We start from the raw sequence: 112,853 nt of genomic DNA on the forward strand, positions 1-112,853 counted from the left end.
CTACAACATCGTCCGCGATATCCCGACCATGGCCGTCCATGGCCCGCTCTACGAAATCATGGGTGGTGGCCATGCCGAGGTGAAGATCGAAAACCTCCGCGTGCCGCAGGAGAACCTGCTGGGCGGGGAGGGCAAGGGCTTCGCCATGGGCCAGCACCGGCTTGCCTATGGGCGCCTGCGCCACGGCATGCACAATGTCGCCATGGCCCAGCGCGCGCTGGATCTCGCCACAGAGCGCGTCACCAGCCGGTCGACCTTCGGCAAGGGCCTCGAAGACCGCCAGGGCGTCCAGTTCATGCTGGCCGAATGCGCCAGCCAGCTCTACATCGCGCGCCTCATGCTGATGCACATCGCCTACAAGGCGGAGAATGGCATGGACCTGCGCCAGGAAAACGGCATCGCCAAGGTGTTCCTCGCCAACATGGTCCACAAGGTGGTCGACACTGCAATCCAGCTGCACGGGGCGCTTGGTTACAGCCTCGATACGCCGCTCGCGGCCTGGTACACCCATATCCGTTCCCAGCGCCTGGTAGACGGGCCGGACGAGGTCCACAAATGGATCACCGGCAAGAATGTCATCCGCGCCTTCAAGAAGGACGGAACGACCGCAGCCGCAGCCGGCGGGGACCTTCTCTAGCGGTTGGGCGACGTCGCCTGTGGAAAGGCCTGCCAGCGCTGCTGAAAGGTGGCGCCGAGGGTGGTCTCTGTGGCTGCCGCCTGCTAGGCTGAAAGCCAGATTCGGCGGGCGATTCGACGCCTGCGTAGGATAGCAGAAGGCAGGTCTTCCGTGAGCGACGAAAACACTCCGCCAGAAGAGCCCGAGAATCCGCAGCCGCCGCACGAGGACGGCATCGATCCGGTCGATATCGAGGATGAGCTCAAACGTTCCTATCTCGACTATGCGATGAGCGTGATCGTCAGCCGCGCGCTGCCCGATGTGCGCGACGGCCTGAAGCCCGTTCACCGCCGGATTCTCTATGCAATGCATGTCGGCGGAAACACGCCTGACAAGCCTTACAAGAAGTCGGCCAATATTGTCGGTGCCGTGATGGGTAACTTCCACCCGCACGGCGACAGCGCGATCTATGACGCGCTTGTGCGGATGGCGCAGCCCTTCTCCATGGGCCTCACCATGGTGGACGGGCAGGGCAATTTCGGCTCCATCGACAACGACCCGCCGGCGGCCATGCGTTACACCGAATCGCGCATGACGAAGGCGGCGCAGTACCTGCTCGCCGATATCGACAAGGATACGGTGCCCTTCCAGGACACCTATGACGGCTCGCAGCAGGAACCGATGGTCCTGCCGGCGCAGTTCCCGAACCTGCTTGTGAATGGCGGCGGCGGCATCGCGGTCGGCATGGCGACCAATATCCCGCCCCACAATCTCGGCGAAGTGGTCGATGCGACGCTCGCCATGATCGACGATCCGGCCATCGATGACGAGGCGCTGCTGGAAATCGTGCCGGGGCCGGACTTTCCGACCGGCGGCCTGATCCTTGGCTATGCCGGCTCGCGCAAGGCGCTGCTGGAGGGCCGCGGCTCTGTCCTGATGCGCTCGCGCACGGAGATCGAAGAGGTGCGCTCCGGGCGCCAGGCGATCATCGTCAGCGAGATTCCCTACCAGGTGAACAAGGCGGCGATGGTGCAGAAGATTGCCGAACTGGTCCGCGACAAGCGGATCGAGGGCATTGCCGACCTGCGCGACGAATCCGACCGTCACGGCATCCGCGTCGTGATCGAGGTGAAGAAGGATGCGAGCGTCGATGTGGTGCTGAACCAGCTCTACCGCTTCTCGCCGCTGCAGAGCTCCTTCCCGGTCAACATGCTGGCGCTGAATGGCGGCCGGCCGGAACAGCTGAACCTGCGGGCCGTGCTGCAGGCCTTCATCCAGTTCCGCGAGGAAGTCGTTGCCCGGCGCACCAAGTTCGAGCTGAACAAGGCCCGCGACCGGGCCCACGTCCTGGTCGGTCTCGCGCTGGCCGTGGCCAATATCGACGAGGTCATCCGCATCATCCGCCATGCGCCGGATCCGAATGCGGCCCGTGAGCAGTTGCTGGCGAAAGCCTGGCCGATCATGGATATGGGCCCGCTGCTCGACCTCATTGCCGACCGGCGGACCCGCCGGGGCGATGGCGATACCATCTACCTTTCCGACGAGCAGGCCCGCTCCATCCTTGCCCTGCAGCTCTCGCGCCTGACCGGCCTTGGCCGTGACGAGATCGGCAATGAGGCGAAGGGCCTGTCGGAAAAGATTGCCGACTATCTCGACATCCTGCGCTCGCGTCCGCGTATCCTCGACATCATCCGCGCCGAGCTGAGCGAGGTGAAGGAAAAGTTCGCCGTGCCGCGCCGCTCGGAGTTCACCTTCGCCGATGCGGACATGGACGATGAGGACCTGATCGAGCGCGAGGACATGGTCGTCACGGTGACCCATGGCGGCTATGTGAAGCGTGTCCCGCTCTCGACCTACCGTACCCAGCATCGCGGCGGGAAAGGGCGCTCCGGCGTCTCGATGAAGGACGAGGATTTCGTCACCCGTCTCTTCACCGCCAATACCCATACCGAGATCCTGTTCTTCAGCTCCGAAGGCATGGTCTACAAGGAGAAGGTCTGGCGCCTGCCGGTCGGCTCGCCGCAATCGCGCGGCAAGGCGCTGGTCAATATCTTCCCGCTGGCCAAGGATGAGCGCATCACCTCGGTCATGCCGCTGCCGGACGATGAGGAGAGCCGCAACGAGCTCGACGTCATGTTCGCGACGCGCTCGGGCACGGTCCGCCGCAACAAGCTGAGCGACTTCATCCGCGTCAATCGCAACGGCAAGATCGCGATGAAGCTGGATGAGGGCGACGGCATCGTTTCGGTGAAGATCTGTACCGAAGACAATGACATCATGCTGACCACAGCGCTCGGCAAGTGTATCCGCTTCAAGGTCGATGATGTGCGCGTCTTTGCGGGCCGCAATTCCACGGGCGTTCGCGGCATCCGGCTCGAAAAAGGCGATGAGGTGATCGCCATGGGCGTGATGCACCATGTCGAAGTGACCTCCGCCGAGGCGCGCGCCTATCTCAAGCATGCCGCCGCCATGCGGCGCGCGGCGAGTGGCGAGGACGATATCGACGAAGGCGATATTGCCGCCGACGATGAGGCCGACGAGAGCGGTGAGGAAGAAGCCGCGCTCAGCACTGAGCGGATTGCCGAACTGGGCGCTCGTGAGGAGTTCATCCTCTCGATCACCGATGACGGCATGGGCAAACGCTCTTCCAGCTACGACTACCGGGTCACCGGCCGTGGCGGCAAAGGCCTCGTCGCGCACAATATCTGGGGCCGCGACAAGAAGAAGGGGCCGGTCAAGAAGATCGCCCAGTCCTTCACGGTCGACGATAATGACCAGGTCATGCTCGTCACCAATGGCGGCCAGCTCATCCGCACCGGGGTCGACCAAATCCGCATTGCCGGACGGGCAACTTCGGGCGTCTGGGTGCTGCGCACCAATGAGGGCGAGCGTGTTGTCTCTGTTGCACGTCTTGTAGAAGACAGCGAAGACGATACAGAAGAGTAGCAGGCCGTCCTGGCCTGCTATTCAGTGCACGGGGCAGGGAGGAACCTCAATGGAACGCGTCGGACTTTACCCCGGAACCTTCGATCCGATCACGATGGGGCACCTCGATATTATCGGCCGGGCCCTCAAGCTGGTCGACAAGCTGATCATCGGGGTTGCCGTCAACGAAGCCAAGAAGCCGCTTTTCTCGCTGGAGGAACGGGTCTCGATTGTCGAACAGGACACCGCCGACCTGCCTAATCCGCGCAATGTCACGATCGAGGTCAGGCCCTTCGACAACCTGCTGATGCACTTTGCCGAAACCTGCAATGTGAACGTCATTGTCCGCGGGCTGCGCGCCGTGTCGGACTTTGAATACGAGTTCCAGATGACCGCGATGAACGAGCAGCTGAATCGCGAGATTGAAACCGTCTTCCTGATGGCGGATGTTCAGCATCAGGCTGTCGCGTCTCGCCTGGTCAAGGAGATCGCGAAGTTCGGGGGCGATATCACCTCCTTCGTCACGCCGCGCGTGAGGGAGAGGCTTCTGGAGAAGTACAAGTGACGATGACACGCCTGTTTTCCGTATCCCTGGCCTGTAGCGCCCTGCTGGCCGCCGCTGCCTGCGCCGAAGAGAGCGACGGCACCGCGAATGCCGAACCCTCCAGCGCGAGCGCGCCGGAGTGGACCATGGAAGACGTGAACGCGGCCCCCGATGAGTGGCGCCAGGTCGATGCAGACAACATGCTGATCTTCGAGACCAGCAAGGGCCGCATCATCATCGAGATGCTGCCGGACGTGGCGCCGAACCATGTCGAACAGTTCCGCACCATCGCTGAATCCGGTGATTTTGACGGCACCAGCTTCCATCGCGTGATCGATGACTTCATGGCCCAGGGCGGCGATATCTTTGCACTGAAGGGCCGCGAGTCCGGCCTGCCGGACCTGAAAGGCGAGTTCACCTTCCGCCGCAATCCGCAGGAGATGAAGATCAACCCGGTTGGCCCCGAGGGCGGCGCGACGCAGGGCCTCTACAAGGGTTTCCCGATCGCCACCCAGAGCGCCTATCTCGCCGAGATGACGAAGGATGGCAGCGTCGACAGCTGGGTGCCCCATTGCCCCGGTATCGTGTCGACCGCGCGCACCGACGATCCGAACTCCGCCAACAGCCAGTTCTTCCTGATGCGTTACCAGGCCGAGCACCTCGACAAGGGCTACACCGCCTGGGGCCGCGTGATTGACGGGTTTGATGTCGTGCGCGCCATCAAGATCGGGCCGGAACCGAATGGCACGCCGATCGAGGATCCGGACATTCTTGAAGAGGCCTATATGGCCTCCGAACTGCCTGAGGATGAGCGCCCGGTGGCCTATGTCCAGAGCACGGATATCCAGGTCTGGACCGACCGGCTGGCCGCGGCGGCTCAGCTGAAGAACGACATTTGCGACATCCCGCGCGTGCCTGCCGTCATCGACGAATAGGCGCTGCCTGCCTTGGACCTGTCGGCTTACGCATTCGATCTCCCCGAAGCGCTGATCGCGCTGCGGCCGGCTGAGCCGCAGGATGCTGCGCGCCTGCTGGTCGTGCATGGCGATGGCCGGCTTGAGGATGCCGGCGTGCGGGACCTGCCGCGCTATCTCGCGGCCGGCGACACGCTGGTCTTCAACGATACGCGCGTCATCCCGGCAGCCCTGAAGGGCACTCGCCTTGCACGCGATTCATCGGGGTCGAATATCGCCGTTGACGCGAATCTCGTCGAACGCATGGGGCCGTCCGAATGGCGCGCCCTGGCGCGGCCCGGCAAACGCCTCAAGCCGGGTGACCGGATCATCTTCGGAGAGGGCTTCGAGGCCAAGGTCACCGGCAAGGCGGAGACCGGCGAAATCACGCTTGATTTCAACGTGGAAGGCGAGGCGCTGGACCTCGCGCTAGATGCCTTCGGGGCGATGCCGCTGCCGCCTTACATTGCGCGCCGACGGGCGGCCGATGGCAAGGACCGGGAGACCTACCAGACGAGCTTTGCCGGGGAGGATGCCCAGTCGGTCGCCGCGCCCACGGCCGGCCTGCACTTCACCCCGCGCCTGCGCGAGGAACTGGCGGCGGCCGGCATTTTGAACGAGACGGTGCGCCTTCATGTCGGCCTCGGCACCTTCTCGCCGCTCAAGGAAAGCCAGCTGGAAAGTGGCAGGCTGCATGAGGAATGGCGGCGCGTCAGCCCGGAAGTAGCCGCACGGCTGAATGCGGTCCGTGAGGGGGGCAAGCGTATCGTCCCGGTCGGCACCACGGCGCTGCGTACGCTGGAAAGCTCGGTCGAGGGCGGGCGTATCGTGCCGACGGTGGGGCCGACGGACATCTTCCTGAAGCCCGGCGACAGGCTTCAGGCGACCGATGCGCTGGTCACCAATTTCCACCTGCCGGAAAGCTCGCTCTTCATGCTGGTCTGCGCCCTGATGGGGACGGATGTGATGCAGGCGGCCTATGCGCATGCGATCAAGCAAGAATACCGGTTCTATTCCTATGGCGATGCCTGCCTGCTTCTGCCCTGATCAGCCGTCTTTCTGGATGGTCAGCCAGGGCCAACGCGCCTTGTAACTCTCGGCCTTTTTCAGGAAGAGCGGATCCTTCGCCGTTTTCGGGTTGGGGCGCAGGATACCGTTCCAGAGGTCCTGCAGGCCGTCCGGCGCGTGAATGTCTGCGGTGTCGACATTGATGCCGATGCAGGTGCAGGCGACAAGGAAGCCTTCAATCCCGTCCTGCGACGAGGTGAGGGGCGCGATGGGGCGCCCGAATTTCTGCTCATACCAGAGATGGACCCGCGCCTGGTTGCGGATTTCAATCGTCGCATCGAGGTCAGAGAAGTGTCGCGCGGCGCGCTGGATGACCTCGTCCTCGGCTTCCCAGGACACGTCGGAGGCGTCGAAATAGAAGATGTCGAAATCGCTGATGCCCCAGCCGGGCGGATTGCCGGACCTGTGGTTCCAGACGGGCTGGAACAGGCAGCCAGCCGCCAGGTAGCAATGCGGCAGGCCGAGCGCCGGCAGCCGCTCCAGCAGGGCCACATTGGTTGGCACGGCGCGGACATGGCGGAGAAAGCCGGCCTCATCGAGCAATTCGGGTGCCCTCCTGTCCGTCATGGACGTCATGCCAGCCGCGATTGAAGGCTTGCCAGCCCCCTACGGTTGAGCCACATGCCCTCGCATGGCGACTTTCCCATTCGAGATCAAGGCCCGCGAGGGCGCTGCGCGGACCGGTGTGCTGAAGACAGTGCGCGGCGAAATCCGCACGCCAGCCTTCATGCCGGTCGGCACCGCCGGGACGGTCAAGGCGCTCTATATGGATCAGGTCAAGCAGGCCGGCGCGGACATCATCCTCGGCAATACCTATCACCTGATGCTGCGCCCCGGCGCCGAGCGGGTAAAGCGCCTCGGCGGCCTGCACGCCTTCTCCGGCTGGTCCGGCCCGATGCTGACCGACAGTGGCGGCTTCCAGGTCTGGTCGCTGTCGCAGCTCAGGAAGATGGACAAGGAGGGCGTGACTTTCCGCAGCCATATTGACGGCTCCGAGCATCGCCTGACGCCCGCGCGCAGCATCGAGATCCAGGCCGACTTGCTCGGCGCGGACATTTCCATGCAGCTCGATGAGTGCACCGATTTCCCATGCAGTCATGAAGAGGCACTGCGCTCGCTCGAACTGTCGCTCGACTGGGGCGGCAAGAGCCTTGAGGCTTTCGGTCAGCGCGAGGGCCAGACCCTGTTCGGCATCATCCAGGGCTCGAACTTCGAAGATTTGCGCGAGCGATCCGCGAAGGGGGTCGTATCACAGGGCTTTGGCGGCATCGCGCTTGGCGGCCTGGCGGTGGGCGAAGGCCATGACCAGATGTGCCGGACCATCGACATGACGGTACCGCACCTGCCGGATGACAAGCCGCGCTATGTGATGGGGGTCGGCAAGCCGATCGACCTTGTCGAAAGCGTCGCGCGCGGCATCGACATGTTCGACTGCGTCCTGCCGACGCGGGCCGGCCGCCATGGTCAGGCCTGGACCTGGGACGGCCCCATCAACCTCAAGAATGCGCAATTCGCCGAAGACACATCCCCCATTGATGCGGCGGTCGACTGCCCGGCAAGCCAGGACTATTCGCGCGCCTACCTGCATCACCTCGTCAAGGCTGGCGAGTACCTCGCGCCGATGATCCTCTCCTGGCACAACACCGCCTTCTTCCAGGCGCTGATGGCGGAGATCCGTCTGGCGATTTCAGAGAACCGGTTCGAGGCGCTGCGCGCCCATCTCAGCCATCGCTGGGCGGCGACGAAGTCCCGTCCGAAGCAGGACTAGCCTCTTCCTCATCGGCCGGGCTTTCCGACCATTTGTCATCCGGCCATTCTTCGGGCCAGTCATAGGTCTCTTCGAGGCTCATGCCCGTATTCGGGGTGACCGGCGCAGACGCATCGGCGCTGGCCGGCCGGTATTGCGGCGGGGTGGTATCGACGAAGTCGACAGGCGGCGGGGCCGGCTCGACGGGGAGCGCTTCGTCTGAAGGTTCGCGATAGGGAGCGGCGAGGCCTTCACAGCCTTTCATGAAGCCCAGCGCCTTCAGGTAGGTGCGCCGGTGGCTGCCGCGTTTCTCGGCCTGGCTGACTTTCTTCTGGTAGGCCTTGGCCCCGCTGAGGCGGCGCACCCAGCTGCGATAGGGAATGATGGCGCCCGCTTCGTCGGCAATGATGTCGAGGACTTCCTCGGAGGCCTCATCGGCGGCGTAGTCGGAGACGGTCGGATCGGCTTCATGCCGGGGCAGGGCATCCCAGTCCGGGCCGAGCACCTCGTTCAGCGCGGCGACCTGCTGCTCTATCTCCGGACAGGAGATATCGGCGGGAATGTCATACGGGTTCTCGATTTCCTGCAGGATGGCGGGAATCGGTTCGCGTTGAAGGTTGAGATCGCGCAGCGGCGTCATGGCGGCCGTCGTGGCGCCCGAGCGCGTTTCGCTGACGGCGCGATTGGCCGCAGCGCCCGTTTCGTGGCTCGCGCAGGCCGCAAGAAGTGCGGCGCAGGATATCGTAAACGCTACAACTGCCTTCATGGTAAATATTTGAGCGCATCAAGCGGGCGAAATAAAGGCGCCACATGACCTGCAATTCGCCGTCAAAGCTGCGTTGACCTCCACGGCGCACCCGGCTAGGTAACCGGCTCGGCGCGCCCATAGCTCAGTTGGTAGAGCAACTGACTTTTAATCAGTAGGTCACAGGTTCGAATCCTGTTGGGCGTACCATTTACTGCAGGCTGGAGACGGCGAGCATGTCTCTGCCATCCACCTTGTAGCCTCAATTCCCTGCCGGTTGGATAGATGCGTTCAGCGCTCATCCGCTTGAGCGTCTGGCTTTGCGATTCGGCGGGCCTGACGGATTGCGCGTGCGCGGCCTGTACACTAGGACTAGCCGCACATGTTTCAGCGCCGTTCGCGGCGGGACCGATGAGCATTTTCCCAGCAGATCGCAAGTGAGGACACGACGGTGACAACCGAAACGATGCGAACGGAACAGGCCTCGTCCTGGATGGATAAGGCGCTGTATTGTCTGCTTTTCTTGCTGATCATCGCGCCGGTCTTTTTCGTGCTTCCGCTCGGTGCGGACCTTGTGCCCATCTCAGACCGGGCGGCCAATTCGATCCTGATCGACCAGGCCAAGTCGGACGTGGTCTGGCACGGCAATTATTCGCGCGTCGGCTTCGTTCATCCCGGCCCGTTCTTCATCTATGTGATGACTTTTGGAGAGGTTGTCTTTCACGATCTTCTCAAGATCACGTCGGCGCCGGTCGCCCAGAACATCGGCGCCGCGATTTACGCTTCTGTGTTTTTCATCCTCTCGGTCCGGACGCTGCGAAGCGCAAACCGCGAGCACATGGTAGCGGCGATCGTTGCGGTCTGTGTCTCGATTGCCTGCCTGCACATGACGCTGGACGTCGTTTCCACCGTCTGGCCGCCAAACCTTTACGTGCCAGCAGCTTTCCTGCTGGGGGTCAGCGCCTGGGCCGTGCTCAACGGATCCGGCTTTGCGCTGATCGGCTTCTGCCTTGCGGGCGGGGCGCTCGTGCATGGGCATGCGAGCAATCTGGCGCTCGTCCCGCTTATAGCCGTGCTGGTCGCGCTGCGCCTGGGTTTCAAGTTCGCCCGTAAAACGCCGTTCACCTTCGAGCTGAAACGGTCACACCTTGTCTGGTGCGCGGTGATCTTCACGGCGTTCGTCTTTCCGTTTGCCGTGCACAATCTCACCGTCACACCGCCGGAAATCATGCGGTATGCGGAATTCTCGGACCGCGAGAGCAATTCGCTGGCCGAAGGCCTTTATTACACGGCCCAGTACTGGAAAACCGGCTGGGCGCTCTTGATCCCGGTGCTGGCGGTGATCGCCGCCGTCGTCCTTGCTTTGCGCCAGCGCGCGGGGCAGCCAGATCACGCCGCCGCAACGGCCGATGCGCCCGAGACCGGGACGGCCGGAACGGGGCGGCGCCAGGGTTTCAGCACGTTGATCGATGCCTTCTGGGTCCTTGCTGCCTTCACCCTCGCACTCGCCTATTACGCCACCGCGAAGATCGACAACCTGCACGAATACTACATCGGCTACTGGTATTACGGCGCGATTGCGTCGGGGCTAGCGGTTCTGGTTTTCATCGTGCTCCGCGCGATCCCGGTCAGCCATCTGCTTTTCAGGGGGGCACTGCTTCTCGGTGCGGTCTCGATCTATCTCGGCACGTTTTCCACGGGCGATACGAACCGGATCCGTGAGGTGACCCACGATCCTGGCATCGCGCCGGCCATGCTGGAAGCGACAGCCGGGCCGAAAGCGGTGCTCATCCCGCTGGAACTGCGCTTCTGGCAGGAGGGGGCGATGATCGTGAACCTCTACGACCGCTCCAATGCCGGGGATATCTGCCTGATGCGGGATGAATGGCACGTCCTGTACGGACGCCGGAACATCTGCTCGGCGCAGGATATCGAAACGGCATTCGAGAATGGCGACGTGTTCTTCCTTGCCCGCAATGACAGCGGCGTCACGCCGACATTCGACTATCTCCGCAATCCGCTCAATCTGATCGCATCCTATCAGACAACCGGGGTCTACAAGGCCGGGCGGGAGGATTACGTCCTCTCGGGACGGTTCACGCCGGAAAGGATCGAGGACACGATGCTGCTGGATGTCCTGGCGATCGACGGGTTTTCGACGGTCGGTTCAGATGGCGTCTGGATGGACAGTGAGCATGCCGAACTGCTGCTCCCATTCGACGAGCTTGACGTTGGCGACAAGGTCGTCCTGGACTTCGCGGCCTTCCTGCCAAACGATTCCTATACGCGCAGGCTGGTGGGCCGCATCGGTGGTGAAGATGTCTTCTCGCACACCTTCAGATTCGGCCAGATCTACGCGTCCGTCGAAATCGAGGTGACGCCGGACCGCCAGCTGCCGCGCACAAGCGTCCTGTCGCTTGAAGCAGACGGGACACTGTCGCCCGGCCAGTTCGGCAGCGACGATCATCGCTATCTCGCGGTCACGCTTCTGTCGATTACGAAGGTGCCTGCAGGCCAGTGAGTTCTGGCGTCATGCGGAGCGGGCGGACAGGGGAGCGTGAGCGGCCGCCGATTGGGCGATGAGGCGCGAAATGCGGGCCAGCTGTTTTCCATGACGCCGATGGACAAGCCGCGCCCTTGACACGTCATCAGGCAACAGGTTTGGACAGCATCTCGCAGCCGCCGGTTTCACCATCAGATTGTTAGGACGCTCGACGTGCCGAAAGTGTTTGTTTCTGGAGCTGCAGGCCTGGTTGGGCAGAACCTCATTCCGTCCTTGAAGCAGTCTGCTGATCTCGAAATCATCGCGGCCGACAAGCATCCTGCCAATACGCGTATCCTTCGAGACCTGCATGCCGACATCACGGTCATCGAAGCCGATCTCGCAAAGCCAGGTGCCTGGCAGGATGAGCTCGCCAGGTGTGACCTCGCCGTCCTTCTGCATGCCCAGATTGGCGGGCTTGAGGAGCGGGAGTTCACCGAGAACAACATAACGGCCACCGAGCTCTGCCTGAAATCGATCGAGGAGGGTGCCGTCTCCTATTTCGTGCATGCTTCGTCTTCAGTCGTGAACTCGATGGCGGACGACTTCTACACACGAAGCAAGACGGCGCAGGAAAAGCTCGTCGATGCCTCGCCGGTCCCGCATGTGGTGCTCCGGCCAACCCTGATGTTCGGATGGTTCGACAGGAAGCATCTGGGCTGGCTGCGCCGCTTCATGGAAGACAAGCCGGTCTTTCCGATACCGGGCAATGGCAAATATCTGCGCCAGCCGCTTTATGCCGGTGATTTCTCCGCGATCATCGAGTCCTGCCTGTCGAGCAGGATCGAGGGCACCTACAATATTTCCGGGCGCCAGAAGATCGACTACATCGATCTCATCCGGGCGATCCGGAACACTGTCGGGGCGAAGACGCCGATCGTCAAAATTCCCTATCACCTGTTCTGGGCGCTGTTGAAAACCTACGCCATTTTTGACAGGAACCCGCCTTTCACGACCAGCCAGCTGAAGGCGCTGGTGACACCGGACGTGTTCGAGGTTATCGACTGGCCAGGCATCTTCGGTATCCAGGAAACGCCCCTGCAGCAGGCGCTTGAGCAAGCCTTCCTGCATCCTGAATACAGCCACGTGACACTCGAATTCTAGGCCTAGTCCCCATGACCGATAAGAAGCCCAAAATTCTTGTCATCGGTGCGGGTCCGATGGGGCTTGCCGCCGCTTACCAGGCAGCAAAGCAAGGCTATGATGTCGAAGTTCTGGAAGCCGACGACCGGCCGGGTGGCATGGCGGCGCACTTCGACTTCGATGGCCTGTCCATCGAGCGTTTCTATCACTTCTGCTGCCTGTCCGATGAGGATACGCTCGAGCTTCTGGACGAGCTTGGGCGCCCGGATGCGATGAAGTGGGTCTCGACGAAGATGGGCTACTATCTCGACGGCCGGCTGATGCGGTGGGGCAATCCCGTCGCGCTGCTCGTGGCGCCGGGGATCGGCTTTATCACCAAGGTGCGCTACGGCCTGCAGGCCTTCTACTCGACGCTCCGGTCGGACTGGGAGCGGCTGGACAAGCTGACCGCCCGGGAATGGTTCGAGGGCTGGCTCGGCAAGAAGGGCTATCAGCGCCTCTGGGCCTCGCTGATGGAGCTCAAATTTTATGAACTGTCAGACAATGTTTCCGCCGCATGGGTCTGGCAGCGGATCAAACGCATCGGGAAGTCGCGCAAATCGCTCCTCGAAGAGCGCCTCGGTTATATCGAGGGCGGCAGCGAAACCCTGGTGAAGCTGCTTATCGACGCCATCGAGGCGAGGGGCGGCAAAATCCACTACTCGGCGCGGGCCGCGAAAATCATGGTCGAGGATGGCGGCGTGAGCGGTGTCGATACGGCTGATGGCAGACGCTTTTCAGCCGAACATGTCATCTCGACCATTCCGACCCCGTTCGTGCCCGGCCTTCTCGCGGAGACGGCACCCGAAATAACCGCGCCTTATGAGCGGATCCGCAATGTCGGCGTCGTCTGCATCCTGCACAAGCTCACCCGGCCCGTAACGGACAACTTCTGGGTCAATATCAGTGACCCTTCGATGGACATTCCGGGCTTTGTGGAGTTTTCCAACCTGCGGCCGACCGGCGACGACCATATCGTCTATGTTCCCTACTACATGCCGCAGACGAACCCGATCTATGACGAGAGCGACGACTATTTCATCGAGAAGAGCTACGGATACCTGAAACAGGTCAATCCGGCGCTGACCGATGAGGACCGCAAGGCCTCGCATGTTGCGCGCCTACGCTATGCGCAACCGGTCTGTGAGCCGGATTTCCTCAGCATCCTGCCGGACCCCGTAACACCCGTGCGCGGCCTCCAGATTGCCGATACCTGTTTCTACTACCCTGAGGATCGGGGCGTGTCGGAAAGCGCGCGCTACGCCAAGAAACTCGTTGAGAACATCGTCGAAGGGCGTGCCTGACCGTGGCGGCGAACCGGCAATTCCTCGCTTTCGTGCTGACAGGCGGTTTCGCCGCGCTGTGCAACTGGCTCTCGCGCATGGTGCTGTCGGCCTACATGTCGCTCGAGATTGCGATTGTCGTCGCATACCTGATCGGCATGACCATCGCGTACACGCTGTCGCGGATCTTCGTCTTCCAGAAGAGCGGCCGCTCGGTTTCCGATGAATATACCCGGTTTGCCCTTGTGAACGTCGTCGCGCTTGTCCAGGTCTGGCTCGTCACAATCGGACTTGCCGATTACCTGCTGCCGGCCATCGGCTGGACATGGCGGCCGGAAGACATAGCCCATGCGGCCGGTGTCGCTTCGCCTGTGCTGACAAGCTATCTGGGGCACCGGTATTTCACCTTCGGGCCGCAGGCCAAGAAGGACGTATGAGCAGGACGCCCATGTCGAAACATTTGCCGCTCATTGTCGATCTGGACGGAACGCTCCTTGTGACGGACACCCTGGCCGAAGGCTTTGCCAATGCGGTCCTTCGCAAGCCATTGAGGACCTCGGGCGGCCTGCTTACCCTGTTGAGCGGGCGTGCGGCGTTCAAGCGCTTTATCCATGAGACTGCCGAGGTGGACATTCATGCGCTTCCCGAGCGTGCCGACCTTCTGCCCTTCCTCCGCTCCGAAAAGGCGAGGGGCCGCAGCATCTACCTCGTCACGGCGGCGACGCAGTCGGTCGCGGACGAAATATTCAAACGCTACAGGGAGCTGCTCGACGGCGCCTACGGGTCATCGGATAGCGTGAACCTCAAGGGGCGGAAGAAGCGCGACTTCCTGCTCGAGACGTTCCCGGACGGCTTTGTCTATGCCGGAGACAGCAAGGCGGACCTTGCGATCTGGGAAGAGGCTGGCGGCATTGTCTTCGCCGGCGCTTCGAAAGCGATCCAGAAAAAGGCGCGCTCCTTTGGAAAGCCCGTCGAGCAGACCTTCGAGAACAAGCGGCAGAACCCGCTCGGTGTCTGGCTGAAGGCGCTGCGGCTTCACCAGTGGTCCAAGAACTTCCTGCTGTTTGCGCCGCTCTTCCTGTCCGGCCAGTTCATGAATCCGGATTCATGGGGGCTTGCGATTCTCGGCTTTTTCCTGATGGGGATGGCCGCCTCCGGAACCTATCTCCTCAACGACCTGCTGGACCTGTCGGCAGACCGGCGTCACCGCACCAAACGCAATCGCCCGCTGGCCGCAGGTGACCTGTTTGTCCTGCACGGATTGATAGCGGCGCCTCTGATGATTGCCGGTGCACTGGCGGCAGCCCTTTATGTCTCCGTCCCCTTCGGCATCGGATTGCTCACCTATCTCGGCCTGTCGCTGTCCTACTCCTTCGGTCTCAAACGCGTTCCGATGCTGGATGTCAGCGTTCTGGCGGCGCTGTTCAGCTGGCGGGTTGCGCTGGGGGCGTTCATCATCAGCCAGCCCTTGTCGGAATGGCTGCTGACATTCTCGGTCTTCTTCTTCTTCTTCTCGCTGTCGATGGCCAAGCGCCATGTCGAAGTCGCGTCGACGGCGCCCGGCCAGCAGGTCCGTGGGCGTGGCTACTACGCCGAAGATGCCCCGCTGACGCTCGGCATCGGCTTGTCGACCGCGGCGGCATCGATTGTGATCATGGTGCTGTTCCTGGCCGAGAGCGCCTTCAAGTCGGACATATATGCCTTCCAGGGCCTGCTCTGGGCTGTCCCGGTCCTCATTGGGTTCTGGCTGATGCGGATATGGCTGCTCGCCCATCGCGGTGAACTGCATGATGACCCGGTTTCCTTCGCTGTTCGCGACCGGATCAGTCTCGGCCTCGGCCTGCTGCTGGCCCTTTGCTTTGCGGGCGCTGTTTTCCTGGACGCGCCATGACCCTGAAGGAAACAAAGGCGATCCGGTCATGGGGCGGTGTCGTCCGGGAGCCGCACTTCGTAGCGGCGCCGGCTCGGCGCGACGGGGTGGGCGATGTCTTCGACGCGGCGGCCGGGATGGACAAAACACTGCTCGCGCATGGTCTTGGCCGCTCATATGGCGACAGCTGCCTCTCGCCCGGCAATGTGATCCTTGAGACGCGCGGCCTCGACCGCTTCATCGCCTTCGACCGCGACACCGGCATCTTGAGAGCCGAGGCCGGCGTAAGCCTTGGCGAGATCATGCGGGTGACCGTGCCGTACGGCTTCTTTCCGCATACGACGCCGGGCACGCGTTTCGTGACGCTGGGCGGGGCGGTTGCGAATGATGTCCATGGCAAGAACCACCATGTTGCCGGCTCTTTTGGCGAGAATGTCCGGGCTTTCGGTCTGCTCCGCTCCGATCGCGGCGAGGTGACGGTCACACCCGACTCCGAGCCCGAGCTGTTCCGGGCTACCGTTGGCGGGCTGGGCATGACGGGCATTATCACCTGGGTCGAGATCCAGCTGGTCAGGATCGCATCGTCAAACATCGAGCAGGAAATCTTCGCGATTAAATCCCTCGATCATTTCTTTGAGGTGATGGAGGAGAACACCCCGAAATTCGAGCACACCGTGGCCTGGGTCGACTGCACGGCCCGGAAAGACGAACTCGGCCGGGGCGTGTTCACGGGTGGAAACTGGTCGTCCGACGGCGTGCTGGAGCCGCACAGGACCGGAATGCTGAATGCCCCCTTCACGGCGCCGGGCTTCGCCTTGAATCCGCTGACACTCAAGACGTTCAATTCCCTGTACAGATGGCGCCAGCTCTCGAAGGCGGGCCGCTCGAAAGTTCCTTACACCTCTCACTTTCATGTCCTTGATGCGATCAAGAACTGGAACCGCCTCTACGGCAAGCGCGGCTTCTTCCAGTACCAGTCGGTCATCCCGTTCTCGACGGCGAAAGAGGCCACGCGGGAAATGCTGACATTGATCGCCGAATCCGGACAAGGGTCGATGCTGGCTGTCCTGAAGACCCTTGGGCCCATCGAGGGACGAGGATGGCTTTCATTCCCGAGGGAGGGCGTTACGCTCGCGCTCGATTTCCAGAACAAGGGACAGAAGACCCTGCAGCTCATGAACAATCTCGACAAGATCGTCAGCGCCGCTGGCGGCCGGCTCTACCCGGCCAAGGATGGCCGGATTTCCGCCGACATGTTCCAATCGGGCTATCCCGACTGGCAGCGCGTGGAAACGCTTCGCGATCCGGCCATTTCCTCAAGCTTCTGGCAACGGGTCAGCCAATCATGAGTACAGCCTCCATGCCCAAGCATTATGTCATTCTCGGCGCGACCTCGGCGATTGCCGTCGCCACGGCCCGGCGGCTCGCCACAAAGGGGCACAAGCTCACCCTCCTGGCACGCAACAGCAGCGCCCTGCAGGAGATCGAGGACGACCTGCGAGTGAGAGGCGCCGAGATCGCGTCCAGCCACGCGTTCGACCTGGCGCAGGAAACCGGTCAGGCCGCAATTCTCGAGGAGATTGCGCAGACAGGTGGTCCTATAGACGGCTTGCTCGTGTTTTACGGCATCCTCGGCGATCAGGCCCGCGCCGAAACCGATCCGGCGCATGCCCGCGATATCCTGCAAATCAACTTCAATTCGGCGGTCGACTGGATCCTGCCGGCGGCGCAGCTGATGGAGGCGCGTGAGCAGGGGGTCGTGCTGACCATTTCATCTGTCGCCGGGGACCGGGGCCGGCGGTCAAACTATGTCTACGGCGCCGCCAAGGCAGGCCTTTCGACCTTCATGCAGGGCCTCGCCCACAAATGGGCTGCAATGTCGAAAGAGTTGCGGGCTGTGAATGTGAAGCTCGGCTTTGTCGACACGCCCATGACCGATCATCTGGACAAGGGTGGCCCGCTCTGGGCCAAGCCGGAAGGCGTGGCGGTTTCGATTGAGCGCGCGCTCGAAAAGGGCGGGCCGATTGTCTACGCGCCGTGGTTCTGGCGGTGGATCATGCTGGCCATCAGGATGACGCCGAATTTCGTCTTCAAGCGCGTCAATATCTGACGCGTCAGGTTGCGTCGCTATCGGCAAGGGCGGCCTGATGCTCCGGTGCTGCGATGGCGAGCAGGCGGTCGCGCCGTTCGGCGAGTGTTGCGAAGCGCAGGTCGGCGATGCCATGCTCGGTCACCACGAAGCCGACATCGGCCCGCGAGGTTGTCACCGGCCCGGACAGCCTGTTCACGATCCGGCTGCGCCCGCGCGCTGTTGAGGGCAGCGCGATGATCCCGGCTCCGCCGCGCGATGCCCTTGCCCCGCGCATGAAATCGACCGCGCCGCCGACGGCGCCGACATACCGCCCGCCAGCAATCTCGGCATTCACCTGACCGGTGAGGTCGACCTCGATGGCGCTGTTGATCGCGGTGAAATTGTCGATGCCGGCCAGGATATCGGCAGCGTGCGTATAAGTGCTGGGACGCATGGAGAGACGCGGATTACCGTCCGCCCATTGCATCAGGGCCTCGCCACCAGCCAGCAGGCCGGCGACGGTGGTGCCGCGGTCGACGGGTTTGCGCGCATTGGTGATCACGCCGGCGTCCACCAGGTCGGCAATGCCCTGTGTGACCAGCCCGGAATGCACGCCAAGGTCCTTGTGGCCATGCATCGCGTCGAGAATGGCCTGCGGCAGGGTGCCGAGGCCGATCTGGATCGTTGCACCATCGCGGACCAGACTGGCCACATGATGGGCAATCCGCGTTTCGATATCACCCATTTCGACGGCGGGCAGGGCGAGGCAGGGGGTATCGGTTCGAACGATAATGTCGATGTCGCTGCGCCTGATCTCCCGCCCGGTGCCGGTCGTCGGCGTCTGAGAGCTGACTTCGGCAATGACGAGGCGGGCGGCGCTCAGAAGGTCCGCCGTATAGTCTGCGCCTGCGCCAAAGCTGAAATGGTCCGCGTCGGCGCCCGCGGCGAGACGGACCATCAGGATGAGCTCGTCTGCGCCGATCTGTTCGAGGGTCCGGGCGAGACGCGAATAGTGCACCGGCAGGATGTCGAGCGCGCGCCCGAGTGTCCGGTTCTGCCCGGTGCCGCAATAGGAGAGGTAGCTGACCGCGTCCGTGAAATCGGGCGACACGCTGGGGCCATAGCTGATCCCGGCGAAGGCGCGAAACGGCCCGACCGCGTGACGCGCGTCCATGAGAGCCGCCGTCAGCCCGTTCGGCTCGGCGCAGCCCTGTCCCCAGACAACCAGCGATCCAGGCCGGACAAGCGCGGGCCAGTCGAGGGCGTCCAGGGCGATTTCGATACCGTCTCTATCCATCACGCGCTTTCATAGAGCGCACCTTCGCGGAATGGAATGCGCCCCCTGACGATGCTGTCCGTTATGATTTCCCGACGTGGACGGACGAATAGACGTTTGGAAACCGGATCATTCAAGAGTAGTATGGGATAAAGTGCGGGGGCTCATGAGAACAGTTTATCAATGCTGAGGGAAAACATTGTCGACCTGATGTCCTTCATCATGGTGGCGCGCGAAAGCAGCTTTACGCGAGCGGCAACGCAGATCGGTGTGTCGCAATCGGCGCTGAGCCACTCGGTGCGCGGCCTGGAAGAGCGTCTCGGCGTCCAGCTGCTCCACCGCACGACACGCAAGGTGACGCCAACCCGGCTTGGCCAGCAGATGCTGGATCGCCTCGAGCCGCATCTCGGTGAGATGGAAGCGGACCTCGCGCTTATCCTGGAACGGAAGGACCGTCCGGCCGGGACAATCCGGATCCGCGCGTCCCGTTACGCCGAGGCGGCCATTCTATGGCCGAAGCTTGCGCCAGTGCTCAGGGACTACCCTGACGTTCAGGTGGAAGTCGTCAGCGAAGATAGCCCGGCCGAAGGCGCCGCGGCGCCGGTCGATGCCTGGGTAAGCCTCGGCGAACGGATCGATGAGGAGACGCTCGCGGTCCGCATCAGTCCGGATTTCCGCATGCTGGCCGTGGCCGCGCCCGCCTATCTTGAAGGCCGAAAGCCCCCGAAAAAGCCGCAGGACCTGACCGGGCATGCCTGCATCAGACTGCGCCCGCCGGCCATGGGCGGACTGCCGGTCTGGACGTTCAGCAAGGCTGGCCGCGAGGTCCGTGTCCGCGTCGATGGACAGATGAGTCTCAATGCGATCGAGCATGTCGTCGACGCGGCCCTGGAGGGCTATGGCATTGGCCATGTACCGGAGTCCCTCGTCAGCGAGGCGCTGGCCGATGGCAGGCTTGTCACTGTGCTTGAAGACTGGTGCCCGCCATTGCCCGGCTACTTTCTTTACTACCCGCAGCGGCGAAAGGATTCGGCGGCCCTTGAGGTGCTCACCGATGCCCTCAGTCATTCAGGCTAGGCAGAATGTCGTCTGCCCGGACGCCGCGGCAGGTCTGGCCAGACGGACCCAGATGCGCGACGCTTGGTTCATCCTGCCATACTCGACGGCCTGGCCTGAACCGTGCCAAAAAGGAATTCGGCCCACCGCACTTGCCTGAGCGCGCGCCAGCCTTATCTGCACAGCCCGTCACCTTCATGGAGTGCCCATGACTCGATCCCTCACCCTGACCATCAACGGAACGAAACACGACATCGAGCTGGAGGATGCCCGGCCAACCTTGCTGGATGTGCTTCGCGAAAGGGTCGGCCTGACGGGGACGAAAAAGGGATGCGACAGGGGACAGTGCGGGGCCTGCACGGTTCTCGTGGATGGCCGGCGGATCAATAGCTGCCTTGCGCTCGCGATGAGTCATGACGGCGCCGAGATCACCACGATTGAGGGCGTTGCCGATGGCGAGACGCTCCACCCGGTTCAGGCCGCCTTTATCGAGAATGACGGTTTCCAGTGCGGCTATTGCACGCCGGGACAGATCATGAGCGCGATCGGCCTGTTCAGCGAAAACGGGACGGCCAATGACCCCGAGCAGCTGCGCGAGGGCATGAGCGGCAATATCTGCCGGTGCGCAGCCTATGCCGGCATCACCGAGGCGCTGCTCGACGCACAGACCCGCCTGTCGGGCAAGGAGTGAGGGTGAGCCATGAACCTGTTCGACTATAAACGCCCTTCATCCATTGCCGACGCGGTCGCCGCTGGCGCCGAACCGGGCGCGGCCTATCTGGCCGGCGGCACCAATCTGCTCGACCTGATGAAGGTGGGCGCACGAAAGCCGGATGTGCTGGTCGACATTTCCCGCCTGCCGGGGCTTGGCGAAATCGAGACCCTTCAGGATGGCAGCGTGCGCATCGGGGCGCTGGTCCGCAATTCGGACCTCGCGCGCGACGCCGGCTTTGCGAAGGCATATCCGGCCGTGGCCGAAGCGCTGCTTTCAGGCGCGTCGGCCCAGCTGAGGAATGCCGCGACGGTCGGCGGCAATCTCATGCAGCAGACCCGCTGCCTCTATTTCTACGACCAGCAGAGCCGCTGCAATCGCCGCCAGCCGGGCGCCGGATGTGACGCGATTGGCGGGGAGACGGGCAAGCACGCCGTGCTTGGCTGGACGAAGCAGTGTATCGCGACGCACCCTTCCGATTTCTGTGTCGCGCTGGCCGCGCTCGATGCGAGTGTCGAGCTTCAAGGCCCGGATGGCGCCCGCAGCGTTTCCCTTGAAGAGTTCTACACACTGCCAACCGAAGATACGCCCGGCGGCGCCGATGTTCGCCCTGGCGAGCTGGTCACCGCCCTGACTTTGCCCGCAGATGCTGCGCACTTTGCCGGACATGCCCGGTATATCAAGCTGCGTGACCGCACCTCCTATGCCTTCGCTATCGTCTCTGCCGCGGCGATGGCCGATATCAGCGACGGTGTCGTGCAGGATATCCGGATTGCGATGGGCGGCGTCGCTGCTCGCCCGTGGCGGGCCCGCGCGGCAGAAGCAGCTCTGAAAAGCAAGGCGCCGACGCCTGAGCTGATAAGTGCGGCTGCCGAGGCGGCACTGGCGGATGCATCGCCGTCAGGTGACAACGCCTACAAGATCGAACTCGCAAAGCGGCTTGTACATCGCGCCATCGAACAGGCGCTGGCCGGAACGCCGCAGACGATACCGGCCCTGCCGGGATCGGTCTTCGCCGCGCAGGCGGCAGGGAGGTAAGAATGGCTGACACACCCATCGCACCGGCCGGACACGTCCGCCTCGGCTCCAATTCGGGCCAGTCCATGACCCGCCGCGAAGGCGTCGCCAAGGTCACCGGGAAGGCCAATTACGCCGCCGACAACAAGCCCGAAGGCCTGCTGCATGCGGTCTATCTTGAAAGCGGGATCGCGCGGGGCAAGGTCATCTCGCTCAACACCGAAGCGGCGCTGGCCCATCCGGGTGTTGTCCATGTGATGACGCCGGAGAACGCCCCTTCACTCGCCGTTTCGCCGGACGAAAAGCCGGTGCCGTTCAGCGCGCGCATGGAAGTCCTGCAGGACAATCGCGTGCGCTATGCCGGCCAGCCGATTGCGCTTGTCCTGGCTGAAACGCTGGAGGCTGCAACGGAGGGTGCCCGTCTGCTCGCGCCGGAATATGAGGCAGAGCCGGCCCGTATTGGCTTTGAAAACGGGGAAGCCTACGATCCCGAATTTGTCACGACTGGCACCCCGCCAGCCCGTCAGGTCGGTGATATCGACGCGGAACGCAAAAAGGCCGCGCACACCGTTGAAGTCACCGTCGATACCCCGCTGCAGTATCACAATGCGATGGAGCCGCATGTCATCATCGCTCAGTGGGACGGCGACAAGCTGACCATCGACATGCCGAACCAGGCGATCGGGCTCGCGCGGGCCGGGATTGCGACCTATCTCGGCATCGACCCGGAGAACGTCACCTTGCGCTCGCCCTATCTCGGCGGCGGGTTCGGCTCCAAGGCCGTTGTCTTTGGGCCGCAATACCTGGCGATGTTGGCCGCGCGTGAAGTGGGCCGGCCGGTCAAGCTCGTCCTGCGCCGCGACCAGATGTTCGGCCCCGTCCAGCACCGCAGCGCCACGCGCCAGACGGTCCGGATCGATCTCGATAAGGATGGCCGCATCCTGGCGCTGGATCATCATTCCCTGTCGACAACCAGCAGCTTCGACGACTGGCTGGAGTCCGCCGCCAATGCCTCGCTCAGCATCTATGCGAGCCCGGCCATCAAGGTGTCTCATACCGGCCTGCGCGTTGATACGGGAACGCCGGGCGCGGTGCGTGCACCGGGGCTGGCGAGCGGCACTGCGGCGCTGGAAGTCGCGGTCGATGCGGCGGCCTACCGGATGAAGCAGGACCCGCTTGACTTCCGCCTGCTCAACTATGCCGAGACCGACCCGGGAACGGGCAAGCCCTTTTCGGCCAAGGCGCTTCGCGAATGCTATGCCGAGGGTGCGGCCCGTTTCGGCTGGAAAGGCCGCCCGCTCGAGCCCGGCCAGATGCGTGACGCGGACGGATACCTCACCGGCTGGGGCGTCGGCACCGCTCTTTTCCACGCGCCCTTCTTCCCGGCGAAGGCCAGCGCCGTCATCCGCAGCGATGGCAGTGTCGGCGCACAGACATCCGGCGCCGATATGGGGCAGGGGGCCTGGACGGCGCTCGCCCAGATGGCTGCCGACGGCCTTGGCATGCCGGCCGATGAGATCGAGTTCGAAATCGGCCATTCCGGTCTTCCCGACGGCAGCGTCGCCGGCGGCTCGGCGCACACCGCGTCGGCAGGCAGCGCGCTGTTTGCCGCTGGCAGCGATGCGGTCCGCCAGGTGGCGGAGATCGCTATGAATGACCCGGAGTCGCCGCTTTACGGGGCTGGCAATGAAGGTGTCAGGGCGAGCGGTGGACGCCTGCACCGGGTCGACGATCCGGCGCGCGGCGAAACCTATGCCGAGATCCTGACCCGGGCCGGCATTGCAGAGGTTGAGGGGCAGGGGCGCGGGCGCCGTGAGAAATCGGCGGCCGAGCAGTATGCCATGTATTCGCACGGCGCGGTGTTCGCGGAGGTCAAGATCGATCCCGATCTCTACCAGGTCCGCGTCAGCCGGCTTGTCGGCGCGTTCGCGGCTGGCCGGATCATCAATCCGCGGCTTGCCAAGAGCCAGCTCAATGGCGGCATGATCTGGGGCCTCAGCTTCGCATTGCACGAGGAAGGCATTCACGACCTGCGGTCGGGCCGGCCGATCAACAATGACCTTGCCGGCTACCACGTCCCCGTGCTTGCCGATGTGCCCTCAGTGGAGTCGATCCTCGTTGAAGAGCATGACCCGCACGCCAACGCGCTCGGCATCAAGGGGGTTGGCGAAATCGGAATTACCGGCACCGTGGGCGCGATTGCCAATGCCGTCTGGCATGCCACCGGTGTGCGGCCCCAGCGCTATCCGATCCATATCAAGGACCTGCTTGAGGGTGAGTTGGCCCGTCAGCGCGGTTGATCGGTACGGACAATCAGTATCGACCTTTGCCCGACTCGCTCGCTAAGGTAGGCCTCTCGACCAGGAAGAGCTGATGAGGGCCGGGATTTGGCAGATCTGACACCGGTAGAGCGAGGGGTACTCGTCGCCCTGATGGCGTCTGGCGGGTCGCTGAAGGAGAATGCCGACCTCTCTGGGCGCTTCCAGATCAGGATGTCGCCCGCGCACCGCAAGAAGCTGGCCGGCCTCGGGCTGATCAGGACAAGCAAGAAGCCCTTCGTGCACACGCTGACCGATGAGGGCTGGGCGTTCATGGCGAACGGCTTTCCGATGGACATCCCGCGCGATGGCATGAAGCTTGGCGCGCTGAACGCGCTCCTTTCTGGGGTGCGAGAGCGTGCCGGCCCCGATGCCGACGCCATCCGGGCCTTCTTCAGCGGCAAGGCGCAAAAAGGCAAAGCGCCGGCCAAGGCGGAAGAGAAAAAGCCGTCAACGCCGCCGTCGCCGCCCTCAGGGGACACCGATCTCAGCGATGCGGCGTGGAGCGACAGTGAGGAAGCCCTCGCCATGGCGTTGCAGGATATCGCCGCTTTCGGCGCCCGCATGACCGCCCTTGAGCGTGTCATCGACGACAGCCAGAAGAATGCGGCCAAGCAGCTGGCCCTCAACGCCGACAGCATCTTCCAGAATATTCGCCAGGCGGCCCGCAAGCGCGGGCTGGAGACGGTTTTCGAGCGCGGCGAGGAAGTCGAATTCGATGCAGTTCACTTTGATTGTTTTGAAGAAATTGACGAGGGCGAGGCCGCAATCGTCCTGAAGCAACCAGTCGTTAAGCATACTGCGCGAGACCAGACTCTCATTGTGCTGCGGGGCCTGGTAAGCCCCGCCGACTGAGGAGGACCCTCTTGGCGAAGAGCTGGATTCAAAGACTGTTTCAGAAGCGCGACATCACGCGCATCGGCTGTATCGACTTCGGCACCGCCTATTCGAAAGTGTCCATTGTCGCGTCCGAATTGTCGGAAGACCTGATGGCCCAGGATATCCATGGCCTGCCCATTGGCCGGGATATCTCGGCAAACCCTTTCCTGCTGCCGTCGCTTCTCTTCGTTGATTCCGACACGGTGCGCTTTGGCGCGAGCGCCGAGTCCGCGGCCCGGCGGGGTGAGCGCCGCGGGCGCGCCCCGTTCATGTCGCCGAAGCAGTATCTCAGCACCCATGCGCTCGATGAGCTTGACGACAAGCTGCCGCCTGAGATCGACCCGACGAATTCCTATTCGGCCCGCCGCCTGATCACGCTTTACCTTGCCTATCTGCTGCGCCGTGCCGAGGATGCTGCGCGCGAGCGTAAGATCGACTGGCCACCGCGTTTCCGGATTGCCCGCCCGGCCTGGGACAAGGAGCGCGCCGACTGGGGCGAACAGACGCTTCGCGTGCTTGTGCGCCACGCCTTCATCCTGGTCGACCGCTTTGGCGACGATCTGCTCGCCAAGGATGGCCTTGCTCACGACGTCGTTCATGATGCCTTCGATGCCATTCCAGACACATCCGATTTCCCCGACAAGGAAATCTTCGAGATTTCAGAGCACGGCACCACGACTGTGCCAGAAGCGACAGCGGTCGCGGCTGCTTCGCTGAGGCCGGGCGAACGGCGGGTTGTCGTGGTCGCCGATATAGGCGGCGGCACTTCCGATTTCGCGGCCTTCGTGACCGGCCGGCCCGGCCATAATGTCGTCGCGGAGATCGAGGGCAGCGCCTGCGTCCTGCGCCAGGCGGGCGACTTTCTCGACATGCAGTTGCGGCGCCTGCTTGTGAACAAGGCGGGCCTCCTGCCGGATGATCCAGCAGCCCGCGGCGCCGTCGCCATGATCCGGGCGCGCCAGCGCAGCCTCAAGGAAGCCCTGTTTGCCGAGGGGCGAGTCGTGGCCGAGGCTGGCGACCAGTTCGTCGAGATGACGCTGGATGAGTTCCTCGCCGATGAACATGTCCAGGCCTTTGCCGGCCGCCTGAAGGAAACCTTCTACAAGTCGCTCGAGCTCGCGGTCGATTTCGCACGCTATCTCTCGCAGGGTGCGCGTGCCCAGGTGCGGGTCGATATCCTGCCGACGGGGGGCGGGTATAATCTCCCCATGGTGCAGGAGATGATCCGCAAGGTGCCGATCGAGTGGCGCTTCAACACGATCGCGCCGGAGCTGCTGACCACCGACAATGCCGACTTCAATGCCGTCAGCCGCCAGCTGGCCGTGTCCGTCGGCGGCGCAGTCCTCGAACTGCCAAGACAGGTCGGCGCTGTCGCGGCCTGACCCTGTCGCTCCAGCCATGGGCAGGCGGCGCATGACCCGCTAGACTGGCGGCATGTCCCTGCCGATCATCACGCCGCAGCAGATGTACGCCGCCGAGCAGCACGTCTTCGATGCGGGAACGGCCAGCTTCGATGTGATGCGCATCGCCGGTGAGGGCGTCGCCGATCATCTCCATGACAGCTTTCCGGATGGTGATATCCGCGTCCTCTGCGGCCCGGGCGGCAATGGCGGGGACGGATTTGTCGCCGCCGCGCGCCTGCGGGATCTTGGCCGCGAGGTCCGGGTCTATTCTATGAAGCCAGTCGAGGCGCTCAGCGGCGACCCGGCCCAGGCAGCCGCCTTGTGGGGAGGGGCGGTCGGGACACTGGACGAGGCGCTTTCAGACGCGGCATCGGTGACACTGGACGCCCTGTTCGGAGGCGGGCTCTCAAGGCCACTGTCCGGTGTCGCAGCGGCGCTGTCCCGGCAGGCTGGTTCGACCGTGTCGGTGGATGTGCCGTCCGGCCTCGACGGGCTGAGCGCGCGGCCGCTTGGCCCATGCTTTCGCGCGAACCTGACGGTGACTTTTGCGGCATTGAGGCCAGCCCATGTGCTGATGCCGGGCCGGGAGCTTTGCGGCTCGGTGCGGGTTCAGGCGATTGGCGTGCCCGTCGATGAGGGCGTTCGCACGAATGGCCCGGACATCTGGAACGGGGCCGGCGATGAGGCGGACGATTCCCTGACGGTCAGCGTGTTTGACGTTGATGGCTTTCGCCGTGATTTCGATGAGATCGAACGCGGCGCGCCCAACCGGATAGAGGGCGTCCGGCAAGCTGCCGCTCAGGCAGGCTCAGTCCTAGTGGCACTGGGGGAGGACATTGTCATCGCGGCCCCGGAAGGGCGGTGTGCCGTTCAGCCTGGGATTGCGAGAACGTGGACGCCGGACGATGCCATGGCGGCCGTCCGCAAGGCCCGGGCGCAAGGGCTTCCGGCCTTCGAAGCAGCCTGCGCTGCCGTCTGGCAAGCCAGCCGTCCAGACGGGGTTGAAAATAAACCGGGTTAACCGGCGCGTTTGGAGAGATCGCTTGAAATCAGCCTACTTTTTGGGCACTTAGGAGAGAGATCAGCGCGATTCAGGAAACATTTTTTGCTTAGTCGCTGGTCGGGCGGCACGATTGAACCAGAGTTGGGAAAGGAGCAGCCAAGCGCGTCATTCCATGTCAGATGAATCAGAGCCTTTCGATGAGATGTTCGGTCACGGCGACACGCCGCGCGAACCCTATCTTCATTACTGCAACTGGTTTGACGGGGAGGACACGAAGCGGCTGAAACGCAAGGCGCGCGACGCCGAGCACGCCTTTCGCCGGACCGGGATCACCTTCAATGTCTACGGTCGTGAGGAAGCCAATGAGCGCCTCATTCCGTTCGATATCGTCCCCCACATCCTGTCAGCGCGCGAATGGCAATCCCTGTCGGAAGGCATCGAGCAGCGCGTGCGTGCCCTGAACGCTTTCCTGCACGACATCTACCATCGCCAGGAGATTGTCAGGGCGGGGCGCGTGCCGCGCCACATGATTAGCGAGAATGAAGCCTACCTGTCCAAGATGATCGGTGTCGAGCCGCCGGGCAGCATCTATACCCACATTGTCGGGACCGACATCGTCCGCACCGGCGAGAACGAGTTCTACGTGCTTGAAGACAATGCGCGTACGCCGTCCGGCGTGTCCTACATGCTCGAAAACCGCGAGACGATGTTCGAGATGTTCCCGGAGCTGTTCATCAAGAACAAGGTCCGCCCGGTCTCGACCTATCCCAAGCGTCTGCGCCGGTCGCTGGAGGCGTGTGCACCGCCGGCCTGCAATGGCCGGCCGGTGATTGCCGTCCTGACGCCGGGCATCCACAACTCGGCCTATTTCGAGCATTCCTTCCTCGCCGACGAAATGGGCGCTGAACTGGTCGAGGGCCATGACCTGCGGGTCGTGGACGGGCGCGTCGCCATGCGCACGACGCAAGGCTATACGCCGGTCGACGTGCTCTACCGCCGTGTCGACGACGATTTCCTCGACCCTCTCAATTTCCGGCCTGACTCGATGCTCGGTGTGCCCGGTATCCTCGATGTCTACAGGGCCGGCGGGATCACCATTGCCAATGCGCCGGGAACCGGGATTGCCGACGACAAGGCGATCTATTCCTACATGCCGGACATCGTCGAATTCTATACCGGCGAGAAGGCCAAGCTTCCGAACGTGCCGACCTGGCGATGCTCCGAGCCGGACTCGCTGGCCTATGTCCTCGACAATCTCGCGGATCTGGTGGTCAAGGAAGTTCACGGCTCGGGCGGCTATGGCATGCTGGTCGGCCCGGCCGCCAGCAAGCGCGAGATCGCCGATTTCCGGAAAAAGCTCCAGGCCAAGCCCGATGGCTACATCGCCCAGCCGACCCTGTCGCTGTCGACGGTTCCGATCTTTACGGCCAAGGGGCTTGCCCCGCGCCATGTTGACCTCCGGCCCTTCGTGCTCGTCTCGCCGAAGGGCGTCGACATCACGCCTGGCGGACTGACGCGCGTGGCCCTCAAGAAAGGCTCTCTCGTGGTCAATTCCAGCCAGGGTGGCGGGACCAAGGATACCTGGGTGCTTGAATCATGATGCTCGGAAAGACGGCCGGCGGCCTGTTCTGGATGTGCCGCTATCTAGAGCGCAGCGCGAACAATGCACGCCTGATCGAGGCGGGCTCGCGCATGATGATGACGCGGACCACCGAGGAAAACGCCGAGTGGGGGTCGGTTCTGGAAACGGCCAATGTCCGCCAGATCTATGATGAGCGCCACGACGCCGTGGACCGCCAGTCAGTGATCGACTTCCTTCTGCGGGACAGGTCCAATCCGTCCAGCGTGATGTCCGTGGTCGAGGCGGCCCGTTCGAATGCGCGGATGGTACGCGTCGCGCTGACCCGTGAAGTCTGGGAGGCCGTCAACGACACCTGGATGAAGCTCAAGGACGCGCTGGCCCGGCCCGTGCGCGAGACCGAGCTGCCCAACGTCCTGGAACTGATCCGCCAGCAGAGCGCGCAGGTGCGCGGCGCCCTGCACGGCACGATGCTGCGCAACGACATCTTCAATTTCTGCCGGATCGGTACCTTTCTGGAACGCAGTGACAATGTCGCCCGCATCCTCGACGTGAAATACTATGTCCTGCTGCCATCGGTCTCGATGGTCGGGACCTCGATCGACAATTATCAGTGGGAGGCGATCCTTCGCTCGGCGGCAGCGGAGCGCAGCTTTGCCTGGCTGAACAAGGATTCCGGTCCGCGCACGATTGCCGAATTCCTGATCCTCGATCGGCGCCTGCCGCGCTCGATCGCCTTTTGCTACCTGAACATTGCGCGCAATCTCGGCTACCTCGAAGCCGAATATGACGAGGCCCGCCCCTGCATGGAGATCTGTGCCGAGACGCTGAACCGGCTGACCTCGACCGATATCGAGACCATCTTCCAGGGCGGGCTGCACGAATTCATCCAGTCCATCATCCAGGCGAACAATTCGCTCGGCCTGCAGATCGAGAAGGATTACCGCTTCTATGCGTAAGACCGGGAGCTGCCCATGCGCCTGAAGATCGCCCACCAGACCCGTTACCAGTTTGCGGAGCCTGTCAGCTATGCGCTGCAGCAATTGCGCCTGACGCCCAAGACACGACGGGGGCAGGAGGTCGTTTCCTGGCGGATCGAACTGGAGGGCGGCAAGGAAGAGGTGGCCTTCATCGACCAGTTCAATAATTCGACGCAACTGATCAGCATCGAGGAGGGCGCGCGCGAACTGGTGTTCAGGGCCGTCGGGGAGGTGGAGACGCATGACCAGGCCGGGATTGTCGGCGAACATGCCGGCTGGACGCCGCTCTGGTTGTACAACCGCAAGACCCCGCTGACGGCGCCGGGCCCGACGCTGCGAAAGCTTGCGCGCGGCCTGGGCGCAGACTTCGAGGATGATGTCGCGCGCCTGCACGGCCTGATGGAGCTGATCGGCGCGGAAATCGCCTATGAGACGGGGCAAACCCATGCGCAGACCACAGCTGAGGAGGCGGCGGCCGCCGGCCATGGCGTCTGCCAGGACCACACCCATGTCTTCATTACCTGCGCCCGGCTGCTTGGGTTTCCGGCCCGCTATGTCAGCGGCTATCTGATGATGACAGATCGTGTGCAACAGGATGCTTCCCATGCGTGGGCGGAAGCGTATGTTGAAGGGCTGGGGTGGGTCGGATTCGACGTCTCCAATGCCATTTCGCCGGATGAAAAATACGTCGCAGTGGCAACCGGGCTCGACTATCTGGATGCTGCCCCCGTGTCCGGGATGACTTTCGGCCACGCGCAGGAGGGATTGGACGTTTCTGTCCAGGTGCAACAGCAATAGGCGGGGCCGTTTCGGCATAAGATGACATATTGTGTGGGACTTCGCCTCGACCGGGGCCTGGTGTTCATGTCCGACACCCGAACCAATGCCGGCGTCGACAATGTCTCCAGATACCGGAAGATGTTTACCTGGACCCAGCCGGATGAGCGCGTCATCGTGATGATGACGGCCGGCAACCTCGCCACGACGCAGGCCGTGGTCAGCATGCTGGACGAGCGCACCAAGGCGCCGGAAGAACGCAACCCCTCCATCCTCGAAGTGCCGACCATGTTCCAGGCTGCCCGCACGGTCGGCAAGGTGCTGCGCGACGTGATCCGCGAAAGCGCGCCGAGCCAGGGGCCGGACGCGGAATCGCCCTTCAAGGCGACGATTATCCTCGGCGGGCAGATCAAGGGCGCTCCGCCGCGCCTGTTCATGATCTATCCGGAAGGCAATTTCGTCGAAGCCAGCGAAGAGACGCCCTTCTTCCAGATCGGCGAGACCAAGTATGGCCGCCCGATCCTGGTGCGCGCCTATGACCCGGACATGAGTTTCGAGGCCGCGGTGAAGCTGATGATGGTGTCCTTCGACTCCACGCTGAAGGCGAATTTGTCGGTTGGCCTTCCGCTGGACCTGCTGCTCTATGAGACCGACAGCCTCGCTATCAAGGCGCAGCGGCGGATCGAGGAAGACGACCCGTATTTCAATCTGATCTCTGACAATTGGGGCGAGGCGCTGAAGGCCGCCTTCTCCTCGCTACCGGACTACGAGATCTGAGACATGTGCCTGTTCTGAAAAGGGCATTTGCCTTTTTCACTGAGAAGGCCTATGTCGCCCTTTCCAAAATTCAGGCGCCTATAGCTCAGTTGGTAGAGCAGCTGACTCTTAATCAGCGGGTCCGAGGTTCGAATCCTCGTGGGCGCACCAATATCACATCGACCGCAACAAGAACGCAGAACCCGGCAAGGGCCGTGGCGATGAGGGGCCATTGCACGGTCTCGAACGCGGCAAGGCTGCCTGCGCTGTCCAGCGCCCGCACGACGCCGAGCGTGCCGAGCGCATTATGAAAGGCGATGGTCGCGTAGAGGTCTTCCGTGAGGAAAAAGACCGCGCTTGTCACCAGGCCGATCACGCTCAGGAAAGCGACCATGCCGGGCGCGTTGAAAGGCGCACTGTGGGCAAAGTGATAGACGCCGAACAAGACGGTCGCGATGATCGCTGCTGCCGGAACCGCCAGCCAGGCCCGGTTTTCAAGACTGCCGCGGACCGCGCCGGCCACCACCGCCCAGCAGACCATGACTTCGGCCATGGAGACCACAAAGACCTGTGCATAGGCGTTCAGGATCACGATGGGGTCGTGCGATGGTGCGCCGCCGGCCATGTAGAAAAACAGGCCGGCAGCGAGCGCGGCAGGTACGAAGAGCATGGTACGGCGTAGCGGTCCAAAGCCGCTGCGGCTTAGCGGAGCTGCCGCTTGCCTGAAACGCCGGCGAAGGACGAGGCCGGCTGCAAGGACGCCGATCAGCAGGTTGACGACGACGGCGTAGATCAGTCGGTCCGTCACAGCGTCCGGTCGGCCGAGCGTGTTGATGCGCCCCTCAAGCCACCACGTCGCGGCTGTCCATGCGGTCCACAGCCCTAGAGCCCAGAGGATGGTTTGGCCTTTATGTCCTGTCATCGCCTCCCACCCGGGTTCAGCCCTTGGGCCGCCGCGTACCTAGTTGCCGAGATCGACGCCGAGCTTCGGCACAATCAGTACCATAAGGAAATAGAGCGCGATCGTCAGGGCCGCGCCGAGGGCAAGGGCGCCATAGAAGGGCACGCCGCGATCCAGCAGCCATGGAATGGCAGAGCGAAACCGGCATCGCCTGGCACTATATCGCGCCGGGCAAGCCGCAGCAGAACGGCTTCGTCGAGAGCTTCAACGGAAAGCTCCGCGACGAATGCCTGAACGAAGAGGTGTTCGACAGCCTCGCCCCATGCCAGGAAGGTGCTGGGACGCTGGCGGCACGACTACAATCATCACCGGCCTCACTCATCGCTGGGCGGGCTGACGCCCGCAGCGCGCCGGTCGCTCAAGCACTGTGGGAGCACCGCTCCCGACGCGCTCGCCACACCTCAATCCATGGACTATGAAAGGGGCAGACTCTCGAAATGAGTGAGGGAGTGGAGGGGCTCAGGTCAGACCCTAGGTCCAAGGCGACAAATACGAAACGGTCAACCTGCTGGATACTTATCGAATTTGATCCTGTCACGATTTTCTCCGCCTGTTCGAGAGCTATCGCTCCGTGATCAATTCAGGACCTGATACGTGATTTAATCTGACCGCCAGCCGCGCGACCCTCTGTCCGAGCAGTTTTGCTGTTTCGCGGTCAGACTGAGGCGGTGTAATATCGCCGCCTTGATCGGCATTCGCCTGCGCCATTGCGCCGATGGAGCCTCCGATCCGATTGATGTCGTCAATCGAAGCGGTGGAGGAATTGTTTCCCGGGAGCAGGCCAAGACTGACCCACAGCATGCCATGTTGAGCAGCCAGCGTAGAAATCTGGCTGAGTGTTGCGAATTTGTCGCCCGCTTGCGAGCTGGAAACTGTGAAACCTGCTGCGAGTTTGTTTTGCCATCCACGATTCAGCCATATCCTCGATGTCTGGTCCATGAAGATTTTGAAGGGCCCGGAAACCGCGCCCATATAAGTCGGGGAGCCGAAGATGATGGCGTCCGAATTGTTGAGCAATTTCCAAGCTGTGTCGGTCATAGAGGTAACGTCAATGACGTGAGCGGTGGTCCCGTCAACAGACTCAAGGCCTTCGCGAACTGCCTCTGCGAGCACCTTCGTATGTCCGTACCCGGAATGGTAGGCGATGGATATTGTGGCCGGCATGCGTGTCTCCTTTGCATTTGAGACAAACTTATCCAGCAAGGCGCGATGATTAATTGCTGTTTCGGTTGGAAGATTTTTCACTTTGAGCGAATAATCGCGCGCCTTTGGCTACAGGTTCGCGAACTCTTCGACCAGGAAATCCACCAGCAACCGGTGCTTAAGCGAGGTTTCTTGATGGCCAGGGTAGAGCACATAGAGCGCTTGGGCCTCTCCTTTCCATTCTGGCAAAATGTTGACCAAATCCTCGTTGGCAAGGCTCTTCGAGACATACAGGCTGGGCAAAAGACCGATGCCAACACCCTCCAGAACAGCCTCGCGGACAGCGAGTGAATTGTTCGCCCGGTAAGCTGGGCGGATTGCGATCGTTTTGCTTTCAGAGCCTGATTTCAGGTGCCAGGAATTTGGCGAAGTAGAAGCCGAATAGGCAAGGCAGGCATGCTCTGTAAGTTCGTCCGGTTTGGTGGGCGCAGTCCGTTCAGACAAGTAAGCGGGCGAGGCGCACAGCACCCTTTCGATGTCCAGTAGTTTGCGCGCCCTGAGACTGGAATCGGCGAGCTGGCCGCCCCGGATGGCAAGGTCAAATCCTTCCCCGACAATATCCACGAAGCTGTCGCTCATGATGAGGTCGATCTTGATCTCGGGGTATTGCCGGGCGAAGCGGGGCAGAAGTTTCGACACGACGACCAGGCCGAACGACATCGGCGCGCTGATCCTGAGGCGCCCTCGGGGCGTTCCTGTTTCGGTGCGAACGGCATCATCCGCAGCGGCTATTCCGTCAAGCACATCGCAGATCTGTTCAAAGTAAATCCTGCCGGTATCTGTCAGGCGGAGCGAGCGTGTCGTTCGGACGATCAATTGGGCGCCAAGATAGGCTTCCAGATCCTTGATCATCTTGCTGACTGCGGCGTTAGAGTAGTTGAGGTCTTGCGCTGCCGCGCTGAAGCTCTCCAATTCCACCACGCGCCTGAATACTCTCAGCGTCGAAAAGCGATCCATTATACACTCCGAGTGAATAGTATTTCGACCAAGGCGGCAATTATCATCAGTTGGTGAAAACTCCAATCTCTGGCCATCGCAAGTCAGAGAATGGAAGTTCGGAATGAATATCGTGAAACTGAAGAATTTTGCCGCTGTGCTAATGGTCAGTGCCGCCGGTGTCTCACCGTCCATCGCACAGAATGCTGTGGGCGAAAGCCCCTGGGGGCCCGAGGACGAACTTGGCCGGCTCAACATGATCACACCGCAATCACGCGCCGAGATCATGGCGCGCGCTTCTGCAGACCAGGTCTATGACCTGTCGGTCGATTATTTTGTCGGAATGCCGAGTTGGCAGGCGGCAGGCGACCCGCGCTATCAGATATGGATGACCCATACGCCACAGGGAACTTTGGTCGATGATCCCATGGGTGTTGGGAAAGAAATGAATTCGCATGTCGGTTACACCGGATCTGCGATCTCGATGTACACCCACACCGGCACGCACATCGACGCGTTCAACCATTTCGGCATTGGTGGGGAGATCTTTAACGGCTTTAGTGCTGAAGAGCATCTCGGCGATCGCGGCTGGAAGAAGACGGGCGCTGAAACTATTCCACCCATTGTCGCAAGAGGTGTCCTGATAGACGTCGCTGCTGCCAAGGGCGTTTCCATGCTGCCCGAGGCGTATCGCATCACCCGAGCTGATATCGAACGGGCACTTCGCAAACAGGAAACTACGCTTCGGCAGGGAGATGTCGTCCTGATCCGGACGGGCCGGATGCAGGTCTACGAGGACGCCCAGGCGTACATGACCAATCCTCCGGGGCTTGGACTGGATGCTGCCAGATTTCTTGTCGAGGACAGCGGCGCAATGATTCTTGGTGCGGACAATCTGAGCTTTGAGGCATTTCCGTCCGAAGTCGAGGACAACTACATTCCGCTGCATACGTACCTGCTCGCACAGATGGGCGTGCCGATTATGGAACTCGTCTACCTGGAGGACCTCGCAAGTGACGGTGTTTATGAGTTCGCCTTTGTTGGCGGATCCCTGAAACTCCGTGGCGCGGATGCGTCTCCCATGCGGCCAATAGCGTTCCCGCTGCAGGCCGAGCGCTAAACGGCGCTGCGCGGCGCGTGACTTCTCCCAGACGTGCCGTTGGCGCTCCTATTCCTGCGTTTCGAAAGGAGACTCGGATGCCTTCCAAAAAGGATATCGCCACAACCGCTCTTGCACCCGTCATTTGGGGCAGCACCTATCTGGTCACTACCGAGGCCCTACCTCCAGACTTCCCGGTTACGATGGCGGCGTTGCGCGCCCTGCCGGCCGGCTTGCTCTTGCTTGCACTGACACGATGCCTGCCCCCGCGTGCCTGGCTAGGACGCACCTTCCTACTCGGTAGCTTCAACTTCGCGTTATTCTGGACGCTCTTGTTCGTAGCTGCCTACAGGCTTCCCGGCGGTGTGGCAGCCACACTAGGGGCGTTGCAGGCAATGATGGTGATCGTGATGGCTCATGGGTGGCTAGGCACACCAATCCGGGCGGGCGCGGTCATTGCGGCCGGGGCAGGCGTTCTGGGCGTGGCGCTGCTGCTAATCGGTCCAGAAGCCGCACTTGACCCAATAGGCATAGCCGCTGGGCTCGGTGGCGCGGCGTCAATGGCCGCAGGTACGGTTCTTAGCCGGAAATGGCAGCCGCCGGTCTCGGCGCTCAGCTTCACAGCGTGGCAGCTGACGGCTGGGGGGCTGATCCTGCTGCCGCTCGCGCTTATAGTCGAGCCGCCGCTCCCACCTCTTAGTGCGACGAACCTAGCCGGATTGGCTTGGCTAGGCTTGGTCGGAGCCGCCGCCACCTATGCGCTCTGGTTTAGGGGCATCGCCCGGATGGAGCCGGGCGCGGTCTCGATGCTTGGTATGATGAGCCCCGTCACGGCAGTGCTTCTTGGTTGGGTGGTGTTAGGTCAGGCGCTATCCCCGCTGCAGGCCCTCGGCGCCGCAGTTGTCCTCACTTCTGTGTGGGCCGGGCAGCGGGCAAATCGCCCCTCGGCCGCGATAGACACATTGCGCCCGGTCAAGAGCCCGACAAAGGTCGCCTGATTGTGCTCTGGTCCCCAAAAACTGGATCGTTTCTGCCTGGAGTTTCCAGTAGTCTTGAACCTGACTGGGAGGAGCGAAGCGGGTGCGGCCAACGAAGTTCGCGGACGCACAGAAGGCGTTCATCATAGAGCAGGGCGAGGCCGGGATTCCGGTCGGCGAGATCTGTCGCTAGGCAGGGATCAGCCAGATGACCTATTTCAATTGGAAGAAAGGCTATGGCGGCTTGATGCCGTCTGAGATGAAGCGGCGGAAAGAGCTGGAGGACGAGAATACCCCGCTGAAGCGGATCGTCGCCGATCTGTAACTCGACAAGTAAATGCTGCAGGACGTGCTAAAGCGAAAGCTGTAGGGCCTGGTCGCGAGCGGGAGCTTGTCAAAGAGGCGGTTCAGGAGGCGATAGAGCCATCCCGTCTCGGTGCCCGCCAACATACAACCAAGTGCCCTTCTGGAAGACGTAGACATCACTGAACCGCAAATTGCCCTTCAGTATTTCGCCCTTGGTACGTGTCTCTGTATCCTCTCCGGTCCATTGATATTCCTCATCAATCGTGTAGTGAGCCACGGCGACCTTTCCGTCGGCATAGAACTGTATGTATTTTGGTATGATCTCCAGCCGTTTGACGACTTCATTCGACTTGATCGTATCCCAAAGGGAACCGAAAGAATCTTTGGTGAGCAGACGGTCCGAGCCGATCGACCAGCGCAGAAAATCCGGATGATAGATCGCCATGTGGCCGTCGCGGTCGTTTTGCGCCCACGTCGCATTACGCGCCTCGACGATTGCCCAAACATCAGCTTCGTTCGGCTTGTTCGCGCACGCTGAGATCATTGCAAAGCACGCTGCCAGAAGCAGGGTGATCCGAACCATTTTACGCCCTTTTTTATCTTTCGATGTCTAACGCTGAGAGGCTATTTGGAACCTATCATGGACCTAGACGATGCTGGAAGCTTCCTTTGGCGATTTAGCAAGAGTCCGCTTTGGGCGCATACCCGGTCATCAGCGGGATCAGGTATCCAGCTGTGGCCAACGGCTAACTGGATTCAATTTCGCCGCATGTGAATGCTGGCGCTCAACCCCCTTCATCATCCAGGACGATATCGACAACAATGTCGCCGAGCGTTGAGGAGCGATAGGTGACGACATCGCCCGGCTTGAGGAAATGACCGCCGGCCACTTCATTCTCCACAAAGACCGGGATTCCTACATCGGACAGACTTTTGCCACTTAGCGGGCCACCAGATGCAAGGTAGGCGAGGAAAATTTCAATATAGTCGTGGCGTCGCGGCGTTGTGAAAATAACGCCTTCGGATGTCCCGGACATCAGCGTTGTCGAAGGCGCAATGTATGGTTCGGGCGTCAGTTTGAAAAAATCACCGTCAAAATAGAAGCGAGGCGCAGACATGTCGCCGAGTGCCTTCTGAGCGAGACCCCTGAAGTCAAGGATCATCTCTTCACCCCGGGCATCCTGCCGGGGCTGGCCATTGTGCTCAGTCATCATGCGAGTATCTGCAATGAACGACGCCCAATCATCTGGGACGACGAGAAACGGACCTGTCGGAAAGAAGCCCTGACCGCTCTTCGCGTCGCTGAAGCCATATCCGGAATCCAGATTATCGAAGTCAGCGAGTTCCAGCAGGGCGATCCTGTCAGTGAAGTCTCCGCACAAGAAGAACCCTTTCACCGCAACATCGAAGTCAACCAAAGATGATATGGGTCGGTCAAAACGCGCGCATAGCTCAATTTCGTAGTCCATGAGATCGGATGGAGATGCCGCGACGCTGGTCCTGGACGGTGTTGCTGTTCCAAATTTGGGAAAGACAAAAACCGAGTCGCTCATGGCTTCCTCGGCATGTTCGGGAAAGTTCGTGCCAATACCGATATGTCGCATGCCGGGCGGCCCGGTTGGCAAAAGCCGCTCGACACTAATCTCCACAGTAGCTTTCAGCTGATCTTTGGTCGCAAGCAGGTCCGCTTTGTCCACCTGTGCCAAGACTTGAAAAGGGTCTTCCAGACGCGCGGCGCCGAAGTCGGCGAAATCAATGCCAGTTACCGTTTCTCCGTCATAATCGACAACCAGGATTGTTACTATTTCTCCCAAGCCATTGCGGAACTGGGCAAGCGTGAGCGCCTCTTCGAAGGGGGCAATGTGTATCTGAAGCGGTTCAGCTTCGAAAGTTGCTGGATTGAATTGCGGGTCATCCGATGTGAACCAGGCAATATATGTTGCGAGAACCAGTGTTGCCGCGACCGCAGCTGAATAGGTTAAAGGGCGCATTGGCATGGCTGACTTCCAAACACTGCGAATGACAAGCCTATTAAACAATGTTCGCTAAGGGCGCAAAACCAGACATTGGAAAGGATACGCCGATGCTATTAAGAAGGATGGATGTCCTTGAACATTATCCACACGTCTGACTGGCAAATCGGCAAGGTGTTTCGCTTCGTCGATGACGGCACGATGGGGCTGCTTCAAGAAGCGCGGCTTTCGGCCATCACGCGACTAGGTGAGCTAGCGCTGGAACATGGTGCCCCTCACGTTGTAGTTGCCGGAGATATCTATGACATGGAGGCGTTGTCGCCACGATCGCTGAACCAACCGTTGGAACGCATCCGGAAGTTCGAGAATGTGAAATGGCACCTTATGCCAGGAAATCACGATCCACATCGGCCACACGGTTTATGGGATCAGCTCATGCGAAGAGGCGTGCCGGACAATGTGATCGTTCATTTCTCCGCTGAACCGAGGATTTTCGAAAGCGATGGATTCGCTGTTCTGCCTGCGCCCCTCCAGTACAGGCGCACTCTTCAGGACCCCACTTCTTATATGGATAAAGCGGCAACCCCGGATGGGGTTATCCGTATAGGTCTAGCGCATGGCACGGTCAGTGGCTTTGGTTCCGAGGACAAAGACGTTCCAAACTATATCAATCCCGGTAGGCCGAAGTCGGCGGGGCTCGCCTATCTGGCCTTGGGCGATTGGCACGGACAAAAGAAGATCAACGACAAGGTCTGGTATAGCGGCACGCATGAAACCGATGCGTTTGATGTCGAGGGCGGTGGCCAGGCGCTTTTGGTCGAAATCCAAAGTGCTGAATCTGCGCCAGTCGTTGCACCGCTGAAGACAGGCTATTACCAGTGGATGACGTATCGCGAGCAGATCAATAGTTATGAAGATGTTGATGCCCTCGCTGCGACCCTGCGCGGCAGTGGAAACGACCTGAGCCAGATTTTGGTGCGCCTTTTTGTCGAGGGTGCGGTTTCACTTCAGGACCGACAGTATTTTGAGGAACAGATCATCGATCAGGTTTCGGCGGCTTTCGGTTATTTGAGGGTCGATGATACTCGGCTCTTCCCGAGTCCCAGCGAAGAGGACCTCGATCAGATCGACCGGGGCGGTTTCGTAAGAACTGCGGCCGATGTCCTGAGGCAGAAGGCTGAGAACATGAGCGATCCCGGCCAGGAGATCGCCGCGCTGGCACTTCAGCGTCTGTACGTCGAGCACATGAAATTGCAGACGAGGAGCCAATGAAAATTCGCTCCATCGCAGTCAATCAGTTCAAGAAGTTTACGACGCCGGTGTGCCTCGACAATATCGGCGGCGGCTTGAACGTCGTCGTCGGTCCCAACGAAATGGGGAAGTCAACGCTACTCGATGCGCTGCGCGCCGCGCTGTTCGAGAAATACAGCTCCAAGGCGCAGCCAATTACAGCGCTACAAAATGACCGGAACCAGGCCGCACCTGTGGTCGAGCTCGCATTCGAGGTCGATGACGGTATTTATCGCATCAGAAAGCGTTTCGTAAAGAAGCCATACGCTCACCTGTTCTGCCCGGACGGAAGAAAGCTGGAGGGCGATGAAGCGGAGGATACGCTGCGCGATCTTCTCGGGTTCGACGAACCCGGCAAGACGGGTGCAAAGCCCGAGACCCTCGGTATGTGGAATGTGCTCTGGGTTCAGCAAGGTCAGTCCTTTGGTGCGCTCGATCTTCCTGACAGCGCGCGCTCAAACCTTCACAGCGCACTGGAGTCGGAGGTCGGTGAGGTTCTAGGTGGCAGGCGAGGAAGGGCCTTGCCCGACGCTGTGGAGAAACAGCTCTCCGAAATTGTCACGTCCACCGGTAAGCCGCGTGGCGGTTACAAGGAGCTAATAGACGAAGTACAGACTCTGAGTTCAGATCTCGAAGCGCTGCAAAACCGCCGCAGCGATCTCTCCAGAACTCTGGAAGGCTTGGAAACCGCACAGGAAACGCTCGCGCGGCTTTCATCGGGAGAGCAAGACCAGAAGGACAAGGAGGAATTGAACGCAGCGCGAAACCGCCATGGTGAGCTTGCCAAGCTGGAATCACGCATTGAGGCTGCGGCGACTGATGTTGAGCTGAAGAAGCGCAATCTGGAACAAGCCGAACAGGCCCTTGCCGAGCGTCGCACTCTAAAAGATCAACTCACGAGCGACGCTGCGACGGTCGAGGCGGCGAAGGAGAAACTCGACGAGGTTCGCGAAAAAGATCGGGAGCTGAGGAAACAAGTCGAGGGGCTTCGGAATTATGCGAAGAAAACCGAGGATGCCGTCACCGAGGCGGATAAGGCTGTGTCGATGGCACGCCGCGTTCTCACTGCCGTTCAGCGCGCGGGCCGCATTCGTGAGCTTCAGGAGCGGTACGAGAAAGCATACGAGGCCGAGAAGAAGCAAAGGGCCGCCCAACAGGGCGCTGCGGCCATTCTCGTGACCGACGAGAATATTGAAGCGATCAGAGATGCCGCGAAGAAATTGGAAACTGCACGTTCCCGCCTTTCTGCCGCCGCGACCCTCGTCTCAATTGATATGCCTTCGGACCGTCTATCCAGGATCGAGGTCGATGGAGCAGCACTTGCGGCCGGTCAGACATCGGTGGAAGCGGTCGAAGGGACGACGATCACCATTCCCGATTATGGCAGCATTTCTGTTCAGCCTGCGATCAAGGACCGGGATAAGCTCATCGCTCAGCAGCGCGAAGCGAACGAAGCCCTCAAGGCAGCGCTTGAGGAGTGCGGGGTCAAATCGGTTGATGTGGCAGAGGAACAACTTGCCAAGCGCGAGAAGCTCTTGCGAGATGTGGAACTTGCCCGACAGGAAGCCGAGTTGCACGCGCCAGAGACGGACGACTATGACGCCGGTGCGGAGCCGCTTGCGGATCACATTGCGGGCCTGAAGGACATTCTCAAACGAGAGCTGAGTGATCTTGGGATCGAGAGCTTGCCATCGGAGAAAGAGGCAGATCAGGCCCTCGCCGCTGCTCAGGAAAGTGCGCAGGAAGTCAGGGACATCCAGGCCACTGCCCGAGCGGCTCTTGGCGGGCCAGAAGAAGAGATGGGCCGTCTCCAGACCGAGTTGGGAAGTGTGAAAGCACGATATGACGATGGGAAAGAACGTCTCGATAAGCTAAAGAGGGTACTGGCCGAAGCCGAAGAGCAGGTTTCAGATGATTATCTTGAAGCCGGTGTGACGACCGCTTCAAGGGCTGTGGCGGATCAGCAGAAAGCTGTCATAGAGCTTGAAGGACAGCGTGAGGGCGAGACGCTGCAGCAAATGGAAGCGCGGATATCACGTTTGGAAACGGCGCTACAGGAGCGTCGTGACAAGCGTTCCGACCTGAACGAGAAAGTTGTCGGGCTAAAGTCGCATATTGAAGCTCTTGAAGGCGCTGGTCTCGACGAAGCTATTCAGCAGAAAGAACGCGAGGTCGAGTTGGCCGACAATCAGCGTCAGCGCTACGAGCGAGAGGTTGCCGTGCTTACCCTTTTGTTATCGACATTGCGGTCCGCCGAGACCGAAGCGAAGGAGCGCTACCTCGAGCCAGTTCTGAAACGCGTTCGTCCCTACTTGCAGCTATTATTTCCCGGCGCTGAGATCGCGATTGATGAGAACCTCCATATCGTTGGCGTCATTCGGGAAAACGGCCACGAAGAATCTTTCGAACATCTGAGCATGGGCACGCAGGAACAAATCGCCGTTCTTGTTCGTCTCGCATTTGCCGAGATGTTAGTCGAGCAAGGTCATCCCGCAACCGTCGTGCTGGATGATGCGCTGGTGTTTTCCGATGATCGGAGAATGGGCCGCATGTTCGATATTCTCAACATGGTGGGGCGGCAGGTTCAGATCATCGTACTTACGTGTCGTGAGCAACTTTTCGAGGGCATTGGCGGTCGCCAATTGTCCCTGAAAACTGCAAGCGGCGAAGAATTGGTTTCAGCATGAGATATTGAACTGATTTAGCGCCGGGATGAATGCCGATCTGTGAAAATTAATACCGGAAGGGGGGAACTCTTGCCATTCGAAGAATCGCTAGATTGGGCGTCCAATGAAAATCGGCCGACTTGGCAGCGCGACGCTTTGCGTCGCCTTGCGGAAAATGGAGAACTGACCGAAGAGGATCTTTCAGTATTACGAACGTATATCGAAGTATCTCAGGGCCTATCGGTGGAGGCACTCCCTGCGCTTGAGCCTTTGGCACAGGAACATCTCTCTGAGGCTTCCAGCAACGCCCCTAAAACAGTTTTGGCTTCCCTTGGGCCTGTGAAGCATGTGGATCGGCTGGAATCGGACCAGCCGCCCATCCGCTTTGCCGTAAACGGGGTTACACTAATCTACGGGCCCAATGGATCGGGTAAAAGCGGCTACTGCCGCATCGCAAAGCAAACATGCCGCGCTCTGGAAACAGGCAAACTGCGAGGTAATGTCTACGACGACACTCCCCCACCCCCGGCGGAGGTGGGTATTAGCTTTCGTGTCGGTGGCGAAGACCAAGAGAAGGACGAACTCGTCTGGCGTGGTGATGAAAAGCCGCCGTCGGAACTCGCCCGAATTTCCGTATTCGATACGGCTTCCGCCAGAGTTTACGTCGATAAAGAGCGCAAGATCGAGTTTCTACCCTACGAGCTGGACCTGCTTAATAAGCTTGGCCTTGCGGTGCGTAGCTTGGACAACGAATTTAAGACACGGGAAGATGCGCTCAATAATGATCTTCGAGTCACTCTGCCGACCGGCTTTAACGAAGGTACGGTAGTTTCAAGTCTTCTAGCTAAAATGGTGCCTGAAACAGCTCTCGCAGATTTGCCGTCCAAAGATGACATCGTAAAGAACGCCGTTTGGACGGATGAGGAGCAGGCTGAGCTAGATCGCCTGATCGAAGAAACCAAGAACGATCCGGTTGCCATCGCGCGTTTACGCCGCGAAGCCAAACAGGCTCTAGGAACAGTGGGGAACAACATCTCCGATTTCGAGAGCAAAATTGGGGATACGGCGATTAAGGCATTATCCGAAAAGCAGAAAGATGCCGTTCGCAAACGCGAGGCTGCTGAGGCAGCAGCAAGCGACCTGTTTAAAGGACAGCCGATTCCCGAAATCGGATCTGAGACATGGGCGCAGATGCTGAGATATGCGCGTGATTTTGCACTGGAAGCTTTCCCTAATGGCGAGCCGCCTCAGATTTCGACAACTGATCGATGCGTTCTATGTCAGCAAGAATTGGACGATGATGCGTCCGCTCGATTGAAGGCGTTCGATGAGTACCTAGAGGATCGGGCCGCTGCGGACGCGGCCGCAGCCAAAACAGCTTTCGATCAGGCCGCAGCCCTAGTTTCGAATTACAGCATCAAGTCCAAAGACGAAGTTGGAACGATTCTCGCGGGCTATAGCGCGTTGGACGATGAGAGAAAGGCACTTGCAGAGAAGATAGGTGAATATTTCGGAAAGGCCAATGCGCGACTGACGCTTCTCAAGAAGGCGTTGAAGGAACAGGACTATACGAAATTTGAAGAGCTAGAGCCTCTCCCGGAATCCATCGTCGACTTGATTTCCGCCGATGAAAAGAAACTGGCTGAGGAAAGCGAGGAATTCGACCGTCTTGCCGCTGACGATCAGGAGGCGAAGAGGTGGGCTCTGAGGATTGCGGAGTTGAGCGACCGCAAGAAGCTGAGCCAGGAAATTGCTGTGATCCTTGATCGTCTGGTTAAGCTTGAAGAACGACTCAAAATTGGCGCTTGCAGAGGCCTTTGTCAGTTACACCCCATCACCCGTCAAATTAATTCGCGTCGTCGAAAACTTCTCACACCGTCTCTAAAGGACGCGCTCAAGGATGAACTATCGGCATTGCATCTGACGCATATCCCGGTCGATCTAAATGATCGTGGTGATTTGGGTAACAGCATAGTCGAAGTGGCTTTGTCCGCCCGACAGCGGGTCGCCAATAATAGCGAAGTCTTGAGCGAAGGGGAACAACGTGGGTTGGCGCTCGCCTGTTTCTTGGCGGAGCTTGAAGAGATAGGCCGAGATCACGGCATCATCATCGACGATCCGGTCTCATCGCTGGACCACTCACGCATGCAATCTGTTGCGCGTCGATTGGCCGAGGAGGCTGCCAAAGGTCGGCAGGTGATTGTCTTCACACACAATATTCTGTTTCATCACATGCTTAGTGCCGAGGCGCGCCGGCTTCAGGTCGCCTGTCACGAAGAATGGATGAGTAGTCTTGGTGAGAGCCGTTTCGGTATTATCGACGATGCACAGAAGCCGAGGCAGATGAAGAACGTGACTGAACGGCTCAATGAAATTGAAGCAAATAGCAAGAGCCTCGATGAGTTGGGATATGATCCGACCGACGAGAAATTGAGAACACTAGTCGTCGGCCTTTATACGCAGATGCGTGATACTTGGGAGAGAATTGTAGAAGAGATCTTACTCAACCGTGTTGTGCAAAGGTTTAGGCCGGAGATCATGACGCAACGGCTTGAAGAAGCATGTATTGATCCCGAAAGTGACTATCCGTTGATATTCGAGGGAATGAAGAGATGTTCCCATTATTCCGGACATGATCCTGCCGAGAGCCTCCCAACAGGCCTCCCTAAAGCGGATGAGATCGTTCAGGATATCGAAGCCCTTAAGCAATTTGCCAAAATCGCTACTGAACGGAGAAGCAAGCTTCGAAAAGGCCGCAAGTATGAACAAGGCGTGGAAGCAATACTTTTGTAAGAGGCAACTACTTTCTCGCCCGTTCCAAACAAGCTCGGATCGACTTGGGCCGTTGCAAGGCAACTACCGTGGTTGGGTCAGTTCGTTTTGAGGCTTCAACTATCGTTTCGTCTGCTTCCGGGATTTAGCAGTCAGGTCGTTGATTCTAGCACGGCGGCGGTTTGTCCTTCTTGCAACACGTCGCCTTCAGCAATGTTCAGAGCGGTTATTACACCCGCAGCCGGGGCGGTATAGGGAACCTCCATTTTCATCACTTCCATGATGAAGAGCTCTTGGCCCTCGGCGACTGTGTCGCCCTGTTTTACCAGCACCTTCCAGACGGTTCCGCCGGTCTCGAGTTCGATCTTGTGTTCAGACATGGTGTCCCGTTCGTTCTTAGGGTCTCAGCGCAAAGGTGCGCGGTCCGAGCAGGTGCGGCAGCTGGCCCTGCACCCGATCCAGCCACTTGCAGAGCATGGGTCGGGTCTCGCGAGGATCGATGAGTTCATGGACCGCCAGTGCCTCGCTTCTTGGAAAGGGTGACTGGCGAGCCGCCAGCATGTCTTCCAGCTCCTGCCGCTTGGCGTCTGGGTCCTCGGCGGCAGCGATCTCTCGACGAAACGCGACCGCTACGCCGCCTTCGACCGGTAGCGGTCCGCTTTCGGCGGAGGGCCAGGCGAGGACATAAGCGTCCGGTCCGTAATGAGCGGCCTGAGCGACGCCAAAACTCCGGCGCACCATGACCGACGCCCATGGCACAGTCGTCATGGCTGCCGTTATGACGGTTCGTGCGCCATGCCGGATTGTCGCTTGCTGTTCGGCCTTGGAGCCGATCATGAAGCCTGGCTCGTCGACAAAGGCCACGATCGGGATGTGGAAGGTCTCGCAAAGCTCGATGAAACGCTGTGCCTTCTGGGCGCCGTCGGCGGTCATCGAGCCGGCGAGATGCCGGCCATCATTGGCCCAGACGCCGATGACATGGCCGTTCAGCCGGGCAAGACCCGTGATCTGGCTGCGTCCATAGCCCTTTCCCATTTCAAAGAAGCTGTCGCGGTCGAGGATCAGCGAAAGCACCCGCCGCATATCAAACGCCCTTCGCCGCTCCCGCGGGACGATCTCGATTAGCGCCTCCTCCTGCCGGTCGACTGGGTCGTCACAGCTGATAGCCGGCGCGAGTTCCCATACATTGTTCGGCATGTAGGACAGGAACCGGCGGATCTGGGCAAGCGCCTCTGTCTCATCTTCGGCGGCGTTATCAACTGCACCGTTGCGTGTGTGAACCTGCGCGCCGCCAAGCTCATCCTTGGTCAGCTTTTCTCCCATGGCGCGCTCAACAACGGCCGGCCCGGCCACGAGCAACTGGGCGGTCGACTTCGACATGACCGAAAAATGCGAGGAAACGAGCCGGGCGGCTGGCAGGCCAGCAACAGCGCCTAGCGCAGCGGACGCCACCGGCAGTGTTCCGAGCGTTTGGCCAACAGACTTGAACCGTGAGGGAGAAAAGACCGGCCCCGGCAAACTCGGACCACCGGACCCACCAACGCTGCCGCCAGCACCCTCATGCAGCCGGACGAGCGGCATCTTGTACTGAAGGGCCAGATCCTCAGCGTAGACTGATTTACGGAGGCCTGCCGGAGATGGCGATCCACCCTTCAGGGTAAAGTCCTCGCCACCGACAATGATCCGGCGGCCATCGATCTTGGCGAAACCGAGCACAAAATTGGCCGGTGTGAAGTCCAGGAACTCGCCATTCTCCCCACGCTCCGAGGCGCCAGCAGCTTTTCCGATTTCCTCAAAACTGTCGTCATCGATCAGGGCCGCTATCCGCTCGCGGATAGTCAGGCGACCTTTGTCGTGCTGGCGCTGGACGCTCGCATCGCCGCCCTGCAGCATGGCCCGCTCCCGGCGCCGTTTGATTTCATCGACTTCTGATTTCCAGCTCATGAAAGCGACATTCGCCTTTGCCTGCCTGGAAGTCAAAGACCGTCAGTCAACCAAGATTATTATCTGATGCGCTTCCGACCATAGCCGCGCGAACAATCCCCCATCCTGTAGATCGATGGCCCCTTTCGGTCCGGGCGGATGTCTTCCGCCTGCCCACGCGATCGCGATTACCTCAGCTGAGTTTCTTGTCGATATATGAGATCAAAGCGTCCAGCTCTGCGAGATTAGACGTTGCGCGCGCTCCTATTGCTTCAAATTCTAGCCGGACTGAGGGCAGCAAGGCTCGGCACTGTTCGAGGAGGCGGCCGCGCTCGCGTACCATGTCATTCATCAAAATGAGCTTCATCCCGGGAACACTACTGGGGTCTTCCTCCGCATACGGGTCATATGCCGCGAGCGACCCCATGACATCGACGAGATTGTCTTCGTCTATTCGGTCGAGGATGCCCTTGATAATCTCGTCAAAGACATATTCATCCTGGGGCTTGTTGACCTCTCGCAGCAGCGCCTGCAATTCGCTTTCACCATCTTGCCTCACGGTGCGCCGGGTCGGCGATCGTTCGAGGACATCCACCAAGACATCTGCGAAACGCGAATAGTCAACGTCGGTGGCACGGAAGGCGGCCATCATCTCGAAGTATATCGGCCAGCCTTTCGGATTGGCGCTCAACTCGTTCCCAGAGAGAACAGCTTCGGGCTTTGCCATTTCCAGGAAGCGATTGAGGTCGGTCCGGGTCGAGAATCGAAAGAATATTCGGTCCGGACAGCTGATCCGAAAAAGAAACAAGCGACCATCATCGATAGTAAAGTCCAGCACGGGGTGTGTTCGCGCCTGTTCTGGTGTGCTGGATAGTTGGGTGATCATCTGCAGATCGTGCAACTCAGAAAGTCTATCAATAATGGTGATGATCGCCCTGTACACTGGATAATTGGCATAGATTGCGGATCGTACAGGCGCGGGCAGCGAAACAGAGAAGCGTCGATCGCCTGAGTTCATGAGGCAATTAAAATGCAGAGTTCTCGGAGTTCAAGCTGAAGAACTTGGTGCGACGCTCACACCAGATTGAATTCGGCAGTCAGGTCCGTTTCAAAAGGTCTGTCAACCTGATGTTTCGGTCATCATGATTGCCACCCCATCTAAAATCACCAACAATATTAAGGTCTGAAAGAACTGAAAAAGGTGGCAACAATCTCAATATAGTCAGAGCTCTATGGTTGCCTCTTAATCAGCGGGTCCGAGGTTCGAATCCTCGTGGGCGCACCACCGTCACATCGACCGCAACAAGGATACACAGCCCGGCAAAGGCCGTGGCGATGAGGGGCCATTGCACGGTCTCGAATGCGGCAAGGCTGCCTGCGCTGTCCAGCGCCCGCACAATGCCGAGCGTGCCGAGCGCATTGTGAAAGGCGATGGTCGCGTAGAGGTCTTCCGTCAGGAAAAAGACCGCGCTTGTTACCAGGCCAATCACGCTCAGAAAAGCGACCATGCTGGGCGTGTTGAATGGCGCGCTGTGGGCAAAGTGATAAACGCCAAACAAGACGCTCGCGATGATGGCTGCTGCCGGAACCGCCAGCCAAGCCCGGTATTCAACACTGCGCCGAACAGAGCCGGCCACTACCGCCCAGCAAACCATGACTTCGGCCATGGAGACCACAAAGACCTGCGCATAGGCGTTCAGGATCACGACCGGATCAAGCGATGGTGCGCCGCCGGCCATGTAGAAAAGCAGGCCGGCAGCGAGCCCGGCAGGTACGAAGAGCGCCGAGCGGCGCAGCGGTCCAAAGCCGCTACGGCGCGGCTGGGCCGATGCTATCGTGAAGCGCCGCCGAAGGACGAGGCCGGCTGCAAGCACGCCGATCAGCAGGTTGGCGAGGATGGCGTAGATCAGTCGCTCTACCACGGCGTCTGGCCGGCCGAGCGTGTTGATGCGCCCCTCGAGCCACCACGTCGCACCTGTCCACGCAATCCACAGGCCTAGCGCCCAGAGGATGGATTGGCCTTTATGTCCTGTCATTGCCTCACACCCGGGTTCAGTCCTTGGGCCGCAGCGCACCTAATTCCCGAGATCGACGCCGAGCTTCGGTACGATCAGCACCATAAGGAAATAGAGCGCAATCGTCAGGGCCGCGCCGAGGGCAAGCGCGCCATAGAAGGGCACGCCGCGATCCAGCAGCCATGGAATGAAGAGGAACATCGGCAGGCTTGGCAGGACATACCAGAAGGTCGCCGCCGAATGCGCCGATAGCCGGGCCGTGTCCTCGGTGTCGCGCCACAGCCAGATCATGCCGAGCACCGAGACCAGTGGCAGTGACGCTATGAGCGCTGCAAAGCCCGGGCTGCGTTTGCCGATCTCCGAGATCGCAACGATGATGATCGCCGACAGCGTGGCCTTGATGAGCAGGTAAAGCATGGTGTCTCCGGTACGATTTCAGCCAGTCCACGGCTTGCGATAGCAGGTTTTGCGCACCCTCGCGCTCATTGCGCCGGCGGGGCAGGCTGGGCCGCTTCGATACGGTGCTCTTCTGTGATGAGCAGCGCCTTCGGACTGCTGGAGAGGGCATTCTCCAGGTGAACGCCCATGCGCCAGACATGATAGGTGCACCGGTGAAGCCAGCGCATCGTTTCGAGCTGGCGCATGGCGATGTCTGCATCGAGCTCGGCCTCGGTCATGTGGGCGATGGCGGCATGGCGCAGCGTCTCGCGCTGGTCACGGAAGTCCTGGCGCGCCGCATCGAGGCGCTCGACAAGCTCGCCAGTGAAGCCGCCGTCATGGATTTCGCCCAGGATCGGCTTCAGGCTGCGGGCCGCGGCCTGGATATCGCCTTGCGCAAAGCTGAGCCGCGCCTCCCGCAGGCCCGCCATGCGTCGTTGCAGGCGGGACATATGATCAAGGGCATGCAGGACAGATTGCAGGCGGTAATTGGCCGGCGAGCCCGGATCGGTCCGGATGCGAACAACATAGTCCGACAGCTCTTCCAGCGCGGCCCCCTCGGCATCGGTCGAACCGAGATGGCGGGCTGACGGATTGGTCAGGATCCGCTCCAGCTTGTGGACCAGGCTCAGGGCGATGCGGTTCGCCTGCCCGGCGGCGGCGTCTGTCGCGGCGGTGCCATCGCGCAGGAGGCGGTCTTCCAGTTCGCCGAACATCTCGCCCTCGCGGCCGGGAACGATGGTCTCGATCAGCCGGGCGAACTGGCGCGTGAAGCCGATGATCACGATGACGCCCAGTATGTTGAACGTGGAATGGAAGGCGACGAGCGCGATCTGCGCGTCGCCGGCCTGGTCGAGCGCCAGCCAGTTCGAGATGATCATCGCGAAGGGCGTCAGGATGCAGAAGGCCATGATGCCGGTCATCAGGTTGTAGACGACGTGGGCATAGCCGGTGCGGCGCATGGCGGTGCCGCGCCCGAGCGTCGCCAGGAAGGCGGTGAAGGTCGTGCCGACATCCATGCCGATGACGAGGGCGGCGGCCTGGCTGAAGGAGATGGCGCCCACGCTGAGCGCGACCAGCGCGGTTGCCACGCCGGCGCTCGAGGACTGGGTGACAATGGTGACGAGGATACCGATCCCGACAAGCTGCAGGCGACCGAAGATGGTGTCGCCCGGAAACGTGTCCGGCGTGACCGCGCTCTCCAGCACCGACATGCCCGATTGCAGCGCGTCGATGCCGATGAAGATCAGGCTGAAGCCGGCAATCGCCCAGCCGGTTTTCTGGATCCAGCCGCGGGTGAACAGGTTCAGCATCGCACCGAGGAAGGCGAGCGGAAAGACCAGCGCTGTCAGCTCGAGCTTGAAGCCGACCAGGGCGACGATCCAGCCGGTAATGGTCGTTCCGATGTTCGCGCCGAAGATGATGCCAAGCGCCTGGTTGAAGCTCAGCAGGCCAGCGCCGACAAAGCCGACCGCTGCCACGGTCGTGGCACTTGAGGATTGCAGGATCGCGGTGGCCATTGCCCCGGTCACCGCACCGCTGAGCGGGCTTTGCGTGAAGCGCACCAGCAGCTTGCGAAGCGTCTCTTCCGCAAGGCCTTTCAGCCCGTCGGTCAGCACCTGCATGCCGACGAGGAACAGGCCGAGGCCGCCGAGGAATGTAAACAGGCTATCCATCAGTCACAGCGCGAGACCCGTTTGCTACAGCCTGCGAGTTTTGGCGCCCGGCGCGGGCGGGTGCAAGTGTGGAGACTACGGATAGGCGCGCCGGCCGGGTCGAGCGGTCAGACGAAGTCTTCAGTGTCGATGGTTCGTTGCAGGCGCTCGGGATAACGGTGTCCCGAGACGGTCGACTGGTTGATCAGCCTGTCGGCCTTGTCGAGGACGTCCTGGCTGACATTGAGAGCCAGCGTCTCGAAATTCTCTTCAAGATGAGGAATGGACGCCGTTCCAGGGATGACATGGACATGGTCGCCGCGCGACAGGACCCAGCTCAGGGCAAGCTGCGCCGGCGTGATGCCCGCCCCGTCTGCGAGCGCGTTGAACTGTTCGACCAATGCCAGGTTCGCCGGCCAGTTGGTCTCGTCGAAGCGCGGATGCGTGCGCCGCAGATCCTTGTCTGGCAGCGTGCTCGGATCCTTCACACCGCGCGCGAGCGCGCCCCGGGCGACCGGTGAGAAGGCAACGAAAGCCACGCCGAGCTCGCCGCAGGTCTCGAGCACGCCCAGCTCCGGATTGCGGGTCCACAGGGAGTATTCGGTCTGCATCGCTCCGACCGGGTGCTCGGCATGGGCGGCGCGCAGCGTGGCCGACGACATCTCCGAAAGACCGATCGCGCCGATCTTGCCTTCCGTCTTCAGGTCCGCCAGCGCGCCGACGCTCTCTTCGATGGGCGTGTTGAAGTCGCGCCGGTGCAGGTAATAGAGGTCGATACGGTCGACACCCAGCGTCGCAAGGCTCTTGTCCACGGCCCGGCGGATGGTGGCCGGCTGGCAGTCGATGCGGCGCTTGCCGTCGTCGAACTCGATCCCGCATTTCGAGGCGAGGAAGACCTCGTCACGGCGTGTCTTCAGCACGCGTGACAGCAGCTTTTCATTGTGGCCGAGACCGTAGAGCCGCGCGGTGTCGAAATGATCATAGCCAAGGTCGAGGGCACGGTTCAGCAGTCTTTCGCCATCTTCGTCGCTCGGAAGCGGGAAGTAGGCCTGGCTGAGTGACATGCACCCCAGGCCGACTGGGTTGAGGTCTGTTCCGCCAATGGCGCGCTTCGAGAATGTCATAGAGGCAGTCCGATATAATTTTCCGCAATCGAGGTCTGTGCTGCCCTCGAACCGGCAATATAGTCAAGCTCGGCCACCTGCATGCGCCGGCCGAAAGCCCCGCCATCCGGGAAGCGGTGCATCAGCGTCGTCAGTGTCCAGGAGAAGCGTTCCGACTTCCACACCCGGGCAAGGGCGGTCTGCGAATAGGCGTCGATACCCTCGCTCTTGCCGTCCTTGAAATACTGGATCATCGCGCGCGACAGATAAGCCACATCCGAAGAGGCGAGGTTGAGTCCCTTGGCCCCGGTTGGTGGCACGATGTGGGCGGAGTCGCCTGCCAGGAACAGGCTGCCATACCGCATCGGTTCGAAAACATAGGACCGCAGCGGGGCGATGGATTTTTCCAGCGCCGGCCCACGGGTGATGTGGCTGGCCGCATCGGGGCCGAGGCGCGTCGCCAGTTCGTCCCAGAGCCGGTCGTCGGGCCAGTCCGACAACTTCTCGTCGAGCGGGACCTGGATGTAATAGCGCGAGCGCGTCTTCGAACGCATGGAGGCGAGCGCAAATCCGTTCTCGTGATTGGCGTAGATCAGCTCGTCATTACAGGGGGGCACATCCGCAAGGATGCCGAGCCAGCCAAACGGGTAGACCCGCTCATAGGCCCGGCCGACAGCGTCTGGAATGGCCTTGCGGGACGGGCCGTGAAAGCCGTCGCATCCGGCGATGAAGCGGGCATCCACGCGGTGCTCGGTGCCGTTCTTCAGGTAGGTGACATATGGGCTTTCGCTGTCGATATCGTGCAGGGCAACATCTTCGGCCTCGTACACCACCTCGACGCCCCGCGCCGCGCTGGCGTCCATCAGGTCCCTTGTGACCTCGGTCTGGCCGTAGACCATGACAGACCGGCCAGTCAGCTCGGCCATGTTTATGTGGATCAGGCGTTCGCCATCGGCCAGGAAGAAGCCTTCATGCGGCAGGCCTTCCTTGTGCATGCGCTCGCCAAGGTCGAGTTCGTCGAGAAGATCGACGGTGACCTGCTCAAGCACGCCCGCCCGGATGCGCGAGAGCACATAGTCGGACGACTTGCGTTCGAGCACGACAACATCGATGCCGGCCTGGCGAAGCAGGTGGGCGAGCATGAGGCCAGCCGGACCGGCCCCGATGATGGCGACATCGGTTTTCATCACTTCATGCCCTGTTCGAGTTCGTAGAGCGTCTCGTAGCAGGGCAGGACCTTTGCGACTGAGCTGTTCGGCTCGCGGCCTTCCCTTATGGCGGCGATGAATTCGCGGTCCTGCAACTCGATGCCGTTCATCGAAATGTCGACCTTCGAGACATCGACCGGCTCCTCGCGGCCTGTGACAAGGTCGTCATAGCGCGCGATGTAGGTGCCATTGTCACAGATATAGCGGAAGAAGGTGCCGAGCGGGCCGTCATTGTTGAAGGACAGTGACAGCGTGCAGATCTTGCCGGTCTCGGTCTTCAGCTGGATCGACATGTCCATGGCGATGCCGAGCTCAGGATGGTGCGGGCCCTCAACGGCCTGCGCGACGACGACTTTCTCGCCGGTCTGGTACTGGAAGAGGTCGACGGTGTGCGCGGCATGATGCCATAGCAGGTGGTCGGTCCAGCTGCGCGGCTCGCCCTTGGCGTTGGTGTTGGTGCGGCGGAAGAAATAGGTCTGCACATCCATCTGCTGGATCGAGAGTTCGCCGGCCTTGATCTTGTTGTGCACCCATTGGTGGGACGGGTTGAAGCGGCGCGTATGGCCGACCATGCAGACAAGGCCGGTTTCCTTCTGCTTGGCCATGACGGCCTGCGCGTCGTCCCAGCTGTCGGCGAGCGGGATCTCGACCTCGACATGCTTGCCCGCATTCATGCAGGCGATCGCCTGGGCGGCGTGCATCTGCGTCGGTGTGCACAGGATGACCGCGTCGACGTCATCCATGGCGAGGACCTCATCGAGGTCTGTCGTCGCCGTCGCGATGCCGCGCCGGTCAGCAATCTCTTTCGTCTTTTCGAGCGTACGGCCGACCAGGGCAACGACCTCCACGCCTTCAATCTTGTCGAGTCCGTCGAGGTGCTTTTCGCCAAAGGCGCCGGCGCCAGCGAGTGCGAGTTTCATCAGGCATTCTCCAATACGATGTGTCCCAGGGCCGTATTCGAGGCCGGGACGTGATAGTGGCGGTGAAGTTCGCGGACATCGCCCTGCAGGGCGCCGCGCATGATCAGCCACATGACCATTTCGATCCCTTCCGAGCCGGTCTCGCGCAGGTATTCGATCGCTTCGATGCTGCGCAGGCGCTGTGGATCGGCCGTCAGGTCGTCGAGGAATTTCTGGTCCCATTCCTGGTTGATGAGACCGGCGCGAGGTCCTTGCAGCTGGTGGCTCATGCCGCCCGTGCCCCAGATCTGGACGTTCAGGTCTTCAGGATAGTCGGCAACGGCCCGTGCAATGGCTTCGCCAAGCTTCCAGCAGCGCTCGCCGGACGGGACAGGGTAGGTGACCACATTCACGGCGATCGGGACGACCTTCACGGGCCACGCATCAGGCTGCCCGAACATGGCAGATAGCGGCACGGTCAGCCCGTGATCGACATCCATCTTGTTGATGATGGTCATGTCGAACTCGTCGATGATCAGGCTCTGCGCGATGTGCCAGGCAAAATCGGCATCATTCTTCACGACAGGGACGGGCCTCGGGCCCCAGCCCTCATCGGCGGGTTCGAATTCCTCCGCACAGCCGATCGCGAAGGTCGGGATCAGGTTCATGTCGAAGGCGGAAGCGTGGTCGTTGTAGACGAGGATCACGACATCCGGCTTGTTCTCCGGTTTGCGGATCCATTCCTTTGTCCACTCATAGCCGGCGAAGATCGGCTTGAAGTAGTCCTCTTCGGTCTTGCCCTGGTCGATGGCCACGCCGATCAGCGGGACATGGCTCGTGGCGATGCCTGCGGTCAGCCTGGCCATGTCAGGTGCCCTCCCTGATGGAACGAACACCGTCGGGCGAGCGGCCGCCGGCCATCATCATGGCCTTGTAGTCCTCGACGCTCATGCCGGTCATCGTCGAGACGGCCTGGACGAAGGACTGGCCATCGGTGGAGAACAGCTTGGCGAGGTAGTAGATGTTGCCGCCAAGATCGAGCAGGCGGTTATAGTCGCGCGCGAGGACGGCCTCTTTCTGCGCGTCGGTCAGTTTCCAGTCGGCGAGATAGGCCGCTTCGTCAGCGCGCCAGCGCTCCCGGTTTTCCGGCTTCATCAGGCTCATGCAGAACTGGTTCAGCCAGTAACCCTGTCGGGCGCGCCTGGTCGTATAGACCCGCGTGCCGGGGATATCGTCGAACTCGCTCATATAGTCGCTGACGCTTCTATGCATCGGCCATCAGCCTTTCGATGATCTTCCGCGCATGGGCACCGCCGGAATCGATGGACAGGACGCGCAGCTTCATGTCCGGATTGAGGGCGATATTCTTCTGCTGGCCTTCAAGGACTTCGATGTCTTCATTGAAGATGTTGTCCTGGCCGGCCTTGATGCGCGCGGTCACGCCGGCATCGTGAATGTCGAAATTGCGCGCCATGCCCCAAAAGTAGTGGCAGCTCGTCTCGGTCTCCGGTGTCATCGAGTCGATGACGAAACCGCGCACGCCGGAGTCGTGACTTTCCAGCGTGTCGCCCGCCTCGACCGGCGAAACGCCGACATCGATGATGACCGAGCAAGGCTCGATGAACTGGCAGATCTGCCAGCGGTCGACCTTGCCGGTTTTCTTCAGGGCTTCGCGCCAGAAGGGCGGCGGATCGATATTCGGCATCCAGCGCGACAGGAATACCTCATCGCCTTCCACCCGCGTTTCGAGCGGCGCCTCCATCAGTTCCTTCTGGCCGATGGACCCCATGTGGACATAGGTCTCGTGGGTCAGGTCCATGAGATTGTCGATGAACAGGCGATAGTCGCAATTCACCTTCATGTAGCCGCCATCGAAGACCCAGCCTTCGGCCGAGCAGGGCCAGAAGTCGGGGACCAGATTTTCGTCGGCCTTCTCGGGCTCTCCGATCCAGACCCAGACATAGCGGTGCTTCTCGACGACCGGGTAAACCGGCGTGGTGATCTTCTCATTGACCCGCTCATGGGTCAGCGGCATCTCGCACGGCTTGCCTTCCGGCGCGATGACCATGCCGTGATACTTGCAGCGGATATTGTCGCCCTCGCGCATGCCCATGGAGAGCGGCAGCAAACGGTGCGGACAGGCGTCGCGCATGGCGACAGCCGTGCCGTCGAGCTTGCGGTACAGTACGATCGGCTCGTTGCAGATCATCCGCGCGAGCGGCGCATTGGCGACTTCGCCATCCCAGGCGGCGACATACCATCTGTTGCGGATAAAGGTCACTTTCCCATCTCCTTCAGCCTTGCGTCCAGACGCGGATAGACCCGCCTTGCATTGCCCTCGAAGATCGCATGGCGATCCTCCGCGGAGAGGTTCAGCGCATCGACATAGCGTTTGGTGTCGTCGAAATACTGGCCGGTCTGCGGGTCGATGCCGCGCACGGCCCCGACCATTTCCGAGCCGAAAAGGATGTTCTTCGTGTCTATCACCTCGAACAGGAGATCGATGCCCGGCTGGTGATAGACGCAGGTATCGAAATAGACGTTCTGCATGACATGACCGTCGAGCGCGGGCTGGTCGAGCATGTCGGCGAGGCCGCGATAGCGCCCCCAATGATAGGGTACCGCGCCGCCGCCATGCGGGATGATGAAGCGCAGTTCCGGGAAGTCCCTGAAAAGGTCGCCTTCGATGAACTGCATGAAGGCGTTCGTGTCGGCGGCGATGTAATAGCTGCCCGTGGCGTGGAATGTCGGATTGCACGAGCCCGAAACGTGGATCATGGCTGGCACGTCGAGCTCGCACATGGCTTCGTAGAACGGGTACCAGTAGCGGTCCGTCAGCGGAGGCGTCGTCCAGTGGCCGCCCGACGGGTCAGGGTTGAGGTTGCAGCCGACAAAGCCGAGCTCGTTCACGCAGCGGTGCAGCTCCGCGATTGAGGCTGTCATGTCAGCCTTCGGGTTTTGCGGCAGCATGCCGACGCCGATGAAGGTCTCCGGGTAAAGATCGACGACCCGGGCAATGAGGTCGTTGCAGGCGCGCGACCAGTCGATCGCCGTTTCCGGGTCGCCGACATGTGGCTCCATGCGGGAGGCGCGTGGCGAGAAGATCGTCATGTCGGCGCCGCGCTCGCGCAGCAGTCTCAGCTGGTTGGCCTCGATACCTTCCCGGATTTCGTCATCGCTGATGTGCGGACGGTCTGGCCGGGGCAGCGACGGGTCCTTAAGGCGCGCCTTCTGCGCCGCGCGGTAGTCGAGGTGCTTCTGGGGGGCAACCGTATGGTGCCCATGACAGTCGATGATGAGGCTCATGCGGTGCGCGCCTCCTTTGTCCCTGAAATGAGCGAGAGTTTGTCTTCCAGCCGCGTGGGCGGTGTGTGATGGCCCAGCAGGCCAAGCTCTCGCTGGCGGCGGACGGTACCTCGCGTCAGTGCCGGCTGGATGCCGAGACTCTCAAGCGTGGCGCAGACCTCTTCCATTTCCGCGGCCCGGCGACTGCCGTGAACCAGCATGCGCTCGAGATTATAGTTTGCGCGGCCTGGCCATTCCGCGCCGAGCGATTCCAAGACCTCATCGACGACACCGGCTGCATCGGCGGCCAGCACGCATTCGGCGGTCAGCGCCTCAATGCCTTTCACCATGACGGACCGGATCATCTTGATGACCGACGCGCGGCCGATCTCAGCACCGACCTGGCGGACCTTGCCGAACCCCAGCGCCTTGAGGGCCCGCTCGCCGTCTTCGGCATGCGGCCCGCTGAGCAGGAGCGGCACATCCAGCTGCGCGGGGTAGACCGGCGACATTACCGCGACATCGACATAGCGCCCGCCAGCCGCCCCGATGAAGATGGCTGCCTCGCGCTTGCGCTGCGGGGCGACTGAATTCATGTCGAAAAAGAGTGTGCCTTCGTTGAGGTAGCCAGACGCCGTCTTGGCTGCGGCAAGCGACTGGTCGGCTGTGACCAGGGACAGGACCTGATCGCCACTGGAAATGGCGTCTTCGCAAGACGCAGAGGCGTCCACGCCCGCCGCTCCGAAGTCGCGCATCTTGGCGTCGCGGGCTCCCGCATCGTCCAGCTTCAGGTCGTAACCAAAGGCATCACCTGTCCAGCGGGGATCGGACGCAAATGCGCTCGCGGCTTCGCCAAATCCGAGAAATGCCGTGCGGACAGTCATGGCGTCTGGATAGGCACATGTCCCGGGCGTGCGCCAATTGGAAGTCGATCCAGACTATAAGCTTAAACGAACAGAATATCTTGTGCTGAAATGTCCTTCAGCGTGTCGATGAACTCCGATTGCAGGCGCGTCGGCCGCCAGCCTTCGCGATAGGTCAGGCCGATCGTGCGGGTGAGGGTTTCGGGCGCATTGGCGAGCACCGTCAGCCAGCCGGCTTCGAGCTCGACTTTCACCTGGTCGGGCGACAGCAGGGTCAGGCAGTCCGTTTTCATCAGGATCTGCCTGATGGTGATGACCGAGCCGCATTCGACCCGTACACGTGGGCACGCGATACCGATTTCGTCGAACATGGCCTCCCAGCGGTCACGCAGCGGCACGCCCTTTTGCGGGACGCACCACTCAAAGGCTGCAACGTCCTCAAGCGTAACCGCTTCGGCCTTCTGCGCCAGGGGGTGGCTCGAGCGGGCCAGGATGACGGGCCGGTCATTGAAGAGGGGCGCCTGCACGAGGTCCGGGCCGGGCGGCGGGTCGCGCAAGGCGCCGATCAGGAAGTCGAGGTCGCCGTCACGCAATGGTTCGATCAGTTCGACATGCGAGCCCTCAGCCACGAAGATCTGGCTGCCCGGATTGCGGTCCTGGAAGGCCACAATGCTGCTCGGCAGGACGCGGGCCCGGCAGAGCGGCATCGCCCCGATCGAAAGCTGACCGGCTCTCTGGCCAAGCATCTGGCGTATCTCGTCAATCGCGGCGGCGAGTTCCGCGTGCGCGATCCGGTAGCGGCGGGCGGCGGCCTTGCCGGCATTGGTCAGCTCCACGCCGCGGCCCCGGCGTTTGGCGAGACGCATACCGAGCGAGGCTTCGAGGTCGGCGACCGCGCGATGCAGCGAGGCCTTGGCAAGCCCAGTGGCGGCGCTGGCCTCGGCATAGCTGCCGCCCCGCGCGAGCGCGACAAAGGCGCGGACCTGGGCGTGCGTGACTTTCGGCGAGCGGATCAGTTCGAGTGCGGCGGCGGCGCGGGGGGCGAGCAGGTGACCGGCCTGCGTCGGCACCATGCCATCGCTCTGACGGTCGAAAAGACGCACATTCAGCTGGTCCTCGAGCCTGACCAGGCCCTGCGTCAGCGCTGGTTGCGAAATATGTACGGCCCGGGAGGCGGCCAGCAGTGTTCCCAGTTCGAAGGTTTTTACGAACGCCCGCAAATGGCGGAGATTGAAATCCCAGGGATCCATCGCCCGACTATTAGCATATGCTTATAGTTATGTCTAAGTACGAATGGCCGAAATCCGCTGCCGGCGACTAAGACATTCCTGTTTCAAAGTGGAGGTTTTCGCGATGAGCGGTGTCGTGGTTCAGTCGATCCAGCGGGCAGCGAGCGACGTGATCGACGGATTGGGCAGGGCCGGGGTCGCCACGGTGCATGAGGCGCAAGGGCGAAAGGGCCTGCTCGCCAGCCGTCTACGGCCGATCTATAGCGGCGCGCGGATTGCCGGGTCGGCCGTCACGATATCCGCCCCGCCGGGCGACAACTGGATGATCCATGTCGCCATCGAACAGCTGAAGGCAGGCGACATTCTCGTCCTCGCCCCGACCAGCCCCTGCGAGGACGGCTATTTCGGTGACCTGCTCGCGACATCGGCCATGGCAAGGGGCTGCCGTGGTCTCGTCATCGATGCTGGTGTGCGCGACGTGCGTGACCTCACCGAAATGGGCTTTCCGGTCTGGTCGAAGGCGATTTATTCGCAGGGTACGGTGAAGAACACGATCGGCTCGGTGAATGTGCCCGTCGTGTGCGCCGGCGCTGCGATCAGTCCGGGGGACGTGATTGTTGCCGACGATGATGGGGTGTGCGTCGTTGCCCGCGAAGAGGCCGAACAGGTCCTTGTGCAGGCAAAGGCGCGCGAAGCCAGGGAAGAGGAAAAACGCGAGCGCCTCGCCGCTGGCGAACTCGGCCTCGACATCTATGACATGCGCCCCCGGCTGAAAGAGATGGGCCTCAAATATGTCTGATGGCGTTCGCTGCATGTGGATGCGCGGCGGCACGTCGAAGGGCGCCTTTTTCCTGAAGGAGGACCTGCCTGCGGATGCGGATGAGAGAAACGCCTTTCTCCTGCGCGTCATGGGCTCGCCCGACACGCGCCAGATCGACGGGATGGGCGGCGGCGACCCGCTGACCAGCAAAGTGGCCGTCGTCTCGAAGTCGTCCCGTCCCTGCGCCGATGTCGACTATCTGTTCCTGCAGGTCTTCGTCGATCAGGCGCTGGTGAGCGACCAGCAGAACTGCGGAAACATGCTCGCCGGCGTGGGCCCTTTCGCGATAGAGCGCGGGCTGGTCGCCGCGGGCGAAGAGACCACGCCCGTGACCATCTTCATGGAGAATACGGGCCAGACCGCCGTCGCGCAGGTCGAAACGCCCGGCGGCAAGGTCCGCTACACCGGCAAGACGTCGATTGATGGCGTGCCTGGCACGCATGCGCCCATTCCGCTCGAATTCCGCGATACAGCCGGGTCCAGCTGCGGCGCCTTACTGCCCACCGGCAATGAGGCCGACACGATTGAGGGCGTGGCCTGCACGCTGATCGACAATGGCATGCCTTGCATCGTGATGAAGGCTGGCGATGTCGGCGCGACGGGCTATGAGACGCGTGATGAGCTCGACGCCAACACGGACCTGAAAAGGAGGATCGAGCAGATTCGTCTGACGGCAGGGCCGCTGATGAATCTTGGCGATGTGACGGACAAGTCGGTGCCAAAGCTTATGCTCGTTGCCCCGCCCAAGCATGGAGGCGCTGTCAGCGTCCGCAGCTTCATTCCGCACCGCGCGCATGCCTCGATTGGTGTGCTGGGTGCTGTTACCGTCGCGACGGCCTGCCTGCTGCCCGGTTCGCCCGCCGCTGGCGTTGCGGACATTCCCGGCGGTCGGCGCAAGACGCTGTCCATCGAGCATCCGACCGGTGAGATGAGCTGTATCCTCACGATGGGAAAGTCAGGCGATGTCGAGGCGGCCGCGCTGTTGCGCACGGCGCGCAAGCTGATGGACGGAGACGTGTTCGCATGACCCGGATCAGGAGCTGGACGCTGTCGCCATCAAGACCGGCTTTCGTGCCTCCGCCCGGCGCTGTCGACGCGCATTGCCATGTCTTCGGACCAGAAGCCGATTTCCCGTTCAGCCCCAAGGCCAAGTACCATCCCGAGGATGCTGGCCCCGAAAAGCTGTTTGCGCTGCGTGATCATCTCGGCTTTGCCCGCAATGTCATTGTCCAGGCGAGCTGCCACGGCACCGACAACCGCGCGACCCTCAATGCCATTGCCAAATCGGACGGACGGGCGCGCGGGGTCGCCGTGGTCGATCCGGCGATCAGCGATGACGGCCTCGATGCGCTTCACGAAGGTGGCATCCGGGGCGTGCGGTTCAACTTCCTGAAACGGCTCGTCGATGACGCGCCGAAAGACCGATTCCTCGAGGTGGCCCGGCGGATCGACCGGCTGGGCTGGCATGTCGTCATCTATTTCGAGGCGGACCTGCTTGATGAGCTGACGCCTTTCATGGATGCGATCCCGACCGATATCGTCATCGACCATATGGGGCGCCCGGATGTCAGCCATGGGCCCGATGGCGCCGAAATGCAGGCCTTCCGGACTTTCCTGCGGGCCCGTCCGCATGTCTGGACCAAGGTCAGCTGCGCCGAGCGCCTGTCGAAGCAGGGCCCGCCCTTTGACGATTTCGTGGAGAGCGTTGCGCCCCTGGTGGAGGAATTCCAGGATCGCGTGCTGTGGGGCACGGACTGGCCGCATCCCAACATGCAGGATGCCATTCCCGACGATGGTGCGCTGGTTGACCTCATCCCGCGCCTCGCGCCGACGCCAGCGCTCCGCACGAAGCTGCTCGTCGACAATCCGATGCAGCTTTACTGGCCGGATGAGCGGCAGGCCTAGCTATTCGGCGGCGGCCGGCATTGTCCGGCCGGGATGCTCGGGAAAGATGAGTTTCAGGCCGGTCGTCTCAGGCAGGCAGGTCTGCAGTTCTCCGCCATGCGACTCGGCGATCCGGTCGGCAATAGCAAGGCCCAGCCCGGCAGCACCGCCCGGCGCAATGTCTGCACGAACGCCCCTTGCTTTCAGCTTTTTCAGCGTCGCTGCGTCGAGGCCGCTGCCGCCATCGGACACGGTTATGCAGGCGCCAGGTCCGGCGATGACCGAGACATTCCCACCCTCCGGCGTGGCCCGCAGGGCGTTCGTCACCAGGGTTCGAACGGCTGCGCCAACGGCTTCCTCCAGCCCCGGGAAAGGGGACGGATCGTGCGTCTCGAAGGAGAGTGATCGTCCGCTCCCGATGGCTGCGGGGGCCATGTCCTCCACGATACGCCGGCCAAGATCGACCGGATCGATCATCCGGCTGTCCTTTGCGATCTCTGTGACGTTGCTCCTGGCCAGGAGCAGCAGCTGGTCGATCATGTCGGAAAGCGCTGTCAGATACTCCTGCAGCCGCCTGGTGTCGTGCTCTGGAAGTTTGTCCAGCTCCAGCGCAAGCAGGGCGAGCGGGGTCTTCAGCTCATGCGCGGCATCGGCGGCAAAGGCTTCCTGGCGCTCGGCATGTCTCGAAAGCTGCAGGATGAGGTCGTTGACCGCCGTCACATAGGGCCGGAGTTCCGTCGGCAGCGTCTCGACCGGGGCCTGGTAGGCCTGCAGGGAGCCCGCCGCGAGACTGACCTGCCTTGCTGTCGCGCGAAGCTTGCGCTCAAGGTCGCGTACGACAAGGAAGGCGCCGATCCCGAAGAGGGTCAGAAACACACCCACAGGCAGCACCACATGGTCGAAGATCTCGTGCAGGGTCTGTGTCGTTGATAGGTGGTGCCCGGTCAGCAGACCGTATTGCTGGGTCACAAGCAGGACGAGTACCGAGCCGCCGATCAGCCCGGAGATCGCCAGCCCTGCCAGCAGTCTCGATCGAATGGATTGCATCAGGTTCTTCCCGTCCCGAGATAATAGCCGACACCGCGCACAGTATGCAGCATGTCTTCGCCGCATGCATTGGCCAGCCGCTTGCGAAGGCGGGAGGCGACAGCTTCCAGCGCGTTGGGTGTGACGGCTTCCATCGATCCGTAAACGGCCGCTTCGAGCTGCTCACGCGCCACGACCCGTCCGGGCCGGCGAAGCAGGGCTTCGATCATGTTGGCCTCCTTGGCGCCGAGAGAGACCGGTTCGCCGTCGACGAAGAGCTGGCGGTCGGCGGTGTGGAAGGTCAGTGCGCCGAGCGTCAGGACCGGATCCAGACGGTGACCCGGCCGCCGCGAAATGGCGCGCAGGCGGGCGGCGATTTCTTCGGCGTCAGCCGGTTTTACGAGGTAATCGTCCGCGCCATTGTCCAGTCCACGCACGCGGTCCTCGAGCGATCCGCGTGCCGTCAGCACAAGGACGGGCGCGCGCTCTCGCGGGAGAGTCGAAAGCCAGGTCAGGCCATCGCCGTCCGGCAGGCCGAGATCGAGCAGGATTGCGTCGTATCCACCCGCATGAAGGCAGGCGCCGGCATCGTCCAGCGCGTGGCAGACATCGCTGTCTATGCCGCGCACCATAAGGCGTTCAGACAGCAGCATGGCCAGCTTCTTGTTGTCTTCGACTACCAGGACACGCATCGTGATCTGCCTGCTGCTCATTTGCCGGCCATTCCCGCCAGCAACCCATTGAGACTACGCGAACACGAGCAACCTGTCGTGTCCCGTGGTGCTGAACAGCAATCGGCATGCCACAGGCCGCGTCAGCGAGATGTCAGTTTTGCCCGATATATCAGGGTTCATGTGCCGCTAAGCTTAGCAAGCATCCATTCGACTTCGCCTTGCGAAGTCAGGCACTAAAGAGCGGCGAGGCCTGCCTTGTCGCGGAGGGCGGAGCGAGTGCCACACCCCACCCGGCACTTCGCTTCGTCCTCTCCCTTCTTTTCCAGAACCCGCCCGGCCTGCTCATGGCAGGGATGCCAGAAGCTCTGCCAGGAACCCGGCCATGAGGCTGTTGCGCTTGAGCCCGGCAACGTCCTCGTGCACGGCCAGCCAGAAGGAGCGCCGCACTTCGATGTCTCCGGCGAGCACCGGGACGAGGTGAGGCTCACGGTCTGCCATGAAGACCGGGAGAATGCCGAGACCGGCCCCCGCCGCAACCATTTCAAGCTGGGCAACAATGCTCGGGCTGCACAGATGGGGGGTGAGGCCGGGCAGCAGCTCATCGAGATAGCGCAGCTGCGAGGAATAGATCAGGTCTTCGGTGTAGCCGATCAGCGTGTGCTGTTCGAGGTCGGTGCGTGAGTGAACCGGCGGCGTGGCGGCAAGATACTCGGCCGTGCCATAGAGACGCAGCGAATAGTCGGTGAGCCTGCGCACCCTGAGGCGTCCCGCGCTCGGCCGGGTCAGCAGGACCGACATGTCGGCCTGGCGTTTCGGGACGCTGACAAAACCGGACAGGGCGATCAGGTCGACGTCGATGTTCGGGTGGGCCCGCCGGAAGTCGGCCAGGGCCGGGGCGATGACGGCCGATCCGAGTCCCTCTGTGGCGCCGAGCCGGATGCGGCCCGCCGCGGTCTGCTCCCGTGTGCTTTCGGCCATGATGTCAAAGGAGAGCGACTCCATGGCCTCGACCCGGTCGGCGAGCTTTTCGCCTGCTGGCGTGAGGGCATGGCCGCGCCGCGTGCGTTCGAACAGCGTCAGGCCGAGTTCGGTTTCGAGCCGCTTGATCCGCCGGCTGACGGTGGTCGCATCGAGGTGCAGGTGCGCTGCGGCTTCGTCCAGCTTTGGCTGGCGGGCCACGTCGAGAAAGATCTTCAGGTCGTCCCAGTTCATGGCGGCTTTTAACCTGCAAAATTGCAGGTGTCAGCTGCAAACCTTTTAGTGTACCCGCATGGTCGCCGTCCTTACGATAGGACGAGACAACATATCAGGGAGCCTCAGCCATGCGCAGCGTGCATCACTTCATCTCCGGCAAGAGCGTTGAAAGCCAGTCGGGCCGCTTCGGTGACATCTACAATCCCAATACCGGCGAAGTGCAGGCCAGGGTGGGCCTGGCGACGGAAGGCGAAGTCGACAAGGCTGTTGAGGCGGCCAAGGCCGCGCTGCCGGAATGGTCGACGACCAACCCGCAGCGCCGCGCCCGCGTGCTCTTCAAGTTCAAGGGTCTGCTTGAGCAGAACATCGACGAGCTGGCCGAGCTGCTCTCCTCCGAGCACGGCAAGGTGGTCGCCGATTCGAAGGGTGACGTGCAGCGCGGTATTGACGTCGTCGAATTCGCTTGCGGCATCCCGCACCTGCAGAAGGGCGAGTATACCGAGGGCGCAGGCCCCGGCATTGACGTCTATTCGATGCGCCAGCCGCTGGGTGTCGTCGCCGGCATCACGCCATTCAACTTCCCCGCCATGATCCCGTGCTGGATGTTTGCTGTCGCGATCGCCTGCGGAAACACCTTCGTGCTGAAGCCATCGGAGAAGGACCCGTCGGTGCCGGTGCGGCTCGCCGAGCTGTTCCTCGAGGCGGGCGCGCCGGAAGGCGTGCTGAATGTCGTGCACGGCGACAAGACCGCCGTCGACGCGATCCTGAAGCATCCGGAGATCAAGGCTGTCAGCTTTGTCGGTTCATCCGACATCGCACAGTATGTCTACGCCACCGGCACGGCGCACGGAAAGCGCGTGCAGGCCATGGGCGGGGCGAAGAACCACGGCATCATCATGCCGGACGCCAATATGGAGCAGGCGGTCAAGGACATTGTCGGCGCGGCCTATGGCTCGGCTGGCGAGCGCTGCATGGCGCTGCCGGTTGCCGTGACCGTCGGCAAGAAGACCGGCGACGAGTTCGTTGAGCGCATGCTGGACGCCGCAAAGGGCCTGAAGGTTGGTGTGTCGACCGATCCGGACGCCCAGTACGGCCCGGTCGTGTCGGCCGCGCACAAGGCCAAGGTCGAGGACTATATCCAGATGGGTGTCGATGAGGGCGCCGATCTCCTGCTCGATGGTCGAGGCCTGAAGATGCAGGGCGCCGAGAATGGCTATTTCATCGGGCCGAACCTGTTCGACAATGTGAAGCCGCACATGAAATCCTACAAGGAAGAGATCTTCGGCCCGGTGCTGCAGGTGGTGCGTGCCGAGACGCTGGAAGAGGCGGCGGCGCTCCCAAGCAATCACCAGTATGGCAATGGCGTTGCGATCTTCACTTCGAATGGCCGCGCCGCGCGCGAGTTTGCCGCGCAGGTCAACGTCGGCATGGTCGGCATCAATGTGCCGATCCCGGTGCCGGTCAGCTATCATACGTTCGGTGGCTGGAAGCGCTCAGCCTTTGGCGACACCAACCAGCATGGCCCCGAAGGCGTGCGCTTCTGGACCAAGATCAAGACCGTTACCCAGCGCTGGCCGGAAGGCGATATCGGCGACCAGGCTTTCATCATCCCGACGATGCAGTGATCGCCATGACCAGCTACAACACGATCACCTTCGAGCATTCCAACCGGATTGCTCTCGTCACGCTCAATCGTCCCGACAGCTTGAATGCGCTGAACGCTGAAGTCATGGCGGAAGTCGCCCATGTCTTCGGTGAGATCGACCGCAACAAGGACATCGCCGTCAGCGTGCTGACGGGTGAGGGCCGGGCCTTTGCGGCGGGCGCAGACATCAAGGAGATGCAGCCGCAAAGCTTCTCCGACATGTATGTCGAGGACTACTTCGCGGGTTGGGACCGGTTCGCGGCCTGCCGCAAGCCGGTGATTGCGGCGGTGAATGGGTTCGCGCTCGGCGGCGGTTGTGAGCTTGCCATGATGTGTGACCTCATCATCGCGTCGGAAAAGGCGAAGTTTGGACAGCCGGAAATCAAGCTGGGCGTGACGCCTGGCATGGGCGGCTCGATCCGTCTCACCAAGGCGATCGGCAAGGCAAAGGCGATGGATCTCGTCCTGACGGGACGGATGATCGATGGCGAGGAAGCCGACCGGATCGGCCTCGTCAGCCGCGTCGTGCCGCATGATGATCTGATGAGTTTGGCGATGGAAGCCGCTGAAGCGATTGCCGGTTTCTCAATCCCATCCATCATGGCCGCCAAGGAGATGGTTGGCCGTGCTCTGGAGCTCCCGACCACGGAAGGCGTTCGCTTCGAGCGGCGCTTGTTCCAGGGCCTGTTCGGAACACATGATCAGAAGGAAGGCATGGCCGCGTTCAGCGAGAAAAGGGCGCCCGACTTCAAGGATTCCTGACGTCGGCGCCGCAATGGCGTAAGACGGTCGCGAACCGATGAGACTGAAGTGGGTATGAGAAGATGATCCTCAACGAAGAACAGACGATGATTTCCGACATGGCGAAGAATTTCGCCATGAGCGAGCTGCGTCCCCACGCGGCCGAATGGGACAAGGCGGGGCATATGGATCGCGCCAAGCTGGTCGCGCTGGGCGAGCTTGGCTTTGGCGGGATCTACACTGGTGAGGAGCATGGCGGCTCCGGCCTTGGGCGGCTCGACGCGGCGCTGATCTTTGAGCAGCTCTCGCGCGGCGACATCAGCCATGCGGCCTTCCTGTCGATCCACAATATGGCGACGTGGATGATCGACAGTTTCGGCCATGACCAGCTGCGCGCGAAATATGTCCCGCGGCTGACGGCCACAGACCTCATCGCCTCCTACTGCCTGACCGAGCCGGGCGCAGGCTCCGACGCGGCCAGCCTCAAGACGACGGCGAAGCTCGACGGCGACGAATACGTCCTCAATGGCGCGAAGGTCTTCATTTCGGGCGCGGGCTTTTCGGATATCTATGTCGTGATGGCGCGGACGGCCGATGGCGGCGCGAAGGGCGTCTCGACCTTCATTGTCGAAAAGGACGCGCCGGGCCTCTCCTTCGGCAAGCATGAAGACAAGATGGGCTGGCGCGCGCAGCCGACGGCCATGGTCAATTTCGATGACTGCCGTATCCCGGCGACGAACCGGGTGGGCGACGAGGGCAATGGCTTCAAGTTTGCCATGGCAGGGCTTGATGGCGGCCGGCTCAACATCGCCGCCTGCGCCCTTGGCGGCGCGCAGGACGCGCTCGACCGGGCCTTTGCCTATGTGCAGGAACGCAAGCAGTTTGGCCGCGCCATCATCGATTTCCAGGCGACACAGTTCAAGCTCGCCGACATGGAGACCGAACTCGCCGCGGCCCGCTCGCTGCTCTACGACGCGGCCCGCAAGGTCGATGCGAATGCGCCGGACAAGACCAAGTTCTGCGCCATGGCCAAGCGCTTTGTCACCGACACAGCATCCAAGGTCGCGAATGACGCGCTGCAGCTGCATGGCGGCTATGGCTATCTCGGCGACTATGAAGTCGAGCGGATCGTGCGCGACCTTCGCGTTCACCAGATCCTGGAAGGCACCAATGAAATCATGCGCGTCATCGTCGCGCGTGAAATGATGAAGGGGCAGGTATGAGCGAACCGACAGTCATCGCACGCAAGCAGGGCCGGGCCGGGCGGATCACGCTGAACCGGCCAAAGGCGCTGCACTCGCTGAATTCCGACATGGTCAAGCGCATGACGGATGCGCTCGTGAGATGGGAAGTCGATGAGAGTGTCGAGCTGATTGTCGTTGATCATGCCGAGGGCACGCGCGGCTTCTGCGCGGGCGGCGATGTTCGCATGCTGGCCGAATCCGGGGCCAAGGACGGCAAGGAAGCGCGCGAATTCTTTGCAGGCGAGTACCGTCTCAACACGCTGATCAAGGAATACCCCAAGCCTTATGTCGCGATCATCGACGGCGTGACCATGGGCGGCGGTGTCGGCATCTCGGTGCATGGCGACTATCGCGTCGCGACGCCGAACACGCTGTTCGCCATGCCTGAATCGGGCATTGGCCTGTTCCCGGATGTCGGCGGCGGCTGGTTCCTGCCGCGCCTGCCGGGTGAGCTGGGCATGTGGCTGGCACTGACCGGTGAGCGGCTGAAGGGCGAGGACGTGCTGGCGGTCGGTGTGGCGACACATTTTGCTGAAGAGACGGACGGACTGGCTGACCGGCTGTGCGAAGCGGGCATCTCCGCGCTCGATGGCCTGAAGACCGAGGCTGGGGCGAGTTTCACCGATCACATCCCCGAGATCGATGCCTGCTTTGCCAAGCAGAGTGTCGAGGAGATCATGAGCTGCCTCGAAGCCGGCAGCGACTGGGCGCAAGGGCAGGCGGCCGGGCTGAAGAAGAAGTCACCGCTCACGCTCAAGATCGCCCACCGCCAGCTTCACGAAGGCGGCCAGTGCAAGGACTTCCGCGAGAACATGCGCATGGAGTACCGTATCGCTTCGCGGCTCGTCCTCACCAAGAGCTTTCACGAAGGCGTACGTGCGGTGCTGATTGACAAGGACAACAAGCCGGACTGGACCCCGGGCAGCCTGGAAGAGGTGCGTCCGGTCATCCTGAACACCTTCTTTGAGACGCTAGGCGAAGACGAACTCAAATTCATCGGAGAGAAATGATGAGCAAGCTGGCTTTCATCGGGCTCGGGAATATGGGCTCCGGCATGTGCGCAAACCTCGCCAAGGGCGGCTATGAGGTGGCGGCGTTCGACCTGAATGACGACGCGGTGAAGCAGGCCGTCAGCGCTGGCGCGACGGCTGCGACCTCGGTCGCCGATGCCGTGTCCGACGTTGATGTCGTTGTGACCATGCTGCCAGCGGGCAAGCATGTTCACCAGGTCTATTTCGGCGATAATGGCGTTGCCGCGAATGCGAAGCCGGGGACGCTGTTTCTCGACTGCTCGACCATCGCTGTGGAGGAAGCCCGTGAGGCTGCGAAGAAGGCTGAGGCGGCCGGCTTCATCTATCTCGATGCGCCAGTCTCCGGGGGCGTCGCGGCGGCTGAAGGCGGGACGCTGACCTTCATGGTCGGCGGGCCTGACGAGGGCTATGCGCGCGCTAAGCCCGTGCTGGAGAAGATGGCGAAGAATGTCTTTCATGCCGGCGGGGCGGGTAATGGCCAGGTCGCCAAGATCGCCAACAACATGTTGCTCGGCATCTCGATGATCGGCACCTGCGAGGCCTTCAATCTTGCCGAAAAGCTGGGTCTCGATGCGCACACCTTCTTCGATATTTCCTCCACGGCCTCTGGCCAGTGCTGGTCGATGACGAGCTATTGTCCGGCTCCGGGGCCTGTGCCGGCCGCGCCGTCGAACCGCGACTACAAGCCTGGTTTTGCCGTGGCCATGATGCTGAAGGACCTCAAGCTGGCGCTGGCGTCGGCGGAAGGGGCAGGGGCGTCGACCCCGCTTGGCCATCATGCCGGGGAAATCTATGCAAAGCTCGATGAGGACGGCCATGCCGGTCTCGACTTCTCGGGCGTCATGAAGCGGATCAGGGGCGAGATCTGATCCAGTATCGCGGGGCAAGGCTGGTCAGCGGCCGGGCGTCAACGGGCGTACCTGGCGTGGTTAAAGTACGTGGCGTATCTATTAACCCACTGAAAAGCATGCGTTTTAATACATAATACATGATAGCGCCCTACAGCTGCTAGGCATGTATGAAATCCTCTCATGTGTAACAGGCGAGCATGGCCTGCTTTATGTGTTGGCCGCCATTCTTGTTCTGGCAACCGGCTCAGTCTGCTCGGTCATCGTTTACCAGCGCGGCGTTCTTGCAGAGACGCGCATGCGCCAGCGCATTTGGGCCGGTCTGTCCGGCGCGGTTACCGCCATTGGAATCTGGGCCACCCACTTCGTTGCCATGCTGGGGTATCGGCCAGGATTTGCCTTCCAATTCGACGGTCTGACGACGCTTCTCTCGGCCGGGATCGCCCTGTCGGGTTTCCTCGCCACGAGCCAGATCCTGATTGGCGCGATGACGCCGCTTCGCCGCGCGACCTGCGCATTGCTGGCGACGATCACCGTCACCACGATGCACTATTATGGCGTTGGCGCCCTGAAGGCGTCAGCGCTCATCGAGTTCGACACCGGCTATGTGATCACCTCGTTTGTCGCCGCACTGGCGCTGTTTTCCGCGACCTATTTCAGTCTCAGCACCGAAAGCAAGGCGCGCAACGTGGCAGCGCTCGGGACATCGATGGCGGCGGTCGCGTCGCTCCACTTCATCGGCATGACCGCGATGACGGTCGTTCCGCTCGACGGATTTGCGCAGGCAGGCTGGGAGATTGCGCCTGCAACGCTCGGCAGCTGGGTCGTCCTCGGTGTTGCCGCCGCGATTATCGCCGCTTCGGTCGCCGCCGGCTGGGACACCGTCCTTTCCAGCTTCCGCTTTCGCGAACAGCGCACAATGTCCCTGCTGGTCAATGCCGCATCGGAAGCCATCCTGGTTGTCCGCGATGATGGTGTTGTCGTCGAGGTGAATGAAGCGGCTGTCGCCCTTCTTGGCACCCCGCGGGACGCCCTGGTTGGCGCACAGGCCGTAAACCTGATCGGTCTCGACCCCCTGAGGACAGGGCCGGATACGGTCTGCGAACATGAAATCCAGTGTGCCGGCGAGGCAATCCCCGTCGACCTCAGCGTGCGCGATCTTGAAGACAGCGGTCGCGGCCTTGTCGCCGTCAGTCTCTACGACCTGCGCGACCGTATCCGAAACGAAGCCCACATCCGCGAGCTGGCCTATCTCGATCAGCTGACCCAGCTGCCCAATCGCGCCGCTTTCCAGAAAGCGCTCGACGAGCGTACCTCGCAGAACGCGCCGGCCATCCGGGACTTCAGCGTGTTCCTGGTCGACCTCGATGAGTTCAAGGACGTGAATGATCAGTTTGGCCACGAGGCCGGTGATGCGGTGCTCAAGGAATCTGCCCAGCGGCTGCGGATCACCTTTGGCAAGGATGCCATTGTCTCGCGCCTCGGCGGCGACGAGTTTGCGGTCATCTACCCTGATGGCAAGGATGAGAAAGCGCTCCTCGCGCTCGGCGAGGCATGCGTCCAGAGCCTGTCGCGCCCGATACGCTATGGTGCGGTTACAATTCGCTCAGGGGCCAGTGTCGGTATTGCGTCGGGCCTGATGTGGGAAGACCCTGCTGCCTTGCTCAAGGCAGCCGACCGGGCTCTTTACGTCGCCAAGCATGGCGGCCGGCGAACGGCGCGCTTCTATGACAGCGAGCTGCACGCCCAGGCCGAGACAAAACGCAAACTGGAAGCGGACCTCGAGCGGGCCGTGCGCGCAGAAGAATTCGTCCTCCATTACCAGTCCAAAGTGTGCTCGCGGACGTCGCGGGTGCTGGGATTCGAAGCGCTCATTCGCTGGAACCGGCCAGGTCATGGCCTGGTCATGCCGGGTGCATTCATCGAAGTCGCCGAGCAGAGCCTGATCATTCAGGATATCGGCCGCTGGTCGATCTACACAGCCTGTGAGGCGGCCGCGCGCTGGAAGGAAAAGGTCAGCGTGTCGGTGAACCTGTCTGCCCGCCAGTTCCTCGATCCGAAGCTGTATGCCACCGTCCGTGATGCGCTTCGCAAGAGCGGGCTGGACGCCAGCCGGCTGGAGCTCGAGATTACCGAGACCTGTCTGATCCAGAACACGATTGTCGCGGCCCGCATCCTCGAGCGGCTCAAGAAGCTTGGCGTACAGATCGCCCTTGATGATTTCGGTACCGGCTATTCATCGATGCGCTTTGTCCAGCAATTCCCCTTCGACCGGATCAAGATCGACAAGTCGTTCGTCCTGTCCATGGAGAGTGACAAGAAGGCCCAGGCGATTGTGGACGCCATCCTGCATCTTGGTTCGAGCCTGTCCATTCCCGTGGTGGCAGAAGGGGTAGAGACCGAATCGCAGGCGAAGAGGCTGATCGAGGCCCATTGCAGCGAGCTTCAGGGCTTCCTGCTCAGCCGTCCAGCCCCGCTGGACGTGGACGGCATGGTCATTTCGAAGCTTGCCAACGCCTCGTGAAAATTAGCTTTCTGTAACAAACAGGACGGCTTCGGCCAAAAAAGCCTGAGAAGTCAAAGCGTCCCAGCGCCCGGCTGGTGGCGGTCCCTCGGGGCTTAGCACTCTGTTAAGCCTCCGCGCGCAATTTCCCGGTAATCGTTAACCGTACTGGGGCTATTGTTAAGAGGGTCCGGCATGTTGAAGAAACAGGTGCGCTGGGGCGCGGAACTTGGCTACACGAAACCGGTCAAGCCACTCGATCCGAAGGTTGAGCAGAACCAGCACGGGCTGAAAGGCTCGCTCAAGGATGGCGAACTGGGCTTTTCGCGCATGGTCACCCGTCGGGTGGCCCGCAAGGATGCCCAGGACGGGATCCCGACGTCTGAATCGATCACTGAGGACCAGTGGAGCGAGCGCGAACAGCAGATCGCCGAAAAGGCCGAGCGCGTGCGCCGCGGCCTGAAGACCTGGATGAGTGCCACGTCGGCCTCCGTGCGCAACTTCATTTCCGACTGCACGCCGGGCGCTATCTATCCCGAGCAGCTGAAGGAAGCGATCAAGGCCGAGGAAAGCGAGTACCGTCACTACGAATTCGACGATTCGACCGACGCCAAGGCGCATCACGAAGCCACGGTGGTCGAGCTGGAAAGCTTCAAGCAACGCTTCGGCGACCAGCTCCAGAAACGCACGCCCGACATCAAGAAGAATGTCGAACAGGCGATCGCGATCCTGATCTTTATCATGATCGTCGAAGGCTGTTTCAACGCGCTGCTGTTCAAGGATGCGCAGTCGTCCGGCCTGCTGGGCGGCATGATGGTCGCCTTCGGTATTTCCGCTGTAAACGTCCTCTTCGGCGTAGTTGGCGGCTTTGTCGGCCTCAGAAACCTCAACCATCCAGAAACATACATGAAGGTGCTCGGCGGGATCGTCGCGGGCGTGTGCGTCGCGTGCGGCCTGTTCGTGAATTTCTTCGTCGCCCACTTCCGCGATGCCGTGGAGGTCGCCCTGCATGATGCGCTGGCAGAAGGCTCGCTCGCCGGTTTCTCCATGTTCGCGATTTCGCCTTCAGCGGTGATCGCCGACATGTTCCCGAACATTTTCGGCCTCGACAGCCTTGTCGCGATTGGCCTCCTGCTGATCGGCCTCACCGTCTTTGCGATTGCGCTCTATGAGGGTTATGACCGCATCTCCGACCGCTTCCCGGGTTATGGCCGGGTCTGGCGCAAGGAGCGCGCGGCCTATGAGAAGCGCCAGCAGGTGCGCAATGGCGTGCGCGACGACCTGTCGGATTTCTTCACCCGCTCGCGCATCTGGTTCGAGACCCAGCAGCAGCGCCACCTTGCCGCCAAGCGCGAGATCGAGAAGGCCATGAACCTGCTTGAGACGCGCCGCGACATTGCCGTCGAGATCGCCGCCCGGGCCGGGGACCAGGAGCGCTCGCTCAAGGTTGCCTACCGCCAGGCCCATCGCCGCGCGCGTAATGCCTGCCGGGACAAGCTGGGCGAACAGGCCGCCGTGCCCGCCTATTTCGACGAGATCGTCACGCCGAACATCCCGCCGCTCGACACGCAGAAAGAGCGCGAGCAGGCCAATGCGGCAATCAAGGCGATCGAGAACAACATCCAGGCGCTGAACATCGTGCGCGAGTGGATGGAAAGCCATATCCAGCAGGTCCAGAAGGGCCTCTCCTCCATCGAGGAGCGCGTGGGCGGACACATCCAGGCGATGCGCGACAAGCAGCATCACCAGCGTCAGGAACACCAGGCGAAAAGCGCCTGATAGCAAGCCGTCAGACGGGAAGGAGTCTCAGTCATGGCTAGGTCGAGAGAAAAGGGCCCCTGGTTCTGGCGGGGCATGATCGGGGCGATGCTGGCCAGCGTGTTTGGCCTGTTTGCCCTCGCCGCCTTCAGCGCGAGCCCGGCAACAACGCCGGAAACCGGTTGCCGCATGGACCGCAAGGACCCGGCGCACACGGTGGTCATGATCGACCAGTCGGACCCGTTCAATCCGAACGACCTGGGATGGGTCGCAGAATTCATCGACAGCGAGGCGCGCACCCTGCCGCGTTTTGGCCGGCTGACCGTCGTCACGCCGAATTCGGCCGATCCATATGACGCGAAGATCGTCTACAGCCACTGCTCGCCGGGCTCGGCCGAACATGCCAACCCTTTCCTGCAGAACCCCCGCATGATCGAGGACACCTGGCGCGAGACCTTCTATGAGCCGCTTTCTGATGAGATTGAGAAGGCGCTTATGGACAAGCGCCAGCCGAGCTCACCGCTGTTCGAGGCGGTCTATTCCATTGCCGACCGGGCTGATTTCCGGGCCTCGCGCGGGGATCGCCGCATCATCCTCATCTCGGACCTGATGCAGCATTCCGGCGAGTTCTCCTTCTACAAGACCGGGACCGACAAGGACGCCTTCTCGAAGACCCGCCTTGCCGACCAGGTGCCGGAAATGGACGGTGTCGAGATCGTCGCCCGCGTTGTCCCGCGCCAGGAATACGACCTGCCGATGAGCGATGTGAAAGCCTTCTGGCGCGACTATTTCGAGAAGACCGGGGCTGAGTTCACCTCGGTGAACTGATGAAAAAACACCCTCATCCTGAGCGAAGTCAAAGGACGAGGGTGTCTGGTTTTCATCGGGGAGCCTTGTGGTTTGACATCGCTCACCATGAGGCTTTCCTTGCCGGCCTAGATCTCCAGCACGATTTTCCCGAAATGCTTCTGCGCGGCCTGGTGACCGAAGGCCTCGGCGATCTTGTCGAGCGGGAAGCTGTCGGAGATCACCGGCTTGATGCCGTTCGCCTCGATGGCGGCGATCATGTCTTCCTGGTGGGCGCGTGAGCCGACGGTGATGCCGGACATGGTAAGGTTCTTGGAAAAGAACGCCGCGGTCGGCACTTCGCCTGAGACACCCGTCAGCACGCCGATCAGTGAAATATGCCCGCCGACACGAGCGGCGGCGATGGATTGCGCCATGGTGGCCGGGCCGCCAATCTCGACGACCTCATCAACGCCGCGCCCGCCGGTCAGCTCGAAGGCCTTTTTGCCCCATTCGGGCGTTTCCTTGTAATTGATCAGGTGGTCGGCGCCGAGCGCCTTCAGCTTGTCGAGCTTCTCTTGCGAGGAGGATGTCGCGATGACGCGCGCGCCCGCCGCCTTGGCAAATTGCAGCGCGAAGATCGAGACCCCGCCCGTGCCCTGCGTGAGCACCCAGTCGCCGGGCTTGACCTTGTTCTCGACGAACATGCCGCGCCAGGCGGTCAGGGCCGCACAGGTCAGCGTCGCGGCCTCAGCATAGGAATAGCCGTCGGGCATGCGCGTGAACGCTTCCTGCGAGGCGGCGACGAGTTCTGCGCCGAAGCCGTCATCGCCATCGCCCGGCACGCTGGCAAATCCGGCGGCGCCAATCGGGCCGGAATGCCAGTTCGGGAAGAAGGTCGAGAGGACCTTGTCGCCCTCCTTGAAGCGGGTGACGCCCTCGCCGACGGCGACAACATCGCCTGCGCCATCCGACATCGGGATACGGCCGTCCGGGGTCGGGATGCCGCCCATGACGACGACAAAGTCATGATAGTTGAGCGAACTGGCGCGCACCCGGACAAGGATCTCGCCCGGGCCGGGCTTCGGATCGGGACGTTCCTCGATCTTCAGGTTCTCCAGGCCGCCCGGTTTCTTGACTGCTGCAACTTTCATGATCGTATCTCCCTTGAAGGTGTTTGAATCACACCAAGCATCGCTGCCGCTGCGACAGCCAAGAAGGAACTCGTCCGGCTGGCGCAAAAGAAAAGGGCGGCAGATCGCTCTGCCGCCCCATCCTGTCGAATTGTGGGTCGCCTTAGCGCGCCAGCGTGAATTCCACGCCGACAACACGGCCCTTCTTGAGCGGGCTGAACGTGCCGCCGCCCGGCAGGGCCTGGAAGGGCGACTGAACGCCGTTGGAGAGCGGCCCCGGGAAGGGCAGCTGGGTGTCGTTGCCGACCTGCACTTCGTCGAGCAGGTTGTCGCCGAAGAGCGAAACGGCAAAGCCTTCATATGGGGTCTCCCAGGTGAAGTCTGCCGCGAGCTGTGTCGTGCCCTGCACCCAGCCGAAATTGCTGTCGGTGTAGGCAATGCGGTCACGATACTGCATGTTCAGCGTCGAGACGAGCGAACCCATGTCACCGAGATCGGTGTCGTGGATGAAGCCGAAGCCATAGGTCACCTGCGGCACACGCGGCAGTTCCAGGGCCTCGTCACGCTGGTCGACCACGGTATCGCCGCTGATGTCGAAACGGACATCGTCATACTCGGCATCGATCAGGCCGGCATTGAAGGTGAAGAGCAGGTTGTCGGTCGCTGCCCAGCGGCCATCGACTTCGACACCCGTGATCGTCGCGTCTGCCGTGTTGAGGATGTTCTGCACGACGCCGGACGGACCGGCCGTGTTCACCTCACGCTGCATGTCGGAGATCTTGGTCAGGAAGGCTGCACCGTTGAACTGGACGCGGCCATCCTCGCTGCTCGACTTGAAGCCGATTTCATAAGCGTCGACTTCCTCTTCGTCGAAGCCGAAGTCACCGGTTTGCGGAACGATCTGTCCGAGGAAGACGCCAACGTCCGTGATCCGGAAGTTGTAGCCGCCCGAACGGAAGCCCTTGGTATAGGTACCATAGGTCTGGAAATTGTCGGCCCAGAAGTATTGCAGGCCGAGTTTCGGCGTCCAGTTCGACCAGTCGTCGCCATCGGAGAAGCCGTTCGGCTCGGTGGCGCCCACAGCGCCGAGGAGCGCATTGTTGCCATCGACCGGGCAGGTGCCGTCAACGACCGAGCATTCGAAGCGCGGACGGATATAGGTCACGTCTGCGTCCTTTTCCTCTGACGAATAGCGCAGGCCGACCGTCGCGATCAGGTCCGTCGTGATCGAGTAGTCGACGTTGGCAAAGACGCCATACACGGTGTGGTCCTGGCTGCCGCCGCCGTAGAACTGCCACGGAATGGAGGCCGGCAGGGCTGCCGGGCGCGTGGTCGGCAGGTTACGGATTTCCGTATAGTCGACTGTCTGGTTGAAGTAGTAGACACCCGTCGTCAGGTCGGTCTTGCCGAACGTGCCAGCATAGCGCAGCTCGTTGGAGATCTGTTCCTGTGCGAGTTCGGAACCGGAGTGGAACAGGGTGAACGGCGTCGCGTCGATATCGCCCGACGTGTCGGACGTGAACTTGCGGTAGCCGAGGATGTTGGTGATCTGACCGTTGCCGAAATCGACATCATAGTCGGTGCGCAGCGAGCTGAGGATCGTTTCCGACTCGCCGAAGCCCGGATTGTTGATCGAGAAGTCGAAGCTGTCGCGATCGAAGTAAGAGCGGTTCTGGCCGGTCGGGCCATCGACGCGGCTGTCGCCATACTCGGCCTTGAGCAGGACGGTGAGCCGCTCGGTCGGGAAGTACTCCAGCGCGCCCTTGTAGATGGCGGTCTGGGCTTCGCCGTGATTGTCGCCGTCATACAGGTTCTTGAAGTAGCCGGCGTCGGAATTGTAGTAGGCGCCGATCTTGCCGTTCAGGACGCCTTCGACCAGCGGGCCGGAAACGGTTGCCTGGATGGTGGAGTTCAGGCCGCCGCGATCGTCGTCGATCGGACCGTCAAAGGTCGCGCGGGCCTTGTAGGTGAAGTCGTCGGTCGGGTTGGCGGTGTTGACGACCAGTGCGCCGCCCGTCGTGTTGCGGCCGAAGAGAAGACCTTGCGGGCCACGCAGGACTTCAACGCTCTCCAGGTCGAACAGGTCGACAACCACGCCGTTGTTCACGCCGAGATAGACGCCGTCGATAAAGACGCCAACAGCCGGGTCGATGGACGGAATGGATGAGTTCACGCCGAGGCCGCGAATGGCGAAGTTTGCCGTGCCGCGCGCCGTGCCGACATCGTCGAGCGAGACGTTTGGCGAGGTGAAGCTGAGGTCTTCGATCGTCGTTACGTTCAGGGCGTCGAGCGTGTCGGCATTGAATGCGGTGACCGCGATCGGAACGTCCTGGACGTCTTCAACGTCCTTCTTCTTCGTCGCCGAAACAGTGACTTTCTGAAGAACGCGGTCGACGGCCGTTTCACGGTCGCTGTCGCTCTCCTGTGCGATGGCGGGCAGGGCGCTGAAAGCGGTCGCCAGAGCTACGCCGGACAGGAGGATGGATTTGCGCTGCATTGAGGTCTCCCTAATGGTTTTATGTTGTTTTTCGGACCGATCGTTGACGGGTCCGTTTCCGAGTGAATCACCGAGGCGATTCCGCTCCGCAGCCATATGTTTCATTTATACAGATATGCAATGGAGACATGCGGTCACATGCTGCTGCGCCAGTCACAGTGATGCAATGATGCATCACATTAACGTCTATCCATCTGTTTATGACGATATGCGAGCGAAGGATCGAAGTCGGCTGGGCAGCGCGACGAACCCATCGATACGATTGTGAAAATGAAGGTCAGACGGTCGGGAAATCCGGCTTTCTCTTCTGGATGAAGGAGAGATAACCTTCCCTGAAGTCAGGTCCAGTGGCGGCCTGTACAAACCGCTCGCGACCTTCTGTCTCATCGAGCCCCTCCGGCGAGCCGAGCGCGGCGATGATCTCTTTCATTTCCCGCACCGAGTACTGGGAGACCGCAGCGATCCTGGCAGCCTTTTCCTTCGCCGTCTGCAGCGCCGTCCCGGGCGCGCAAAGCTCAGCCACCAGTCCGATCCGCAGCGCCCGGCCGGCATCGAAAATCGCGCCGGTGAAGAGGATGTCCCTGGCCTGTGCCGGGCCGACGGCTGCGAGCAGTCGCCGTGTGTCGCCGGGCGGGTAGACAAGGCCGAGTTTTGCCGGCGTCACGCCGAACCGGGCGTCTTCTGCTGCAATCTGGATATCGCAGGCCAGGGCCAGCGAGACGCCGCCGCCCACGCAGGCGCCCTCAATGGCCGCAATGACGGGCTTTCGGCACGTGGCCAACCTGTCCAGCGCATCCGAAATTGTGTCCCGGCTCTTTGCGGCCGACTCCCGGTCGGCATAGATCGTTTCGAATTCGGAGATATCGGCCCCGGCGGCAAAGTGACCGGTTTCGCCGCCGTGCAGGATGATGACACGGGCCTCCGGCGAGGCCTCTGCCTCGGCGATAAGGCCGGGCAGGGCGGCCCACATCTCGATATTGAAGGCATTCCGCCGGGCTGGCGCATCGATGATGATCTCAGCGACCGGCGCGGCAATTTCCAGCCGAAGCTGTCCCGGCATCTATTCGCCCAGTTCGTTGGAGTGAACGACGCCATCGGCCATCACGAAGTCGACATCCTCAAGCTCACGGACATCGTCCAGCGGATTGCCGCCGACGGCGATGATGTCAGCTTCCTTGCCGACTTCGATGGCGCCGATGGTATCGGCCATGCCGAACAGGTCGGCATTGTTGATTGTCGCCGCCTGGATCGCCTGAAGCGGGGTCATGCCCCACTCGACCATATAGGCGAACTGGCGCCCGTTCAGGCCATGCTGGTAGACGCCCGCATCCGTGCCGAACGCCATCTTCGCACCAGCCTCGACGGCGCGCTTGAAGCTCTCGCGCTGCGCACGGCCGACTTCGCGCTCCTTGTCGAGCGACTCCGGCAGGATACCGGCTTCCTCGCCCTCCGACAGGATGAAGTCGGATACGTAGACGTCCATGGACAGGTATGTGCCCTGCTTCCTGGCGAGCGCGATGCTCTCATCGTCGATCAGGCTGGCATGCTCGACCGAATCGACGCCCGCCTCGATGGCCGTGCGGATGCCCTTGGTGCCATGCGCGTGGACCGCCACCTTCATGCCGAGGGCATGCGCCTCGTCGACAATGGCGGCCATCTCCTCGGCGGTGAATTGCTGCGCACCGATCTTCGTGCCCTTGGACAGGACACCGCCCGTGCCGCAATACTTGATGACCTCGGCGCCATACTTGAAGTTCTCGCGCACCTTCTGGCGCACCGCCCATGGACCGTCGGCCACGCCTTCCGAGGTTGCATCATATTCCTTCGGCAGCAGGTTCATGTCGCAATGGCCGCCCGTGATGCCAAGCGCCACCCCGGCGGGGATGACACGCGGGCCCGGAATTTCACCATCCATGATCGCATCGCGCAGGGCGACGTCGGAATACCCGGCCGCCCCGACATTTCGCACCGTGGTGAATCCGGCCTTCAGCGTCGTCTCGGCATTGGCGACCCCCGAAATCGTCGCGCGCGGCAGCGATATGGCGAGGCTGCGATAGCCGTGATCGTCATGCCGGCTGGTCAGGTGGACATGGCTGTCGGACAGGCCGGGCAGGACGTAGGCGCCCTTCATGTCGATCACCGTCTCCGTGCCGTCCAGGCCAAGCGAATCCTCACCGCCCAGGGCGACGATCCGGCCATCCTCGACCAGGATGGAATTGCCGGTCATCACATTGCCGGTCCTGACATCGATGATGTTCCCGCCCGACAGCACCGTCTTCTCAGCGTGTGCACCCATGGCGAAACTCAGCGCGGCGACGGACAGGGCAGTGAGGCGAAGGGACATGGCGGAACTCCGGTCGGGTCAAAAGGATTGGTGCGCAACGTGTCGCCAGATTCAGGGTCTGGCAAGGCACGTTGCGCGACGGGATATGCGGTCAGCCGAGAATGCCCGGCCTGCGGTCAATCCAGGGCTGGGCCGCTTCCAGCTCATAGGCGAGTGCGAGCAGAAGCCCGTCATCCCCGCGCTGCCCCGAGAAGAGGGAGCCGACCGGCAGGCCGCTCTCGGTCCACTGGACCGGGACGCTCATCGAGGCGGCACCGGCCACGTTGAGCGGGGCGGTGAAGGCAGCGAAGTCCGTAACAGACTTGCGGACCTCGTCATACGGTCCAGTCGGTGACTGCACGCCGATCTTCGGCGGCAGCGTCGAGACAGTCGGGGTCAGGATGACGTCGAAATCCTCGAACCATGAATGATAGAGCGGCTCGAACGCGGCCAGGTAGGCGACCGCATCCTCGAATTTGTCGGCCTTCCGGGCAAATTCCTGTACAAGGCCGAGCGTCCAGGGCTCGACGATGTCTTCCGAAGGCGGCTTGCCGAAATAGGCGGCGGCATCCTGCGCGAACTCGTAGGCGCCGGCCGCCCAGAGCAGCAGGAAGTTGTCGGTGAACTCCTTCCCGTCGATCGGCATGGACCAGTCGATGACCTCATGGCCAAGGCCGCGGCAGAGCTCCGCCGTGCGTTCGATGGCCGTCCGCGTTTCGGCGTCAAGCGCGGCGCCATTGATCGGCTCAGGCGCGAACGCGATGCGCAGCCGGCGCGTGGACGGGCCCATGACGCGCCCGACTTTGGGCAGGCCGCTATCGGGGTTTTCCTCCGCGGCGAAGATGGCGGCGCTGTCGCGCACGGTCAGCGTCACGGCGTGATTGACGCTGAGATCGATGCCTTCCTCGGTTCGCGATTCGATGATCGCCCCGCGTGATGGCTTCAGGCCGAACAGGCCGCAGCAGGCCGCCGGGATACGGATCGAGCCACCACCGTCGCTGGCATGCGCGAAGGGCACGACGCGTGCCGCTGTCAGGGCAGCCGCCCCGCCGGAAGAGCCGCCCGGAATGCGATCGAGGTCCCACGGATTGCGCGTCGGGCCGGTGACCAGCGGCTCGGTCGACGAGATGAGCCCCATTTCAGGCGTTGTCGACTTGCCGAGGACGACCACGCCCATCTCCCGCCAGTTGGCCGGGAAAATGTCGTCGGTGTCCGGCATGTAGCCCTCAAAGGCGCGGCTGCCATAATAGGTCTGCGCGCCTTTCCAGTTTGCGAGGTCCTTGATGAAGGTTGGCACGCCGCCCAATGCGCCTTCGGGACTCGCTGCAGCCTGCGCGCGGGCCTGGTCATAAATCGCGCTCGCAATAGCGTTGATCTGCGGGTTGACCGTCTCGGCGCGGGCGATGGCCGCATTGGTGAACTCCAGGGAGGTTATGTCCCCGTTCGCGATCAACTCGGCCATGCGCACGCCATCAAGATCGCCCGAAGGCAGGCTGGTGGCGCTGAGCGCGCGGACAGGGGCGCAGGCCGAAGCAAAAGGCAGCAACGCCGCTGTTGCAGCCGAACCGCGCAGAAAGTGGCGGCGGGTCAGGTTTGTCATGGTTCTAGTTCCTCCCGGGTCATTTTATTGCTGTGACGCTGCACCCGCCTTGTCCGTAAGGCAAGCGCAAGCTAGCCATTGATTTCAAACGCAACCACTTGCGCGCCGGAGCCCCCTTATGCTGTCGATCCTGGATCTCTTTCGCATCGGCCTTGGCCCATCCAGTTCTCATACAGTGGGACCGATGCGGATTGCGCGGCGTTTTATGCAGGACGCGGCGCGGGCCGGAAAGCTCGCCGGTGCCGGGTCTGTCAGGGTCGAGCTGCAGGGGTCGCTGGCGCTGACCGGTGTCGGCCACGGCACCGACAAGGCGGTCATATTGGGGCTGATCGGCCTCAAGCCGGAAACGGCCGATCCGGAAGCCGCCGAGACCCTGTTCAGGCAGACGGCGCAGGAAAAGCGGATCAAGCTGGCTGAGGGGCCCGAAATCGCCTTCGACCCGGTGCGCGATATCGTCTTCCAGACCGATACGGTTCCCGATCTGCATCCCAATGGCATGGTCCTGCACCTGATACCTGAAGGCGGAGACGACCCGTTTTCACGGACGTATTTCTCCACCGGCGGCGGATTTATCGCGTCTCGCAAGCAGCTGGAAAAGCCGGCCCGGGATGATGTCGTCGCCAGCGCCCGCGGCGCGCCGCATCCATTCGGCTCGGCCAGTGAGATGGTTTCGATCTGCCGGGCAAAAGGCTGGCGGGTGGATGAGCTTGTCCTTCACAATGAGGATGCCCGGCGCGCACGAGACAAGACGGTCCAGCGCCTCGACAGCATTTTTGATACGATGATGGCCTGCATCGACCGCGGGCTGAACCAGACCGGCGTCCTGCCGGGCGGTCTTGATGTCTCCCGCCGGGCGCCGGGCCTCTACCGCAAGCTCCGCGACAATCCCGGCTCGAATGAGCGCGAGCAGCTGTTCGACTGGCTGAATGTTTTCGCCATGGCCGTGAATGAGGAGAACGCTGCGGGCGGGCGGGTCGTGACCGCACCAACCAATGGGGCTGCCGGCATCCTGCCATCGGTCATCCGTCACTACTGTCATGATGATGGCAGGCTGGACCGGACCAAGGCGCGCCGGTTTCTCACCACCGCGGGCGGGATCGGCCTGCTCTACAAGCAGCGCGCCTCGATTTCCGGCGCTGAGATGGGCTGTCAGGGCGAGGTCGGCGTCGCCTGCTCCATGGCAGCGGGCGGACTGGCCGCGGTCTGGGGCGCGGATGCCGAAGCGGTCTGCGTCGCAGCCGAGATCGGGATGGAGCACAATCTCGGCCTGACCTGCGATCCGGTTGGCGGCCTCGTCCAGATCCCCTGTATCGAACGCAACGCGTTCGGCGCGGTGAAGGCCGCCAATGCGGCGCGTCTGGCCCTGCACGGGACCGGCCAGCACAAGGTCAGCCTCGACCAGGTCATCGAGACGATGCGCCAGACCGGCATCGACATGTCGTCGAAGTACAAGGAGACCAGCAAGGGCGGCCTGGCGGTCAATGTGATTGCCTGTTGAAACCAACAGCTTGACCCGCGGTCACGCTTGGAGGCGGTTTTGCACCATGTCATTCTGCACGCATGGATGGATTTCAGACCAAGACACCGGCCAGAGCAGGGCTGGATTACCCGATTGGCGACGTACCGGCGCCCGGCGAGACGCTGGAGATCCTGCCCGGGCTGCACTGGGTTCGGATGCCGCTGCCGTTTTCCCTGAAATGGATCAATCTCTGGCTCATTGATGACGGCGAAGCCGGCTGGACGATCGTCGATACGGGCATGCCGCTCGACGATACCAAGAAGGCCTGGCGGAAAATCTTCGAGCAAAAGCTTGATGGCCGTCCCGTCTGGCGGATCATCGTTACGCACATGCATCCTGACCATGTCGGCAATGCCGGCTGGCTGAGCCGGAAATTCCCGGGCGCTGAGCTGTGGATGTCGCAGCTGGAATACATCACCTGCCGGATGCTGGTCGCCGATACGGGACGCGAAGCGCCGCAGGCCGGGATCGATTTCTACCGCGCCGCCGGCTGGAATGAAGACCAGATCAAGACCTATTGCGACCGCTTCGGCGGGTTCGGGCGCGGCGTCAGCCAGATGCCGGACGCCTATCGCAGGCTCGTGGACGGGGAGACGATCCGCCTCGGCGGGCATGACTGGCAGGTGATTGTGGGGCGGGGCCATTCGCCCGAGCATGCCTGCCTGTTCAACGCCGAACAAAATGTGATGATTTCAGGCGACCAGCTGCTGCCGCGTATTTCGTCCAATGTCTCGGTCCACCCGACCGAGCCGCTGGCTAATCCGCTCAAGGACTGGCTGGACAGCTGTCGGAAGCTTCGCGGACACGTGCCGGAGGATGCGCTCATCCTTCCCGCGCACAATGAGCCCTTCCGCGGCGCCCACAAGCGCCTCGATGATCTGATCCGCGGGCATGAGGTCGGGCTTCGCCGCCTGAAGCAGCGTCTTGGCCAGGCGCCCCGGCGCGTGATTGACGTATTCCCGTCCATCTTCGGCCGGGCGATCGGTGACGATGTCCTGTCCATGGCGACGGGAGAGGCCATCGCGCACCTGCGCTGCCTCATCGGGCGCGGCGAAGCGACTGTCAGCCGCGATGGCGACGGGGTGGACTGGTACACCGCAGCTTGAGCCGTTCCCTGCGACAGAAATTGTGGGTCGCCATGGTTTCGCCATGACGCTAGTCTTCCTTCTGCACGAAGGGAGACGACCATGAACGAACGCGGGCCGACAAGCTTCCTGTTTGTTATCGGCATAGGCCTGATTGTAGCGGGCGCTGCGATTTACGGCATCCTGACCGTGCTCGGCGTGAGCTTTGCCGTCGGCCAGGCCTCGGCTGAAACCGGCATGCCGCTCTACATGATGTTCGCCCTGCCAGGGCTGGTCTTCCTCGGCCTGCTCCTGCTCTTCATCAAGGTCGTCGCCGACCGGCTGGGCAGCAAGGAAGACGACCACTATTCGAAAAATGTCGACAAGTAGGAGACCACGCCCATGATCGTGACCATGGCTGACAGCGTTCCCGGCCGGGAGGTTGCGGACGTCCTCGGGATCGTGCGCGGAAATGTCGTTCGCACGCGCTTTTTCGGTCGCGACATCATGGCCGGGCTGCGTAACCTGGTCGGCGGGGAAGTGCCCGAATACACCAAGCTGATGGCAGAAGCGCGCGAACAGGCCCTTGACCGGATGCGAGACGACGCCCAAAGGCTTGGGGCCGACGCCATCGTCACGATGCGCATAACGACATCAATGATCATGGGCGGTTCTGCCGAGCTGCTCGCCTATGGAACAGCCGTCAGACTCAAATGAGCACCTCCTCCCAGACCCCGGATGCGCCTGAACAGAAACGGTCGCTGAAAGACAAGCTGCTGCATGAAGCGCGCGAATGGGCCGTTACGCTCGCGATCTTCATCCCCGCCTTCTACATCTTTTCCTTCCTGATCTACGAGCAGCGGGTGATCCCGTCCGAGAGCATGGTGCCGAACCTGCAGGTCGGAGACCGGGTGGCGGTCAACAAGTTTGCTTATGGCTACAGCCGCTACAGCCTGCCCTGGGGTGCCTGGCGCCTGCTGCCCGAAGGCGATGGGCGCGTTTTCGGCGGCAAGCCAGAGCGCGGCGACGTCGCCGTGTTCATGCACCCGCATACCGACCGCGTGATGATCAAGCGCATCATTGGCCTGCCTGGCGACCAGGTGCAGATGATCGACGAACAACTCTATCTCAACGGCAAGCCGATCGAGCGCGACTTCGTGCGCCGCATCCGCTATGTCCCGCACACGCAGAGCTATGCCGAGACGGCGCGGGAATACCGCGAGACCATCAATGGCCAGTCCTGGCTGACGCATCAGTGGCAGCAGGGCGACAACCAGATGCGCTCGCTCGACACGACACCGGTCTTCGAAGTGCCCGAGGGGCACTACCTCTTCATCGGTGACAATCGCGACAATTCCGAGGATGGCCGCTCGACGACCGGTCACTGCCCGCCGAATGAACAGGGCGTGATTGACCGGGCCGGCTGCGAACCGCCCCGCGGCATCTCGCCGGAGGAGGCGTCTGTCGGATTTGTCCCGGCTGAAAACCTGATCGGGCGCGCCGACACGGTGCTCTTCTCGACCTATTCATGTGCAAAGGCACAAGCCGAGCCGTGCATGAAAAAGCGTCTCTGGCGCGGCCTATAGTTAAGTTTCTCCTAACAGGCGAATCTGGCGTGGCGCTTGCAGATCTGCGCCCTGAACACGATGGGGTGATCAGGGATGGGACAGATGAAGTTCAGGCTGCTTCGACCAGCGCAGGTAAGTGAAGACCTCTGGGTCTCGTTTGCCGAACTCCGCAATGCGCGCGCAATCTATGACGACCCCTTCTTCGATCCCATTTATGCGCGGCTTGTCGGCGGCCTGCGCGACGACACGCGGATCGCTGTGGCTGAAGAGGGCGGCGAGCCGGTCGGCTTCTGGGCGTTGCATCGCCGGCCGGGTGCCTGGGCCCGTCCTATCGGTGGCCCATTCTCGGACTGGCACGGCCCGGTCCTGTCTGCCTCGACGGACCTGACGCCCGCGGCCTTCCTGCGCGGGGTTGGCCTGCTTGGCATGTCGGCATTCGGATGGATGCCGCAGGATGCTGAAAGTGAGACGCATCTTGCGATCTCGGGCGCCAACATCACCCATGTCGGGGACGACTGGGACGCCTATCTCGAAGAACAGGCGCGACGCTGGCCGAAACATTTCAAGAAGATGCGGCGTCTCGAGCGCAATATCGAGCGGGATTTCTCCACTATGGAATTCCGGTTCGACGACACGAGCGATGAGACCTTTGAGCGCCTCATCCTGCTGAAGCAGGAGCAGTTCCGGCGCACCGGCCGCCATGATGTGCTGTCGCCTGACTGGGTGCGCGTCCTTCTGGAACAGCTGCGGGTCACGCAGGGCCCGCGTTTCCGAATGCGCCTTGTCAGCCTCCACTTCGATGGACAGCATGCCGCCAGCGAGCTGGTCCTGCAGTCCGACAAGGTTGTCCACGGCTGGATTACAGGGTTTGAGCCGGAATTCAGCCGGTATTCGCCAGGCAACGTGCTGGTGCAAAACATGCTGGAGAGGATGAGCAAGGACGGTCCGGCCATCTATGACGCCGGTCCCGGCATGGATCATTACAAGCGCCATTATGCGAACTACCAGCTGCCCATCGGATCGGGTGTGATCCGTGCACGGGAGCTGGCGATCCGGCCCGACCGGCTGCTCGGCCAGGCCTGGCGCAGTGGCGAAACCTACATTCCCGGCGGTGTGGCCAGGGTCATGACCCAGGCGCGCCGCCGGCTCGACCAGATATGTCTGGCGGAAACGGACACGATGGGGCGTATCCTCGGGCTTCGCGACGCCTTCTCCCGCACAAGAGCAGCCACGGAGCTTGCCGACTCCTACCAAGCCGACTAATCGCTGAACCTGTTGATGGTTCGCGTCCGGACAGGCATGGTCGGCTCGTCGGACGGGGTATGAGGCTTGATCAGGAATGGCTGCCAGCAAGACTGACAGACAGAAAAGTTCCCGCGGGCCGATTATCGTGTCCCGTCACGGACGCCCGGCGCTGGACCGCGCAGCCGGGCCGCGCCTGGACTGGCGGGAGTATCGCGACTGGTGGGATCAGTATGAGGCCGGCAGCCTGGCTCCGGGCCAGCTTGTGCCCGACAATCTGCGAGAGGCGGTGGCCGATGCTGACATCATCCTCAGCTCGACAGCGCCGCGTGCCATAGAGACGGCGCGCATGGCCAGCGACCGGGAGCCTGAAACCGATGAGGTTTTCTGCGAGGCGCCGCTACCGCCGCCCCGCTTCAAGAATCGCAAATACCTGCCGAAAACCTGGAATGTGATCGCCCGGACGGCCTGGCTTTACGGGCATAGCCTTGATGGGGAAAGCAACCGGCAGGCGCGCGAGCGGGCCAGGGAAGCGGCCAGCCGCCTGCATGAGGCGGCCGCTAACGGCAAGGTCTACCTGGCCGCGCATGGCTGGTTCAACCGGATGTTGCGTCCGGCCATGGCCCGGCTTGGCTGGGTTTGTGTGCGCGACGGCGGTGACAAGTACTGGAGTTACCGGATTTACGAATATCGCGGCAAATCTTGAATAGCCGCCATTGTGCAGCGCCCAACACCTGCTTAGGGTGCGCGCATTCTCTTAGTCCCGGGGAGCGAACGAATGGCCGAAAAGCCAGCACAGGCAATCGAGAAAATGAGTTTCGAAGAAGCCCTCAAGGAACTTGAGGAAATCGTCCGAAAACTCGAATCCGGGAATGTCGAACTCGAGAAATCCATCGAGATCTATGAGCGGGGCGCCAAGCTGAAGGCGCACTGTGAGTCGCGTTTGAAATCAGCCGAACTGAAGATTGAGCAGATCGTGCAGGGCAGCGATGGCAAGCCCGGCACCGAGCCCGCCAGTTTCGACTGAGGATGCCCGCATGGAATTCGAACAGCGCCTGACCGAAATCGCCGACAAGGTCACCGTGGCGCTCGATCAGCTCATTCCGCCCGCCCAGGGGCCGGAAGCGAACCTGATGAGAGCCATGCGGCATGCAGCGCTCGCCAATGGCAAGCGGATGCGGCCTTTCTACGTCATCGAGACCGGTGCGCTATTCGATGCCGATGAGACCGCGCTCCTGCGCGCAGCGGCGGCTCTGGAATGCGTGCACACCTATTCCCTCGTTCATGACGACCTGCCGTGCATGGACGACGACGATCTGCGGCGCGGCCAGCCAACCGTCCACAAGGCTTTCGACGAGGCGACAGCCGTGCTGGCGGGGGACGCGTTGCTGACGCTGGCCTTCAAGATCCTGTCGGGCGAGGACACGCACGGCGATCCCATGGTCCGTCTGCGGCTGATCGAGCGGCTCGCAGATGCGGCTGGCGCAAAGGGCATGGTCGGCGGCCAGATGATCGACATGCTTGAAGAGGAAAGCCCGCGCGATCTCAACACGATTACACGGATGCAGCGCCTGAAGACGGGTGCGCTTATCTCCTATTCGGTCGAGGCTGCCGCAATTATCGGCGGAGCGAGCGAAAATTCCCGCCACGCGCTCGCCGGATTTGCCCAGGACCTCGGACTGGCCTACCAGATTGCCGATGACCTGCTCGATGCTGAAGGTGATCAGGACGTTGTCGGAAAGACGCTGCGCCGGGATGAAAGCGCCGGGAAGGCCAATTTTGTTACAGTACTGGGCATTGAAGGCGCGCGCGAACGCGTGCGTCTCCTTGCCGCGCAAGCCAAGCAGCACCTCGCAATTTTTCGCGATAAGGCCAATATCCTGCTGCAATCAGTTGATTATGTTCTCGACAGGACGCGATAGACTCCGAATTTAATGAAAAGAGCCCGTCTCGAAGGACGAATACATGACGCTCCCCTCAAAGACCCGTCTTCTGGATACCGTATCCTTGCCCGCCGATCTGAAAGGCCGCTCCCGTGAGGAGCTGAAACAGATCGCTGACGAGCTGCGCGCGGAGGTGATCGATGCGGTCTCTGTCACGGGCGGCCACTTGGGTGCCGGGCTGGGCGTCGTCGAGCTGACGCTGGCGATCCATACCGTCTTTGATACGCCCGATGACAAGCTGATCTTTGATGTCGGCCACCAGTGCTACCCGCACAAGATCCTGACCGGCCGCAAGGACCAGATCCGCACGCTGCGCCAGGGCGGGGGCCTGTCGGGCTTTACCAAGCGGGCCGAGAGCGAGTTTGACCCGTTTGGTGCCGCGCACGCCTCGACCTCGATTTCCGCCGGTCTCGGCTTTGCCAAGGCGCGCGACCTGACGGGCAAGGACAACAAGGTGGTCTGCGTGATCGGCGACGGCGCCATGTCGGCCGGCATGGCCTATGAGGCGATGAACAATGCCGGCTCCGACATGAGCCGCATGCTGGTCATCCTGAATGACAATGACATGTCCATCGCTCCGCCCGTCGGCGCGATGAGCCACTATCTTTCCAAGCTCGTATCCTCGCGTTCCTATCGCGGGCTCCGCAAGTTCGCCAAGAGCGTCGTCAAGCCGATCGGCCTCGCCAATCCGGCGCGCAAGGCCGAGGAATACCTGCGCGGCTTCGCCATGGGCGGCACGATGTTCGAGGAGCTGGGCTTCTACTATGTCGGCCCGATTGACGGGCATGACCTGGATGTCCTTCTGCCGGTGCTGGAAAACTGCAAGGCGATGGAATCCGGCCCGGTCCTGCTGCATGTCGTGACGCAGAAGGGCAAGGGCTACGCGCCGGCCGAGAATTCCGCCGACAAGTATCACGGCGTTGCCAAGTTCAACGTTGTCACCGGCGAGCAGCAGAAATCGAAGTCCGGCCCGCCAAGCTACACCAAGGTGTTCGCGCAGAGCCTCGTTGCGGAAGCGCGCAAGGATGACCGTATCGTCGGCATTACGGCGGCCATGCCGGGCGGAACGGGCATGGACCTGTTCGAGAAGGAATTCCCCGACCGCATGTTCGATGTCGGCATCGCCGAGCAGCATGCCGTGACCTTCGCCGCCGGTCTTGCCGCAGACGGCATGAAGCCCTTCGCGGCGATCTATTCGACCTTCCTGCAGCGTGGCTATGACCAGGTTGTCCATGACGTTGCCATCCAGAAACTGCCAGTCCGCTTCGCGATTGACCGCGCCGGGCTGGTCGGCGCTGACGGCCCGACCCATGCCGGCAGCTTTGACATCGGTTATCTCGGCGCGTTGCCGGACATGGTCTGCATGGCGGCTGCGGATGAGGCTGAGCTGGTTCACATGGTCCGCACGGCTGTCGAGATCGATGACCGGCCGAGCGCGTTCCGCTATCCGCGCGGCAATGGCACCGGGATTGACCTGCCGGAGGTCGGCCAGGCGCTCGAGATCGGCAAGGGCCGTATCCTGCGCGAAGGCACCAGCATTGCCATCCTGTCCTATGGTACGCGTCTCGCCGAGGCGATGAAGGCAGCCGACATGCTGGCTGCACAGGGCCTGTCCTGCACGGTCGCCGATGCGCGCTTTGCCAAGCCGCTGGACGAGGACCTGGTCAACCGTCTGGCCAAGGAACACGAAGTCCTGATCACCATCGAAGAGGGCGCCCGTGGCGGCTTTGGCGCGTTCGTGCTGCAGCACCTTTCCGATGTCGGTGCCTTCGACACAGGCCTCAAGATCCGGACTATGTGCCTGCCCGACATCTTCCAGGACCAGGACAAGCCGGAGCTCATGTATGAGCAGGCCGGTCTCGACGCCCGCAGCATTGCCGCGCGCGCAATCGAGGCGCTCGGTCGCGGCAACATGCAGGCGATCGACCAGCTCGCCCGCGCCTGACGCCAGCACCTGCGGGCGATGGTCTGCCCGCCGGATCGGCAAAATTTGTCATAAAAGCTTTTCGCCTCTGAGGTGAATTCGTCAGGATTTTGTGGTGACCTCGCCGGGAGCGGGTGTTAACACCTGAGTGATCTGGCGTTCATGGGGTGGGCGATGAAGACGTATTTGCTGGCGGCAGCCTGCGCTGTCATTCTTGGAACTGGCATGGCCGGTCCGGGGCCGTTTGCGGCAGTTGCCCAGTCGCCACAGACGCTGTCGGAAGCGGCCTATGAGGCGCTGCTCGCCGAGGCCAAGGCCCACGAGAACCCAGTTGATTATGATGCGGCCCTCACATCTATCCTGAACCGTAGTGACCTCAGCGACTACCAGCGCGGCAAGACGCTGTTCGAGCGGGCGACGCGGCGCTGGAAGGACGGCATGGACAAGCTCGGCGCCCTGGACGATTTCGAAGCCATCCTCGCCATCGATGCCAACCATCCTTTTGCCAACAATGCGAAGATCGAGAAGGGTTGGGCGGAAGACGAGATCATCTGGATCGAGCAGCAGCATGAGGACCTGCAGACCATCGCAGAATGGTTTGACGGCGTCTTTTCCCTGGGCCGCCATGACGAGGCGGTCGCCCGTTACCGAAAGTCCGGGATCAGTCCGACGCCGGTACAGGTTCAGACCATGATGGCCTTCGGCTATATCTGCGAGGACCGCCCCGATGCGCCGAAGCTGCATCAGTTCGGGCCCGAGCGGCCCGATCTCGCCAATCTGCACTGGTGCGGGCCGGCAGCCGCTATGCCCGGGCCGGACAAGGCCCCGCGCCTGCTGACCGCTTCAGCGCCGGCCACCGGGTCACCCGCGCCGGGCGACGGCAAGAATGCCGCCGCGCGCAAGGATGAGGCCCAACCCGCAATTGCCGTTGCAGGGCCATAATGTTGCCTTGCCCCGCCGGTTAGAACCATGGCTCCAACGAGTTTTATCGGGATCGAACTGGAGCACATCATGAAACGCCTGAGCGCGCTATTTTGCGGGGTCGCCATCGCGGCCTGTACCACCGCCCCTGACACCGAGCCGGTAACCGTCAGCGAACCGCCAGCCGAAACGTCGATTGAGCAGACCAAGTACAGCCTCGCCATCGGCACGGTGAACTCGCTCGTCGAGGCGGGCAATGAGCAGATCGCCATCGACCGCCTGACCCAGCTCCTGGGCGATCCGGGCCTCAGCGAAGAGCAGTTTGCCAAAGTCCTCTTCAAGCGGGCAGAGCTGCGCTATGGTGGCGGCAGCGACCTGGAAGGCGCCATCGCTGACCTCAAGGAAATCAAGATCGGTCACGCCAACAGTGCGGTCGCCGCCGACGCAGCATCGCTGCTCGAGACGGCCGAGGCCGAATATTCGACGCTGACCGACATGCTCGCCTCCGGCGAAGTTTCGCCGATGGAGCGTTTCGAGATCCTGTTCCGTCTTGGCGGCCACCAGGAAGCAGCAGACCTGATGCTGGCCGGCGCCCTGGAGCCGGAGAATGAATATCTCGTCGACATGTACCAGATCGGCTATCTCTGCGACGGTGACGAACTCGCAGGGCCGGTCTTCAGCATGACAGAACCGGACGGCACGGCGCGTAACGTCCAGTTCTGCGAGCTTGGAAAATAGAAAGCCTGCTATCGCGGTGCGATGGCATGCCGATTGCTGCCCCTCCTGGATCTTTGTCCAGGAGGGGCATTTCATGAAGGACGTCCTCACAATCTTTTTCGCAGCGCTGGCCTGCCTCGGTGTCCTGCTGCTCTGGCCGCCAGCGGGTGATACCGTTGCGGGCGAAACCATCGCAGCACCCGCGAAGACCCTGTCGGCGCGCTAGGGCGTCCGGCACGAACTGTTTATGTTGCGGGGCTTTGCGCGCGGCCGTGCCACACTTCCCTTCGCCTGTTTCTCGTGATTGATTGCAGAATAAACGATCAATCTGGAGGAAGACAGAATGGCAGCGGATTCAGGATCGGCCTGGCCGGCACTTTCGATTGAGGATGCCAACCGGAAGCTCGCCGAACCGGGCACGCCGCTCGCGGTCAGCGAAGGGGTCATCGACGGCATATCGATGAAGTATTATCCCGAGGCGCCGCCGACCATCCGTTTCCTGGCCGAGGCGTCGGCCCTGCATGGTGACCGCGATTTCCTCGTCTACGAGCATGAGCGCGCATCCTTCCTGGCCCACCTGAAGGCCGTGTCGCATCTTGCGCATGCCCTCAAGGACCAGTTCGGGATCGCCAAGGGTGATCGCGTCGCGATCATCATGCGCAACTATCCGCAATGGTCGGTCGCCTTTTTTGCGGCCCTCTCCGTCGGCGCCATCGCCACGCCAATGAATTCCTGGTGGACCGGGGAAGAGCTGGAATACGGCCTGCAGAATTCCGGCGCCAAGCTCGCCATCGTCGACCCGCAGATCTATGAGCGCATTCGCGAGCATGTCGACCAGCTGCCGGAGCTGGACTCCATCATCATCGCCCGCGAAACCGAAGAAGAGCGCAATCATCCCGGCGTCTACAATCTCGAGGACATCATCGGCGAGACGAATGATTGGGCGGGGCTTGAGCCGCGCAGCCTGCCGGATGTCGAGATCGCGCCGGACGACGACGCCACGCTGATGTACACTTCCGGGACGACCGGCAAGCCGAAAGGCGCGCTGGCGACGCATCGCGCGGTGATCTCGAACTTCCTGAACTCGATGACCTGCCAGGCGCGGATGTATCTGCGCCGCGGCGAGGCGCTGCCCGAACCGGACCCGGATGTGCAGCGCGCGACACTGCTGTCGATCCCGTTCTTTCATGCGACCGGGGCGTTCGCCATCCTGATCCCGACCCTGCTTCGCGGTGACAAGATCATCTGCATGTACAAGTGGGACGCGGACAAGGCGCTGCCGATCATCGAAAAGGAAAAGGTCACCACGATTGGCGGCGTGCCGGCGATCGCCTGGCAGGTGCTCGAACACCCTGACCGGGACAAGTACGACCTCTCCTCGATCGAGGTCGTTTCCTATGGCGGGGCCCCGTCGGCGCCTGAGCTCGTCTCGACCATCAAGAAGCGCTTTCCTGAAGCGGCACCCGGCAATGGCTGGGGCATGACGGAAACCTGCGCGACGGTCACCCTCAACATCGGTGAGGACTATGTCCACCGGCCGGACAGCGCCGGGGCGCCGCCTCTTGCCGTTGACCTCAAGATTGTCGGCCCGGATGGCAAGACGCTGCCGCCCGGCGAAGTCGGTGAACTGTGGTGCAAGAGCCCGTCAAACTGCAAGTCCTACTGGAACCGGCCCGATGCCACCGCCGAGACCTTTCGTGACGGCTGGGTCGTGACCGGGGACCTTGCGCGTCTGGATGACGAGGGTTTCCTCTACCTGGTGGACCGGGCCAAGGACATGCTGATCCGCGGCGGCGAGAACATCTACTCCATTGAGGTGGAAAGCGCGCTCTACGACCATCCTGCCGTCATGGATGCGGCGGTGGTCGGCATTCCGCACAAGGTACTGGGCGAGGAAGTCGGCGCGATCGTGCAGCTGAAGCCCGGCAAGACGGTGAGCGAGGACGAGCTGCGCGCGCATGTCGCCAGCCAGCTCGCGGCCTTCAAGGTGCCGGTGGAGATCAAGTTCCAGAGCGAGCCGCTGCCGCGCAACGCCAATGGCAAGATCCTGAAGCCCGAGCTGCGAAACCGGTTCAAGCCGCGCAACTGACGGGAGCTCAAATGAGCAAGGACCGCGATGATATCGGCAGCGCCGGCAAGTCGGTGGCGCTGGAACAGCGTGACACCGGCGAGGACGGGCGGCGCTATTCGCCTTCGGTCGCGCGAAACCGCGAGCCGATTGCAGACGTTTTCGAGCGTGTTATGCCGCTGGATGGCAGGGTGCTGGAAATCGCGTCCGGCACGGGTGAGCATGGTGCCTGGATGACGGAACGGTTCGACGCGCTGCGCTGGATCTATTCCGATCTTGATGAGATGAGCGCCGACAGCCAGCGCGCCTGGGTGCAGCTGGCACCGTCCGGCGAGCGTCTGACCGGGCCGTATACGATTGATGCGTCTGCAGACGATTGGGGAGAGGCTGAGGCGCTCGCGCCGCTCGATGGAATGTTCTGCGCGAACATGATCCATATCGCGCCCTTTGAGGCGGCAGAAGGTCTTTTGCGCGGGGCCGGCCGGCTGCTTCGGCCCGGCGGAAAACTGTTCCTCTACGGACCGTTTGCTCGCAATGGCGCGATTGCCGAGTCAAATGCCCGCTTCAGCGAAGACCTGAAGTGCCGGGATCCGGCCTGGGGCGTTCGTGATCTCGACATCGACTTGATGCCACTGGCAAATGCGGCCGGGCTCGCGCTGGAGGCTGTCATCGACATGCCGGCCAATAATTCCAGCGTGATCTTCCGCCGCGCCTGACGGCTACAGCCAGCGCATCTTTCGGAAGAGGAAGATGAGGCCGGTCGACAGGGTCAGCATGCCGATGCAGAGCAGGGTGAAGGCCAGCGGGCTGTTGACGCCCGGCATGCCGCCGACATTCACGCCGAACAGGCCGGTGACGAAGCCAAGCGGCAGGAAGACGGCCGATATGATCGACAGCACGAATAGGCGCTGGTTCATCCGTTCGGCGCGCTGTTCGATGATCTGTTCCTGCAGCACCGTGGAGCGGTCGCGGATCGTGTCGAGTTCCTCTCCGATCCGGGTGACCCGGTCTGCAACCTCGCGAAGCTGCATGATCTGGGCGCGCGTAAACAGGCCTTCGCCCTCGCGGATCATCTGTGCCAGCGCGTCACGCTGCGGGATGATGTAGCGGCGAAGCGTCAGGACCTTTCGCCGGAAACTCGATAGCGCGCTCCGCGGCAGCTTGTCATCCGACGTCAGGAGCGTTTCCTCGAAATCGTCGGCCTTTTCGTCGAGTTCCGAGATGACCGGTTCGATCCGCTCGGTCAGGCCATTGGCGAGAAACGTGATGATGGCACCCGTATTCTCCGTGACACTGCCTGCCATGATCCGTTCGCTGAGGTCCTGCGCCGCCTTTATGTGAAACGCGCGCAACGATACAACGACGTCGGACGTCATCCAGATGCGGATGGCGATCATGTCTTCCGGGTCGGAGCCCTCATTGAGGTTTACGCCGCGCAAATTGATCAGCAGACCGCCCTCATGGGCAAGGCAGCGTGGCCGTGTATCCTCCTGCAGCAGTGCCTGATCGATGACCTGGTCGATGCCGCTATCTCGCGTCAGCCAGGTCTGCACCGCTGGCGATAGCCGGTTGAGATGCAGCCACCGGCGAACACCCGGCCGCGCGGCCGGGCCGCTGGCGACGTCTTCCCAGGAAAGGCGGCGCGCATGGCCGGATTCGTCGAATTCATAGCCGAAGATAAGCGTGCTTTCGCTGCTGGTATTCATGAGGTTTGTTGCATTTCGAGGAACACACCGAAGGCCTCGATCCAGTCGATCACGTCTTCGCCAACGCCTTCCCGGCGCAGGAAGCCTGTGAAGGCGGGCACGAATTCCTGCGGACGCCCGCATTGCGCGATGGCATCATTCAGTTCCGGCATCACGATCTCGTTGAAGTCGCGCACCAGGTCCTTGGAGTCGGCAGCAAGGCTGGCGATCCGGATGGCCGTGAGAACGGACGGATTCTCGATCCTGCCCGACACCTCGCGCAGATCGCGAACCGTGCCGCGATGCGCGTCGGCAAACCGGTCGAGGACCCGGTCGGTCTTCCACTCGACCCATTCAGGCGTGCACGGCTCCGGTTGGGTGACGCATGCTGCCGCCATCGAACACAAGGCAAGCACAAGGGCAATCGGTCGCATCGCAGGCGCGCGCATATGGAATCCTTCCGGTTTCGCGGCCAGCTTAACCGGGCAGGCGGGTCAGGCGAAGCGGAAAGTGTTGACCTCGTCTGCGGTCTCTGCCGTGACAGCAGCGCCGACAGGCGAGCTGTCCTCGCGCAACCGCTCCAGGGCGTCCGGCGTGGCCTTCGCGATAAAACGCTTGCCGTCCCCCGTGCGCGCGAAGATGACGCCATGCTCGGCGCCTTTGCGGCCGTGAACCACGGTGAATGTCTCGATCGTGCCCGTGGTTGGCGCGCTTTCAAGCTCCACCTTTTCTGTCGCCTTCACGGATGCGGCGGTCGGCTTGTACGCATCAGGCCGGGCCGTCGACCAGACGCCGGCGGCCTCCTTGGTCATCCAGCCGCCATTGGCAAGGACAAGGCCGAAGCTGCCGGGGTCGGCACGCAGCGCGTCCGCCATGCTGGCGAGGCCGTGCATGGAGTAATTGTTGCCCGGGCCGCCGAAGAAGGGGAGGCCACCCGTCAGCGTCAGCGGACGTTTATCGGTAAACGGATTGATATCGAGGACTTGTGTCGATGAAAAGACCGCACAAGGAAAGCAGGAGTACAGATCAAAGTACTTCATGGTGCTGGAGTCCTTGCCGGCCTGGTCCAGCGCCTTGCCGATGGCCTGTTCCATGGCCCAGGACCCGTCGAGCATGGGGCGCTCGGAAATGAAGCTGTCGCTCGCCTCGCCGCCGCCATGCAGGTGAACGCGCTTCTCCTGCGGCACGCCGAGGGCATCGGCCTTGTCTTCCGACATGATCAGGATGGCGGCACCCTGGTTCACGGCATCCTGTGCGATATGCCATTTGAGATAAGGGTCGGCGAATTCGTAATTCTCCGGCGACGGCGTCTTCAGGAAGTCGACGCTGCGCTCGACGGGGAATTGGGAGTAGGGGTTCTGCGCCGCCCGGGCCGTGAAAGGCTGGAACAGTTTCGCCATGGCTTCGCGCTGGCCTGACCGCGAGCGGCCCTCCCGGGCGGCGATGGCGTTCTCGAACATGGCGTAGAAGAAGGCCGGTGCGATGAGGCCGTGCTTGATTTCCGGCCGGCTCAGCATCTGGCCGCCAAGGCCGCGATCCTCATAGGCCAGGTCACTATCATCGGCCCAGTCAATCTCGACGCCGTTCTTGCGTGCGCCCTTCGAGGCGCGATTGGCTTCGGAGCCAGCAACGAGGGCGACGTCGAACTCCCCGGCATGGATGCGGTTTGCCATCTCATTGGCAAGCGCCTGGGGGCTCTGCCCGCCGACATCGGAATAGATCAGCTTGGATGGCGAAGCGCCGAGGTCGCGGGCCAGCGTGCCGGGCAGGTTGGTGTTGTGGCCATGCGGGTGCGGGGCGCTGGGCACCGAATCCTCGAAGATCCGGACAAAGGTCAGTGCGTCGATTTCTCCGGCGTCGACGCCAGCATCCTTCAGGGCCGCCTTCGAGGCATCGCAAGCGAGGCTGAGCGGGGAAGGGGCGCCGTCCGCGCCGGACTTGCCGTCCCACTGGCTCATCGATTGTCCCACGCCCACCAGGACGGGCATCGCGCCTTTGGCCATATCGTCTTACTCCCTGTCTGTTGTCAGGGTCCGTGATAGGGGCGGCAGGGCAGTGTTCAATCCATGACGCTGCGGGAATGGCTGCGAAGGCAGATGCCAATCAGGCCTTCTTCACGAACTCGGTCTTCAGGCCCATCTGCCCGATGCCGTCAATCTTGCAGTCGATGTCGTGGTCGCCCTCGACAAGGCGGATGTTCTTGACGCGCGTGCCGACCTTCACGACCGATGAGGAGCCCTTGATCTTGAGGTCCTTGATCACGGTGACCGTGTCGCCATCCTGCAGCGTGTTGCCATTGGCATCTCGCCAGACTTTTGCGGACTCGGCATCGGCGGCGGGCGACCATTCATGGGCGCATTCCGGGCAGATGAGCAGCGCGCCGTCTTCATAGACGAAGGCGGACGCGCATTTCGGACAGGGTGGAAGCGTGCTCAATTGACGATCTTCGCGGCGGTCTTCTCGTAGATCTCGTCACGGGTGACGCCAGGCGCGATTTCCTTGATCTCGAGGCCGCCTTCGACGACGTCGAAGACGCCGAGGTCTGTGATGATCCGGTTGACGACGCCCTTGCCGGTCAGCGGCAGGGTGCATTCCTTGATCAGCTTCGGCTCGCCCGATTTCGACGTGTGGTCGGTGATCACCACGATGCGTTTGACGCCGGCGACGAGGTCCATCGCCCCGCCCATACCCTTGACCAGCTTGCCGGGGATCATCCAGTTGGCGAGATCGCCATTTTCCGCCACTTCCATCGCGCCGAGGATCGCCATGTTGATCTTGCCGCCGCGGATCATCGCGAAGCTCATCGAGCTGTCGAAGAAGGCCGTGTGCGGAAGTTCCGTGATCGTCTGCTTGCCGGCATTGATGAGGTCGGCGTCTTCCTCGCCTTCATAGGGAAAGGGCCCCATGCCCAGCATGCCGTTTTCCGACTGCAGCGTCACCGAGACGCCATCCGGGATGTAGTTCGCCACCAGCGTCGGAATGCCGATGCCGAGATTGACATACATCCCGTCTTCCAGCTCCTGCGCGGCGCGCTTGGCCATGTCGTCACGTGTCCAGGGCATTATTCGTCTCCTGTGGAATTGTTCGTCCGAGCTGGTTTGGCAGCGTCGCGGGTGGGGATAGAGCGGTGCAAGGCGGCGCGATTGCGCTCCTGCTCGAGTTTCAGTGCCAGTGCCCGTCCGACCGATTCATCCGGGACGCGGTAAATATCCTGAACGACACAAAGCTCACCGCGAACCCGCAACCAGTCGCGGCGGCAAATGTCCTCAATGTGCGGTGTCACGCCTCTTTGCGCTTTTCGACAGGTGTCGGAAAACTCGACGAGGTAGCCATTGTCGCGCCCGGTCCGCTTTGCGTAGATGTAGCGACCGTCGAAAACGTCTTCGACAAGCGCGGTGGTAAAGGTCGTCTTTGGCGTCTGCAACATGCAGGAACGTTCAAGCCTCATCGCGGCTGGGTCCGCAAGAGCCATCGCTGCCGCGTAAGCTTCAGCGTCATGATCCGAGGCTGTTCCGGTCGAGTTCTGGCACGCACAAACCAGGAGTGCCGAAAGCCCGGAGAGCAGATGCTTAATCATGTATATCCAAACCTCTGATTTCAGACCGGTAGGCTGGTTGGGACGGCGTCAGCCCTCTTCGCGCTTCCGGGTCGTGCGCTGCTCGATGCGCTTCTCGAACTCGCCCTGCACCAGCCGGTGCACAAAGACACCCGGCAGGTGGATATGGTTCGGGTCCAGTTCGCCCGGCTCGACGATCTCTTCGACTTCCATGACGCAGACCTTGCCGCACATGGCGGCGGGCTCATTGAAGTTGCGCGCCGTCTTGCGAAAGATGGCATTGCCTGTCGTGTCCGCCTTCCAGGCCTTCACGATGGCGAGGTCGGCGAAGATGCCCTCTTCGAGGATGTAATGCTCGCCGTTGAAGACCTTCACTTCCTTGCCTTCGCCGATCTGCGTGCCATAGCCGGTCTTGGTGTAGAAGCCGGCAATGCCGGCCCCGCCGGCGCGCATCCTTTCGGCCAGCGTGCCCTGCGGATTGAATTCCAGCTCCAGTTCCCCGCCGAGATACTGGCGCATGAACTCCTTGTTCTCGCCGACATAGGACGAGCCCATCTTCTTCACCTGCTTGCTTTCCAGCAGCACGCCAAGGCCGAAGCCGTCGACGCCGGCATTGTTGGAGTAGATGGTCAGATCCTTCGTGCCAGCCGCGCGGATAGCAGCGATGGAAAGCTCGGGGATGCCGCAGAGACCAAAGCCTCCGGCGGCGATTGTCATGCCGTCGAAGAGCACGCCATCGAGCGCGTCTGCGGCTGTCTTGTAGATCTTGCTCATGGCCGCGATCCTTACGCATGGTCAGTTGCGGATGCAACCCTCAACGCTTGTTGAAATTCGAGAACCCTATTCCCGCATGAACTCGACTTCGATGATCAGCTCGACCTCATCAGACACGGGCCCGACAAACTTGCTGATGCCGAAGTCCGAGCGGTTGATCGTGGCGGTCGCGGAAAAGCCGGTGACATAGGCGCCGCGCAGCGTGTCATTCGCTCCGCCGTTAAAGGTCACTTCCAGCGAGACCGGATGGGTCTGCCCATGCAGGGTTAGATCGCCGGTCACCCGGCCGGTCGCCTCGCCCGTCACCTCGATGCCGGTCGAGCGAAAGATGGCTTGCGGGTAGGCCTCGGCGTCAAACCAGCCGGGCCCCATCAAGGTTGCGGCGAAATCCTTGTCCGGCAGGTTGAGGCTGGTCATGTCGACAATGGCTTCCAGGCGCGCGCTCTCTGGATTTTCAGCGTCGAAGTCGAGGCTGGCATCGAAGTCATCGAAACGGCCGATAAAGTCGGAAAAGCCCATATGGCCGATCTTGAAGACCAGCGCAGCATGCGCGGTGTCGAGTTCATAGGCGCCCGGGCGCAGGGCCTCTGGCGTCGCCTCGACATCAGGCGTGAGCAGCGCGGCGCAGCCGGCCAGGCTGAGCGCCAGGGCGGCGAAGGCTGATTTCATCAGGTGGCTGGGCATGGCGGGCTCCCTTGCTGACAGGTCCAATCTAGCCCGGCCGGCCCCGATTTCACGCATGAAAAAAAAGGGCGGCGCCGAAGCACCGCCCTTGATTGGGTCTGGATGTTGGCCTTGGCAGCGCGCTTGGGGGCCGCCGCCGTCGCCGTCCAGGGAGGCCGGACCTAGAAGCCCATGCCGCCCATGCCACCCATGCCGCCCATGTCGGGCATGCCACCGGCGCCTTCGCCTTCCTTCTTCGGAGCTTCGGCAACGCCAGCTTCGGTGGTGATCAGCAGGCCGGCAACAGAGGCTGCGTTCTGCAGGGCAGAGCGGACAACCTTGGCCGGGTCGATGATGCCCATCTTGTACATGTCGCCATATTCCTCGGTCTGGGCGTTGAAGCCGTAACCGCGGTCTTTCTGGGCGAGGATGTTGGCCACAACGACCGAGCCTTCGAGGCCAGCGTTCTGGACGATCTGGCGGACCGGGGCTTCGAGGGCCTTGCGGACGATGTCGATGCCAGCTTGTTCGTCAGCGTTCTCGCCCTTCACGTCGATGTTCTGGGCAGCCCGGAGCAGGGCAACGCCGCCACCCGGAATGACGCCTTCTTCGACGGCAGCGCGGGTTGCGTTGAGCGCGTCGTCGACGCGGTCCTTGCGTTCCTTCACTTCGACCTCGGTGGCACCGCCGACCTTGATCACGGCAACACCGCCGGCGAGTTTGGCAAGGCGCTCCTGGAGCTTCTCCTTGTCATAGTCGGACGAGGTGTCTTCGATCTGCTTCTTGATCTGGCCAACGCGCGCTTCGATGTCGGCTTTCTCGCCAGCACCGTCGACGATGGTCGTGTTGTCCTTGTCGATCTCGACCTTCTTGGCCGTGCCCAGCATGTCGATGGAGATGTTCTCCAGCTTGATGCCGAGGTCTTCGGAGATGACCTGGCCGCCGGTCAGGACTGCGATGTCCTGCAGCATGGCCTTGCGGCGGTCGCCGAAGCCAGGGGCCTTCACGGCTGCAACCTTGAGGCCGCCGCGCAGCTTGTTGACGACCAGCGTTGCGAGCGCTTCGCCATCGACATCTTCAGCGATGATCAGCAGCGGACGCTGGCTCTGGACGACCTGCTCGAGGATCGGCAGCATCGGCTGGAGCGAGGAGAGCTTCTTCTCGTGCAGCAGGATGAACGGGTCTTCGAGTTCGACGCTCATCTTGTCCGGATTGGTCACGAAGTACGGGCTGAGGTAGCCGCGGTCGAACTGCATGCCTTCGACGACATCGAGTTCGGTTTCGAGGGACTTGGCTTCCTCGACCGTGATCACGCCTTCATTGCCGACCTTTTCCATGGCCTTGGCGATCATGTCGCCGATTTCGCGGTCGCCGTTTGCGGAGATCGAACCAACTTGGGAAATCTCGCTGTTCTCTTTCACCTTGCGGGAATGATGGGCGAGGTCGGAAACGACTTCGGCAGACGCCTTGTCGATACCGCGCTTCAGGTCCATCGGGTTCATGCCGGCAGCGACGCGCTTCATGCCTTCGCGGACGATGGACTGGGCGAGCACCGTGGCGGTCGTGGTGCCGTCACCGGCAACATCATTCGCCTTGGAAGCGACTTCGCGCAGCATCTGTGCGCCCATATTCTCGAACTTGTCTTCGAGTTCGATTTCCTTTGCGACGGTGACACCGTCCTTCGTGGTGCGCGGGGCGCCGAAGGACTTCTCGATGACAACGTTACGGCCTTTCGGGCCGAGGGTGACTTTCACCGCGTTTGCAAGGGTGTCGACACCTTTCAGCATGCGCTCGCGCGCATCGGTGCCGAATTTGACGTGTTTTGCAGCCATATTCGTATTCCTTTTTCAGATTACGTCTTGGTCTCGGGATTGTTGGGGAAGGGGGTGCGTTACTCGACGATGCCGAGGATGTCGCTTTCCTTCATGATCAGGAGGTCCTGACCGTCGACTTTCACTTCCGTGCCGGACCATTTGCCGAACAGGATGCGGTCGCCAGCTTTGACTTCCAGTGGGATGACTTCATTGTCGTCACCGATGGCGCCTTTGCCGACGGCGATGACTTCGCCTTCCTGCGGCTTTTCCTTGGCGGTATCGGGGATGATGATGCCGCCAGCGGTCTTTGCTTCTTCCTCGACGCGTTTGACGAGAACGCGGTCATGCAATGGACGGAACTTCATGTGCTTTCCTACCTTTGACTGTTACCCTGACTGGGCAATGAAAACAGGATTAGCACTCACCTGGGGTGACTGCTAACGGCGTTGAATTAGGAAGCGCGCGCGCTGGCGTCAACGGGGGAAAAGCTGAAATTTTTGCGATATTCGGGAAGGCTGTCCGAACCTGCCGGCCGGGCGTGCTGGCAGCCACGTTTAACGGCTGCTAACATATTGAAATATATGTATTTCTTGACAGGCGCCGCGTCTCTGGCGCACTTCTGTATGCGGATCAACCGCATGACAGAAGGAATCACTGAATGCAGCACGACGATTTCAGAAAACAGCTTTCCGGGGGCGGGCTTCTGACAGCTGAAATCATTTATTACAGGCCAGACTTTCCAAAACTCCTTCAGAGCTTCGTCTGGCAGACCGTGGACATGGCGCCGAAATTCCCGCGCCTCGCACAGTTTCTCGACCACTGGCGCCGCGAGATCGAGGCGGTTATCCACTCCATCAACATCGCGCATAACGACATGCTCCGTCCGGCGCAGGTGCGCTGGGTGGATGAGGAACTGAAGATCCAGTGACCGCCAGTTATCAAAGGTTGATCCGCTTCTAAAGGGGGTTGTGTGAGAAGCGAACATCGCGTTCAACATCCAAAATGTGGCGAAATCTGCTTACTTCTCTGATTGCCTTTGGACTGGCTGCAGGCGCGGTCGCCGACGAATCGGACATCAAGCTGAAGACCGGAGAGTCGATTGATGGACTTTCCTATGGCGTTTTCAGTCCGCTTTTCTCTGAGAAACAGTACTCGCTCACTGTTTCGTTTCTTGAGGACGCTGACTCCGAATTAAGAGAGAAGTCGAGGAAGGAGCTCGTAACCCGCTTTCTTATTCCTTCTGCTGTTATTGCCGATTACAAGGCCGCCCGTCTTTCCGAGAGGCAACTTGGCGGCAAGCTCAGTGTGTTTTCGGCCACAGTTTCACAAGACTGGACGTTTCAACACGCTGACGACTGGCAATGGAAGCAGGTGAGCGGGCCGACGATCGATTGGAGTATAATCCAACAAGAATACGTAGAGTATTCCGACCGGCTCGATATCCCTTCGAGATTCCTTGTCACGACATTCAGTGATGGTCGTTTCAATTTAGTATTGAACGGCGTAGCCAAATCTGGGGTCAAACCGGAAGAAGCCTTGTTGGAAATCACACGCTTGGCGGATCAATACTTGCAATGCGACGAGTCTATTACTGCACGGCCCGACATCTTTTCCGACCCGCTTCTCAACGGCATATATTTCTACGCCTACCCAGCGAAACCGGTGGATGGGCTAACGGTCATGCCAAGGGTACATATCAGCATTGGGCCGACAGATGGTGAATGGCTTTGCTCGAAGCAGGAGATGGTGGACAGTATCGCTGCGATGGACTGGAGCGACAAAGCGAACTGGGTTGATATCTGGACTACTGCGATCAAAGGCAGCCGCTAGGGGCGGGTGGCCAGCCCGGCGCGCAGGCCAGGCTGGCCACAGACAGCCTAGCCCTTGAGCGACAGCCTTATGAAGGCGCCGCGCCCGGCGCCGGGCAGGCGTGTGCCGAGAGCGACATCGCCGAACCCGTTGCGGTTATAGCCGGCGAGATGGTCGCGATAGACATGGTCGAGCAGGTTCTCGATGCCCGCCGAGACTGTCACGCCGTCCTTCACCTGCCAGTCGCCATAGAGGTTGAGCACGACATAGCCGGGTGTCGGGGCCTCCTCATTAGTGACCGACACCTTGTCCTGCTCGGCGGCAGCCCGCGTTTCGAAGGTCGCCGACCAGCTGTCGGCCTCCCAGGTCAGGTCCAGCGTCAGGCTGGCCGGCGCGATCCGGTAGAGATTGTCGTCTATGTCGCGGCGTTCGCCCCGGACATAGCTCAGCACCCCATCCAGGCGCAGCGGCCCGTCAAAATCGTAGCCGGCATCCAGGTCGAAGCCATACAGCCGCGCATCGACATTGGCCCAGCGCAGCGGCGTCGGATCGCCATTCATGCTGGCGATCATCTCGACCGGCGTGTCGGCGATGCCCGGTGTCGAATCATAGGGCACGCCCTGGATGTAATCGTCGATCTGGCGGACATAGACGGTTGGCCGCGCATAGAGCGCGGGCGCGGCATAATCGAACCCGGCTTCGGCAATCAGCGCCGTCTCCGGATCGACCCCGAGATCGCCGACATAGATGTTGCCGTCGGCGAGGCCGCCGCTGGCGCTGATGGGCAACCAGCCAAAGCGCTGGATGTAGCCCGGCATGGCCTGCTTGCGGGCAAGCGTTGCGCGCCAGGACAGGCCGTTGCGCTCCGGCGTCCAGATGCGCGCGACCGCATCCACGGTAGTGTCCTCCGTGCTGCGGCCGCTGGCGTTGAAGGCAGCGGCCAGCATCTGCGCGGGCGGGGGCAGCATGGCGGCCAGCGACGCGTCGCCCGCATCGTGATCATGCCAGTCGGCCCGAACGCCCAGCTCGCTTTCCACCGGGCCGATGGTGCCGGTCCATTGTGCAAAGGCGCCCGTCCGGTCGATCGTCACATCCGGGAAGGGCGTCACGAAGAAGGCCGCCATATTCGGGTTGGTGATGATTGCGTCATGCTCGGCGCGGGCCGTGTCGGTGCCGACCTCCAGCTCGCCGCCCTGCCAGTCGAAGCTGGCACTGAGTTCAGCGCCGCGCGTGGTCGCCTCGGTAAAGGTTGCCCGGGTCTGCATCGGGGCGGGCGAGGGCCGCAGGCTGAAATTGTCCATCAGGTGGTCGACATCGGTGTAGTTGACCGACGCGTTCACCGTGACGCCGTCCAGATCCGCCTTGTACGACAGCTTGGCGAAGTCGGTATCGACATACTGGATATCCATCGGGAAGGGCGGGTTGCCCGACGGGTCCGCCTCGTGACGGCGAAGATCGAGACCGACCTCACCGATGCCGAGCTTCGCCCCGGCCGACAGGCCATAGACACTCCGCTGGAAGGACGATCCGCCAATCGTGCCATCGCCATAGTCGGTGTCACTGGCATCCTCATAGGCGCCGAGGAGGTTGAAGCGCCAGCGGTCCGTCGAGGCGCCGGCCATGCCGCCGACCGAGAGGCCGTCATTTACCGAGCGCGCGCTGGCGGTGAGGTCGTAGCCGAAGTCGGCGTCCGGCCCGTCTGCAAAGTCCTGTCGCTTGAAGACGGCGTCCGCGCCCCCGGCGAGGCCCGGGCCTTCCGAAACCGGGCTGACGCCCCGGTCGATGATCACCGCGCTGACGAGCGGGGCGGGGGCATAATGGAACACCGGGTCCATCAGGTTCGGACCGCCCGAGGCAAAGCGCTGACCGTCGACGCGCAGGTTCAGGCGTTCGCCTGCGAGGCCGCGATAGGCCATCTGGCCGGACAGCTCCCCGTTCGAGAGCCGGGCGCCGCCGGGTGTGCGCGCGGCCAGCCGGGTGATGTCGGCCCCGTCGAGCGGGCTGGCATCGGGGGCGATACCGGTCTGGGTCGCGGTGTCGTACCTGGAGCCGGTGACGATGATGACGTCCTGAAGGGCAGGCGCCGATTCCTGCGCCGACGCGGCCTGAACGGCTGCGCCAAGCGCCAGCAGGCTCGCGCCTGCGACGAGTTTGTAAGTCATGATATATCCTGAAGGCCCGCACGGGCGTGCAGGCTGTCTGTTCGTTGAAATGGAATTCTGGAAACGATCAGACGGCGGCAGGCGGGCTTCGCGGCGGCATGGGCGGGCGCGCGGAGGGGCGCACAGCCGGCCGGGTATAAGGTTTGCCGCCAAGCATCGGCTGGCGGATGGCGATCATCGCCGGCAGGGCCGGCGCAGCGGCCGTATCCATCAGGGAGGAGAGGGCAAACGGGCACATGGCGCCTTGCTGCTCATGCTCGGGCATGTCGCCCGGCTGGCCGTCCGTCATGCCATCTGGTTCGGCCTCCCCGGTTGGCATGGATGCGCCGTGAGCCTGATGATCATGCATCTGGTGACTGGTATGTCCGCCGGTCGCGGGCGCTGCCGCTGGGCCGCGATCCATCTCATGCAGCCCGCCGCAGATACGCAGGACGATGGCGCCGGTCTCCGGCGAGCGGTCGAGCATATAGCCATCCGGCACGAGCCCGCGCAGCGTGATCAATGCCACGAAGGCAAAGGTCAGCAGCTGGACCGCGCGAAGAGGAGCCGGGCACGTCATCCGCGTTTCGTAGTCTCTTGCGCGGCCTCGATCCACTGGCTCCGGGCAGCGCAAATTGCCACACAAGCGGCAGGCTTGCGTGCACATTGCCGGACTGCCGCCTAGCCCGTATAGCCCATACCAGAAACAGAGCCCGGAGATATCCGGGCCGCACAAGGAGTGGAGGAAACACGTGGCGAATATTTCCCTGTCGCGCATCCTGGCGCATTGGGCCGAGATCCAGCCGGACCGGGTCGCGGTAGACCATGAAGGCGACCAGCGCACCTGGCGTGAGCTCGAAGCGCGGACAAACCGGCTGGCCCGCGCCTATGCTGCCCTCGGGGTCGGTGAGAACGATTTCGTCACCATCGCGCTGCCGAACGGCGTCGAATTCTTCGAGGCCGCCTTCGCAGCCTGGAAGCTCGGCGCGACACCGCAGCCCATCTCCGCGAAGCTGCCGAAGTTCGAGCGCGACCAGATCATTGAGCTCGGCAAGCCGAAACTCGTCGTCGGTGTCCCGGCGGGCGAGTATCCCGACATGGCTTCGGTCGATCCGGGCTTCGAACCCGATGCCAGCCTGTCGGATGCGCCCCTGCCGGAGAAGACCGCCGACTCCTTCAAGGCGATGACGTCCGGCGGGTCGACGGGGCGGCCGAAACTGATCGTGTCGCGCCAGCCCGCCGCCTGGGATCCCGATCCCGACTTCCTGGAAATCCGCAAGCAGGGATCGATGCTGGTGCCCGGCCCGCTTTACCATAACGGCCCCTTCCTCTGGGCGATGATCGCGCTGTTCAAGGGCGCCACGGTTGCCGTGACGACGCGCTTCGACGCGGAGCAGACGCTGCAGCTGATCGACCGCCTCAAGCTGGAGACGGCCTATATGGTGCCGACCATGATGCGCCGGATCTGGGCCCTGCCGCCGGAGGTCCGCGCGCGCTATGACCTCTCCAGCCTGAAGGCGCTCTGGCATCTTGCCGCGCCCTGTCCGCCCTGGCTCAAGCAGGCCTTCATCGACTGGCTCGGCCCGGAAGTGATTTGGGAACTTTATGGCGGCACTGAGGGGCAGGGATCCACGACCATCCAGGGCACCGAATGGCTGACTCACAAGGGTTCCGTCGGCCGGCCCGTCGAGACCTGCGAGATGAAGATCGTCGATGAGGACGGGAACCCCGTCGCCCCCGGCGAAGTGGGGGAGGTGTTCATGCGTCCGCTCGCCGGGCCCGGGACGAGCTATTACTATCTCGGCGCCGAACCCAAGGCGATCGAGGGCGGTTGGGAGAGCCTCGGCGACATGGGCTGGATGGATGAGGAGGGTTATCTCTATCTCAGCGACCGGCGTTCCGACATGATCGTCGTTGGCGGCGCGAACATCTATCCGGCGGAGGTCGAAGCGGCGATCGATTCGTGGCCCGGCGTGCGCAGTTCCGCCGTCATCGGACTGCCGGACGAGGATATGGGCGCACGCCTGCACGCCATTGTCGATGTACCGGGCGGTACGCTGGATGAGGACGCCTTCATGGCCCACCTCGCCGAGCGGCTGGTGCGCTACAAGCTGCCTCGGTCCATCGAAGTGGTGACCGAGCCGCTGCGCGACGATGCCGGCAAGTCCCGGCGCAGCGCACTCCGCCAGGCGCGGCTCAGCCAAACGGCATGATCAGGCCGAGAGGAACCGCCGGACCGCGCTGACTTTTCCCCTCTCCCCGGGGAGAGGAGTTGGGGAGAGGGGATGCAGGCCTGTCTGCCGGGCGCGATCCTTTCCAAGCCAGTCCCCCTCATCCCCGTGATCCGGCGCATCGACATGCGATGCTTCTCCCTGCGCCCTCTCCCGAGGGAGCAGGGGGAGTGACCAATTCATCCCACCCCTCTGAAACATGTGCTCCAATTCCAGGCATGCTGACCCGCGCCTGGATTCTTGAAACGCTGGCCTTGCTGCCGCTCTATTACTGGCCGGTCTTCTTCCTCGAAGTCTGGCGGTTCGAGCGGTACTATCGCGCTTACCGGGCTGCGAACCCGGTCGGCATGCTCGGCGTCGCTGTGCTGCCCAATGGGCGGCTGGTGATCACGCTTCAGCTTGCCGGCGACCGGCCGGACCCGGACGACTGGACGAATTTCGCGCCGCGCGCGCCGTGGGTGCGGCTTGCGCCGGGCGGGTTTCTGGCAGCTTTGGGCGCCGGACTGGAATCATACCGGAATTGGACTGTTCCCGTACCGGAATCGGACCCGAATTGTACTGCCGCTGGACCGGCCTTTCTGGATTCGAGCTGACCTCCCGTCCGCGTGGTTCGACTTCGCTCACCATGCAGACTGATGTTTCAAACAGCCCTGAGCCCGATCCATCGCGAAGCGGGGATCAAAAGAAAAGACAGCCCTGAGCCCGATCCATCGCGAAGCGGGGATCAAAACCAAAGACTCCCTGAGCCCGATCCATCGCGAAGGCGAAGCCGCAGCGGGGATCAAAAACCAGAAAGCCGCACGTCCCAACGGACGCTGCGGGCGCTGGTGCTGGCGCCACTTCATCAGCCGGACGGGCGTTGGCCGTGTATCGCTTCGATGGACCGGATCGCTTTCCAGGCCAGGATTTTTGCGGCCAGCTTTCCATCCGGCAGGCGCCACTCGGCTTCGACATAACCGGTTGTGCGCGAGCGATTGATAAGGTGCGCCTCGATGGTGATGTCGCCCAGGGAGACAGGGCGGAACAGCTTGATCTGCAGGTCCTGCGTGGTGAAGGCCTCGCCCTCGGTGAGCCCGGAGAACATGCAGATGGAGACCACATGGTCCGACAGCGCGCCGACCCAGCCACCGAAGGTACGGCCCGGCTGGATGTCGTGAGAGCCGTCATTCGGCCAGACATAGCGCACATGGCCGGGCTCGATATGCTTCAGCCAGTGCTCCGGCATGATGCCGAGCTTTTGCAGGCCCTTGGGCTTGTTCGGCCAGTCGCCGCTGAGAAGGCCTTCCAGGAAGGGCTGGAAGTGCGGTGAAAACTGGCTGGTATCGACATCAAGGCTCATGCGAGGCGGGCTCCGTTCGGGACCGGTGTATCCGGCGAGAAAAGGACGATTGCGCCGTCAGTGTCGGGAAAGCCGAGCGTGAGGACCTCGGACATGAACTTGCCGATCTGGCGCGGCGGGAAGTT

105 protein-coding genes, 2 tRNA genes and 1 pseudogene (2 of these 108 cut by a window edge) are annotated in these 112,853 nt (G+C 62.0%); 63 read left to right on the forward strand and 45 right to left on the reverse strand.

Features of this window, described 5'->3' with window-relative positions; all coding sequences use genetic code 11:
• The 5 genes from D1227_RS15500 to queA form a co-directional block, all read left to right on the forward strand.
• A protein-coding gene (locus tag D1227_RS15500) for an acyl-CoA dehydrogenase family protein (protein ID WP_119405281.1) crosses the window boundary here: on the forward strand, positions 1-637 show its 3' portion. Its footprint begins 599 nt before the window's first position; the window shows 637 of its 1,236 coding nt (coding positions 600-1,236); its start codon lies beyond the left edge, outside the window; the stop codon is at positions 635-637.
• Positions 638-787: 150 nt separating this feature from the next.
• Positions 788-3,562 carry a DNA gyrase subunit A gene (gene gyrA / locus D1227_RS15505; RefSeq protein ID WP_199288335.1) on the forward strand — a complete coding sequence of 925 codons (2,775 nt, stop codon included), beginning with the start codon at positions 788-790 and terminating at the stop codon, positions 3,560-3,562.
• A 49-nt stretch (positions 3,563-3,611) separates the two neighbouring features.
• On the forward strand, positions 3,612-4,106 hold the full coding sequence (gene coaD, locus D1227_RS15510) for a pantetheine-phosphate adenylyltransferase (RefSeq protein WP_119376945.1): 495 nt from the start codon (positions 3,612-3,614) through the stop codon (positions 4,104-4,106).
• 2 nt (positions 4,107-4,108) lie between these two features.
• Positions 4,109-5,020: a peptidylprolyl isomerase gene (locus tag D1227_RS15515; RefSeq protein WP_119405283.1), complete on the forward strand. Its 912-nt coding sequence runs from the start codon at positions 4,109-4,111 to the stop codon at positions 5,018-5,020.
• 12 nt (positions 5,021-5,032) lie between these two features.
• Positions 5,033-6,085, forward strand: a complete 1,053-nt coding sequence (queA, locus tag D1227_RS15520; protein WP_119405284.1) for a tRNA preQ1(34) S-adenosylmethionine ribosyltransferase-isomerase QueA — start codon at positions 5,033-5,035, stop codon at positions 6,083-6,085.
• Here the strand turns inward: queA and D1227_RS15525 are convergent, their stop codons facing one another.
• Positions 6,086-6,673 (reverse strand): nucleotidyltransferase family protein, encoded by a 588-nt coding sequence (locus tag D1227_RS15525; RefSeq protein ID WP_119405425.1) that lies wholly within the window; start codon positions 6,671-6,673, stop codon positions 6,086-6,088.
• 64 nt (positions 6,674-6,737) lie between these two features.
• On the opposite strand from D1227_RS15525, the gene tgt reads away from it, so the two are divergent.
• Positions 6,738-7,874, forward strand: coding sequence for a tRNA guanosine(34) transglycosylase Tgt (tgt, locus tag D1227_RS15530; RefSeq protein ID WP_119405285.1), 1,137 nt, complete (start codon positions 6,738-6,740; stop codon positions 7,872-7,874).
• On the opposite strand, the gene D1227_RS15535 is transcribed toward tgt, so the two are convergent.
• Positions 7,828-8,619, reverse strand: coding sequence for a hypothetical protein (locus D1227_RS15535; RefSeq protein WP_119405286.1), 792 nt, complete (start codon positions 8,617-8,619; stop codon positions 7,828-7,830). The two genes, tgt and D1227_RS15535, sit on opposite strands and share 47 nt — an antisense overlap.
• Before the next feature lie 113 nt (positions 8,620-8,732).
• Here D1227_RS15535 and D1227_RS15540 point away from each other — a divergent pair.
• The 8 genes from D1227_RS15540 (at position 8,733) to D1227_RS15575 (ending at position 17,525) form a co-directional block, all read left to right on the forward strand.
• Positions 8,733-8,808: transfer RNA gene (locus D1227_RS15540), tRNA-Lys, on the forward strand.
• Between the two features lie 241 nt (positions 8,809-9,049).
• Complete coding sequence (locus D1227_RS15545; protein ID WP_119405287.1) at positions 9,050-11,119, forward strand: hypothetical protein; 2,070 nt, start codon at positions 9,050-9,052, stop codon at positions 11,117-11,119.
• Positions 11,120-11,314: 195 nt separating this feature from the next.
• Entirely contained in the window at positions 11,315-12,244 is a 930-nt protein-coding gene (locus D1227_RS15550) for an NAD-dependent epimerase/dehydratase family protein (RefSeq protein ID WP_119405288.1), read from the forward strand.
• An 11-nt stretch (positions 12,245-12,255) separates the two neighbouring features.
• Entirely contained in the window at positions 12,256-13,566 is a 1,311-nt protein-coding gene (locus tag D1227_RS15555) for an NAD(P)/FAD-dependent oxidoreductase (RefSeq protein ID WP_119405289.1), read from the forward strand.
• Between the two features lie 2 nt (positions 13,567-13,568).
• A complete protein-coding gene (locus D1227_RS15560; protein ID WP_233350126.1) occupies positions 13,569-13,982 on the forward strand; it encodes a GtrA family protein in 414 nt (137 codons plus the stop codon).
• Positions 13,983-13,993: 11 nt separating this feature from the next.
• Positions 13,994-15,436 (forward strand): UbiA family prenyltransferase, encoded by a 1,443-nt coding sequence (locus D1227_RS15565; RefSeq protein ID WP_158586675.1) that lies wholly within the window; start codon positions 13,994-13,996, stop codon positions 15,434-15,436.
• Positions 15,433-16,764, forward strand: a complete 1,332-nt coding sequence (locus tag D1227_RS15570) for an FAD-binding oxidoreductase (RefSeq protein WP_119405291.1) — start codon at positions 15,433-15,435, stop codon at positions 16,762-16,764. The genes D1227_RS15565 and D1227_RS15570 overlap by 4 nt, the downstream gene beginning before the upstream one ends.
• Positions 16,761-17,525: an SDR family NAD(P)-dependent oxidoreductase gene (locus D1227_RS15575; protein ID WP_119405292.1), complete on the forward strand. Its 765-nt coding sequence runs from the start codon at positions 16,761-16,763 to the stop codon at positions 17,523-17,525. Before D1227_RS15570 ends, D1227_RS15575 begins: the two co-directional genes overlap by 4 nt.
• 4 nt (positions 17,526-17,529) lie before the next feature.
• Here D1227_RS15575 and D1227_RS15580 read toward each other — a convergent pair whose 3' ends face one another.
• The gene (locus D1227_RS15580) at positions 17,530-18,783 is read right to left on the reverse strand and encodes an acetyl-CoA hydrolase/transferase family protein (protein WP_119405293.1); all 1,254 of its coding nucleotides are present in this window, start codon (positions 18,781-18,783) and stop codon (positions 17,530-17,532) included.
• 162 nt (positions 18,784-18,945) lie between these two features.
• Here D1227_RS15580 and D1227_RS15585 point away from each other — a divergent pair, with 162 nt between their 5' ends.
• The 12 genes from D1227_RS15585 (at position 18,946) to D1227_RS15640 (ending at position 31,413) form a co-directional block, all read left to right on the forward strand.
• Entirely contained in the window at positions 18,946-19,839 is an 894-nt protein-coding gene (locus D1227_RS15585) for a LysR family transcriptional regulator (RefSeq protein WP_119405294.1), read from the forward strand.
• Between the two features lie 187 nt (positions 19,840-20,026).
• Positions 20,027-20,509, forward strand: a complete 483-nt coding sequence (locus D1227_RS15590) for a (2Fe-2S)-binding protein (protein WP_119405295.1) — start codon at positions 20,027-20,029, stop codon at positions 20,507-20,509.
• A gap of 9 nt (positions 20,510-20,518) precedes the next feature.
• Positions 20,519-21,568: an FAD binding domain-containing protein gene (locus D1227_RS15595; protein WP_119405296.1), complete on the forward strand. Its 1,050-nt coding sequence runs from the start codon at positions 20,519-20,521 to the stop codon at positions 21,566-21,568.
• A 2-nt stretch (positions 21,569-21,570) separates the two neighbouring features.
• The gene (locus tag D1227_RS15600) at positions 21,571-23,847 is read left to right on the forward strand and encodes a xanthine dehydrogenase family protein molybdopterin-binding subunit (protein ID WP_119405297.1); all 2,277 of its coding nucleotides are present in this window, start codon (positions 21,571-21,573) and stop codon (positions 23,845-23,847) included.
• Positions 23,848-23,934: 87 nt separating this feature from the next.
• The gene (locus D1227_RS15605; protein WP_119455277.1) at positions 23,935-24,720 is read left to right on the forward strand and encodes a hypothetical protein; all 786 of its coding nucleotides are present in this window, start codon (positions 23,935-23,937) and stop codon (positions 24,718-24,720) included.
• 11 nt (positions 24,721-24,731) lie between these two features.
• Entirely contained in the window at positions 24,732-26,126 is a 1,395-nt protein-coding gene (locus tag D1227_RS15610) for an acetate and sugar kinases/Hsc70/actin family protein (protein ID WP_119376926.1), read from the forward strand.
• Positions 26,127-26,178: 52 nt separating this feature from the next.
• Positions 26,179-27,168 (forward strand): NAD(P)H-hydrate epimerase, encoded by a 990-nt coding sequence (locus D1227_RS15615; protein WP_119405299.1) that lies wholly within the window; start codon positions 26,179-26,181, stop codon positions 27,166-27,168.
• Positions 27,169-27,322: 154 nt separating this feature from the next.
• Entirely contained in the window at positions 27,323-28,750 is a 1,428-nt protein-coding gene (locus D1227_RS15620; protein ID WP_119405300.1) for a circularly permuted type 2 ATP-grasp protein, read from the forward strand.
• Positions 28,750-29,688: an alpha-E domain-containing protein gene (locus D1227_RS15625; protein ID WP_199288337.1), complete on the forward strand. Its 939-nt coding sequence runs from the start codon at positions 28,750-28,752 to the stop codon at positions 29,686-29,688. The genes D1227_RS15620 and D1227_RS15625 overlap by 1 nt, the downstream gene beginning before the upstream one ends.
• A gap of 15 nt (positions 29,689-29,703) precedes the next feature.
• Positions 29,704-30,507, forward strand: a complete 804-nt coding sequence (locus D1227_RS15630; RefSeq protein WP_119405302.1) for a transglutaminase family protein — start codon at positions 29,704-29,706, stop codon at positions 30,505-30,507.
• Between the two features lie 21 nt (positions 30,508-30,528).
• Positions 30,529-31,263: a proteasome-type protease gene (locus D1227_RS15635; RefSeq protein ID WP_119405303.1), complete on the forward strand. Its 735-nt coding sequence runs from the start codon at positions 30,529-30,531 to the stop codon at positions 31,261-31,263.
• A gap of 74 nt (positions 31,264-31,337) precedes the next feature.
• Positions 31,338-31,413, forward strand: a tRNA-Lys gene (locus D1227_RS15640).
• On the opposite strand, the gene D1227_RS20530 is transcribed toward D1227_RS15640, so the two are convergent.
• Positions 31,376-32,164: a CPBP family glutamic-type intramembrane protease gene (locus D1227_RS20530; RefSeq protein WP_411710430.1), complete on the reverse strand. Its 789-nt coding sequence runs from the start codon at positions 32,162-32,164 to the stop codon at positions 31,376-31,378. The two genes, D1227_RS15640 and D1227_RS20530, sit on opposite strands and share 38 nt — an antisense overlap.
• 155 nt (positions 32,165-32,319) lie before the next feature.
• On the opposite strand from D1227_RS20530, the pseudogene D1227_RS20245 reads away from it, so the two are divergent.
• Positions 32,320-32,644: pseudogene (locus D1227_RS20245) on the forward strand (integrase core domain-containing protein); the annotation flags it as partial.
• Between the two features lie 120 nt (positions 32,645-32,764).
• Here D1227_RS20245 and D1227_RS15655 read toward each other — a convergent pair.
• Both D1227_RS15655 and D1227_RS19845 read right to left on the reverse strand, forming a co-directional pair.
• The gene (locus D1227_RS15655; protein ID WP_119405306.1) at positions 32,765-33,367 is read right to left on the reverse strand and encodes a flavodoxin family protein; all 603 of its coding nucleotides are present in this window, start codon (positions 33,365-33,367) and stop codon (positions 32,765-32,767) included.
• Positions 33,368-33,475: 108 nt separating this feature from the next.
• Entirely contained in the window at positions 33,476-34,363 is an 888-nt protein-coding gene (locus tag D1227_RS19845; protein ID WP_158586676.1) for a LysR family transcriptional regulator, read from the reverse strand.
• Between the two features lie 142 nt (positions 34,364-34,505).
• On the opposite strand from D1227_RS19845, the gene D1227_RS15670 reads away from it, so the two are divergent.
• The 3 genes from D1227_RS15670 (at position 34,506) to D1227_RS20535 (ending at position 36,743) form a co-directional block, all read left to right on the forward strand.
• Entirely contained in the window at positions 34,506-35,462 is a 957-nt protein-coding gene (locus D1227_RS15670) for a cyclase family protein (protein WP_411710425.1), read from the forward strand.
• Positions 35,463-35,539: 77 nt separating this feature from the next.
• A complete protein-coding gene (locus tag D1227_RS15675) occupies positions 35,540-36,439 on the forward strand; it encodes an EamA family transporter (RefSeq protein WP_119405309.1) in 900 nt (299 codons plus the stop codon).
• Between the two features lie 187 nt (positions 36,440-36,626).
• Entirely contained in the window at positions 36,627-36,743 is a 117-nt protein-coding gene (locus tag D1227_RS20535; protein WP_411710429.1) for a hypothetical protein, read from the forward strand.
• 69 nt (positions 36,744-36,812) lie between these two features.
• Here D1227_RS20535 and D1227_RS15685 read toward each other — a convergent pair whose 3' ends face one another.
• Positions 36,813-37,307 carry a nuclear transport factor 2 family protein gene (locus D1227_RS15685; protein ID WP_119405310.1) on the reverse strand — a complete coding sequence of 165 codons (495 nt, stop codon included), beginning with the start codon at positions 37,305-37,307 and terminating at the stop codon, positions 36,813-36,815.
• A 202-nt stretch (positions 37,308-37,509) separates the two neighbouring features.
• A complete protein-coding gene (locus tag D1227_RS15690) occupies positions 37,510-38,721 on the reverse strand; it encodes a fumarylacetoacetate hydrolase family protein (protein ID WP_233350124.1) in 1,212 nt (403 codons plus the stop codon).
• A 111-nt stretch (positions 38,722-38,832) separates the two neighbouring features.
• On the opposite strand from D1227_RS15690, the gene D1227_RS15695 reads away from it, so the two are divergent.
• From D1227_RS15695 to D1227_RS15705, 3 genes are all read left to right on the forward strand, one after another.
• Complete coding sequence (locus D1227_RS15695; protein ID WP_158586677.1) at positions 38,833-39,969, forward strand: metallophosphoesterase family protein; 1,137 nt, start codon at positions 38,833-38,835, stop codon at positions 39,967-39,969.
• Positions 39,966-42,674, forward strand: coding sequence for an AAA family ATPase (locus D1227_RS15700; RefSeq protein ID WP_119405313.1), 2,709 nt, complete (start codon positions 39,966-39,968; stop codon positions 42,672-42,674). Before D1227_RS15695 ends, D1227_RS15700 begins: the two co-directional genes overlap by 4 nt.
• 69 nt (positions 42,675-42,743) lie before the next feature.
• A complete protein-coding gene (locus tag D1227_RS15705) occupies positions 42,744-45,446 on the forward strand; it encodes an AAA family ATPase (RefSeq protein ID WP_147373335.1) in 2,703 nt (900 codons plus the stop codon).
• Positions 45,447-45,577: 131 nt separating this feature from the next.
• On the opposite strand, the gene D1227_RS15710 is transcribed toward D1227_RS15705, so the two are convergent.
• The 15 genes from D1227_RS15710 to D1227_RS15780 all read right to left on the reverse strand — a co-directional run bounded on the left by D1227_RS15710 (position 45,578) and on the right by D1227_RS15780 (position 60,064).
• Positions 45,578-45,805 carry an acyl-CoA carboxylase biotin carboxyl carrier protein subunit gene (locus D1227_RS15710; protein WP_119405315.1) on the reverse strand — a complete coding sequence of 76 codons (228 nt, stop codon included), beginning with the start codon at positions 45,803-45,805 and terminating at the stop codon, positions 45,578-45,580.
• A gap of 16 nt (positions 45,806-45,821) precedes the next feature.
• Positions 45,822-47,369 (reverse strand): acyl-CoA carboxylase subunit beta, encoded by a 1,548-nt coding sequence (locus D1227_RS15715; protein ID WP_119405316.1) that lies wholly within the window; start codon positions 47,367-47,369, stop codon positions 45,822-45,824.
• Between the two features lie 172 nt (positions 47,370-47,541).
• The gene (locus tag D1227_RS15720; RefSeq protein WP_147373336.1) at positions 47,542-48,366 is read right to left on the reverse strand and encodes a hypothetical protein; all 825 of its coding nucleotides are present in this window, start codon (positions 48,364-48,366) and stop codon (positions 47,542-47,544) included.
• A 229-nt stretch (positions 48,367-48,595) separates the two neighbouring features.
• Complete coding sequence (locus tag D1227_RS15725) at positions 48,596-49,384, reverse strand: CPBP family glutamic-type intramembrane protease (RefSeq protein ID WP_119405318.1); 789 nt, start codon at positions 49,382-49,384, stop codon at positions 48,596-48,598.
• 39 nt (positions 49,385-49,423) lie between these two features.
• Positions 49,424-49,780, reverse strand: coding sequence for a DUF3147 family protein (locus D1227_RS15730; protein ID WP_119405319.1), 357 nt, complete (start codon positions 49,778-49,780; stop codon positions 49,424-49,426).
• 65 nt (positions 49,781-49,845) lie between these two features.
• Positions 49,846-51,477, reverse strand: a complete 1,632-nt coding sequence (locus D1227_RS15735) for a Na/Pi cotransporter family protein (RefSeq protein ID WP_119376921.1) — start codon at positions 51,475-51,477, stop codon at positions 49,846-49,848.
• A gap of 107 nt (positions 51,478-51,584) precedes the next feature.
• Positions 51,585-52,580: an aldo/keto reductase gene (locus D1227_RS15740; RefSeq protein ID WP_119405320.1), complete on the reverse strand. Its 996-nt coding sequence runs from the start codon at positions 52,578-52,580 to the stop codon at positions 51,585-51,587.
• Entirely contained in the window at positions 52,577-53,746 is a 1,170-nt protein-coding gene (gene pobA / locus D1227_RS15745) for a 4-hydroxybenzoate 3-monooxygenase (RefSeq protein ID WP_119405321.1), read from the reverse strand. Before pobA ends, D1227_RS15740 begins: the two co-directional genes overlap by 4 nt.
• Positions 53,746-54,687, reverse strand: coding sequence for a Gfo/Idh/MocA family oxidoreductase (locus D1227_RS15750; protein WP_119405322.1), 942 nt, complete (start codon positions 54,685-54,687; stop codon positions 53,746-53,748). Before D1227_RS15750 ends, pobA begins: the two co-directional genes overlap by 1 nt.
• Positions 54,687-55,532: a class III extradiol dioxygenase subunit beta gene (locus D1227_RS15755; protein ID WP_119405323.1), complete on the reverse strand. Its 846-nt coding sequence runs from the start codon at positions 55,530-55,532 to the stop codon at positions 54,687-54,689. The genes D1227_RS15750 and D1227_RS15755 overlap by 1 nt, the downstream gene beginning before the upstream one ends.
• A 1-nt stretch (position 55,533) precedes the next feature.
• Positions 55,534-55,938, reverse strand: coding sequence for a protocatechuate 4,5-dioxygenase subunit alpha (gene ligA / locus D1227_RS15760; RefSeq protein ID WP_119376916.1), 405 nt, complete (start codon positions 55,936-55,938; stop codon positions 55,534-55,536).
• Positions 55,931-56,947, reverse strand: coding sequence for an aromatic ring-hydroxylating dioxygenase subunit alpha (locus D1227_RS15765; RefSeq protein ID WP_119405324.1), 1,017 nt, complete (start codon positions 56,945-56,947; stop codon positions 55,931-55,933). Before D1227_RS15765 ends, ligA begins: the two co-directional genes overlap by 8 nt.
• Complete coding sequence (locus D1227_RS15770) at positions 56,944-57,972, reverse strand: amidohydrolase family protein (RefSeq protein WP_119405325.1); 1,029 nt, start codon at positions 57,970-57,972, stop codon at positions 56,944-56,946. Before D1227_RS15770 ends, D1227_RS15765 begins: the two co-directional genes overlap by 4 nt.
• The gene (locus D1227_RS15775; RefSeq protein WP_119405326.1) at positions 57,969-58,835 is read right to left on the reverse strand and encodes an NAD(P)-dependent oxidoreductase; all 867 of its coding nucleotides are present in this window, start codon (positions 58,833-58,835) and stop codon (positions 57,969-57,971) included. The genes D1227_RS15770 and D1227_RS15775 overlap by 4 nt, the downstream gene beginning before the upstream one ends.
• A gap of 62 nt (positions 58,836-58,897) precedes the next feature.
• Complete coding sequence (locus D1227_RS15780) at positions 58,898-60,064, reverse strand: LysR family transcriptional regulator (RefSeq protein WP_119405327.1); 1,167 nt, start codon at positions 60,062-60,064, stop codon at positions 58,898-58,900.
• 103 nt (positions 60,065-60,167) lie between these two features.
• Between D1227_RS15780 and D1227_RS15785 the strand changes: the two genes are divergently transcribed.
• Genes D1227_RS15785 through D1227_RS15795 form a run of 3 tightly spaced genes read left to right on the forward strand, consistent with a single transcriptional unit; the run spans position 60,168 to position 62,768 of the window.
• Entirely contained in the window at positions 60,168-60,842 is a 675-nt protein-coding gene (locus tag D1227_RS15785) for a 4-carboxy-4-hydroxy-2-oxoadipate aldolase/oxaloacetate decarboxylase (RefSeq protein ID WP_119405328.1), read from the forward strand.
• Positions 60,835-61,890, forward strand: coding sequence for a 4-oxalomesaconate tautomerase (locus D1227_RS15790; protein WP_119405329.1), 1,056 nt, complete (start codon positions 60,835-60,837; stop codon positions 61,888-61,890). The genes D1227_RS15785 and D1227_RS15790 overlap by 8 nt, the downstream gene beginning before the upstream one ends.
• A complete protein-coding gene (locus tag D1227_RS15795) occupies positions 61,887-62,768 on the forward strand; it encodes an amidohydrolase family protein (RefSeq protein ID WP_119405330.1) in 882 nt (293 codons plus the stop codon). The genes D1227_RS15790 and D1227_RS15795 overlap by 4 nt, the downstream gene beginning before the upstream one ends.
• Here D1227_RS15795 and D1227_RS15800 read toward each other — a convergent pair whose 3' ends face one another.
• From D1227_RS15800 to D1227_RS15810, 3 genes are all read right to left on the reverse strand, one after another.
• Positions 62,769-63,794, reverse strand: coding sequence for a sensor histidine kinase (locus tag D1227_RS15800; protein ID WP_158586678.1), 1,026 nt, complete (start codon positions 63,792-63,794; stop codon positions 62,769-62,771).
• Positions 63,794-64,486, reverse strand: a complete 693-nt coding sequence (locus D1227_RS15805) for a response regulator transcription factor (protein WP_233350123.1) — start codon at positions 64,484-64,486, stop codon at positions 63,794-63,796. The genes D1227_RS15800 and D1227_RS15805 overlap by 1 nt, the downstream gene beginning before the upstream one ends.
• A 303-nt stretch (positions 64,487-64,789) precedes the next feature.
• On the reverse strand, positions 64,790-65,659 hold the full coding sequence (locus D1227_RS15810) for a LysR family transcriptional regulator (RefSeq protein ID WP_119376907.1): 870 nt from the start codon (positions 65,657-65,659) through the stop codon (positions 64,790-64,792).
• A 110-nt stretch (positions 65,660-65,769) separates the two neighbouring features.
• On the opposite strand from D1227_RS15810, the gene D1227_RS15815 reads away from it, so the two are divergent.
• The 8 genes from D1227_RS15815 (at position 65,770) to D1227_RS15850 (ending at position 76,239) form a co-directional block, all read left to right on the forward strand.
• Complete coding sequence (locus tag D1227_RS15815; protein ID WP_119405332.1) at positions 65,770-67,266, forward strand: CoA-acylating methylmalonate-semialdehyde dehydrogenase; 1,497 nt, start codon at positions 65,770-65,772, stop codon at positions 67,264-67,266.
• A 5-nt stretch (positions 67,267-67,271) separates the two neighbouring features.
• The gene (locus D1227_RS15820; RefSeq protein WP_119405427.1) at positions 67,272-68,048 is read left to right on the forward strand and encodes an enoyl-CoA hydratase-related protein; all 777 of its coding nucleotides are present in this window, start codon (positions 67,272-67,274) and stop codon (positions 68,046-68,048) included.
• Between the two features lie 62 nt (positions 68,049-68,110).
• Positions 68,111-69,250 carry an acyl-CoA dehydrogenase family protein gene (locus D1227_RS15825; protein ID WP_119405333.1) on the forward strand — a complete coding sequence of 380 codons (1,140 nt, stop codon included), beginning with the start codon at positions 68,111-68,113 and terminating at the stop codon, positions 69,248-69,250.
• On the forward strand, positions 69,247-70,281 hold the full coding sequence (locus D1227_RS15830) for an enoyl-CoA hydratase/isomerase family protein (protein WP_119405334.1): 1,035 nt from the start codon (positions 69,247-69,249) through the stop codon (positions 70,279-70,281). The genes D1227_RS15825 and D1227_RS15830 overlap by 4 nt, the downstream gene beginning before the upstream one ends.
• Positions 70,281-71,171 carry a 3-hydroxyisobutyrate dehydrogenase gene (mmsB, locus tag D1227_RS15835; protein WP_119405335.1) on the forward strand — a complete coding sequence of 297 codons (891 nt, stop codon included), beginning with the start codon at positions 70,281-70,283 and terminating at the stop codon, positions 71,169-71,171. The genes D1227_RS15830 and mmsB overlap by 1 nt, the downstream gene beginning before the upstream one ends.
• 145 nt (positions 71,172-71,316) lie before the next feature.
• Positions 71,317-73,674, forward strand: coding sequence for a bifunctional diguanylate cyclase/phosphodiesterase (locus tag D1227_RS15840; RefSeq protein WP_119405336.1), 2,358 nt, complete (start codon positions 71,317-71,319; stop codon positions 73,672-73,674).
• A 174-nt stretch (positions 73,675-73,848) separates the two neighbouring features.
• The gene (locus D1227_RS15845) at positions 73,849-75,432 is read left to right on the forward strand and encodes an MFS transporter (protein WP_119376901.1); all 1,584 of its coding nucleotides are present in this window, start codon (positions 73,849-73,851) and stop codon (positions 75,430-75,432) included.
• A 33-nt stretch (positions 75,433-75,465) separates the two neighbouring features.
• Positions 75,466-76,239, forward strand: coding sequence for a hypothetical protein (locus tag D1227_RS15850; protein WP_147373337.1), 774 nt, complete (start codon positions 75,466-75,468; stop codon positions 76,237-76,239).
• 107 nt (positions 76,240-76,346) lie between these two features.
• Here the strand turns inward: D1227_RS15850 and D1227_RS15855 are convergent, their stop codons facing one another.
• The 5 genes from D1227_RS15855 to D1227_RS15875 form a co-directional block, all read right to left on the reverse strand.
• A complete protein-coding gene (locus D1227_RS15855; RefSeq protein ID WP_119377145.1) occupies positions 76,347-77,351 on the reverse strand; it encodes a zinc-dependent alcohol dehydrogenase family protein in 1,005 nt (334 codons plus the stop codon).
• Positions 77,352-77,493: 142 nt separating this feature from the next.
• Positions 77,494-79,827 (reverse strand): TonB-dependent receptor, encoded by a 2,334-nt coding sequence (locus tag D1227_RS15860; protein WP_119405338.1) that lies wholly within the window; start codon positions 79,825-79,827, stop codon positions 77,494-77,496.
• Between the two features lie 277 nt (positions 79,828-80,104).
• Entirely contained in the window at positions 80,105-80,887 is a 783-nt protein-coding gene (locus tag D1227_RS15865; protein WP_119405339.1) for an enoyl-CoA hydratase/isomerase family protein, read from the reverse strand.
• On the reverse strand, positions 80,888-82,171 hold the full coding sequence (locus D1227_RS15870; protein ID WP_119405340.1) for a Xaa-Pro dipeptidase: 1,284 nt from the start codon (positions 82,169-82,171) through the stop codon (positions 80,888-80,890). It lies immediately after the preceding gene.
• Between the two features lie 91 nt (positions 82,172-82,262).
• A complete protein-coding gene (locus tag D1227_RS15875; protein WP_119405341.1) occupies positions 82,263-83,750 on the reverse strand; it encodes an amidase in 1,488 nt (495 codons plus the stop codon).
• A gap of 118 nt (positions 83,751-83,868) precedes the next feature.
• Between D1227_RS15875 and D1227_RS15880 the strand changes: the two genes are divergently transcribed.
• The 15 genes from D1227_RS15880 to D1227_RS15945 all read left to right on the forward strand — a co-directional run bounded on the left by D1227_RS15880 (position 83,869) and on the right by D1227_RS15945 (position 97,432).
• A complete protein-coding gene (locus tag D1227_RS15880; protein ID WP_119405342.1) occupies positions 83,869-85,248 on the forward strand; it encodes an L-serine ammonia-lyase in 1,380 nt (459 codons plus the stop codon).
• 62 nt (positions 85,249-85,310) lie between these two features.
• On the forward strand, positions 85,311-86,375 hold the full coding sequence (locus D1227_RS15885) for an MBL fold metallo-hydrolase (protein WP_119405343.1): 1,065 nt from the start codon (positions 85,311-85,313) through the stop codon (positions 86,373-86,375).
• An 81-nt stretch (positions 86,376-86,456) separates the two neighbouring features.
• Positions 86,457-86,723: a hypothetical protein gene (locus D1227_RS15890; RefSeq protein ID WP_119376893.1), complete on the forward strand. Its 267-nt coding sequence runs from the start codon at positions 86,457-86,459 to the stop codon at positions 86,721-86,723.
• A 12-nt stretch (positions 86,724-86,735) separates the two neighbouring features.
• Complete coding sequence (locus D1227_RS15895; RefSeq protein ID WP_119376892.1) at positions 86,736-87,050, forward strand: YbjQ family protein; 315 nt, start codon at positions 86,736-86,738, stop codon at positions 87,048-87,050.
• The gene (gene lepB, locus D1227_RS15900; protein ID WP_119376891.1) at positions 87,047-87,919 is read left to right on the forward strand and encodes a signal peptidase I; all 873 of its coding nucleotides are present in this window, start codon (positions 87,047-87,049) and stop codon (positions 87,917-87,919) included. Before D1227_RS15895 ends, lepB begins: the two co-directional genes overlap by 4 nt.
• A gap of 84 nt (positions 87,920-88,003) precedes the next feature.
• Positions 88,004-89,164: a GNAT family N-acetyltransferase gene (locus D1227_RS15905; RefSeq protein WP_158586679.1), complete on the forward strand. Its 1,161-nt coding sequence runs from the start codon at positions 88,004-88,006 to the stop codon at positions 89,162-89,164.
• Between the two features lie 76 nt (positions 89,165-89,240).
• Complete coding sequence (locus tag D1227_RS15910) at positions 89,241-89,849, forward strand: histidine phosphatase family protein (RefSeq protein ID WP_119405345.1); 609 nt, start codon at positions 89,241-89,243, stop codon at positions 89,847-89,849.
• Positions 89,850-89,921: 72 nt separating this feature from the next.
• Positions 89,922-90,170, forward strand: a complete 249-nt coding sequence (locus D1227_RS15915) for an exodeoxyribonuclease VII small subunit (RefSeq protein WP_119376888.1) — start codon at positions 89,922-89,924, stop codon at positions 90,168-90,170.
• A 10-nt stretch (positions 90,171-90,180) separates the two neighbouring features.
• On the forward strand, positions 90,181-91,065 hold the full coding sequence (locus D1227_RS15920; RefSeq protein ID WP_119376887.1) for a polyprenyl synthetase family protein: 885 nt from the start codon (positions 90,181-90,183) through the stop codon (positions 91,063-91,065).
• A 43-nt stretch (positions 91,066-91,108) separates the two neighbouring features.
• Positions 91,109-93,031, forward strand: a complete 1,923-nt coding sequence (dxs, locus tag D1227_RS15925; protein ID WP_119376886.1) for a 1-deoxy-D-xylulose-5-phosphate synthase — start codon at positions 91,109-91,111, stop codon at positions 93,029-93,031.
• Between the two features lie 153 nt (positions 93,032-93,184).
• Positions 93,185-93,952, forward strand: coding sequence for a hypothetical protein (locus tag D1227_RS15930; protein WP_147373338.1), 768 nt, complete (start codon positions 93,185-93,187; stop codon positions 93,950-93,952).
• A gap of 69 nt (positions 93,953-94,021) precedes the next feature.
• Positions 94,022-94,669 (forward strand): hypothetical protein, encoded by a 648-nt coding sequence (locus D1227_RS15935; protein ID WP_147373339.1) that lies wholly within the window; start codon positions 94,022-94,024, stop codon positions 94,667-94,669.
• A gap of 73 nt (positions 94,670-94,742) precedes the next feature.
• The gene (locus tag D1227_RS20370; protein WP_267896863.1) at positions 94,743-94,874 is read left to right on the forward strand and encodes a hypothetical protein; all 132 of its coding nucleotides are present in this window, start codon (positions 94,743-94,745) and stop codon (positions 94,872-94,874) included.
• A 117-nt stretch (positions 94,875-94,991) separates the two neighbouring features.
• On the forward strand, positions 94,992-96,737 hold the full coding sequence (locus D1227_RS15940; protein WP_119405348.1) for a class I adenylate-forming enzyme family protein: 1,746 nt from the start codon (positions 94,992-94,994) through the stop codon (positions 96,735-96,737).
• An 11-nt stretch (positions 96,738-96,748) separates the two neighbouring features.
• Complete coding sequence (locus tag D1227_RS15945) at positions 96,749-97,432, forward strand: DUF938 domain-containing protein (protein ID WP_119405349.1); 684 nt, start codon at positions 96,749-96,751, stop codon at positions 97,430-97,432.
• 3 nt (positions 97,433-97,435) lie between these two features.
• On the opposite strand, the gene D1227_RS15950 is transcribed toward D1227_RS15945, so the two are convergent.
• The 10 genes from D1227_RS15950 to groES all read right to left on the reverse strand — a co-directional run bounded on the left by D1227_RS15950 (position 97,436) and on the right by groES (position 105,573).
• Positions 97,436-98,422 (reverse strand): zinc transporter ZntB, encoded by a 987-nt coding sequence (locus D1227_RS15950; protein ID WP_158586680.1) that lies wholly within the window; start codon positions 98,420-98,422, stop codon positions 97,436-97,438.
• Complete coding sequence (locus tag D1227_RS19980; RefSeq protein ID WP_158586681.1) at positions 98,419-98,850, reverse strand: hypothetical protein; 432 nt, start codon at positions 98,848-98,850, stop codon at positions 98,419-98,421. Before D1227_RS19980 ends, D1227_RS15950 begins: the two co-directional genes overlap by 4 nt.
• 45 nt (positions 98,851-98,895) lie before the next feature.
• Positions 98,896-100,404 (reverse strand): acetyl-CoA acetyltransferase, encoded by a 1,509-nt coding sequence (locus tag D1227_RS15955; protein WP_233350122.1) that lies wholly within the window; start codon positions 100,402-100,404, stop codon positions 98,896-98,898.
• 100 nt (positions 100,405-100,504) lie between these two features.
• Positions 100,505-100,837, reverse strand: coding sequence for a zinc ribbon domain-containing protein YjdM (locus D1227_RS15960; protein WP_119376880.1), 333 nt, complete (start codon positions 100,835-100,837; stop codon positions 100,505-100,507).
• Positions 100,834-101,463, reverse strand: coding sequence for a CoA transferase subunit B (locus tag D1227_RS15965; protein ID WP_119376879.1), 630 nt, complete (start codon positions 101,461-101,463; stop codon positions 100,834-100,836). The genes D1227_RS15960 and D1227_RS15965 overlap by 4 nt, the downstream gene beginning before the upstream one ends.
• Complete coding sequence (locus D1227_RS15970; protein WP_147373340.1) at positions 101,463-101,828, reverse strand: hypothetical protein; 366 nt, start codon at positions 101,826-101,828, stop codon at positions 101,463-101,465. The genes D1227_RS15965 and D1227_RS15970 overlap by 1 nt, the downstream gene beginning before the upstream one ends.
• 198 nt (positions 101,829-102,026) lie before the next feature.
• The gene (locus D1227_RS15975; RefSeq protein ID WP_119376877.1) at positions 102,027-102,731 is read right to left on the reverse strand and encodes a CoA transferase subunit A; all 705 of its coding nucleotides are present in this window, start codon (positions 102,729-102,731) and stop codon (positions 102,027-102,029) included.
• 66 nt (positions 102,732-102,797) lie between these two features.
• Positions 102,798-103,415: a YceI family protein gene (locus D1227_RS15980; RefSeq protein WP_158586682.1), complete on the reverse strand. Its 618-nt coding sequence runs from the start codon at positions 103,413-103,415 to the stop codon at positions 102,798-102,800.
• Between the two features lie 161 nt (positions 103,416-103,576).
• Entirely contained in the window at positions 103,577-105,226 is a 1,650-nt protein-coding gene (groL, locus tag D1227_RS15985) for a chaperonin GroEL (RefSeq protein WP_119376875.1), read from the reverse strand.
• 59 nt (positions 105,227-105,285) lie between these two features.
• Positions 105,286-105,573 (reverse strand): co-chaperone GroES, encoded by a 288-nt coding sequence (gene groES / locus D1227_RS15990; RefSeq protein WP_119405353.1) that lies wholly within the window; start codon positions 105,571-105,573, stop codon positions 105,286-105,288.
• Between the two features lie 293 nt (positions 105,574-105,866).
• On the opposite strand from groES, the gene D1227_RS15995 reads away from it, so the two are divergent.
• Together D1227_RS15995 and D1227_RS16000 are read left to right on the forward strand one after the other, a co-directional pair.
• On the forward strand, positions 105,867-106,136 hold the full coding sequence (locus D1227_RS15995) for a hypothetical protein (protein ID WP_119405354.1): 270 nt from the start codon (positions 105,867-105,869) through the stop codon (positions 106,134-106,136).
• A 74-nt stretch (positions 106,137-106,210) separates the two neighbouring features.
• Positions 106,211-107,038, forward strand: a complete 828-nt coding sequence (locus D1227_RS16000) for a hypothetical protein (protein WP_119405355.1) — start codon at positions 106,211-106,213, stop codon at positions 107,036-107,038.
• Positions 107,039-107,085: 47 nt separating this feature from the next.
• On the opposite strand, the gene D1227_RS16005 is transcribed toward D1227_RS16000, so the two are convergent.
• Both D1227_RS16005 and D1227_RS16010 read right to left on the reverse strand, forming a co-directional pair.
• Positions 107,086-109,179: a TonB-dependent receptor domain-containing protein gene (locus D1227_RS16005; RefSeq protein WP_119405356.1), complete on the reverse strand. Its 2,094-nt coding sequence runs from the start codon at positions 109,177-109,179 to the stop codon at positions 107,086-107,088.
• A 67-nt stretch (positions 109,180-109,246) separates the two neighbouring features.
• Positions 109,247-109,738 (reverse strand): hypothetical protein, encoded by a 492-nt coding sequence (locus tag D1227_RS16010; RefSeq protein ID WP_119405357.1) that lies wholly within the window; start codon positions 109,736-109,738, stop codon positions 109,247-109,249.
• 172 nt (positions 109,739-109,910) lie between these two features.
• Here D1227_RS16010 and D1227_RS16015 point away from each other — a divergent pair, with 172 nt between their 5' ends.
• Together D1227_RS16015 and D1227_RS16020 are read left to right on the forward strand one after the other, a co-directional pair.
• Positions 109,911-111,371, forward strand: a complete 1,461-nt coding sequence (locus tag D1227_RS16015) for an AMP-binding protein (RefSeq protein WP_119405358.1) — start codon at positions 109,911-109,913, stop codon at positions 111,369-111,371.
• Between the two features lie 188 nt (positions 111,372-111,559).
• On the forward strand, positions 111,560-111,982 hold the full coding sequence (locus D1227_RS16020) for a hypothetical protein (protein WP_147373341.1): 423 nt from the start codon (positions 111,560-111,562) through the stop codon (positions 111,980-111,982).
• A 251-nt stretch (positions 111,983-112,233) separates the two neighbouring features.
• Here the strand turns inward: D1227_RS16020 and D1227_RS16025 are convergent, their stop codons facing one another.
• On the reverse strand, positions 112,234-112,728 hold the full coding sequence (locus D1227_RS16025) for a PaaI family thioesterase (RefSeq protein ID WP_119405360.1): 495 nt from the start codon (positions 112,726-112,728) through the stop codon (positions 112,234-112,236).
• A protein-coding gene (locus D1227_RS16030; protein WP_119405361.1) for a tRNA-binding protein crosses the window boundary here: on the reverse strand, positions 112,725-112,853 show its final stretch. The gene runs 243 nt beyond the window's last position; the window shows 129 of its 372 coding nt (coding positions 244-372); the start codon falls outside the window, past its right edge — the gene reads right to left on this strand; it ends in the stop codon at positions 112,725-112,727. The genes D1227_RS16025 and D1227_RS16030 overlap by 4 nt, the downstream gene beginning before the upstream one ends.

Source organism: Henriciella mobilis (assembly GCF_003576315.1).
Taxonomy (GTDB): Bacteria; Pseudomonadota; Alphaproteobacteria; order Caulobacterales; family Hyphomonadaceae; genus Henriciella; species Henriciella mobilis.

What these genes read in the sequence shown, in the direction of transcription:
- D1227_RS15875 (WP_119405341.1), bottom strand. Translation starts at nt 83,750, where the DNA reads ATGACAAACCTGACCCGCCGCCACTTTCTGCGCGGTTCGGCTGCAACA.
- D1227_RS15845 (WP_119376901.1), top strand. Translation starts at nt 73,849, where the DNA reads ATGTTGAAGAAACAGGTGCGCTGGGGCGCGGAACTTGGCTACACGAAA.
- D1227_RS15595 (WP_119405296.1), top strand. Translation starts at nt 20,519, where the DNA reads ATGAACCTGTTCGACTATAAACGCCCTTCATCCATTGCCGACGCGGTC.
- D1227_RS15955 (WP_233350122.1), bottom strand. Translation starts at nt 100,404, where the DNA reads ATGGCCAAAGGCGCGATGCCCGTCCTGGTGGGCGTGGGACAATCGATG.
- D1227_RS15965 (WP_119376879.1), bottom strand. Translation starts at nt 101,463, where the DNA reads ATGCCCTGGACACGTGACGACATGGCCAAGCGCGCCGCGCAGGAGCTG.
- D1227_RS15915 (WP_119376888.1), top strand. Translation starts at nt 89,922, where the DNA reads ATGGCCGAAAAGCCAGCACAGGCAATCGAGAAAATGAGTTTCGAAGAA.
- D1227_RS15515 (WP_119405283.1), top strand. Translation starts at nt 4,109, where the DNA reads ATGACACGCCTGTTTTCCGTATCCCTGGCCTGTAGCGCCCTGCTGGCC.
- D1227_RS15910 (WP_119405345.1), top strand. Translation starts at nt 89,241, where the DNA reads ATGGCTGCCAGCAAGACTGACAGACAGAAAAGTTCCCGCGGGCCGATT.
- D1227_RS15675 (WP_119405309.1), top strand. Translation starts at nt 35,540, where the DNA reads ATGCCTTCCAAAAAGGATATCGCCACAACCGCTCTTGCACCCGTCATT.
- D1227_RS15980 (WP_158586682.1), bottom strand. Translation starts at nt 103,415, where the DNA reads ATGCCCAGCCACCTGATGAAATCAGCCTTCGCCGCCCTGGCGCTCAGC.
- D1227_RS15810 (WP_119376907.1), bottom strand. Translation starts at nt 65,659, where the DNA reads ATGAACTGGGACGACCTGAAGATCTTTCTCGACGTGGCCCGCCAGCCA.
- D1227_RS15795 (WP_119405330.1), top strand. Translation starts at nt 61,887, where the DNA reads ATGACCCGGATCAGGAGCTGGACGCTGTCGCCATCAAGACCGGCTTTC.
- D1227_RS15995 (WP_119405354.1), top strand. Translation starts at nt 105,867, where the DNA reads ATGCAGCACGACGATTTCAGAAAACAGCTTTCCGGGGGCGGGCTTCTG.
- D1227_RS19845 (WP_158586676.1), bottom strand. Translation starts at nt 34,363, where the DNA reads ATGGATCGCTTTTCGACGCTGAGAGTATTCAGGCGCGTGGTGGAATTG.
- pobA (WP_119405321.1), bottom strand. Translation starts at nt 53,746, where the DNA reads ATGAAAACCGATGTCGCCATCATCGGGGCCGGTCCGGCTGGCCTCATG.
- D1227_RS16010 (WP_119405357.1), bottom strand. Translation starts at nt 109,738, where the DNA reads ATGACGTGCCCGGCTCCTCTTCGCGCGGTCCAGCTGCTGACCTTTGCC.
- D1227_RS15865 (WP_119405339.1), bottom strand. Translation starts at nt 80,887, where the DNA reads ATGCCGGGACAGCTTCGGCTGGAAATTGCCGCGCCGGTCGCTGAGATC.
- D1227_RS15975 (WP_119376877.1), bottom strand. Translation starts at nt 102,731, where the DNA reads ATGAGCAAGATCTACAAGACAGCCGCAGACGCGCTCGATGGCGTGCTC.
- D1227_RS15600 (WP_119405297.1), top strand. Translation starts at nt 21,571, where the DNA reads ATGGCTGACACACCCATCGCACCGGCCGGACACGTCCGCCTCGGCTCC.
- D1227_RS15775 (WP_119405326.1), bottom strand. Translation starts at nt 58,835, where the DNA reads ATGACTGTCCGCACGGCATTTCTCGGATTTGGCGAAGCCGCGAGCGCA.
- D1227_RS15690 (WP_233350124.1), bottom strand. Translation starts at nt 38,721, where the DNA reads ATGCCAATGCGCCCTTTAACCTATTCAGCTGCGGTCGCGGCAACACTG.
- D1227_RS15575 (WP_119405292.1), top strand. Translation starts at nt 16,761, where the DNA reads ATGAGTACAGCCTCCATGCCCAAGCATTATGTCATTCTCGGCGCGACC.
- D1227_RS15570 (WP_119405291.1), top strand. Translation starts at nt 15,433, where the DNA reads ATGACCCTGAAGGAAACAAAGGCGATCCGGTCATGGGGCGGTGTCGTC.
- D1227_RS15895 (WP_119376892.1), top strand. Translation starts at nt 86,736, where the DNA reads ATGATCGTGACCATGGCTGACAGCGTTCCCGGCCGGGAGGTTGCGGAC.
- D1227_RS15770 (WP_119405325.1), bottom strand. Translation starts at nt 57,972, where the DNA reads ATGAGCCTCATCATCGACTGTCATGGGCACCATACGGTTGCCCCCCAG.
- D1227_RS15855 (WP_119377145.1), bottom strand. Translation starts at nt 77,351, where the DNA reads ATGAAAGTTGCAGCAGTCAAGAAACCGGGCGGCCTGGAGAACCTGAAG.
- groL (WP_119376875.1), bottom strand. Translation starts at nt 105,226, where the DNA reads ATGGCTGCAAAACACGTCAAATTCGGCACCGATGCGCGCGAGCGCATG.
- D1227_RS15940 (WP_119405348.1), top strand. Translation starts at nt 94,992, where the DNA reads ATGGCAGCGGATTCAGGATCGGCCTGGCCGGCACTTTCGATTGAGGAT.
- D1227_RS15535 (WP_119405286.1), bottom strand. Translation starts at nt 8,619, where the DNA reads ATGAAGGCAGTTGTAGCGTTTACGATATCCTGCGCCGCACTTCTTGCG.
- D1227_RS15805 (WP_233350123.1), bottom strand. Translation starts at nt 64,486, where the DNA reads ATGAGCAGCAGGCAGATCACGATGCGTGTCCTGGTAGTCGAAGACAAC.
- D1227_RS15580 (WP_119405293.1), bottom strand. Translation starts at nt 18,783, where the DNA reads ATGGATAGAGACGGTATCGAAATCGCCCTGGACGCCCTCGACTGGCCC.
- D1227_RS15555 (WP_119405289.1), top strand. Translation starts at nt 12,256, where the DNA reads ATGACCGATAAGAAGCCCAAAATTCTTGTCATCGGTGCGGGTCCGATG.
- D1227_RS19980 (WP_158586681.1), bottom strand. Translation starts at nt 98,850, where the DNA reads ATGCGCGCGCCTGCGATGCGACCGATTGCCCTTGTGCTTGCCTTGTGT.
- D1227_RS15685 (WP_119405310.1), bottom strand. Translation starts at nt 37,307, where the DNA reads ATGGTTCGGATCACCCTGCTTCTGGCAGCGTGCTTTGCAATGATCTCA.
- D1227_RS15920 (WP_119376887.1), top strand. Translation starts at nt 90,181, where the DNA reads ATGGAATTCGAACAGCGCCTGACCGAAATCGCCGACAAGGTCACCGTG.
- D1227_RS15585 (WP_119405294.1), top strand. Translation starts at nt 18,946, where the DNA reads ATGCTGAGGGAAAACATTGTCGACCTGATGTCCTTCATCATGGTGGCG.
- D1227_RS16005 (WP_119405356.1), bottom strand. Translation starts at nt 109,179, where the DNA reads ATGACTTACAAACTCGTCGCAGGCGCGAGCCTGCTGGCGCTTGGCGCA.
- D1227_RS15635 (WP_119405303.1), top strand. Translation starts at nt 30,529, where the DNA reads ATGACATATTGTGTGGGACTTCGCCTCGACCGGGGCCTGGTGTTCATG.
- D1227_RS15840 (WP_119405336.1), top strand. Translation starts at nt 71,317, where the DNA reads ATGTATGAAATCCTCTCATGTGTAACAGGCGAGCATGGCCTGCTTTAT.
- D1227_RS15825 (WP_119405333.1), top strand. Translation starts at nt 68,111, where the DNA reads ATGATCCTCAACGAAGAACAGACGATGATTTCCGACATGGCGAAGAAT.
- D1227_RS15890 (WP_119376893.1), top strand. Translation starts at nt 86,457, where the DNA reads ATGAACGAACGCGGGCCGACAAGCTTCCTGTTTGTTATCGGCATAGGC.
- D1227_RS15720 (WP_147373336.1), bottom strand. Translation starts at nt 48,366, where the DNA reads ATGAACTCAGGCGATCGACGCTTCTCTGTTTCGCTGCCCGCGCCTGTA.
- D1227_RS15715 (WP_119405316.1), bottom strand. Translation starts at nt 47,369, where the DNA reads ATGAGCTGGAAATCAGAAGTCGATGAAATCAAACGGCGCCGGGAGCGG.
- D1227_RS15945 (WP_119405349.1), top strand. Translation starts at nt 96,749, where the DNA reads ATGAGCAAGGACCGCGATGATATCGGCAGCGCCGGCAAGTCGGTGGCG.
- D1227_RS15790 (WP_119405329.1), top strand. Translation starts at nt 60,835, where the DNA reads ATGTCTGATGGCGTTCGCTGCATGTGGATGCGCGGCGGCACGTCGAAG.
- D1227_RS15970 (WP_147373340.1), bottom strand. Translation starts at nt 101,828, where the DNA reads ATGTTGCAGACGCCAAAGACGACCTTTACCACCGCGCTTGTCGAAGAC.
- D1227_RS15700 (WP_119405313.1), top strand. Translation starts at nt 39,966, where the DNA reads ATGAAAATTCGCTCCATCGCAGTCAATCAGTTCAAGAAGTTTACGACG.
- D1227_RS15785 (WP_119405328.1), top strand. Translation starts at nt 60,168, where the DNA reads ATGAGCGGTGTCGTGGTTCAGTCGATCCAGCGGGCAGCGAGCGACGTG.
- D1227_RS15780 (WP_119405327.1), bottom strand. Translation starts at nt 60,064, where the DNA reads ATGGATCCCTGGGATTTCAATCTCCGCCATTTGCGGGCGTTCGTAAAA.
- D1227_RS15630 (WP_119405302.1), top strand. Translation starts at nt 29,704, where the DNA reads ATGCGCCTGAAGATCGCCCACCAGACCCGTTACCAGTTTGCGGAGCCT.
- D1227_RS15710 (WP_119405315.1), bottom strand. Translation starts at nt 45,805, where the DNA reads ATGTCTGAACACAAGATCGAACTCGAGACCGGCGGAACCGTCTGGAAG.
- ligA (WP_119376916.1), bottom strand. Translation starts at nt 55,938, where the DNA reads ATGCATAGAAGCGTCAGCGACTATATGAGCGAGTTCGACGATATCCCC.
- D1227_RS15750 (WP_119405322.1), bottom strand. Translation starts at nt 54,687, where the DNA reads ATGAAACTCGCACTCGCTGGCGCCGGCGCCTTTGGCGAAAAGCACCTC.
- lepB (WP_119376891.1), top strand. Translation starts at nt 87,047, where the DNA reads ATGAGCACCTCCTCCCAGACCCCGGATGCGCCTGAACAGAAACGGTCG.
- D1227_RS15800 (WP_158586678.1), bottom strand. Translation starts at nt 63,794, where the DNA reads ATGCAATCCATTCGATCGAGACTGCTGGCAGGGCTGGCGATCTCCGGG.
- D1227_RS15935 (WP_147373339.1), top strand. Translation starts at nt 94,022, where the DNA reads ATGAAACGCCTGAGCGCGCTATTTTGCGGGGTCGCCATCGCGGCCTGT.
- D1227_RS20535 (WP_411710429.1), top strand. Translation starts at nt 36,627, where the DNA reads ATGACCTATTTCAATTGGAAGAAAGGCTATGGCGGCTTGATGCCGTCT.
- D1227_RS15670 (WP_411710425.1), top strand. Translation starts at nt 34,506, where the DNA reads ATGGTCAGTGCCGCCGGTGTCTCACCGTCCATCGCACAGAATGCTGTG.
- dxs (WP_119376886.1), top strand. Translation starts at nt 91,109, where the DNA reads ATGACGCTCCCCTCAAAGACCCGTCTTCTGGATACCGTATCCTTGCCC.
- D1227_RS15870 (WP_119405340.1), bottom strand. Translation starts at nt 82,171, where the DNA reads ATGTCCCTTCGCCTCACTGCCCTGTCCGTCGCCGCGCTGAGTTTCGCC.
- D1227_RS15815 (WP_119405332.1), top strand. Translation starts at nt 65,770, where the DNA reads ATGCGCAGCGTGCATCACTTCATCTCCGGCAAGAGCGTTGAAAGCCAG.
- mmsB (WP_119405335.1), top strand. Translation starts at nt 70,281, where the DNA reads ATGAGCAAGCTGGCTTTCATCGGGCTCGGGAATATGGGCTCCGGCATG.
- D1227_RS15735 (WP_119376921.1), bottom strand. Translation starts at nt 51,477, where the DNA reads ATGGATAGCCTGTTTACATTCCTCGGCGGCCTCGGCCTGTTCCTCGTC.
- D1227_RS15830 (WP_119405334.1), top strand. Translation starts at nt 69,247, where the DNA reads ATGAGCGAACCGACAGTCATCGCACGCAAGCAGGGCCGGGCCGGGCGG.
- D1227_RS15590 (WP_119405295.1), top strand. Translation starts at nt 20,027, where the DNA reads ATGACTCGATCCCTCACCCTGACCATCAACGGAACGAAACACGACATC.
- D1227_RS15525 (WP_119405425.1), bottom strand. Translation starts at nt 6,673, where the DNA reads ATGACGGACAGGAGGGCACCCGAATTGCTCGATGAGGCCGGCTTTCTC.
- D1227_RS15615 (WP_119405299.1), top strand. Translation starts at nt 26,179, where the DNA reads ATGTCCCTGCCGATCATCACGCCGCAGCAGATGTACGCCGCCGAGCAG.
- D1227_RS15880 (WP_119405342.1), top strand. Translation starts at nt 83,869, where the DNA reads ATGCTGTCGATCCTGGATCTCTTTCGCATCGGCCTTGGCCCATCCAGT.
- D1227_RS16025 (WP_119405360.1), bottom strand. Translation starts at nt 112,728, where the DNA reads ATGAGCCTTGATGTCGATACCAGCCAGTTTTCACCGCACTTCCAGCCC.
- D1227_RS15565 (WP_158586675.1), top strand. Translation starts at nt 13,994, where the DNA reads ATGTCGAAACATTTGCCGCTCATTGTCGATCTGGACGGAACGCTCCTT.
- D1227_RS16000 (WP_119405355.1), top strand. Translation starts at nt 106,211, where the DNA reads ATGTGGCGAAATCTGCTTACTTCTCTGATTGCCTTTGGACTGGCTGCA.
- D1227_RS15850 (WP_147373337.1), top strand. Translation starts at nt 75,466, where the DNA reads ATGGCTAGGTCGAGAGAAAAGGGCCCCTGGTTCTGGCGGGGCATGATC.
- D1227_RS15730 (WP_119405319.1), bottom strand. Translation starts at nt 49,780, where the DNA reads ATGCTTTACCTGCTCATCAAGGCCACGCTGTCGGCGATCATCATCGTT.
- D1227_RS15620 (WP_119405300.1), top strand. Translation starts at nt 27,323, where the DNA reads ATGTCAGATGAATCAGAGCCTTTCGATGAGATGTTCGGTCACGGCGAC.
- D1227_RS15755 (WP_119405323.1), bottom strand. Translation starts at nt 55,532, where the DNA reads ATGGCCAGGCTGACCGCAGGCATCGCCACGAGCCATGTCCCGCTGATC.
- D1227_RS20530 (WP_411710430.1), bottom strand. Translation starts at nt 32,164, where the DNA reads ATGACAGGACATAAAGGCCAAACCATCCTCTGGGCTCTAGGGCTGTGG.
- D1227_RS20370 (WP_267896863.1), top strand. Translation starts at nt 94,743, where the DNA reads ATGAAGGACGTCCTCACAATCTTTTTCGCAGCGCTGGCCTGCCTCGGT.
- D1227_RS15725 (WP_119405318.1), bottom strand. Translation starts at nt 49,384, where the DNA reads ATGACAGGACATAAAGGCCAATCCATCCTCTGGGCGCTAGGCCTGTGG.
- D1227_RS15950 (WP_158586680.1), bottom strand. Translation starts at nt 98,422, where the DNA reads ATGAATACCAGCAGCGAAAGCACGCTTATCTTCGGCTATGAATTCGAC.
- coaD (WP_119376945.1), top strand. Translation starts at nt 3,612, where the DNA reads ATGGAACGCGTCGGACTTTACCCCGGAACCTTCGATCCGATCACGATG.
- D1227_RS15885 (WP_119405343.1), top strand. Translation starts at nt 85,311, where the DNA reads ATGGATGGATTTCAGACCAAGACACCGGCCAGAGCAGGGCTGGATTAC.
- D1227_RS15655 (WP_119405306.1), bottom strand. Translation starts at nt 33,367, where the DNA reads ATGCCGGCCACAATATCCATCGCCTACCATTCCGGGTACGGACATACG.
- D1227_RS15905 (WP_158586679.1), top strand. Translation starts at nt 88,004, where the DNA reads ATGAAGTTCAGGCTGCTTCGACCAGCGCAGGTAAGTGAAGACCTCTGG.
- D1227_RS15625 (WP_199288337.1), top strand. Translation starts at nt 28,750, where the DNA reads ATGCTCGGAAAGACGGCCGGCGGCCTGTTCTGGATGTGCCGCTATCTA.
- tgt (WP_119405285.1), top strand. Translation starts at nt 6,738, where the DNA reads ATGGCGACTTTCCCATTCGAGATCAAGGCCCGCGAGGGCGCTGCGCGG.
- groES (WP_119405353.1), bottom strand. Translation starts at nt 105,573, where the DNA reads ATGAAGTTCCGTCCATTGCATGACCGCGTTCTCGTCAAACGCGTCGAG.
- D1227_RS15860 (WP_119405338.1), bottom strand. Translation starts at nt 79,827, where the DNA reads ATGCAGCGCAAATCCATCCTCCTGTCCGGCGTAGCTCTGGCGACCGCT.
- D1227_RS15740 (WP_119405320.1), bottom strand. Translation starts at nt 52,580, where the DNA reads ATGACATTCTCGAAGCGCGCCATTGGCGGAACAGACCTCAACCCAGTC.
- D1227_RS15930 (WP_147373338.1), top strand. Translation starts at nt 93,185, where the DNA reads ATGAAGACGTATTTGCTGGCGGCAGCCTGCGCTGTCATTCTTGGAACT.
- D1227_RS15820 (WP_119405427.1), top strand. Translation starts at nt 67,272, where the DNA reads ATGACCAGCTACAACACGATCACCTTCGAGCATTCCAACCGGATTGCT.